At 73.4% G+C, this 114,405-nt stretch carries 101 protein-coding genes, 3 pseudogenes and 2 riboswitches (1 of these 106 cut by a window edge); of the genes and pseudogenes, 62 read left to right on the forward strand and 42 right to left on the reverse strand.

From position 1 onward, the window contains the following. From AY578_RS20140 to AY578_RS20150, 3 genes are all read left to right on the forward strand, one after another. Positions 1–1,541: serine/threonine-protein kinase (locus tag AY578_RS20140; protein WP_258903673.1), on the forward strand; the 1,541-nt coding region annotated here is incomplete at its 5' end. Between the two features lie 156 nt (positions 1,542–1,697). After that, positions 1,698–3,311: a succinic semialdehyde dehydrogenase gene (locus tag AY578_RS20145; RefSeq protein ID WP_028960221.1), complete on the forward strand. Its 1,614-nt coding sequence runs from the start codon at positions 1,698–1,700 to the stop codon at positions 3,309–3,311. 99 nt (positions 3,312–3,410) lie between these two features. Then, positions 3,411–5,225, forward strand: a complete 1,815-nt coding sequence (locus tag AY578_RS20150) for a GMC oxidoreductase (protein ID WP_136239814.1) — start codon at positions 3,411–3,413, stop codon at positions 5,223–5,225. 102 nt (positions 5,226–5,327) lie between these two features. Here the strand turns inward: AY578_RS20150 and AY578_RS20155 are convergent, their stop codons facing one another. Then, entirely contained in the window at positions 5,328–6,398 is a 1,071-nt protein-coding gene (locus tag AY578_RS20155; protein WP_258903675.1) for an LAETG motif-containing sortase-dependent surface protein, read from the reverse strand. A 684-nt stretch (positions 6,399–7,082) separates the two neighbouring features. Next, positions 7,083–7,382 carry a chorismate mutase gene (locus tag AY578_RS20160; protein ID WP_258903677.1) on the reverse strand — a complete coding sequence of 100 codons (300 nt, stop codon included), beginning with the start codon at positions 7,380–7,382 and terminating at the stop codon, positions 7,083–7,085. Positions 7,383–7,722: 340 nt separating this feature from the next. On the opposite strand from AY578_RS20160, the gene guaA reads away from it, so the two are divergent. Next, positions 7,723–9,303 carry a glutamine-hydrolyzing GMP synthase gene (gene guaA, locus AY578_RS20165; RefSeq protein WP_019527908.1) on the forward strand — a complete coding sequence of 527 codons (1,581 nt, stop codon included), beginning with the start codon at positions 7,723–7,725 and terminating at the stop codon, positions 9,301–9,303. A gap of 18 nt (positions 9,304–9,321) precedes the next feature. Here the strand turns inward: guaA and AY578_RS20170 are convergent, their stop codons facing one another. Further along, the gene (locus AY578_RS20170; protein ID WP_370879063.1) at positions 9,322–9,837 is read right to left on the reverse strand and encodes a pyridoxamine 5'-phosphate oxidase family protein; all 516 of its coding nucleotides are present in this window, start codon (positions 9,835–9,837) and stop codon (positions 9,322–9,324) included. 157 nt (positions 9,838–9,994) lie between these two features. On the opposite strand from AY578_RS20170, the gene AY578_RS20175 reads away from it, so the two are divergent. The 3 genes from AY578_RS20175 to AY578_RS20185 all read left to right on the forward strand — a co-directional run bounded on the left by AY578_RS20175 (position 9,995) and on the right by AY578_RS20185 (position 12,921). Continuing rightward, positions 9,995–10,789 carry a class II aldolase/adducin family protein gene (locus AY578_RS20175; protein WP_019527906.1) on the forward strand — a complete coding sequence of 265 codons (795 nt, stop codon included), beginning with the start codon at positions 9,995–9,997 and terminating at the stop codon, positions 10,787–10,789. A 198-nt stretch (positions 10,790–10,987) separates the two neighbouring features. After that, positions 10,988–12,268, forward strand: coding sequence for a hypothetical protein (locus tag AY578_RS20180; RefSeq protein ID WP_136239816.1), 1,281 nt, complete (start codon positions 10,988–10,990; stop codon positions 12,266–12,268). 131 nt (positions 12,269–12,399) lie between these two features. Continuing rightward, positions 12,400–12,921, forward strand: a complete 522-nt coding sequence (locus AY578_RS20185; protein WP_019527904.1) for a DoxX family protein — start codon at positions 12,400–12,402, stop codon at positions 12,919–12,921. Positions 12,922–12,975: 54 nt separating this feature from the next. On the opposite strand, the gene AY578_RS20190 is transcribed toward AY578_RS20185, so the two are convergent. Both AY578_RS20190 and AY578_RS20195 read right to left on the reverse strand, forming a co-directional pair. Further along, on the reverse strand, positions 12,976–13,227 hold the full coding sequence (locus tag AY578_RS20190) for a hypothetical protein (RefSeq protein ID WP_136239817.1): 252 nt from the start codon (positions 13,225–13,227) through the stop codon (positions 12,976–12,978). Next, positions 13,214–14,626 carry a PspC domain-containing protein gene (locus tag AY578_RS20195; RefSeq protein ID WP_136239818.1) on the reverse strand — a complete coding sequence of 471 codons (1,413 nt, stop codon included), beginning with the start codon at positions 14,624–14,626 and terminating at the stop codon, positions 13,214–13,216. Before AY578_RS20195 ends, AY578_RS20190 begins: the two co-directional genes overlap by 14 nt. A 172-nt stretch (positions 14,627–14,798) precedes the next feature. Between AY578_RS20195 and AY578_RS20200 the strand changes: the two genes are divergently transcribed. Beyond that, the gene (locus AY578_RS20200; protein WP_136239819.1) at positions 14,799–16,091 is read left to right on the forward strand and encodes an ATP-binding protein; all 1,293 of its coding nucleotides are present in this window, start codon (positions 14,799–14,801) and stop codon (positions 16,089–16,091) included. Further along, positions 16,088–16,831: a LuxR C-terminal-related transcriptional regulator gene (locus AY578_RS20205; protein WP_019527900.1), complete on the forward strand. Its 744-nt coding sequence runs from the start codon at positions 16,088–16,090 to the stop codon at positions 16,829–16,831. Before AY578_RS20200 ends, AY578_RS20205 begins: the two co-directional genes overlap by 4 nt. Positions 16,832–16,850: 19 nt before the next feature. On the opposite strand, the gene AY578_RS20210 is transcribed toward AY578_RS20205, so the two are convergent. Next, positions 16,851–17,891, reverse strand: a complete 1,041-nt coding sequence (locus tag AY578_RS20210) for a C40 family peptidase (protein WP_215048303.1) — start codon at positions 17,889–17,891, stop codon at positions 16,851–16,853. Between the two features lie 364 nt (positions 17,892–18,255). On the opposite strand from AY578_RS20210, the gene AY578_RS20215 reads away from it, so the two are divergent. Then, positions 18,256–18,609 carry a hypothetical protein gene (locus AY578_RS20215; RefSeq protein ID WP_019527898.1) on the forward strand — a complete coding sequence of 118 codons (354 nt, stop codon included), beginning with the start codon at positions 18,256–18,258 and terminating at the stop codon, positions 18,607–18,609. Between the two features lie 124 nt (positions 18,610–18,733). Here the strand turns inward: AY578_RS20215 and AY578_RS20220 are convergent, their stop codons facing one another. Beyond that, positions 18,734–19,906 (reverse strand): C40 family peptidase, encoded by a 1,173-nt coding sequence (locus AY578_RS20220; protein ID WP_136239821.1) that lies wholly within the window; start codon positions 19,904–19,906, stop codon positions 18,734–18,736. Positions 19,907–19,930: 24 nt separating this feature from the next. Continuing rightward, positions 19,931–20,067, reverse strand: a riboswitch (cyclic di-AMP (ydaO/yuaA leader). A gap of 251 nt (positions 20,068–20,318) precedes the next feature. On the opposite strand from AY578_RS20220, the gene pcrA reads away from it, so the two are divergent. Beyond that, on the forward strand, positions 20,319–22,799 hold the full coding sequence (gene pcrA, locus AY578_RS20225) for a DNA helicase PcrA (RefSeq protein ID WP_136239822.1): 2,481 nt from the start codon (positions 20,319–20,321) through the stop codon (positions 22,797–22,799). 92 nt (positions 22,800–22,891) lie between these two features. Here pcrA and AY578_RS20230 read toward each other — a convergent pair whose 3' ends face one another. Beyond that, entirely contained in the window at positions 22,892–24,472 is a 1,581-nt protein-coding gene (locus AY578_RS20230; RefSeq protein WP_136239823.1) for a M23 family metallopeptidase, read from the reverse strand. A 293-nt stretch (positions 24,473–24,765) separates the two neighbouring features. Next, positions 24,766–25,635 carry an esterase/lipase family protein gene (locus tag AY578_RS20235; RefSeq protein WP_136239824.1) on the reverse strand — a complete coding sequence of 290 codons (870 nt, stop codon included), beginning with the start codon at positions 25,633–25,635 and terminating at the stop codon, positions 24,766–24,768. Between the two features lie 392 nt (positions 25,636–26,027). Here AY578_RS20235 and AY578_RS20240 point away from each other — a divergent pair, with 392 nt between their 5' ends. Beyond that, positions 26,028–26,444, forward strand: coding sequence for a coenzyme B12-dependent isobutyryl CoA mutase small subunit (locus AY578_RS20240; RefSeq protein ID WP_019527893.1), 417 nt, complete (start codon positions 26,028–26,030; stop codon positions 26,442–26,444). Positions 26,445–26,761: 317 nt separating this feature from the next. Here AY578_RS20240 and AY578_RS20245 read toward each other — a convergent pair whose 3' ends face one another. The 3 genes from AY578_RS20245 to AY578_RS20250 all read right to left on the reverse strand — a co-directional run bounded on the left by AY578_RS20245 (position 26,762) and on the right by AY578_RS20250 (position 29,511). Continuing rightward, on the reverse strand, positions 26,762–28,117 hold the full coding sequence (locus AY578_RS20245) for a DUF5691 domain-containing protein (protein ID WP_475360442.1): 1,356 nt from the start codon (positions 28,115–28,117) through the stop codon (positions 26,762–26,764). After that, positions 28,032–28,346 carry a hypothetical protein gene (locus AY578_RS34275; RefSeq protein WP_475360438.1) on the reverse strand — a complete coding sequence of 105 codons (315 nt, stop codon included), beginning with the start codon at positions 28,344–28,346 and terminating at the stop codon, positions 28,032–28,034. The genes AY578_RS20245 and AY578_RS34275 overlap by 86 nt, the downstream gene beginning before the upstream one ends. A gap of 124 nt (positions 28,347–28,470) precedes the next feature. After that, the gene (locus AY578_RS20250) at positions 28,471–29,511 is read right to left on the reverse strand and encodes an SWIM zinc finger family protein (RefSeq protein ID WP_258903685.1); all 1,041 of its coding nucleotides are present in this window, start codon (positions 29,509–29,511) and stop codon (positions 28,471–28,473) included. A gap of 170 nt (positions 29,512–29,681) precedes the next feature. On the opposite strand from AY578_RS20250, the gene AY578_RS20255 reads away from it, so the two are divergent. The 6 genes from AY578_RS20255 to sucD all read left to right on the forward strand — a co-directional run bounded on the left by AY578_RS20255 (position 29,682) and on the right by sucD (position 38,372). Next, positions 29,682–30,839, forward strand: a complete 1,158-nt coding sequence (locus tag AY578_RS20255) for an ATP-binding protein (protein ID WP_026244285.1) — start codon at positions 29,682–29,684, stop codon at positions 30,837–30,839. After that, entirely contained in the window at positions 30,836–33,181 is a 2,346-nt protein-coding gene (locus AY578_RS20260; protein WP_258903688.1) for a DUF5682 family protein, read from the forward strand. Before AY578_RS20255 ends, AY578_RS20260 begins: the two co-directional genes overlap by 4 nt. Further along, positions 33,178–34,356, forward strand: coding sequence for a VWA domain-containing protein (locus AY578_RS20265; RefSeq protein ID WP_258903689.1), 1,179 nt, complete (start codon positions 33,178–33,180; stop codon positions 34,354–34,356). Before AY578_RS20260 ends, AY578_RS20265 begins: the two co-directional genes overlap by 4 nt. Before the next feature lie 101 nt (positions 34,357–34,457). Next, positions 34,458–35,705, forward strand: coding sequence for a hypothetical protein (locus AY578_RS20270; protein WP_258903691.1), 1,248 nt, complete (start codon positions 34,458–34,460; stop codon positions 35,703–35,705). A gap of 573 nt (positions 35,706–36,278) precedes the next feature. Further along, positions 36,279–37,460 (forward strand): ADP-forming succinate--CoA ligase subunit beta, encoded by a 1,182-nt coding sequence (sucC, locus tag AY578_RS20275; RefSeq protein ID WP_028960203.1) that lies wholly within the window; start codon positions 36,279–36,281, stop codon positions 37,458–37,460. A gap of 27 nt (positions 37,461–37,487) precedes the next feature. Next, entirely contained in the window at positions 37,488–38,372 is an 885-nt protein-coding gene (sucD, locus tag AY578_RS20280; RefSeq protein ID WP_028960202.1) for a succinate--CoA ligase subunit alpha, read from the forward strand. A 91-nt stretch (positions 38,373–38,463) separates the two neighbouring features. Here sucD and AY578_RS20285 read toward each other — a convergent pair whose 3' ends face one another. Next, positions 38,464–39,732, reverse strand: a complete 1,269-nt coding sequence (locus tag AY578_RS20285; protein ID WP_019527885.1) for a helix-turn-helix domain-containing protein — start codon at positions 39,730–39,732, stop codon at positions 38,464–38,466. Positions 39,733–39,828: 96 nt separating this feature from the next. Between AY578_RS20285 and AY578_RS20290 the strand changes: the two are divergent. Beyond that, positions 39,829–41,431 (forward strand): annotated as a pseudogene (locus tag AY578_RS20290) (cell division protein PerM). Positions 41,432–41,558: 127 nt separating this feature from the next. On the opposite strand, the gene AY578_RS20300 reads toward AY578_RS20290, so the two are convergent. Continuing rightward, complete coding sequence (locus AY578_RS20300; protein WP_028960201.1) at positions 41,559–42,326, reverse strand: hypothetical protein; 768 nt, start codon at positions 42,324–42,326, stop codon at positions 41,559–41,561. 389 nt (positions 42,327–42,715) lie between these two features. On the opposite strand from AY578_RS20300, the gene purN reads away from it, so the two are divergent. After that, positions 42,716–43,357: a phosphoribosylglycinamide formyltransferase gene (gene purN / locus AY578_RS20305; protein WP_028960200.1), complete on the forward strand. Its 642-nt coding sequence runs from the start codon at positions 42,716–42,718 to the stop codon at positions 43,355–43,357. Next, positions 43,354–44,916 carry a bifunctional phosphoribosylaminoimidazolecarboxamide formyltransferase/IMP cyclohydrolase gene (purH, locus tag AY578_RS20310; protein WP_019527882.1) on the forward strand — a complete coding sequence of 521 codons (1,563 nt, stop codon included), beginning with the start codon at positions 43,354–43,356 and terminating at the stop codon, positions 44,914–44,916. Before purN ends, purH begins: the two co-directional genes overlap by 4 nt. Before the next feature lie 261 nt (positions 44,917–45,177). On the opposite strand, the gene AY578_RS20315 is transcribed toward purH, so the two are convergent. After that, entirely contained in the window at positions 45,178–45,465 is a 288-nt protein-coding gene (locus tag AY578_RS20315) for a hypothetical protein (protein ID WP_258903695.1), read from the reverse strand. 69 nt (positions 45,466–45,534) lie between these two features. Then, positions 45,535–46,128 (reverse strand): hypothetical protein, encoded by a 594-nt coding sequence (locus tag AY578_RS20320; protein ID WP_019527881.1) that lies wholly within the window; start codon positions 46,126–46,128, stop codon positions 45,535–45,537. Positions 46,129–46,421: 293 nt separating this feature from the next. Between AY578_RS20320 and AY578_RS20325 the strand changes: the two genes are divergently transcribed. The 12 genes from AY578_RS20325 (at position 46,422) to AY578_RS20380 (ending at position 63,082) form a co-directional block, all read left to right on the forward strand. Further along, positions 46,422–47,276 carry a bifunctional methylenetetrahydrofolate dehydrogenase/methenyltetrahydrofolate cyclohydrolase gene (locus tag AY578_RS20325; RefSeq protein WP_019527880.1) on the forward strand — a complete coding sequence of 285 codons (855 nt, stop codon included), beginning with the start codon at positions 46,422–46,424 and terminating at the stop codon, positions 47,274–47,276. After that, a complete protein-coding gene (locus tag AY578_RS20330) occupies positions 47,266–47,775 on the forward strand; it encodes a DUF3017 domain-containing protein (protein WP_019527879.1) in 510 nt (169 codons plus the stop codon). The genes AY578_RS20325 and AY578_RS20330 overlap by 11 nt, the downstream gene beginning before the upstream one ends. A gap of 607 nt (positions 47,776–48,382) precedes the next feature. Beyond that, complete coding sequence (locus AY578_RS20335; RefSeq protein WP_258903698.1) at positions 48,383–49,480, forward strand: helix-turn-helix domain-containing protein; 1,098 nt, start codon at positions 48,383–48,385, stop codon at positions 49,478–49,480. A gap of 851 nt (positions 49,481–50,331) precedes the next feature. Next, positions 50,332–51,321: a malate dehydrogenase gene (locus tag AY578_RS20340; protein ID WP_028960198.1), complete on the forward strand. Its 990-nt coding sequence runs from the start codon at positions 50,332–50,334 to the stop codon at positions 51,319–51,321. Between the two features lie 180 nt (positions 51,322–51,501). Next, positions 51,502–53,232 carry an AbeC-like domain-containing protein gene (locus AY578_RS20345; protein WP_136239139.1) on the forward strand — a complete coding sequence of 577 codons (1,731 nt, stop codon included), beginning with the start codon at positions 51,502–51,504 and terminating at the stop codon, positions 53,230–53,232. A gap of 2 nt (positions 53,233–53,234) precedes the next feature. After that, positions 53,235–53,588 carry a hypothetical protein gene (locus AY578_RS20350; protein ID WP_019527875.1) on the forward strand — a complete coding sequence of 118 codons (354 nt, stop codon included), beginning with the start codon at positions 53,235–53,237 and terminating at the stop codon, positions 53,586–53,588. 124 nt (positions 53,589–53,712) lie between these two features. Beyond that, entirely contained in the window at positions 53,713–54,567 is an 855-nt protein-coding gene (locus AY578_RS20355; protein WP_240801090.1) for a hypothetical protein, read from the forward strand. A gap of 1,192 nt (positions 54,568–55,759) precedes the next feature. Then, complete coding sequence (locus AY578_RS20360) at positions 55,760–57,280, forward strand: aldehyde dehydrogenase family protein (protein ID WP_258903700.1); 1,521 nt, start codon at positions 55,760–55,762, stop codon at positions 57,278–57,280. Positions 57,281–57,416: 136 nt separating this feature from the next. Further along, a complete protein-coding gene (locus AY578_RS20365) occupies positions 57,417–58,949 on the forward strand; it encodes a GMC family oxidoreductase (protein WP_137209982.1) in 1,533 nt (510 codons plus the stop codon). Continuing rightward, complete coding sequence (locus AY578_RS20370; protein ID WP_258903702.1) at positions 58,946–60,175, forward strand: quaternary amine ABC transporter ATP-binding protein; 1,230 nt, start codon at positions 58,946–58,948, stop codon at positions 60,173–60,175. Before AY578_RS20365 ends, AY578_RS20370 begins: the two co-directional genes overlap by 4 nt. After that, positions 60,175–62,124: an ABC transporter permease gene (locus AY578_RS20375; protein WP_136239142.1), complete on the forward strand. Its 1,950-nt coding sequence runs from the start codon at positions 60,175–60,177 to the stop codon at positions 62,122–62,124. The genes AY578_RS20370 and AY578_RS20375 overlap by 1 nt, the downstream gene beginning before the upstream one ends. A gap of 1 nt (position 62,125) precedes the next feature. Next, positions 62,126–63,082, forward strand: a complete 957-nt coding sequence (locus tag AY578_RS20380) for an ABC transporter substrate-binding protein (protein ID WP_136239143.1) — start codon at positions 62,126–62,128, stop codon at positions 63,080–63,082. Positions 63,083–63,089: 7 nt separating this feature from the next. Here the strand turns inward: AY578_RS20380 and AY578_RS20385 are convergent, their stop codons facing one another. Then, on the reverse strand, positions 63,090–63,596 hold the full coding sequence (locus AY578_RS20385; protein ID WP_019527868.1) for a carboxymuconolactone decarboxylase family protein: 507 nt from the start codon (positions 63,594–63,596) through the stop codon (positions 63,090–63,092). 47 nt (positions 63,597–63,643) lie between these two features. Here AY578_RS20385 and pdxR point away from each other — a divergent pair, with 47 nt between their 5' ends. The 4 genes from pdxR (at position 63,644) to AY578_RS20405 (ending at position 68,483) form a co-directional block, all read left to right on the forward strand. Further along, entirely contained in the window at positions 63,644–65,026 is a 1,383-nt protein-coding gene (pdxR, locus tag AY578_RS20390; RefSeq protein WP_136239144.1) for a MocR-like pyridoxine biosynthesis transcription factor PdxR, read from the forward strand. A gap of 270 nt (positions 65,027–65,296) precedes the next feature. Beyond that, on the forward strand, positions 65,297–65,632 hold the full coding sequence (locus AY578_RS20395; protein ID WP_019527866.1) for a hypothetical protein: 336 nt from the start codon (positions 65,297–65,299) through the stop codon (positions 65,630–65,632). A gap of 6 nt (positions 65,633–65,638) precedes the next feature. Next, on the forward strand, positions 65,639–66,823 hold the full coding sequence (locus AY578_RS20400; RefSeq protein WP_019527865.1) for a glutathionylspermidine synthase family protein: 1,185 nt from the start codon (positions 65,639–65,641) through the stop codon (positions 66,821–66,823). A gap of 86 nt (positions 66,824–66,909) precedes the next feature. After that, a riboswitch (ZMP/ZTP riboswitch) is annotated at positions 66,910–66,996 on the forward strand. Positions 66,997–67,031: 35 nt separating this feature from the next. Then, positions 67,032–68,483 (forward strand): glycine hydroxymethyltransferase, encoded by a 1,452-nt coding sequence (locus tag AY578_RS20405; protein WP_258903708.1) that lies wholly within the window; start codon positions 67,032–67,034, stop codon positions 68,481–68,483. 18 nt (positions 68,484–68,501) lie between these two features. Here AY578_RS20405 and AY578_RS20410 read toward each other — a convergent pair whose 3' ends face one another. The 3 genes from AY578_RS20410 to AY578_RS20420 form a co-directional block, all read right to left on the reverse strand. Beyond that, positions 68,502–69,200, reverse strand: a complete 699-nt coding sequence (locus AY578_RS20410) for a hypothetical protein (RefSeq protein ID WP_019527863.1) — start codon at positions 69,198–69,200, stop codon at positions 68,502–68,504. Between the two features lie 214 nt (positions 69,201–69,414). Further along, positions 69,415–70,218, reverse strand: coding sequence for a hypothetical protein (locus AY578_RS20415; protein WP_019527862.1), 804 nt, complete (start codon positions 70,216–70,218; stop codon positions 69,415–69,417). Then, positions 70,215–70,757 carry an RNA polymerase sigma factor gene (locus tag AY578_RS20420; protein WP_019527861.1) on the reverse strand — a complete coding sequence of 181 codons (543 nt, stop codon included), beginning with the start codon at positions 70,755–70,757 and terminating at the stop codon, positions 70,215–70,217. Before AY578_RS20420 ends, AY578_RS20415 begins: the two co-directional genes overlap by 4 nt. A 131-nt stretch (positions 70,758–70,888) precedes the next feature. Here AY578_RS20420 and trpS point away from each other — a divergent pair, with 131 nt between their 5' ends. Both trpS and AY578_RS20430 read left to right on the forward strand, forming a co-directional pair. Further along, positions 70,889–71,902, forward strand: a complete 1,014-nt coding sequence (gene trpS, locus AY578_RS20425; RefSeq protein WP_037779619.1) for a tryptophan--tRNA ligase — start codon at positions 70,889–70,891, stop codon at positions 71,900–71,902. A 209-nt stretch (positions 71,903–72,111) separates the two neighbouring features. Continuing rightward, entirely contained in the window at positions 72,112–72,690 is a 579-nt protein-coding gene (locus AY578_RS20430) for a 2'-5' RNA ligase family protein (protein WP_019527859.1), read from the forward strand. 16 nt (positions 72,691–72,706) lie between these two features. Here the strand turns inward: AY578_RS20430 and AY578_RS20435 are convergent, their stop codons facing one another. Then, on the reverse strand, positions 72,707–73,462 hold the full coding sequence (locus tag AY578_RS20435; RefSeq protein WP_136239145.1) for a decaprenylphospho-beta-D-erythro-pentofuranosid-2-ulose 2-reductase: 756 nt from the start codon (positions 73,460–73,462) through the stop codon (positions 72,707–72,709). A 35-nt stretch (positions 73,463–73,497) separates the two neighbouring features. After that, complete coding sequence (locus tag AY578_RS20440) at positions 73,498–74,847, reverse strand: decaprenylphosphoryl-beta-D-ribose oxidase (protein ID WP_019527857.1); 1,350 nt, start codon at positions 74,845–74,847, stop codon at positions 73,498–73,500. 132 nt (positions 74,848–74,979) lie between these two features. On the opposite strand from AY578_RS20440, the gene AY578_RS20445 reads away from it, so the two are divergent. Genes AY578_RS20445 through AY578_RS20460 form a run of 4 tightly spaced genes read left to right on the forward strand, consistent with a single transcriptional unit; the run spans position 74,980 to position 77,793 of the window. Further along, on the forward strand, positions 74,980–75,513 hold the full coding sequence (locus AY578_RS20445) for a phosphatase PAP2 family protein (protein WP_028960189.1): 534 nt from the start codon (positions 74,980–74,982) through the stop codon (positions 75,511–75,513). After that, complete coding sequence (locus tag AY578_RS20450; protein WP_136239146.1) at positions 75,510–76,445, forward strand: decaprenyl-phosphate phosphoribosyltransferase; 936 nt, start codon at positions 75,510–75,512, stop codon at positions 76,443–76,445. Before AY578_RS20445 ends, AY578_RS20450 begins: the two co-directional genes overlap by 4 nt. After that, positions 76,442–76,879, forward strand: coding sequence for a GtrA family protein (locus AY578_RS20455; RefSeq protein ID WP_019527854.1), 438 nt, complete (start codon positions 76,442–76,444; stop codon positions 76,877–76,879). The genes AY578_RS20450 and AY578_RS20455 overlap by 4 nt, the downstream gene beginning before the upstream one ends. Then, the gene (locus AY578_RS20460; RefSeq protein ID WP_019527853.1) at positions 76,867–77,793 is read left to right on the forward strand and encodes a YihY/virulence factor BrkB family protein; all 927 of its coding nucleotides are present in this window, start codon (positions 76,867–76,869) and stop codon (positions 77,791–77,793) included. Before AY578_RS20455 ends, AY578_RS20460 begins: the two co-directional genes overlap by 13 nt. Here AY578_RS20460 and AY578_RS20465 read toward each other — a convergent pair. Then, complete coding sequence (locus tag AY578_RS20465; protein WP_019527852.1) at positions 77,741–79,012, reverse strand: D-alanyl-D-alanine carboxypeptidase family protein; 1,272 nt, start codon at positions 79,010–79,012, stop codon at positions 77,741–77,743. The genes AY578_RS20460 and AY578_RS20465 overlap by 53 nt on opposite strands. Positions 79,013–79,103: 91 nt before the next feature. Here AY578_RS20465 and AY578_RS20470 point away from each other — a divergent pair, with 91 nt between their 5' ends. Both AY578_RS20470 and AY578_RS20475 read left to right on the forward strand, forming a co-directional pair. Then, complete coding sequence (locus AY578_RS20470; protein ID WP_019527851.1) at positions 79,104–79,352, forward strand: SCO4848 family membrane protein; 249 nt, start codon at positions 79,104–79,106, stop codon at positions 79,350–79,352. 32 nt (positions 79,353–79,384) lie between these two features. Next, positions 79,385–80,665, forward strand: coding sequence for a metallophosphoesterase (locus tag AY578_RS20475; protein ID WP_136239147.1), 1,281 nt, complete (start codon positions 79,385–79,387; stop codon positions 80,663–80,665). 17 nt (positions 80,666–80,682) lie between these two features. Here the strand turns inward: AY578_RS20475 and AY578_RS20480 are convergent. Next, a pseudogene (locus AY578_RS20480) lies at positions 80,683–80,928 on the reverse strand (sensor histidine kinase); the annotation flags it as partial. 21 nt (positions 80,929–80,949) lie between these two features. On the opposite strand from AY578_RS20480, the gene AY578_RS20485 reads away from it, so the two are divergent. Next, entirely contained in the window at positions 80,950–81,282 is a 333-nt protein-coding gene (locus AY578_RS20485) for a carboxypeptidase-like regulatory domain-containing protein (protein ID WP_370879066.1), read from the forward strand. Positions 81,283–81,290: 8 nt separating this feature from the next. Here AY578_RS20485 and AY578_RS20490 read toward each other — a convergent pair whose 3' ends face one another. The 3 genes from AY578_RS20490 to AY578_RS20500 all read right to left on the reverse strand — a co-directional run bounded on the left by AY578_RS20490 (position 81,291) and on the right by AY578_RS20500 (position 83,148). Next, entirely contained in the window at positions 81,291–82,085 is a 795-nt protein-coding gene (locus tag AY578_RS20490; protein ID WP_258903713.1) for a TetR/AcrR family transcriptional regulator, read from the reverse strand. Positions 82,086–82,117: 32 nt separating this feature from the next. Continuing rightward, positions 82,118–82,555 carry a DCC1-like thiol-disulfide oxidoreductase family protein gene (locus AY578_RS20495; protein WP_019527846.1) on the reverse strand — a complete coding sequence of 146 codons (438 nt, stop codon included), beginning with the start codon at positions 82,553–82,555 and terminating at the stop codon, positions 82,118–82,120. 185 nt (positions 82,556–82,740) lie between these two features. Beyond that, a complete protein-coding gene (locus tag AY578_RS20500) occupies positions 82,741–83,148 on the reverse strand; it encodes a membrane protein (protein ID WP_026244280.1) in 408 nt (135 codons plus the stop codon). Between the two features lie 235 nt (positions 83,149–83,383). On the opposite strand from AY578_RS20500, the gene AY578_RS20505 reads away from it, so the two are divergent. Next, the gene (locus AY578_RS20505) at positions 83,384–84,826 is read left to right on the forward strand and encodes an MFS transporter (protein ID WP_240801091.1); all 1,443 of its coding nucleotides are present in this window, start codon (positions 83,384–83,386) and stop codon (positions 84,824–84,826) included. Next, positions 84,823–86,046: an FAD-dependent monooxygenase gene (locus tag AY578_RS20510; RefSeq protein ID WP_019527843.1), complete on the forward strand. Its 1,224-nt coding sequence runs from the start codon at positions 84,823–84,825 to the stop codon at positions 86,044–86,046. The genes AY578_RS20505 and AY578_RS20510 overlap by 4 nt, the downstream gene beginning before the upstream one ends. Here the strand turns inward: AY578_RS20510 and AY578_RS20515 are convergent. The 9 genes from AY578_RS20515 to AY578_RS20555 all read right to left on the reverse strand — a co-directional run bounded on the left by AY578_RS20515 (position 85,989) and on the right by AY578_RS20555 (position 92,780). Continuing rightward, on the reverse strand, positions 85,989–86,681 hold the full coding sequence (locus AY578_RS20515; protein WP_258903714.1) for a response regulator transcription factor: 693 nt from the start codon (positions 86,679–86,681) through the stop codon (positions 85,989–85,991). The two genes, AY578_RS20510 and AY578_RS20515, sit on opposite strands and share 58 nt — an antisense overlap. Beyond that, the gene (locus AY578_RS20520) at positions 86,678–86,815 is read right to left on the reverse strand and encodes a hypothetical protein (RefSeq protein WP_258903716.1); all 138 of its coding nucleotides are present in this window, start codon (positions 86,813–86,815) and stop codon (positions 86,678–86,680) included. Before AY578_RS20520 ends, AY578_RS20515 begins: the two co-directional genes overlap by 4 nt. Further along, positions 86,812–87,105, reverse strand: a complete 294-nt coding sequence (locus AY578_RS20525) for a hypothetical protein (protein WP_136239149.1) — start codon at positions 87,103–87,105, stop codon at positions 86,812–86,814. The genes AY578_RS20520 and AY578_RS20525 overlap by 4 nt, the downstream gene beginning before the upstream one ends. Beyond that, positions 87,102–88,379 (reverse strand): sensor histidine kinase, encoded by a 1,278-nt coding sequence (locus AY578_RS20530; RefSeq protein WP_237556787.1) that lies wholly within the window; start codon positions 88,377–88,379, stop codon positions 87,102–87,104. Before AY578_RS20530 ends, AY578_RS20525 begins: the two co-directional genes overlap by 4 nt. A gap of 174 nt (positions 88,380–88,553) precedes the next feature. After that, a complete protein-coding gene (locus AY578_RS20535) occupies positions 88,554–89,333 on the reverse strand; it encodes a succinate dehydrogenase iron-sulfur subunit (protein WP_019527838.1) in 780 nt (259 codons plus the stop codon). Further along, the gene (sdhA, locus tag AY578_RS20540) at positions 89,333–91,087 is read right to left on the reverse strand and encodes a succinate dehydrogenase flavoprotein subunit (protein ID WP_019527837.1); all 1,755 of its coding nucleotides are present in this window, start codon (positions 91,085–91,087) and stop codon (positions 89,333–89,335) included. Before sdhA ends, AY578_RS20535 begins: the two co-directional genes overlap by 1 nt. A 19-nt stretch (positions 91,088–91,106) precedes the next feature. Beyond that, complete coding sequence (locus tag AY578_RS20545) at positions 91,107–91,589, reverse strand: succinate dehydrogenase hydrophobic membrane anchor subunit (RefSeq protein ID WP_019527836.1); 483 nt, start codon at positions 91,587–91,589, stop codon at positions 91,107–91,109. Positions 91,590–91,594: 5 nt separating this feature from the next. Beyond that, positions 91,595–91,975 carry a succinate dehydrogenase, cytochrome b556 subunit gene (sdhC, locus tag AY578_RS20550; RefSeq protein WP_026244279.1) on the reverse strand — a complete coding sequence of 127 codons (381 nt, stop codon included), beginning with the start codon at positions 91,973–91,975 and terminating at the stop codon, positions 91,595–91,597. A gap of 262 nt (positions 91,976–92,237) precedes the next feature. After that, positions 92,238–92,780: a 2-oxo-4-hydroxy-4-carboxy-5-ureidoimidazoline decarboxylase gene (locus AY578_RS20555; RefSeq protein ID WP_202414523.1), complete on the reverse strand. Its 543-nt coding sequence runs from the start codon at positions 92,778–92,780 to the stop codon at positions 92,238–92,240. A 262-nt stretch (positions 92,781–93,042) separates the two neighbouring features. On the opposite strand from AY578_RS20555, the gene AY578_RS20560 reads away from it, so the two are divergent. The 8 genes from AY578_RS20560 to AY578_RS20595 all read left to right on the forward strand — a co-directional run bounded on the left by AY578_RS20560 (position 93,043) and on the right by AY578_RS20595 (position 100,805). Further along, positions 93,043–94,593 (forward strand): beta-N-acetylhexosaminidase, encoded by a 1,551-nt coding sequence (locus AY578_RS20560; protein ID WP_136239174.1) that lies wholly within the window; start codon positions 93,043–93,045, stop codon positions 94,591–94,593. A gap of 111 nt (positions 94,594–94,704) precedes the next feature. Then, complete coding sequence (locus AY578_RS20565; RefSeq protein ID WP_019527832.1) at positions 94,705–95,211, forward strand: hypothetical protein; 507 nt, start codon at positions 94,705–94,707, stop codon at positions 95,209–95,211. Between the two features lie 107 nt (positions 95,212–95,318). Beyond that, complete coding sequence (locus tag AY578_RS20570) at positions 95,319–95,888, forward strand: hypothetical protein (RefSeq protein ID WP_136239151.1); 570 nt, start codon at positions 95,319–95,321, stop codon at positions 95,886–95,888. Between the two features lie 149 nt (positions 95,889–96,037). After that, entirely contained in the window at positions 96,038–96,433 is a 396-nt protein-coding gene (locus AY578_RS20575; protein ID WP_019527830.1) for a hypothetical protein, read from the forward strand. A gap of 199 nt (positions 96,434–96,632) precedes the next feature. Beyond that, a complete protein-coding gene (locus tag AY578_RS20580) occupies positions 96,633–97,250 on the forward strand; it encodes an RNA polymerase sigma factor (RefSeq protein WP_028960178.1) in 618 nt (205 codons plus the stop codon). Between the two features lie 227 nt (positions 97,251–97,477). Continuing rightward, positions 97,478–98,332, forward strand: a complete 855-nt coding sequence (locus tag AY578_RS20585) for a hypothetical protein (RefSeq protein ID WP_019527828.1) — start codon at positions 97,478–97,480, stop codon at positions 98,330–98,332. A 659-nt stretch (positions 98,333–98,991) separates the two neighbouring features. Continuing rightward, entirely contained in the window at positions 98,992–99,666 is a 675-nt protein-coding gene (locus AY578_RS20590) for an RNA polymerase sigma factor (RefSeq protein ID WP_019527827.1), read from the forward strand. After that, the gene (locus AY578_RS20595; protein ID WP_028960177.1) at positions 99,666–100,805 is read left to right on the forward strand and encodes a hypothetical protein; all 1,140 of its coding nucleotides are present in this window, start codon (positions 99,666–99,668) and stop codon (positions 100,803–100,805) included. Before AY578_RS20590 ends, AY578_RS20595 begins: the two co-directional genes overlap by 1 nt. A gap of 250 nt (positions 100,806–101,055) precedes the next feature. Here AY578_RS20595 and AY578_RS20600 read toward each other — a convergent pair whose 3' ends face one another. Further along, positions 101,056–101,913 carry a L,D-transpeptidase family protein gene (locus AY578_RS20600; RefSeq protein ID WP_051101742.1) on the reverse strand — a complete coding sequence of 286 codons (858 nt, stop codon included), beginning with the start codon at positions 101,911–101,913 and terminating at the stop codon, positions 101,056–101,058. Between the two features lie 318 nt (positions 101,914–102,231). Between AY578_RS20600 and AY578_RS20605 the strand changes: the two genes are divergently transcribed. Together AY578_RS20605 and leuE are read left to right on the forward strand one after the other, a co-directional pair. After that, a complete protein-coding gene (locus AY578_RS20605) occupies positions 102,232–103,812 on the forward strand; it encodes an acyl-CoA mutase large subunit family protein (protein ID WP_026244275.1) in 1,581 nt (526 codons plus the stop codon). Between the two features lie 73 nt (positions 103,813–103,885). Next, positions 103,886–104,536, forward strand: a complete 651-nt coding sequence (gene leuE, locus AY578_RS20610) for a leucine efflux protein LeuE (protein ID WP_028960175.1) — start codon at positions 103,886–103,888, stop codon at positions 104,534–104,536. A 140-nt stretch (positions 104,537–104,676) separates the two neighbouring features. On the opposite strand, the gene AY578_RS20615 is transcribed toward leuE, so the two are convergent. Beyond that, positions 104,677–106,077: an FAD-dependent oxidoreductase gene (locus AY578_RS20615; protein ID WP_161231175.1), complete on the reverse strand. Its 1,401-nt coding sequence runs from the start codon at positions 106,075–106,077 to the stop codon at positions 104,677–104,679. 71 nt (positions 106,078–106,148) lie between these two features. Here AY578_RS20615 and AY578_RS20620 point away from each other — a divergent pair, with 71 nt between their 5' ends. Beyond that, entirely contained in the window at positions 106,149–106,799 is a 651-nt protein-coding gene (locus AY578_RS20620; RefSeq protein ID WP_019527821.1) for a TetR/AcrR family transcriptional regulator C-terminal domain-containing protein, read from the forward strand. 242 nt (positions 106,800–107,041) lie between these two features. Here AY578_RS20620 and AY578_RS20625 read toward each other — a convergent pair whose 3' ends face one another. From AY578_RS20625 to AY578_RS20640, 4 genes are all read right to left on the reverse strand, one after another. Further along, complete coding sequence (locus tag AY578_RS20625) at positions 107,042–108,394, reverse strand: polysialyltransferase family glycosyltransferase (RefSeq protein WP_258903725.1); 1,353 nt, start codon at positions 108,392–108,394, stop codon at positions 107,042–107,044. A gap of 3 nt (positions 108,395–108,397) precedes the next feature. Next, positions 108,398–109,363, reverse strand: a complete 966-nt coding sequence (locus AY578_RS20630) for a glycosyltransferase family 2 protein (RefSeq protein WP_019527819.1) — start codon at positions 109,361–109,363, stop codon at positions 108,398–108,400. A 280-nt stretch (positions 109,364–109,643) separates the two neighbouring features. Then, a complete protein-coding gene (locus tag AY578_RS20635) occupies positions 109,644–110,900 on the reverse strand; it encodes a polysialyltransferase family glycosyltransferase (RefSeq protein WP_019527818.1) in 1,257 nt (418 codons plus the stop codon). Next, positions 110,897–111,886 (reverse strand): glycosyltransferase family 2 protein, encoded by a 990-nt coding sequence (locus tag AY578_RS20640; RefSeq protein ID WP_258903728.1) that lies wholly within the window; start codon positions 111,884–111,886, stop codon positions 110,897–110,899. The genes AY578_RS20635 and AY578_RS20640 overlap by 4 nt, the downstream gene beginning before the upstream one ends. Before the next feature lie 198 nt (positions 111,887–112,084). On the opposite strand from AY578_RS20640, the gene AY578_RS20645 reads away from it, so the two are divergent. The 3 genes and pseudogenes from AY578_RS20645 to AY578_RS20650 all read left to right on the forward strand — a co-directional run. Then, positions 112,085–113,392, forward strand: a complete 1,308-nt coding sequence (locus tag AY578_RS20645) for a DUF6716 putative glycosyltransferase (RefSeq protein ID WP_136239158.1) — start codon at positions 112,085–112,087, stop codon at positions 113,390–113,392. Between the two features lie 32 nt (positions 113,393–113,424). Beyond that, a pseudogene (locus AY578_RS34115) lies at positions 113,425–113,895 on the forward strand (acylneuraminate cytidylyltransferase family protein); the annotation flags it as partial. Between the two features lie 84 nt (positions 113,896–113,979). Beyond that, positions 113,980–114,405, forward strand: the start of a protein-coding gene (locus AY578_RS20650; RefSeq protein WP_420341331.1) for an HAD hydrolase family protein. Its footprint extends 789 nt past the window's final position; 426 of the gene's 1,215 nt are visible here — the first part of the coding sequence; it begins with the start codon at positions 113,980–113,982; the stop codon falls past the right edge of the window.

Genomic DNA, 114,405 nt, shown 5'->3' on the forward strand with positions numbered 1-114,405 from the left:
AGGCCGCGCCGGCGGGCCACCCGGGGCAGGCCGGCGTGTCCGCGCCCGACCCCGGCGCGGGACGGGTGATCGCGGGCCGCTACCGGCTGCTCGCCAAGCTCGGCCACGGCGGCATGGGCACCGTGTGGCGGGCCAAGGACGAGACGGTGGACCGTGAGGTCGCCGTCAAGGAGCCCCGGGTCCCCGACCACCTTCCCGAACGTGAACAGGCCAATGTCTTCGAGCGGATGCGCCGTGAGGCCCGCGCCGCCGCCCGGCTCGACCACCCCGCCGTGGTCAGCGTCCACGACGTCGCCGTGGTCGACGGCCGGCCGTGGATCGTGATGGAGCTCGTCCAGGGCCGTTCGCTAGGCGCGGTGCTCCAGGAGGAGGGCACGCTCTCCGCGCGCGAGGCCGCCCGCGTCGGCCTGGAGGTGCTCGGCGCGCTGGAGGCCGCGCACGCGGCGGGCGTCCTGCACCGCGACGTCAAGCCGGACAACGTGCTGCTGGGCCGTCACGACCGGGTCGTGCTCACCGACTTCGGCATCGCCCAGATCGAGGGCGAGACCAACCTGACCGACACCGGCGGCTTCGTCGGCTCGCCCGAGTACATCGCCCCCGAGCGGGTGCTGGGCCAGCGCCCCGGCCCCGCCTCCGACCTGTGGTCGCTCGGCGTGGTGCTGTACGCGGCGACGGAGGGCGTGTCGCCGTTCCGCCGCAGCAACACGCCCGCCACCCTCCAGTCCGTCCTCAACGCCACGCCGGCGCCGCCCGCCTCCGCGCAGGGCCCGCTGGCCGAGATCATCACCGCGCTGCTCCAGAAGGACCCGGCGCGCCGCCCGAACGCCGCCCAGGTCCGCGCCGCCCTGGAGACCGTCGCGAACCCGCCCGTGCCGCAGCCCACCCAGATGGCCATGCTGCCCGTGCCGGGCCGTGCGGGCGGCATCCGTGTCGGCCGCACGGCACTGCTGGGACTCGGCGCCGCGGTGGTCGCGGCGGCCGTCGTGGTGGGCCTGGTGATCGCGGACCCGTTCGCGGGACCGCTGCCCGACGGCTGGAAGACGCACGACCTCGGCGACCGGGTGGGCGTGTCCCTCGCGGTGCCGGAGGGCTTCGTGAAGGACAAGCCGGCTGAGGACTCCGACGGCACCGTCGCCTCCTTCACCGACCCGAGCGGCATGGTGCGGATCGAGACCGACCGCGACCTGAAGGCCGAGGACAAGGGCAACGCGATCCCGGCGTCCGCGTCCGAGCAGGCGTTCGCCCACTGGAACGAACTGAAGGACGGCGAGTTCTCCTGGGGGATCGCCGACACCCCGGCGCCGAAGGGGCGGCCCAGGGAGACGACGTACAAGGAGCAGGACGCGGCGACGAACACGATCGTCTTCACGACGACCACCACACCGCCGCTGGAGCGCGAGGCGCAGGTCCTGTACTACCGCAACAAGGACGGCGACATGTACCGGCTGTGGGTCGTCTACCCGGCGAAGGGCTACTTCGCGGAGGACGGCCGCGAGATCGCCCGCACGGTCTTCGACGCCTACGACGTCCACAAGCGCTGACGCATGCCCGCACGGTCACCGGTGCGTGAAACGCCGGTGACCGCAACGCGCTGATCAGCGGCTTCGTTGCCAGCGTTCACTGGCAATGTGTGAGCCCTGGGTGAATCTGTTACCGACGGGTACACAAAGCGTGCGCCCCGGCATACTCTGCGCCTCATGACGGACGCGCAGACCCGGGAAACGACCGGCACCAACCCCTTGGCCCCCGCACCCCAGGGCGTACGCACCGCCGCCGACGTGGTGACGCCGGAACTGGTCGCCCAGCTCACCAAGGGCGTGGCGGGTTCCGGCCGTACCGCCAACCACACGCCGTTCACCGGCGAGAAGCTGGCCGACCTGCCCGAGTCGACGCCCGAGGACGTGGCGAAGGCGTTCGAGGCGGCCCGCGCCGCCCAGGCCGTGTGGGCGCGGGTGCCGGTCCGGGAGCGCGCCGCCGTGCTGCTGCGCTTCCACGACCTGGTGCTGAGCCGACAGGCCGAGGTGCTGGACCTGGTCCAGCTGGAGACCGGCAAGGCCCGGCTGCACGCCCACGAGGAGGTCCAGGCGGTCGCCGTAGCCGCCCGCCACTACGGCCGCCGCGCCGCCGCCTACCTGCGGCCCAAGCGGCACACGGGCGCCGTGCCGGTGCTGACGAAGGTCACCGAACTCCGCCACCCGCGCGGCGTCATCGGCCAGATCGCGCCCTGGAACTACCCGCTCGAACTGTCCGTCGGCGACGCGCTCCCGGCGTTCGTCGCGGGCAACGCGGTCGTCATGAAGCCCGACACGGAGACCTGCCTGACCGCGCTGTGGGCCCGCGACCTGCTGATCGAGGCCGGGCTGCCCGCCGACGTGTTCCAGGTCGTCCTCGGCGAGGGCCCGGTCGTCGGCCCCGAGGTCGTCCGGCACGCCGACTACGTCTCGTTCACCGGCTCCACCCGCACCGGCCGCGAGGTCGCCCAGGGAGCCGCCGCCCGCCTGGTCGGGGTCTCCCTCGAACTCGGCGGCAAGAACGCCATGCTGGTGCTGGGGGACGCCGACCTGGACAAGGCCGCCGCCGGCGCCGTCCGCGCCTGCTTCTCCTCCGCCGGCCAGCTCTGCATCTCCATCGAGCGGCTCTACGTCCACGAGTCGGTCGCCGACGCCTTCCTGGAGCGCTTCGCCGCCCGCACCAAGGCGCTGCGTCTGGGCACCGCCCTCGCCTACGGCGCCGACATGGGCTCCCTGGTCGGGCAGCGCCAGCTGGACGCGGTGACCCGGCACGTCGAGGACGCCGTCGCCAAGGGCGCCAAGGTCCTCGCCGGCGGCACCGCCCGCCCGGACATCGGCCCCTACTTCTACGAGCCGACCATCCTCGACGGGGTCGAGGCCCCGATGAGCGTGTGCACGGAGGAGACCTTCGGCCCGGTCGTCTCCGTATACCGCTTCTCCTCCGAGGACGAGGCGGTCGAGCGCGCCAACGGGACGCCGTACGGGCTCAACTCGTCGGTGTGGACGAAGAACGCCCGCCGCGGCCGGGAGATCGCCGCCCGCCTGCGCACCGGCACGGTCAACGTCAACGAGGGCTACGCGCCCGCGTACGGCAGCGTGCAGTCCCCGATGGGCGGCATGAAGGACTCCGGTCTCGGTCGCCGGCACGGCTCGGAGGGCATCCTCAAGTACACCGAGGCCCAGACCGTCGCCCAGCAGCGGCTGCTGCCGATGGCGCCGTCGCTCGGCATGGACGACGAGAAGTACGCGGCCTTCATGAGCCGCAGCCTGCGCCTGATGAAGGCGTTCCGTTTCCGCTAGGCCCCCCGCCGGGTCCGTCCCCTTCCGCCAGGTCCCTCCGCCGGGTCCCCGTCCCGGCGGAGCGCGGCAATGAACGAGAGCTTTCGACGAGGAGAGCACGTGTCACAGGAGAACTCCGCCCCCGCCCCGGACGACGACGGCTACGACTACGACGTCCTCGTCGTCGGCTCCGGCTTCGGCGGTTCCGTCTCGGCGCTCCGGCTGACCGAGAAGGGCTACCGCGTCGGCGTGCTGGAGGCCGGCCGCCGCTGGACCCGCGAGTCGCTGCCGAAGAACTCCTGGGACCTGAAGAACTACCTCTGGGCGCCCAAGCTCGGCATGTACGGCATCCAGCGCATCCATCTGCTCGGCAACGTGATGGTGCTGGCCGGCGCGGGGGTAGGCGGCGGCTCGCTGAACTACGCCAACACCCTCTACGTGCCGCCGAAGCCGTTCTTCGAGGACCCCCAGTGGGGGAACATCACGAACTGGCAGGAGGAGCTGGCGCCGTACTACGACCAGGCGCGGCGCATGCTCGGCGTGCGGCTCAACCCGACGATGACCCCCTCGGACGTCCATCTCAAGGCGGCGGCCGAGAAGATGGGCTGCGGCGACACCTTCCACATGGCGCCCGTCGGGGTCTTCTTCGGCGACGGCGAGGACGCCGACGGCAAGGTCAAGGCCACGCCGGGGCAGGAGGTGCCCGACCCGTACTTCGGCGGGGTGGGGCCCTCGCGGCGGGCCTGCTCCGAGTGCGGCGAGTGCATGACGGGCTGCCGGCACGGCGCGAAGAACACCCTCAACGAGAACTACCTGTACCTCGCCGAGAAGGCGGGCGCGGTCGTCCACCCGATGACCACGGCCGTGTCGGTCACGGAGGACTCGCGCGGCGGGTTCGCCGTCGCCACCCTGCCCACGAACGACCGGCGCAAGGGCCAGGGCCGTATGTTCACCGCCCGCCGGGTGGTGCTGGCCGCCGGCACCTACGGCACGCAGACGCTGCTGCACCGGATGCGCACGGGCGGGCAGCTCCCCCACCTCTCGGACCGGCTGGGCGAGATGACCCGTACCAACTCCGAGGCGCTGGTGGGCGCGCAGACCGACGACCGGCGCTACCGCAAGGCGACCGGCGAGGCGAAGGCCGACTTCACCCGCGGTGTGGCCATCACGTCCTCCATCCACCCGGACGAGAACACCCACATCGAGCCGGTCCGCTACGGCAAGGGCTCCAACTCGATGGGCTCCCTGTCGATCCTCCAGGTGCCGTACGCCGACAACGCCTCCGGCGCCGTCCGGGTGCTCGGCTGGCTCGGCAACGCGGCGCGCCACCCCTTGCTGATGCTGCGCTCGCTGTCCAACCGGCGCTGGTCGGAGCGGACCATCATCGGCCTGGTGATGCAGTCGCTGGACAACTCCCTGACGACGTACCTCAAGCCGTCCGGGCCGGGCCGCGGGCTGCTCACCGCGCGCCAGGGGCACGGCGCCCCCAACCCCAAGCAGATCAAGGCGGCGACCGACGGCGCGTCCGCGCTGGCCGAGGAGATCAACGGCTTCCCCGGCTCCAACGTCGGCGAGCTGACGGGCATGCCGCTCACCGCCCACTTCCTCGGCGGCTGTGCGATCGGCGACTCCCCGGAGACCGGCGTGATCGACCCGTACCACCGGCTGTACGGGCACCCCGGGATCACGGTCGTCGACGGTTCGGCGGTCTCCGCGAACCTCGGGGTGAACCCGTCGCTGACCATCACCGCGCAGGCGGAGCGGGCGATGTCGTTCTGGCCCAACAAGGGCGAGGAGGACCCGCGTCCCGCGCAGGGCGAGGAGTACCGGCGGCTGAAGCCGGTGGAGCCGAAGGCCCCGGCCGTCCCGGCGGACGCGTTCGGCGCGCTGAAGCTGCCGTTCCTGGGGATGCCGGCGGTGCCGCCGAAGAAGTAGCGCCCACGCGGCGCACGACTCAAGGGGAAAGGACCTGTGCCCCCCTCCGAGCTCAGGTCCTTTCCCCTTGTCACGGGGGCCGCCGCGAACGGGCGGCCCAGGTCACGCCTGCGCGCCGGCCTTGCGGCGGCGTACGACGAACAGCGCACCCGCGCCGGCCACGACGGCGGCGCCGCCGACCAGGCCGATCACCGGCAGGGCGGAGTTCGAGCCGGTCTCGGCGAGGCTGCCGGTGACCTTCACCTCGCTGACCTTGTCGAGCTCCTTGACGCCGCCGGTCTGCGGCTTGGCGTCGTCGGGGTCACCGGCGTCGGAGCCGGCGGCGAGGATGTCGAAGAAGTAGATCCAGCCGTTCGGGTCGTCGGCGATCCAGCAGCCCTCGGTGTCCGAGTACTCGGCGAAACCGCCGGTGAGGCCCAGCGCGTCCGGCACCTTGCCGCTGACGGAGAGCCGCAGCTGGTAGGAGACGGACTGGCCGGCACCGAGCGAGAACGCGGCGAACGTGGCGCCCTCGCCCGCGGCGTCCGCGAGCGTGTTCCACCTGCCGGTCGCCTTGTCGTACGCCTGGACCGTGATCTGGCCGGAGTAGTCGCGGACGTCCGCCCAGCCGATCGCGGCGACGCCGATCAGCGGCTTGATGTTCTTGATCTCCTCGTCGCCGCGGTTGCTGACGTCGAAGGAGAACGTGGTCCAGCCGCTGCCCGCGACGATCGTCTCGGGCAGGCCCGACAGACCGCTGCGCAGGTCGTCGCTGAGCTCGGCGGTGCTCTCGCCGTCCTCGTCCAGGCAGAGCTCCGGGTCCTCCTCGGCCGGGGTGCTCTCGCCGGCGCTCGGCGAGGGGGAGGCGGTCGCCGAGGGCGACGAGGTGGAGGAGGGGGAGGCGGAGTCGTCGGCGCCGTCCTCGGCGCCGTTCCCCTCCTCGCCGGTCCCGTCGCCGTTCTCGGTCCCGTCGGTGTTCTGCCCCGGCTGTCCGTCCTGCCGGCCGGCGCCGGACTCCGTGGAGTCCGTCTCGGCGGGGTCGGTCGTCGGGGTGGTCGTTGCCGTCTCCGTCGACTGGGACGCGGAGGCGGCGGACGCGGGGTCGGTCGCGTGGGCGGCCGGGGCCGCGAGGAGGGCGGCCGGGACTATCGCTGCCGTCGCGGCCGCTGCGGCCAGGGCGCGGCGAAGCTTCATGAAGACCTCGGTGAGTCCGGCGTGCCGCACGCTCGCGGCACGAGTCGAAGGGCGCCTCCGTGTGGGGCGCACGGGTCTGGTCCCTGTTGTCGGTGAGTTCGATCACCGAGGCCCCCGGATGGTTGTCCCGCAACTCACAGAATCTTTACGTGACGTGGATCACGTGCCCGCGGAGGTCTGTGGATCCGGGACCACGCGAGTGAGATCGGCAACGACGACTGCCGGTGGGGCGACGGGCTGATCAACCCCTCCTTCTCCGGCGACCTGCGGACCGAGCCCCCGCGGCACGGCGAGACCCGCGACCCGTACGACCGCAGCACGGGCGTGTCCCGCGACGGCGACCCGGACGAGTGCGGGGTCCTCACCCGTACCTGAGCGCTGCGGGTCCCGGACGCGCGTCGGCCGGCCCCGGGCGTCCCCGGGGCCGGCCGATCTCTCGCGTGACCGGGGCGGCTGTCCCCTGCCTCCCGGTCACCGGTACCGGAACGAGGTCCCACGACGCACGGCACGAGCCGTACGTCTCATCGCTCCGGCGAGCCACGCGTGTGCTGCTCCGGTCCGCCCCTGGCTGGCGCGGACACCGGGACCAACGACCGGCCCGGCCCGCCGGTCACGCACCGGACGGGTGAGAGGCGATCCGTACCTGGGTGACGCCGTCCGTACGCCCGTGCCCGGGACGCGGACTCAGATCTTGCCCCGGCACAGCTCCAGCAGGGTCATGGCGAGCGCGGTGCCCGGCTTGCCCAGGGCGTTCCGGTACGTGGCGAGGATCTCCATCTCGCGGGAGAGATTCACACGGCGGCCGCCGGAGGCGATCCGTTCCTTCTGGATCACGGCGGACACCGCCATCCGTTCCTGCACCAGACCGATGATCCGGTCGTCCAGCGCGTCGATCCGCTCACGGGCGTCGCTGATCAGCTCGGCGGCCTCAGGGGTGCGGGCGCCGGTCTTCTCGGTGGGCTCGGTGGTGGTGGCGGCGGTCATGTCGGGGCTCCTCGGTGGACGGGGCCCCGGAGCGACACGGTCCGGTGAAACGCCAGGCGCCCCGGACCTGTCGGCCCGGGGCGCCTGGGAAGTCGCTTGTCAGTTGCTCAAGCAGCACGACCATGGCAGCCGGCGGGCCGGGTGCCATAGGTAAAGAGGAAGGTCGGGTGCGTGAGCATGGGGCCAGTATGCCCGGTCGGCCCGGTCCGTCCAACGCCCGGCCCGCATGGTGAGACGTGGCGTGGGACGCCGGCCGGCTGCCGGGCCGGGACGGACCTTCTCGTCGTCTCGGTAGAATCGGGAGGCACAAGACCCCCTCCCCACCGCCGGAAGGCACCTCGTGTCATCAGCGACTCCCGCTGCCAACGCGCCCGACACCGTCCTGGTCGTCGACTTCGGCGCGCAGTACGCCCAGCTCATCGCCCGTCGCGTCCGCGAGGCGCGGGTCTACAGCGAGATCGTGCCGAGCACCATGCCGGTCGCGGACATCCTCGCCAAGAACCCCGCGGCGATCATCCTCTCCGGCGGCCCCTCGTCCGTGTACGAGGAGGGCGCCCCCCGCCTCGACCGCGCGCTGTTCGAGGCCGGCGTCCCCGTCTTCGGCATGTGCTACGGCTTCCAGCTCATGGCCCAGACGCTGGGCGGCCAGGTGGACAACACCGGCGCCCGTGAGTACGGCCGCACCGACCTGCACGTCTCCAAGAACTCCTCCACCCTCTTCGAGGGCACCCCCGAGGAGCAGGCGGTCTGGATGTCGCACGGCGACGCCTGCTCCGCCGCCCCCGAGGGCTTCACCGTCACCGCGTCCACGGACGTCGTGCCGGTCGCCGCCTTCGAGAACGACGAGAAGAAGCTCTACGGCGTCCAGTACCACCCCGAGGTGATGCACTCCACGCACGGGCAGCAGGTGCTGGAGCACTTCCTGTACCGCGGTGCGGGCCTCACGCCGAACTGGACCACCGGCAACGTCATCGACGAGCAGGTGGCCGCCATCCGCGAGATGGTCGGCGACAAGCGCGCCATCTGCGGCCTCTCCGGCGGCGTCGACTCCGCCGTGGCCGCCGCCCTCGTCCAGAAGGCCATCGGCTCCCAGCTGACCTGCGTCTACGTCGACCACGGTCTGATGCGCAAGGGCGAGACCGAGCAGGTCGAGAAGGACTTCGTCGCCGCGACCGGCGTCCAGCTCAAGGTCGTCGACGCCGAGGAGCGGTTCCTCAAGGCGCTGGCCGGGGTCTCCGACCCCGAGCAGAAGCGCAAGATCATCGGCCGTGAGTTCATCCGGGTCTTCGAGCAGGCCCAGGCCGAGATCATCGCCGACGAGGGCCCCGCGGTGGAGTTCCTGGTGCAGGGCACCCTCTACCCGGACGTCGTCGAGTCCGGCGGGGGCACCGGCACCGCCAACATCAAGTCCCACCACAACGTGGGCGGCCTCCCCGAGGACCTTGAGTTCAAGCTGATCGAGCCGCTGCGCAAGCTGTTCAAGGACGAGGTCCGGATGGTCGGCCAGGAGCTCGGCCTGCCCGAGGAGATCGTCCACCGGCAGCCCTTCCCCGGCCCCGGCCTGGGCATCCGCATCGTCGGCGAGGTCACCAAGGAGCGGCTCGACCTGCTCCGCGAGGCCGACGCGATCGCCCGCGAGGAGCTGACCGCGGCCGGCCTCGACCGCGACATCTGGCAGTGCCCCGTGGTGCTGCTCGCCGACGTCCGCTCGGTCGGCGTCCAGGGCGACGGCCGCACCTACGGTCACCCGATCGTGCTGCGCCCGGTGTCCTCCGAGGACGCCATGACCGCCGACTGGTCGCGGCTGCCGTACGACGTCCTCGCGAAGATCTCCACGCGGATCACCAACGAGGTCCGGGACGTCAACCGGGTCGTGCTGGACGTCACGTCCAAGCCGCCGGGCACCATCGAGTGGGAGTGATCTCCCAGTAGTCGCAGGTCATGTCCGTTTGAGCGTGCGCACCGGCGCTCCGGGCCTCCAGACCTGCACGACGAGATACTTCTCGTCCTCCACGGAGGTCCGCACGACCTCCGTGACCTCGGTGCGGAAGAGGTGGAACGGCTCCGGCGGTTCCACCTCTTCGGCGTACCGGGCGCGGGTCTCCGTGTCGTCCTCCGGCACCTCGACCGCCCGGCCGGCGATCCGCACGTCGCCGCCGCCCATGGTCGTGCCCTCGCCCGGGTTGGCCTGGAGCGAGAAACGGGGGTCGCGGCGCAGGTCCAGCGCCTTCATCGACCCCGGCATCATCCCGAACCACAGCTCGCCGTCCAGGAAGCGCACCTCCAGCCCCGAGGTACGCGGGGAGCCGTCCTTGCGGAGGGTCGCGAGGACGTGGTGCGTGTGGGCGGCGAAGCGGTCCTCGACCGTCCGCGCCAGGTCGGGCTCGGCAGCGGTGAACGCTCCCCAGGTGACGCCGGCGTCCTTCCGGCCGTCCATGTCCGTGTGCGTGCTCATGGAGCGAGTGTGACCCCGAAAACCGACACCCTCTGTCGGGTATCCGGGTGGTCCGCCGGGTATCCGGCGGATGTCCGGTGTTACGGAACAGAGCTGTCGTACGGCGCGCCCCACGGGTAACTTCCGCCCCGTACGCGAACCCCCCGCGGGAGGACTCATGCACGGGCCCACTCCGCCCCTGCCGGTGCCCACCGACAAACTGCAGTTCGCCATGCCGCCCATGCACGAGTCCCTCGAGGACGAGCGCAAACACCGCAAGGAGCGGCTGGCGGGCGCGCTGCGGCTGTTCGGGCGGCTCGGCTACGAGGACGGCGTCTCCGGGCACATCACCGCACGCGACCCCGAGTTCAGCGACTGCTTCTGGGTCAACCCGTTCGGCATACCGTTCCGCCACGTCACCGTGAGCGACCTGGTGCTCGCCAACCAGGACGGCCAGGTCGTCGAGGGCGGACACCACGTCAACCAGGCCGCCTTCGCCGTCCATGCCCAGGTGCACGCGGCCCGGCCCGACGTCGTCGCCGTCGCCCACTGCCACTCCGTGCACGGACGCACCCTCGCCGCCCTCGGTGAGCTGCTCGACCCGATCACCCAGGAGAGCTGCGCCTTCTACGAGGACCACGCCCTCTACGACGCCTACACCTCCGTCACCGTCGACCCCGAGGAGGGCCGTCGCATCGCCGCCGCCCTCGGCACCCGCAAGGCGCTGGTGCTGCGCAACCACGGGCTGCTGACCGTGGGCGACTCGGTGGACGCGGCGGCCTGGTGGTTCATGACCATGGAACGCTCCTGCCAGGTGCAGCTCACCGCGCGGGCAGCCGGCCGCCCCGTGCTGATCGAACACCGCCAGGCGGTGGCCACGCGGGAGCAGCTGGGCGGGGACCTGGTGGCGTGGATCAACTACCAGCCGATGTGGCGGGAGATCACGCGGAGCGAGCCGGATCTGCTGGACTGAGCGCCTGTCTTCCGGTTGAGGAGAGTGCGCGTCAACCTGACGCCTCGAGATTCACCCGCGGCGGCCGGGCCCGGCGGACGGGACGGGCTTGGTGTAGGGCACAATTCGCTTCCGGTGCGGGGGAGTTGTCCGGTGGCCGCCGAGGGCGGTCGCGGTATGTCGAGTGGTGTCGGGTAGTGCGGGAAGGCGGCTTCGGGCGTGGCGGTGCAGGAGGCTAGGCAGGGCGGAGCGGACCCGGCTGCCCACGAGGGCGGCTGCACCTGCGGGGACTGTCCGCACGGGGCGCGTGAGGGACATCGGCGCGCGGTCGCCGCGTTCCTGGTGAAGCGGGACGAGTACGCCACCGGCCAGGGTCTCCCGGCCGCCGTGGCCCACTCCGCCTCCGCTTCCCGGCAGTGGGTCTCCGAGGAACTCGCCCAGGCCGCCGAGGCGGTGGCCGAACGCGGCCGGGCCGAGGGCGCCGCCTGGCTGGCCCGCCTGTGGCAGCGGACGGCGGTCGTCGTCTGGGCCGGGGTCCTCGCGCTGCTGCTCGTGCAGGCGCTCACCGCGATCGGCGCGGGCTGGACCTCCGCGCGCACCGCCGGGCTGCTGGCCGCGGTCCTGGTGGCGGGTGCGCTCAGCGGGGCGTCCTGGTTCCACCGGGCGCGGGGCGGCGCGCTCGCCCCGGTCATCGGCGAGGACAACCGGCTCTCCACGTCCCGCGCCGTGGCCGGCTCCTGGGTGCTGCTCGTCGCGTTCGCCGTGCTCGTGCTGGTGGGGCGGCTCGCGGCCGCCTCCGACCCCCGGGAGCGGGACGCGCTGATCGAGGGCCTGGAACTCGCCCGCGGCGCCGGTGTGGTGACCGTCCTCGCCGTCGTCTGCGGGATCGCCGTGCTGGTGCGCCGGGTGGTCGGGCTGCGGGTGCAGGGGCAGCGGCTGCAGAAGGTGCGCGCCCACCGGCCCAGGGCGGCCGACCTGCTCACCGACGACTCCGGACGCGGCAGCTTCGCCGACATCCAGTACGTCGTCATCAACGCCGTCGCCCTCGCCTTCGCCGCCGTACGGCTGGCCCGCCGCCCGGACCAGCTGCCCGACCTGCCCTGGGGCCTCGCCGTGGTGGTGCTGGTGTCGGCGGGCACCTACCTCGCGGGCAAGTACGCCGAGGGCGGGCGCCCGGTGATCCTCTCCGTGGTGCGGGCCCGGGAGGCCGGCGACCTGGACGCGCCCATCCGCACCGGCGACGACATCGAGATCCGCGGCACCGGGTTCGTCCCGGCCGGGGCGCAGGGCGCGGACCGGCTGGCGCGCATGGTGGTGCGGGTCGGCCCGGTGAACGTCCATGTGCCGCTGGTGCCGGTGGTGGGCGGCTTCGACAACCCGACCGACGACCTGCTGACCGTGCCGGTCCCCGCGGACGTGGAGCCCGGCCGGGTCGACGTGCAGGTCGTCACCGCGGCCGGGGTGGAGACCAACCGGTACACCATCGACGTCACGGAGTGACCTCACGAGCGGACGTACTGGCGGGTCGCTGTCGCTTCCCTGAGAAAACGCTGTCGTCGGGGTGCATCCGGCGCCGATTGCCGTACGTTCGGTCTGTCCAGGTGGGCCCGGAGTCGAGAGGCGGCGGCGACATGACGCACGGCATGCGCGCAGACAGTTACACCCCACGTCCCGACGGCGACGGCGGGCTGCGGGACAGGGCCGCCCGCTACGCCCTGCTGCCGCTGCGGATCTTCCTCGGCGTCACCTTCGTCTACGCCGGCCTGGACAAGCTCACCGACAGCGCCTTCCTCAAGGACTCCGGGGCCGGGTCGATCGGCGACATGATGCGTGCCGTGCGTGACTCCTCCGCCATCCCCGCGCTGGTCGACATGGCGCTGAAGAGCCCCGTCGGCTTCGGCTACGCCATCGCCTTCGGCGAGCTGGCCGTCGGCATCGGCACCCTGCTCGGGCTGCTCACCCGGATCGCCGCCCTCGGCGGGGCGCTGATCTCGCTCAGCCTGTGGCTGACCGTGAGCTGGGCGGCCGATCCGTACTACTACGGCAACGACCTTCCGTACCTCATGGCCTGGACCCCGCTGATCCTCGCCGGGGCCCCGCTGCTGTCCGTCGACGCCGCCCTCCGCGCACGGCGCCGACGCGGAACCTTCTAGTGACCTGAGTCAGAGATTCGTCGGCAGTAGGCGGCGAATCTCTGACTCAGGTCACTAACCCCCCGGATTCCGCGCATGGCCGGCGGCGTCCGCCCCTTCCGGGGCCGGGCGGACCCGGCGGCGGCGCACCTGGCCGGTCACGACGCCCACCGCGCCGGCCAGGCAGAGGCCGCCCACGACGAGCGGGATCACCACGAACCACGGGGTCTCCCAGGCCCCTCCCGCGTCTCCCCCGTAGATCACCGCGGCCGCGAGCAGGGCGGTGCCGGCGACCAGCCGGCCGGGCTGGAACTCATGACGCAGCACGGCTCACCTCCGCCTGGCCCGCGCCGACCCTGAGGTCGAGCCGCAGCGTGCCCGCCTTCTCCGCCCCCGGGGGCGGCTGCAGGGTCATCTCCTTGTACTTGCCCGGTGCCACGTCCACGTCCTTCCGTCCGTCGCCCGGCACCTGGATGTCACCCAGCCCCACCTCGACACGCAGCCGCACGGTCGCGTCCCGGGGGACGATCACATGGATGCGGCCCAGCCCCACCTCGACCTCGGTGGAGACCGTGTCCCCCGCGGGGACCCGGACCGCCGACAGGTCCAGCTCGCCCTCGCCCGCGCCCAGGTCGTACATCGGGCGTATCTGCGCGACCGAGGCCGGCCGCCAGCCCGTGCGGGTCCAGTCCGTGCCGATGTCGTGGGGCACGGCGGTCGACCCGGCGAGCAGGCCCGCCGTGAGGATCGCGAGGACGATCGACCCGGCGCCCGTGCGGCCCAGGAAGGCACTGACGGCGATCCCCAGACCGATCACGCCGAGCGCGCACGCCAGGCCCGTCTGCAGGCTGATGCCGAGAGGGTGCGTCTCCCACGTGAGCCCCGTGCCCAGACCGGCCGCGGCAAGCGCGAACAGGAAGACCCAGCCGCCGATCCCGCGGGGTCCTCTCGGCCGGGGCGGGCGCGCCTGCTGCGGGCGCCACACGTCCTTCGCCCCGCCGCCGCTCCCGGGGCGGACGGCGACGCCGGCCGCGGTGGCGATGTCCAGGTCCCGCGCGTCCTCGGGGCCCCACAGATACCCCGTGCCCCCGACATACGTGCCGTCCTTGACGATGGGCTCGCGCCACCACGACGGGTACGCGGCCGGAACCGGCGGTGCCTGTGGCTCCGGCGGGGCGTCGGCGGCGGCCTGCGCGGCGATCGGGTCCGGGCTCGGCGTGCCGCGCCGCCGCGACCAGTAGGCGGCGCCCGCGAGCAGCAGGGACAGTATGACGGCGAAGCTCAGCACCCCGTCGTTGCTCAGCATCGACAGAAAGACACCGCAGCCGACCAGGGCGAACAGCACCGCCGCGAGCGTGTGGCCGTCGACCCGGCCGGTGAGCAGCCGGCGGACCTGGTTCTCGTCCTCGTCGTCGTACGGGACGAACAGCCAGGCGAAGCCGTAGAAGATGAGGCCGATGCCGCCGGTCGCGGACAGCACGGCGAGCGTGATCCGGAAGATCACCGGGTCCATGTCGTACTGCCGGCCGAGACCGGCGCAGACCCCGCCGAACATCTGGTGCCGCCGGTCCCGCCGGAAGTGCCGGCCGGGGTCGACGAGCCCCGCCGGAGCGCCGGCCGTCCCCTCCTTCCCCGCGCTCGCACGGGAGGGGCCCGCGGCGGGCGCGCCCGGTCCGGGTCCGGGACGCGGTCCCGGACCCGACGCGGCGTGCTGCTGATCCGTCATGGGTCCATGGTGACGGCCGAGCCGCGCCGACGGCAGTCGGGACGACCCTGGCCGGACCCTGATATCCGCCCCTGATCCCGATGTCGGGGGGCCGACCCCGAGACCGGGATCAGGGGAGTCTCCGGGGCGGACCCTGATGCCCCGGACTGCTCGGCGTGTGACCATCGTTGGCATGTCGGAAGCCGCAGCAGCGCCCCTCGCCGAGCCGCGGCCGCCGCGCAAGCTCTACCGCAGCAGTGACGGACGCTGGCTCGGGGGAGTGGCACGGGGGCTCGCCGGACATCTCGGCCTGCCCGTGATCTGGGTGCGCCTCGCGTTCGTCGCCCTGTTCATGGCCGACGGTCTCGGGGCCCTGCTGTACGCCGCGTTCTGGTTCTTCGTGCCGCTCGGGGTGGGCGGCGTCGACGCGCAGAAACCGCCCTCGCCGGTCACCGCCGAGACCACCCCGGACGGCCGCCGCAGACTCGTCACGCGGAAACCGGACAAGGGACAGATCGTCGCCCTGCTCCTCATGGTCGTGGTGGCCATGATCTTCGTGGGCAGCGTGGACCTCACCAACGGCGCCCGGGCGTACCTCTGGCCGACCGTCCTGGTCGGCGCGGGCGTGGCCCTGGTGTGGCGGCAGGCGGACAACGCACGCCGGGCCCGCTGGATGGAGGTCGGCCGCCGCAGGCGGACGGTCACGCTGCTGCGGGCGGTGGCGGGTGTGCTGCTGGTGACGGCGGGCGCCTCCGGCATCTTCGTCCTGCGCGGCTCCGGCAGTCACCTGGGCGCGGTGCTGCAGGCCGCCCTGGCGGTCCTCGTCGGCGTCGCCCTGCTCGCGGGTCCATACCTCGTTCGTATGACGCAGGACCTCTCCGAGGAGCGCCTGATGCGCATCCGCGCCCAGGAGCGCGCCGAGGTCGCCGCCCATGTCCACGACTCCGTGCTGCACACGCTCACGCTGATCCAGCGCAACGCGGACAACCCCGGCGAGGTGCGCCGCCTGGCCCGCGCCCAGGAGCGCGACCTGCGCGCCTGGCTCCACAAGCCGGAGGGGAACGGCAAGGACGAGGACGAGGAGCCCGCCACCCTCGCGGAGGCGGTCAAGCGCAACGCCGCCGAGGTCGAGGACAAGCACGGCGTCCCCCTGGAGGTCGTCGTCGTGGGCGACTGCCCCCTCGACGAGAGGATCGCCGCGCAGATGCAGGCCGCGAGGGAAGCGATGGTCAACGCCGCCAAGTACGGTGGCGAGGGAGGCGCGGTCCAGGTCTACGCGGAGGTCGAGGGGAGGACGGTGTTCGTGTCCGTCCGGGACCGCGGTCCCGGGTTCGACCTCGACTCGATACCCGCCGACCGTATGGGCGTCAGAGAATCGATCATCGGCCGTATGGAACGCAACGGCGGCACGGCGCGGCTGCGCGCGGTGCCGGACGGGGGAACCGAGGTCGAGCTGGAGATGGAGAGGGCGGAGAAGACGTCATGAGCGAGCCGACCGAGGCGAACGCAGCGGCGGAGGCGGCGCCGGCGGACGGGACCGCGGAGCCGGCCGGCGGGGCCGGGCGGCGCCATGTGCGCGTGGTCCTCGTCGACGACCACCGGATGTTCCGTACGGGGGTCCAGGCGGAGATCGGACAGACCGAGCAGACCGGTGTCGAGGTGGTCGGCGAGGCCGCCGACGTCGACCAGGCGGTCACGGTCATCACGGCGACGCGGCCCGAGGTGGTCCTGCTCGACGTGCACCTGCCCGGGGGCGGCGGCATCGAAGTGCTGCGGCGCTGCACGTCGTTGATGGGGGATCCGGAGCGGCCGGTGCGTTTTCTCGCGCTGTCCGTGTCGGACGCGGCGGAGGACGTCATCGGCGTCATCCGGGCCGGTGCGCGCGGCTACGTCACCAAGACGATCACGGGCGCCGACCTGGTCGACTCGATCTTCCGGGTGCAGGAGAACGACGCGGTGTTCTCGCCGCGGCTGGCCGGGTTCGTGCTGGACGCCTTCGCGTCGACGGACGCCCCGCCGGTGGACGAGGACCTCGACCGTCTCACCCAGCGCGAGCGGGAGGTGCTGCGGCTGATCGCCCGGGGCTATGCCTACAAGGAGATCGCCAAGCTGCTGTTCATCTCGGTGAAGACGGTGGAGTCGCACGTCTCCGCGGTGCTGCGCAAGCTGCAGCTGTCCAACCGGCACGAGCTGACCCGCTGGGCGACGGCCCGCCGCTTGGTCTGAGCCGCCCGGCCGAGCTCGGTCACACGACGCGTGTCGCCCCCGCGAACGGCATCTGGTCGACGGGGGCCACGCGGACCGGGGCCGAGGGGTTCGGGGCGTGGATCATCTGCCCGTTGCCGATGTACAGGCCGACGTGGCTGATGCCGGAGTAGAAGAACACCAGGTCCCCGGGGAGGAGTTCGGAGGGGGAGACGCGACGGCCGGCGTCGATCTGCGCGTACGTGGTGCGCGGCAGGGAGACGCCCGCGGAGCGGTACGCGGCCAGCACGAGGCCCGAGCAGTCGAAGGCGTCCGGGCCGGTCGCGCCCCACACATAAGGGCTGCCGAGCTTCTGGCGGGCGTAGGCGACGGCCTGCGCGGCGCGCGCGTTCGGCGCCTGCGCCAGGGCGGCGTCCCGGGCCGTACCGCCGGCCGAGCGGGCGGCGCGGAGGGAGTCGCCGGTGATCCGGGCGCGCTCCTCCGGTGACATCCGGGACAGCGCCTCGCGGGCGGCGGACAGCTTCTCGGTGATCGTCCGCCGGTGGCGCCCGAGTTCGTCCCGGCGGGCGGTGAGCGTCCTCACCTCGACGCGGGCCGCGCCGCGCAGCTTCTCGATCTCGCGGAGCTGGGCGCGGACCCGGCCCAGCTCGGCGTGGTGGCGGCTGCCCGCGCGTTCGGCGAGGGCCGCGCCGTCGAGGTAGGCGTCGGGGTCGTCGGACAGCATCAGCCGCAGGGCGGGGTCGAGGCCGCCGGAGCGGTACTGCGCCGCCGCTACGGTCCCCAGGGCCTCCCGGGCCTTGTTGAGCCGTGCCTGGGCGCGGGCCGTCTCGTCCTGGAGGTCGCGCAGCCGCCGCCGTGCCGAATCCGCCTTCTCCTTGACGCCGTTGTACTTCTCGGTGGCGACCTCGGCCTCGCGGTACAGACGGTCCACGTCGGCGCCGGAGGGCGTCGGCCGGGGCGCCGCGTGCCCCGCTCCGTCGAAGCCGGCCGCGGTGGCCGCTCCCGCGAGGACGACGGTGACGGCCGCACGGGCCGTGGTGCCGCCCACCGGACGCTGCCGTGACCTGCGGTGCGCTGCCACCCTCGGTGCCGTCCTTCCCACTGGCGTCCGTCGGGGCCGGACGTCCGTCCGGTGGTCCGGCGGCGGGGTGACAGGGGAGCCGTCCGCCGCCGGACCCTTTCCTCGGCGGTGGTGTCCGGCCGCCGCTCCTGGCCCGAGCGGCGATGCGGAGCCGGTCACCTGGGGCAGGACGCTAGGCCGGGCCGCGCGGCGCGGGATGCGGGTTGTGCGGAAGTGTTGCCCACGGACCGCCGGGTGACCGTAAGTGACCGTTGGGTCGTGCATGGCGCTTCGTTCTCACTCAGAGTGATGACCGATGTGGTGAAGGCGGGAAGGCCGAGGGCGGCGGAATGCTATGGGACGCCCCTGGTTAGGCTCCGGCCTCATGGACGTACTCATCCACCTCTTCGTCGGTCTGCACATCATCGGCATCGCGTCGCTGCTCGGCGGCTTCCTCACCCAGATGAAGGCGATGGGCGCGGGCACCGCCCGCTTCGTCCCGGCGATGCTGCACGGCGCGCTGACGATGCTGGTCACGGGCGTGATCCTCGTGGGCCTCAACCAGGCGCAGGACTACTCCGTGGACAACATCAAGATCGGCGTGAAGCTGGCGCTGCTGGTCGTGATCCTCGGCCTGGTCTACGTGAAGCGGGACGAGGAGAAGGTGGACAAGGGCGTCTTCGGCCTGGTCGGCCTGCTGACCGTGGCGAACATCTTCATCGCGGTGCTCTGGACCTGAGCCGCGACCCCGGAACGCCGGGGCCTGCCCTCGACACGGAACCGCCGACCGAGCCTCTCCGGCCCGGTCGGCGGTTTTCGTATGTGCGCCCTCTGCGTCCTCTGCGCCCTCTGCGCCCGTGCCGTCAGGCCGGCCGGACGACGCTGTGGATCGCGGAGTCGCCGTCGTAGTAGATCGACTCCTCGCGGACGTACGCGCCCGGCTTCGGGGCGTGGATCATCATGCCGTTGCCGATGTAGATGCCCACGTGGGTGACGTCGTCGTAGAAGAAGACCAGGTCGCCGGGCTGCGCCTGGGACACCGGGACGGTGGTGCCGGCGTTCACCTGGTCATAGGTGGTGCGCGGCAGGGAGACGCCGGCGGCCTTCCAGGCGGCCTGGGTCAGCCCAGAGCAGTCGTAGGAGCCGGGGCCGGTCGCGCCCCAGACGTACGGCTTGCCGATCTGCGCGCGGGCGAAGGCGAGGGCCTTCTCGGCCTTGATGCCGTACGACGAGTCGGCGGGCGGGGTCTCGGTCGAGCCGGTGGAGCCGGACCCGGAGCCCTCCGAGGCGCCACCGTCCTGCTGCGCGGCCTCCTCGCGGGCCTGCTCCTGCTCCGCCTGCTGCCGGGCCAGCTCCGCGGCCTTGCGGGCGGCCTCCTCCTGCTTGCGCTTCTCGATCGCGGCGAGCCGCGCCTTCTCCTCGGCGGTCAGCTTCGACAGCAGTTCACGCGCGTCGGCGAGCTTCTTCTGGACGGTGGCCTTGGCCGTCTTCAGGTCGCCCTGCGTCTCGGTGAGCGTTCGGAGGCTCTCGGTGGCCTCCTGCCGCTTCTTCATCGTCTCGGTCTGCTGGGTGACGTAGTCGTCGACCGCCGCCTTCTGGCGGCCGGTCATCCGGTCCAGCACCTGACGCTGGTCGAAGATGTCCTGCGGGGTCTCCGCGAGCAGGAACGTCGCGGTGTCGGGCAGGCCGGCGCCGGTGCGGTACTGGGCGGCCGCGTAGGAGCCCAGCTCGGCGCGCGCCTCGTTCAGCTTCTGCGTGCGCTGCGCCACGTCGTCGAGGAGGGTGTCGACGCGCTTGCGCTGCTTGGTGGTCTTCTCCTTGGCCGCGTTGTACTTCTCGGTCGCCGACTCGGCCTGGCGGTAGAGGTCGCCGACCTTCTTCTCCACCTCCTCCAGGCTCGGCCGGTCCTCGCCGGGAGAGGCGTTGGCCGTCTGGGAGAGCAAGGCCACAGAGGTGAGCGCGGCCGTGGCGAGGGCCGGGGTGCGTATGCCTGCCACGCGCGTGCCGGGGGTGCGCGACTTGCGGTGCGACGCCAAGGGAGGCGACTCCTTCCGGTGCTCCGCCTACCGGGTTAGCTGTCGGGTTCGGGCGGGTGGAAGGGTTGCCCTACGGCCTCTCCGAAGAGTGGGCCGATTCACCCCAAGTCTCGGTGGGTCCCCGGCTCCGGCTGCCCTGGCGGACAGTGACGGACTCGGCGGGGGCCGCGCGGCCCGGCGAGGTTCGCCGGCGGGGGACGAGCGGCCCGGACGGCACGGTAGCCAACTGGTGTGGCCCTTGTGAAGGTTGATGGGTGATATGCCCGATACATTTTCGTGACCTTCTTGTGGATGTCACGCACGGTGAGGCGCTGACCGTGGAGGGTGCCCGCCGCGGCGCCCCGGGGAGGGGCCGGGGATGTTTCCGGGGCGGGCCCGGGTTGTCGGTGGAGCGCCCTAGACTCGGAGAGCGATGAGCAGCCTCTTTGACGACAGCTTCCTGGCGGACCTCCAGGCCCAGCGCGGCCCGGCGGACGACCCCCCGCCGCCGCCCGAGGACGAGCACGCCCCGGAGCCCCTGCCGGACGACCTGTTCGGCGGGAAGTTCGACGTGCCCCCGGAGCGGGACTCCTACTACCGGGACGGCGCCCCGCGCCCGGTGATCGACTCCGCCGCGCTGCTCGAGGGGCTGAACGACAACCAGCGCGCCGCGGTCGTGCACTCCGGCTCCCCGCTGCTCATCGTCGCCGGAGCCGGGTCCGGCAAGACCCGTGTGCTCACCCACCGCATCGCCTACCTGCTCGCCGAGCGGGGCGTCCACCCGGGCCAGATCCTCGCGATCACCTTCACCAACAAGGCCGCGGGCGAGATGAAGGAGCGCGTCGAGCAGCTCGTCGGCCCCCGGGCGAACGCGATGTGGGTGATGACGTTCCACAGCGCGTGCGTCCGCATCCTGCGCCGCGAGTCCAAGAGGCTCGGCTTCACGTCGTCCTTCTCGATCTACGACGCCGCCGACTCCAAGCGTCTGATGGCCCTGGTCTGCCGCGACCTGGACCTCGACCCGAAGCGCTTCCCGCCGAAGTCCTTCAGCGCCAAGATCAGCAACCTGAAGAACGAGCTGATCGACGAGGAGGACTTCGCCGCCCAGGCGACCGACGGCTTCGAGAAGACCCTCGCCCAGGCCTACGCGCTCTACCAGTCCCGCCTGCGCGAGGCTAACGCGCTGGACTTCGACGACCTGATCATGACGACGGTCAACCTGCTCCGCGCCTTCCCCGACGTCGCCGAGCACTACCGCCGCCGCTTCCGGCACGTCCTGGTCGACGAGTACCAGGACACCAACCACGCCCAGTACGCCCTGGTGCGCGAGCTGGTCGGGGGCGCCTCCGAGCCCCACGTCGACGTCCCGCCGGAGGCCGAGGTGCCGCCCGCCGAGCTGTGCGTGGTGGGCGACGCCGACCAGTCCATCTACGCGTTCCGCGGCGCGACCATCCGCAACATCCTCCAGTTCGAGGAGGACTACCCGGACGCGACGACGATCCTGCTGGAGCAGAACTACCGCTCCACGCAGACGATCCTGTCCGCCGCCAACGCCGTGATCGAGCGCAACGAGTCGCGCCGCCCGAAGAACCTGTGGACCAACGCGGGCGAGGGCGCGCGCATCACGGGGTACGTCGCGGACACCGAGCACGACGAGGCGCAGTTCGTCGCCGACGAGATAGACCGCCTCACGGACGCGGGCGAGGCCAAGGCCGGCGACGTCGCCGTCTTCTACCGGACCAACGCCCAGTCCCGTGTGTTCGAGGAGATCTTCATCCGCGTCGGCCTGCCCTACAAGGTCGTCGGCGGCGTGCGCTTCTACGAGCGCAAGGAGGTCCGGGACGTCCTGGCCTACCTGCGGGTGCTGGCCAACCCCGAGGACTCGGTCCCGCTGCGCCGCATCCTCAACGTCCCCAAGCGCGGCATCGGCGACCGCGCCGAGGCCATGATCGACGCGCTCGCCCAGCGGGAGAAGATCAGCTTCCCGCAGGCGCTGCGCCGCGTCGACGAGGCGTACGGCATGGCCGCCCGGTCGGTGAACGCGGTCAAGCGGTTCAATACGCTGATGGAGGACCTGCGTACGGTCGTCGAGTCGGGGGCGGGACCGGCGACGGTCCTCGAGGCCATCCTGGAACGCACCGGCTACCTCGCCGAGCTGCAGGCCTCCACCGACCCGCAGGACGAGACCCGCATCGAGAACCTCCAGGAACTCGCGGCTGTCGCCCTGGAGTTCGAGCAGGAGCGCGGCGAGGGCGAGACCGGCACGCTGGCCGACTTCCTCGAGCAGGTCGCCCTGGTCGCCGACTCCGACCAGATCCCCGACGAGGAGGACGGCGACGGCGTCATCACGCTGATGACCCTGCACACCGCCAAGGGCCTGGAGTTCCCGGTCGTCTTCCTGACCGGTATGGAGGACGGCGTCTTCCCGCACATGCGCGCCCTCGGCCAGACCAAGGAGCTGGAGGAGGAGCGCCGCCTGGCCTACGTCGGCATCACGCGCGCCCGGGAGCGGCTCTACCTCACCCGGTCGGTGATGCGCAGCGCCTGGGGCCAGCCGTCGTACAACCCGCCGTCGCGGTTCCTGGAGGAGATCCCGGCCACGCACGTGGAGTGGAAGCGGACCGGGGCGAGCGGTCCGGTGGCCTCCGGTGCGGTGTCCGGGGTGGCGGCGTCGCTGTCGTCGTCCCGTTCCCGCTCGTCCGCGTCGGGCGCCTCCGGCTTCGCGACCCGGCGCACCTCGGAGAAGCCCGTGGTGTCGCTGGCGGTCGGGGACCGGGTCACCCACGACCAGTTCGGCCTGGGCACGGTCGTCGCGGTGAAGGGCACGGGGGCGAACGCGGAGGCGACGATCGACTTCGGCGACGAGAAGCCCAAGCGGCTGCTGCTGCGGTACGCGCCGGTGGAGAAGCTCTAGCAGTCGGTGGACCGGCGTGGCCTGTCGTGGCCCGGGGTTCGCCCCGGCGCCGCGGCGGGCGCCGGATCACGGGCCGGCCTGCGTGGGTTCGTTTACGTCGGTTCCAGGCCGTGGCTGCGGAACCAGGGCAGGGGGTCGATCGACGAGCCGCCGCCGGGACGGACCTCGAAATGCAGGTGCGGGCCGGTCGAGTTGCCGGAGTTGCCGGAGAACGCGATCTGGTCGCCCGCCTTGACGGTCGCGCCGGAGGGCACCTGGTAACTGGAGAGGTGGCAGTACCACGTCTCCGTGCCGTCCATGGCCGTCACGATCAGCATGTTGCCGTAGGCGGAGTTGTACTGCGTGCGTACCGTGCCGTCGGTCGCCGCCAGCACGGGCGTGCCGTACGAGACGGGGAAGTCGATGCCGGTGTGGAGGGACATCCAGTTGATGCCGGACTGGCCGTAGAAGGCGCTGAGTCCGTGCTGCGCCACCGGGAGCGCGAACTTCGGGCGGAGCCGCTCCTTGCGGGCCGCCTCCTCGGCCGCCCGCTTGCGCTCGAGCTCCTGCTGGGCCTTGAGGTCGATGCGGCCCTGGGCGCGGCTGGCCCGGTCCGCGAAGTCGTCGGCGCCGGCCGCGAGGCTCTCGAGCTGGGTGTCCAGCTTGACGTTGGCGGCGGACGGCTGGACCGGCTGGGCGTCCGCGGCGGTCGTCCGGGCGTCCTGGCCGCCCTCGTCGGAGAGGTCCCCCACCGAGGCGGCGGCGATGCCGGCGACGCCCATCACGCAGGCCGAGGGCACGGCCACGGTCAGCAGCGCGGAGCGCTTGGGCGGGGTGCGGCGGCGGGAGCGGGACCCGGAACGGGAGGCGGCGCGCGGTGCGGGGGTGACCTCCTCCTGCTCGTCGAGGAGGGAGACGGCGGGCAGTTCGCCGGTGTCGGCCGGTTCACCGGCCCCGGGTTCGTCCGGACCGGGCTCCCCGCGGTAGGCGTCCTCCGCGTAGGGCTGGTCGGGCGCGTCCTGCTCGTAGGGCTCCCGGGAGAAGCTCTCCCGGGTGAAGTCCTCCTGCGCCGCGAAGTTCTCGTGCGCCGCGAAGTCCTCCTGGGTCCCGAACTGCTCTTGCCCGTACGGCTCTCCGCCGTACTGCGCGTCCGGTGCGGGTGTCTCGCCGCCGTCGGAGTTCCACTGGGTGGCGTCGTAGACGCCGCTGTCGAAGGTCTGCGTGCCCCAGTTCCACTGCTGCGTCGGGTCCGCGGGCTGCTCGGCATGGTCGGGCTGGAGCCACGCGCTCGCGTCCCACTGGCCGGTCTCGGGGGACCCGCCCTGCTGGGGGGTCCCCGCCATCGGCTGCTCGCCCGTGGTCCAGGCGGTCGCGTCCTGGCCGCCGGTCCCGTACGCGGCCTGCTGGAAGGCGTAGGCGTCGTAGTGCCCGGTGTCCTGCGCGCCGGCCGTCCACTGGCCGGTGGTCCAGGCGGCCTGCGCGGGGTCCTCGCCCGGCATGCTCCCGAAGAGGGGGTCGGCGGCGAAGGTGCCGGCGGCGTGCTCGCCGGTGCCGTAGTAGGTGGCGTCGTAGCCGCCGTAAGAGGTGACGTCCCCGTACGGGACCTCCTGGCTGCCGTACGACGCGTAGGGCGCCGAGGCGGCATCGGAGGCCGGAGCCGGGGTCATGGTCCCCGACGGGTGACGGTCGTTCACCAACTTCTCTTTCGCCTCGACAACAGGGGCTGCCAGAGCAGTGCGGCGACTGTACCCGGCGGTATGCGGGCGCGACAATCTTCCCCAGGTTTCGCGGCCGCAGGAAACGGGCATTCGGTCGGGTTTTGGCGGTCGGCGGGCGCCGTCTTGGCTCTTTGTTCGACGGGTGTTCGAAGTTGTGGCGCACGGGCGTCGGCAAGTGGGCCGTACCTGACCGATGTTGTTCGCTTGTGGACGGGAAAGATCGTGCCGTCCGTGAGGGGAGGCGCGGGCGTGTCGTGCGCCTCCGCGTCTCAGGCGACCGTGAGGCCGTTCGCCCGACCGCCGGACGGTTCACCCGGATGCGCCGTGTCCAGCGCCTCCCGGATGCCCGTCGCCACCGCCGGGTGCACCGGCAGCGCCAGGTGCCCCACACCGCTCACCCGCACGTTGACCGCCTTGAGGTCCGGGTGCTCGATGCACGCGTTCTCCAGCGGATCCATGATGTGGTCGAGGTCGCTCCAGAACGCCACGAAATGCGTACGGCACCCGGGCGCGGGCCGGGCGAGCTCCTCCAGCACCGGGGAGCCCGGACGCATCTGCCGCACGATCGGATGGGCGTTGGCCAGCGGCGCCACCCGCGTGCCGGAGTGCGGGGTGCCGAGCGTGACCAGCGTCCGCACCCTCCGGTCGCCGCCCAGCCGCTGCACGTAGTACCGCGCGATCAGCCCGCCGAGGCTGTGTCCCACCACGTCCACCCGCTCGCTCCCCGTGCGCTCGCACACCTGCTCGACATGGCGTCCGAGCAACTCGGCCGCCGTGCGGATGTCGCAGGTCAGCGGGGAGTAGTTCAGCGACTCGATCTGCTGCCGGCCGTGCTGGGCCAGGCTGCGGCGCAGCAGGACGAAGACCGAGCGGTTGTCGATGAAGCCGTGCAGCAGCACGACCGGCGGCTTGGCCTCCGTCGGCAGCTGCGCCGTCCCCTCCGGGGCGGTCAGTGCGGAACGGTCGGGGCCGCGCCGCTCCTGGATGATGCCGGCGGGATAGAGGAGGACATGGCCCGCCAGGATCGCCAGCTCCAGTGCGGTCGCCTTCAGCAGGCTCACGGAGAGATCCGCCAGCCGGGCCGGCAGGAGGCGCCGGCAGAGGGGCAGGAACGGAAGAGCTGCCTGGGTGACCTTCATGGCCGACCTCCTGTCGGCACGCGAAGGGACAGCCTCGTCCCCCGTGTGCCCTCGTGGAATGGCGCTCCGAGTGCGGTCGACGGTGCGCGCCGGTGAAGCGCGGACGGTGCGCGGTGGTGGGTCGACCTCGAGGCGCATCCCTTATGCGCATGTTCCCACTGTTGTCCGTGTGTCGCACGAGCACTCGGCTGCGGGGCCGGGCCCGGGAACGCTGCGCGACGGACGTGTCCCACCGTGTGATTTCCCCCTCCCTGTGCACCGTGAAACTGCCGGTTGCGGGATGCTGGAGATAACGTTCGTTCACTTCTACGGCCGGTTCGGGCCGGGGAATCCGTGCGATGTGTGCGGTACTGGTCGATACGGATGGATGTAGTCGCTTCATGGAGGCAGTGATGGGTGTGGCAGCCGGTCCGATCCGCGTGGTGGTGGCCAAGCCGGGGCTCGACGGCCACGATCGCGGGGCCAAGGTCATCGCGCGGGCCCTGCGCGACGCCGGTATGGAGGTGATCTACACCGGGCTCCACCAGACCCCCGAGCAGATCGTCGACACCGCGATCCAGGAGGACGCCGACGCGATCGGCCTGTCCATCCTCTCGGGCGCGCACAACACGCTCTTCGCGAAGGTCATCGACCTGCTGAAGGAGCGGGACGCGGAGGACATCCTCGTCTTCGGCGGCGGCATCATCCCCGAGGCGGACATCCCGCCGCTGAAGGAGAAGGGCGTCGCGGAGATCTTCACGCCGGGCGCGACCACGGCGTCCATCGTGGACTGGGTACGGGCGAACGTCCGGCAGCCCGCGGAGGCATAGACGCGGGGGCGCTGCGGCGGGCGGGCGGTGTTGCTCCGCCGGGGCGCCCGAGGCGGGCGGGACGGGGGCGTCCGGTGCCGATGGAGCGAGGGCGTCGGGTGTCGGGGCGGCCGGGGCGGCGCGTGTCTGCGCGGCGAGGGCCGCGGGCGCCGGTGCCGCCGGTGTCCGCCGTGCGGGAGTTGCTGCCCGCGTGACGGCGGGCGGCGGGATGCCGGTCTCCGGGCGTCGGCGCTGAGGGCGCCGTCCGCCGGCGTGTGGGCCGCCGCCCCGTCCGGCTCCGGCGGTGGGCCGGGAGGTGGCCGGGTCGACCGGTCCGGTCAGGGAGCCGGCTCCTCCGGAGCCAGTTCCGCCAGCATCGCGCCGCGCAGCCGCAACGTGGTCACCAGGCGCTGGAACGCCTCCGACCAGTAGCTCGTGGCGCCGGGCGCCGCGTCCTCCGGCTCGTCCGGTATCGCCAGCAGCGCGTCCAGACGGCTCGCCTCGGACGGGTCGAGGCAGCGCTCGGCCAGGCCCATGACTCCGCTGAAACTCCATGGATAACTCCCTGCGTCCCGCGCGATGTTGAGCGCGTCGACCACGGCCCGCCCGAGCGGCGGGGCCCAGGGCACCGCACACACCCCGAGCAGCTGGAACGCCTCGGACAGGCCGTGCGTCTCGATGAACCCGGCCACCCACACCGCCCGTTCACCGGCGTCCAGGGTGGCCAGCAGCCGGGCGCGCTCGGCCAGGGACACCGCCCCGGGACCGCCCGCCTCCGGCGCGGACGGCTCCCCGAGCAGCGCGCGCGACCAGGCCGCGTCCCGCTGCCGCACCGCCGCCCGGCACCAGGCCGCGTGCAGCTCGCCCTGCCAGCCGTCGGCGACCGGCAGCGCCACGATCGCCTCCGGGGTACGCCCGCCGAGCCGCCCCGGCCAGGTGCCGAGCGGCGTCGCCTCCACCAACTGCCCCAGCCACCACGACCGTTCACCGCGGCCGGTCGGCGCCTTGGCCGCCACGCCGTCCCTCTCCATCGCCGCGTCGCACTCGTGCGGAGCCTCCACGACGATCGTCGGCACGTCCCGCGTACGGTCCACCGCCACGCACGCGGCCGCCCGCACCGCCATCCGCGCGGCCAGCGCCGACGCGGGCAGCGCCGACAGCAGCTCGGCCGCCGTCGCCCGTACGTTGCGGCTGCGGTCGGCCAGCGCCCGCTCCAGGAAGGGCTCGTCGTCCGGGCCGAGTCCGGCGCGCAGGGAGTCCAGGAACATCAGCCGGTCCTCGGCCCGCTCCGTCGCCCACGTCTCCTCCAGCAGGGCGCGCGCGGCGGCCGCGTCGCGGGAGCGCAGGGCGGTGAGCAGCGTGACCCGCTCGGCGAAGAGGCCCTCCTGCCAGAGCCGCCGTATGCCCTGAGGGTCGCGGAGGTCCGGCGCCGAGGGGCCGCCGCCGGGGGCCGCGCGCAGGGCGAACCGCCAGTCCGGGTTGAGCCGGGCCAGCCACAGCGCGCGCGGGCCCGCGAACCGCCCGCGCGGCGTCGAGCAGGCGGGGAGGTGGGCGGGGCGCCGCGTAGCCGTGGGCGTCGCCGCCTGGAGCCACTGCGCAGCAGCTCCATCAGGTCCGGGACGCCCCGCGCCGCCGCGGACGCGCCGGACGGTCGGCGAGCAGCACCGCGAGCCTGCGTGCGGCGGCGGCGGCAGCGGAGGCCGCGGGTCTCGGGGGCGGGCGCAGCCGCTCGCGGCCGCGCGGCGCAGCCCGCCCGCGCCGTACGGTCGCCGCGGCGACCGCGTCGAGCAGGGCCGACGGCGCCCGCGGTCCGGGCGCCGCGCCCGGCGGGGTGCGCCGGTCGGTGCCCAGCAGAGCCGTGGTCACCAGCTCCTCCCAGTGGTCCGGGAGGGACGCGGCCACGGTGGCGGTCGTCCTGCTCATGAGCTTCCTCTCCGACGGGGGTCCCGGTGCGGTCGAAGCCTCACGCGCACCGAGTGTCCAGCGATGTCCGAAAGATGCACGGGGGTGGCGGGGCCGGTGTGGGGCGAGTGAGGAAAGTGGCTGGTCAGCACAGGATCACCGGCTCTCCCGGACCCTGCGGCCAGGCCGCCAGGGGAGTGAATCCCCGGGGGCCGCACTCGCCGAAGACACGGACCGGGGCGCCTCCGGACAGGGCGACCAGCCGCCACAGCCCCGGGCGGGACCGGGCCGCCGCACCGACCGGCAGGGCGTGGTCCTCGTCGGCGTCGGCCAGCTGCCAGCCGTCACCGTCCGGGACCGGCACCACCCGGTCCAGCGTCACCGGGACCGACTCCCGCCACGGGTCATCGCGCAGCGCGGCGCCGTAGCGGGCGAGCGCCCCGGACGTCGTCGTGCCCGGCGGGCGCACGGCCGTCGGCGCGGGCGCCCCGAACCGCCCGGTCAGCGCCATCCGCGGCTGCCCGGCGCCCGGATAAGGCGTCAGCTCGGCGTCGACGGCCAGCCCGGCCGGGAGCGTCAGGTCGGGGGAGCGGCCGGCGGCGCCATAAGAGAGGAGCAGTGCCGTACGGCCGGACGTCGTGCCGTGCAGCCATATGCGACGGGTGGTCAGGCGGCCGTCGGAGGTGTCGTACTGGGCGAGGACCAGCCAGTCGTCGCGGAGCGCGGGTCCGACCGGCGACGCGGTCAGGCCGACACGGGAACGCACCGTCGCGGCGAGCGGCTCGGGCAGCCGGTCGCGCCGCAGCCACGCCTGGGCCAGGAGATGGAGCAGGGCGCACTCCTCCAACAGGCGTACGGGAGCGTCGGCGCCGGTGCTCGCGAGCGAGCCCAACTCCCGCGCCTTGCCCGCCAGTCCCGGAGCCTGCGCGTCGACCATGCGGGCGGCGGTCTCCTCCCACAGGGCGGGACCGGACTGCCCGGCGGAGATCAGCCCGCCGCGCAGGAGGTCGGCCAGGCGCTGCTCCAGCTCGGTGGCCCCCGCCGTGATCCGCTCCGCCCGGCGTCCGGCCCGGCGCAGGGCGGCGGGGGACGCGGGCGGAGGGGGAGCGGACGCTTCACCCCCCGCTGTGCCGGACGCGGGCTCGCCCAGCCGCTCCGACGCTGCGTCAAGTGCCGCTGCCCGCATTTGCGTCACGGTCCGGCGTCCCCCCTGATCAGTCATGTCTTCGACGGTAGGTCCCGCCACTGACAGTCGGGGTCGTCAGGGCATTTGTGCAGGTCGGGGGCGATTGTCAGTGGGGTGGTGCACGGTGGGTGACAGATCCGAACCGGCCGAGCTGGAGGGGGGACCCAGCCATGTCTGTGTCCGCAGAACCGACGTCCGTCGACCCGCGGCGGAACGGCTCCGTGCCCGCGGACACCGGCGCCGCGAGGACGGACACCCTGCGTCCGCACGCCGAGCACGCCTTCGCGGACGAACTGACCGCGCTGGCCGCCCAGGACGACCGCCCGCGCCCGGCCCGCTGGCGTCTGTCGCCGTGGGCCGTCGCCACTTACCTTCTCGGCGGGACGCTGCCGGACGGCACGGTGATCACTCCCAAGTACGTGGGCCCGCGCCGGGTCGTGGAGGTCGCGGTGACCACCCTCGCCACCGACCGCGCCCTCCTGCTGCTCGGCGTGCCCGGCACGGCCAAGACCTGGGTCTCCGAGCATCTCGCCGCCGCCGTCAGCGGCGACTCGACGCTGCTCGTGCAGGGCACGGCCGGCACCCCGGAGGAGGCCATCCGCTACGGCTGGAACTACGCCCGGCTGCTCGCCCACGGCCCCAGCCGCGACGCCCTCGTCCCCAGCCCGGTGATGCGGGCGATGGCCGAGGGCAGGACGGCCCGTGTCGAGGAGCTGACCCGGATCCCGGCCGACGTCCAGGACTCCCTGATCACGATCCTGTCCGAGAAGACGCTGCCGATACCTGAGCTCGGGCAGGAGGTGCAGGCCGTCCGCGGCTTCAACCTGATCGCCACGGCCAACGACCGCGACCGCGGCGTCAACGAACTGTCCAGCGCCCTGCGCAGGCGGTTCAACACGGTGGTGCTGCCGCTGCCCGAGACACCGGAGGCGGAGGTCGACATCGTCACGCGCCGCGTGGAGCAGATCGGGCGGTCGCTCGACCTGCCGGCCGTGCCCGACGGCGTCGACGAGATCCGCCGGGTCGTCACCGTCTTCCGTGAGCTGCGCGACGGCGTGACCGCCGACGGGCGGACGAAGCTCAAGTCCCCCAGCGGCACGCTGTCGACGGCCGAGGCGATCTCGGTCGTCACGGGCGGGCTGGCCCTCGCCGCCCACTTCGGCGACGGCGTGCTGCGGGCCGGCGACGTCGCCGCGGGCGTGCTCGGGGCGGTCGTCCGCGACCCGGCGGCGGACCGGGTCGTCTGGCAGGAGTACCTGGAGACCGTCGTCCGCGAGCGCGACGGCTGGTCGGACTTCTACCGGGCCTGCCGCGAGGCCGGCGTATGAACGGAGGTCAGGCACAGGACACCGGCCGGCCGCTGCTGCTCGGCGTGCGGCATCACGGGCCCGGGTCGGCGCGGGCCGTGCGCGCCGCGCTGGAGGCGTCCCGGCCGCGCGTCGTGCTCATCGAGGGCCCGCCCGAGGCCGATCCGCTGATCCCGCTGGCCGCGGCGGAGGACATGCGCCCGCCGGTCGCCCTGCTCGCCCATGCCGTGGACGAGCCCGGCCGCTCGGCGTTCTGGCCGCTCGCCGCGTTCTCCCCGGAGTGGGTCGCGCTCCGCTGGGCGCTGGAGCAAGGGGTGCCCGCCCGCTTCATCGACCTGCCGGCCACCCACACGCTCGCCGGGGAGCGGGACGAGGAGGACGAGAAGGAGGACACACGAGGGGAGGACGTCCCGGACGAGGACGTGCGGATCGATCCGCTGGGGGTGCTCGCCGACACCGCCGGGTACGACGACGCCGAGCGCTGGTGGGAGGACGTCGTCGAACACCGGGGCGCGGGAAAGGGGGACGCGCTCGCGCCGTTCACCGCCCTGGAGGAGGCCATGACGGCGCTACGGGAGACGTACGGCAGCGGCGGGCACGGGCGGGACGAGGTCCGTGAGGCCCATATGCGGCTGCGGATACGGGACGCGCAGCGGGAGTTCGGCGGCGGCGTGGCCGTGGTCTGCGGGGCGTGGCACGTGCCGGCGCTGCGGCGGCGTACGGGCGTGACGGCCGACCGGGCGCTGCTCAAGGGGCTGCCGAAGGTGAAGACGGACGTGACGTGGGTGCCGTGGACGCACCGCAGGCTGTCCCGGGCCGGCGGGTACGGGGCGGGCATCGCCTCGCCCGGGTGGTACGCGCACCTGTTCGCCGCCCCGGACCGGCCGGTCGAGCGGTGGCTGACCAAGGTCGCAGGGCTGCTGCGGGCCGAGGACCGGCCCGTGTCGCCCGGACATGTCATCGAGGCGGTGCGGCTCGCGGAGACCCTGGCCGCGCTGCGCGGACGGCCGCTGCCCGGCCTGGGCGAGGCCACCGACGCCGTACGGGCGGTGATGTGCGACGGCTCCGACGTGCCGCTGGCGCTGGTGCGCGACCGGCTGGTCGTCGGCGACGTGCTGGGGGAGGTGCCGGACACGGTGCCCGCGGTGCCGTTGCAGCGGGACCTGGAGCGGACGCGGCGCCGGCTGCGGCTCAGACCCGAGGCGGACGAGCGGGAGCTGGACCTCGACCTGCGCGAGGAGACCGGCGCGGAGCGCAGCCGGCTGCTGCACCGGCTGCGGCTGCTCGGCATCGACTGGGGACGCCCGGCCGTCCCGCGCTCCGGCACCGGCACCTTCCGCGAGACCTGGCGGCTGCGCTGGGAGCCCGAACTGGCCGTGCGCACCGCCGAGGCGGGGGTGTGGGGGACGACCGTGCCGGCCGCCGCGACCGCCAAGGCGGAGGCGGACGCGATCGCCGCGCGCGGCCTCGCCGACGTCACCGCTCTCGCGGAGCACTGCCTGCTGGCCGCCCTGCCCGACGCCCTGCCGGTGGTGATGCGCGTCCTCGCCGACCGTGCCGCCCTCGACACCGACGTCGCCCACCTCGCGCAGGCGCTGCCCGCCCTGGTCCGCTCGCTGCGCTACGGCGACGTCCGTGGCACCGGCACGGCCGCCCTCGCCGAGGTCGCCGCGGGTCTCGCCGAGCGGGTCTTCGTCGGACTGCCCCCGGCCTGCGCCGGGCTGGACGCCGACGCGGCCGAGGAGATGCGGAGCCATGTCGACGCGGTGCACGGCGCGCTGGGCCTGCTCGGTGACATACCCGCAGCGCGCGGCGGGAGGCTGCGCGCCCGCTGGCGGGCCGTGCTGCGGACGCTGTCCGCACGGGACACCGTGCCGGGGGTGCTGCGCGGGCGGGCCGTGCGGCTCCTGCTCGACGAGGGCGAGCTGCCGCAGGACGAGGCGGCGCGGCTCATGGGCCTCGTGCTGTCACCGGGCACGCCCCCGGCGGACGCGGCCGCGTGGATCGAGGGGTTCGTCGGCGGCTCCGGCGGCGGGCTGCTGCTGGTGCACGACGAGCGGCTGTTCGGCCTGGTCGACCGGTGGCTGACGGCGGTCCCGGCGGAGGCGTTCACCGATGTGCTGCCGCTGCTGCGGCGGACGTTCTCCGCGTACGAACCCGGGGTGCGGCGCACGCTCGGTGAACTGGTCCGCCGTGGACCGGGACGGCACGACCGCACGGACAACGCGGCGGCCGGGGCGCCCGGCTTCGGACCGGGTGTGGACGAGTCGCGGGCGGACGCCGTCCTGCCGGTGCTGCGGCTGCTGCTGGGGCCTGACGGTGACGGGGAAACACACGGGGAGCGGACGGAGGTGCGGCGATGACGGAGGACGCGGCGGGGGAGCGGCTGCGCCGGTGGCGGCTCGTGCTCGGCGGCGACACGGCCGACGGCACCGGACACGCGTTGTCCGGGCAGGACGCCGCGATCGACGACGCCCTCACCGCCCTCTACGGCAAGGACGACACCCCCACGAGGGGGCGCGAACGGGCGGGCGGGCTCGGGGCGTCGGCGCCGTCGGTGGCGCGCTGGCTCGGCGACATCCGCACGTACTTCCCCACCTCCGTCGTCCAGGTCATGCAGCGCGACGCCATCGACCGGCTCGGCCTGGGCACGCTGCTGCTGGAGCCCGAGATGCTGGAGGCGGTCGAGGCGGACGTGCACCTCGTCGGCACGCTGCTCTCCCTCACCAAGGCGATGCCCGAGACGACGAGGGAGACGGCACGGCAGGTCGTGCGCAAGGTCGTCGAGGACCTGGAGCGGCGGCTCGCCACCCGCACCCGGGCCACCCTCACCGGCGCCGTCGACCGCAGCGCCCGCGTCCGCCGTCCCCGCCACCACGACATCGACTGGAACCGCACCGTCGCCGCCAACCTCCGGCACTACCTGCCCGAGCACGGCACGGTCGTGCCCGAGCGGCTCGTCGGCCACGGGCGCGCCTCGCGGTCGGTGAAGAAGGAGGTCGTGCTCTGCGTGGACCAGTCGGGGTCGATGGCGTCGTCGGTGGTGTACGCCTCGGTGTTCGGGGCGGTCCTCGCGTCGATGCGGGCGGTCGCCACGCGGCTCGTCGTGTTCGACACGGAGGTCGTCGACCTGACCGAGCGTCTGGACGACCCGGTCGACGTCCTCTTCGCCACCCGGCTCGGCGGCGGCACGGACATCAACCGGGCCCTCGCGTACTGCCAGTCGCGCATCACCCGGCCCGCCGACACGGTCGTCGTGCTGATCAGCGACCTCTACGAAGGGGGGATACGCGACGAGATGCTGAAGCGGGTGGCGGCGATCAAGGCGTCCGGCGCGCAGTTCGTGTCGCTGCTCGCCCTCTCCGACGAGGGCGCGCCCGCATACGACAGGGAGCACGCGGCGGCCCTCGCGGCGCTGGGCGCTCCGGCGTTCGCCTGCACCCCCGACCTGTTCCCGGAGGTGATGGCGGCGGCGATCGAGAAACGGCCGCTGCCGATACCCGACGCCGGGGCCGCCGGACCGGACTCCCCGCTTTGAAAACGGACATGAGTGCGCATCGGTGACACGGGGGTTGCGGAACTGAGGGCGTCGCGTGCAAGGATCGGGGGCGTTCGATCGAGGACCCGTGAAGGTGTCCGGTGGTCCCCGCAGTCCTGAGAGGGAACGCCCTGTCGACCTGGTCAGCAACAGCCGTGCCCGAGGCCGCCGCGTGCGTGGTGCGCGCCGCGGCCCGCAGGCGTGCGGTTCGGCTGGCTCTGGTGGTGGGGGCGGTGTTCGCCCTGGGGGTGCTGTTCGGGGAGCAGGCCGAGGCCGCGGACGGCCGGCCGGCCGTCGGAGGGGTTGTGCGGGTCGACGCCGGGGGCGTCCGGTCCGTGCTGGGCGGCCTCACGGCGGCGGGTGACGGGCCTGCGGCCCGGAAGACGGCCGGGAGCGAGGGGCGCCTCGCGAACGAGCGAGGGTCGCAGTCGGCCGCGCAGCCCCCGGCCGAGTCCGGAACGCGGCACGCAGAGACGCGGGTGACGCACGCGGACGGTGAGCTGGGCTCGCGGTCCGGTCGGCAGGCCGTGGCCGAGTCGGGCTCGCGGTCCGTGGGCGCGCTGGGCACGGTGTCCGGCGGCGAGCGAGCGGCGTCCGGCCAGGGCGCGCTCCCCCGGGCCGAGTCCGGTGCGCGGTCGGCGAAGCAGCCGGGCTTGCCGTCCCTCGGCGAGGCGGTGCGTGGCGCCGGCGAGCGCGTGGGACGGCCCGTCGTCGAGCGGGTTGTGCAATCCGTGGTGAGACCGTCGGCCCCCGTGGAGGCGCCTCTCGAGCGCGTCGTCCGGCCCGTCGGCCGGCTGGTCCATGACGTGACCCAGGAGCTGGGCACCATCGCCTCCACCCTGCCCGCCGTATCGCTCCCCGTGCTGGAGCAGCCCACCGCGCTGCCGCCTCAGGTGCTGCCGGGGCTTCCCACCCTGCCGACGACGCTCCCCGCGCCGGCGGGAGTCCCCGCACAGCTCCTGCCCGCTGCCGACGCCCCCGCCGCCCGCGCCGGTCAGGCGCCCGCGCCCCCGCCGGCCCCGGCAGACATCTCCGCCGTACCCGCACAGGCGGCCACGGCCCCGACCCTCCGTAGCCACCCGCAACCGCCCCCCGTCCCCCCGCCCCCGGGCGGTCACCGGCGACCCCCGCACGCCCCAGCGCCCCCCCCCACCCCCACGGCGGGGGAGAGCGACGGCCCCCTCGGCAGCCGGTCCTCCGCGGACCCGGGCACCGCCCGGCACGCCGACGCCGGTGCCGTGCCCGCCGCTCACCGGGCCCTGCCCCGGCTCCTGCCGGGCGCCGCCGCGCCCGCGGAGACGCCCCGCACGCGCGAGCACAGCCGGGACGTCCACGTCCCGCCCGCCTAGGCCGTACGGCGAGCCCTCCGCGCAGGCGCGCGCAGCCGTCCGTACGGACACAAGCCACCTCCCGGCCGATACCGCCGGGTTCCGGCCGTCCCGGTGTTCTCCGGCGCGCACCCGCCTGTCACCCGTTACTGACTCACGGGTAACAAAGGACTCCGCGGGGCATGGGACCCGGACAGCCGAAATCCGTCGGTTCGTCGGGCCGCGACCTCGCGGAGGGGAGGCCGGCCGCCATTGGGGAATGGAGGCCGGCCGCCCCGCAACCCCGGACCACGGGCGTCACCGTCCCGTCCGGGTTGTTCGGCAGGGCCTCACCGGGCCAGCCCCAGCCCGGTGAGGCCCCTCACGCGCGGCACGGGGTGCCGGAGAAGCCGACATCATGTGACAGGTATCACCGCTCACGTGTGACTCGCGATTTAGAGGCTCCCCCCATGCGGCGATAACCTGCGAGACGGACATGCCGCGCGCTCGGACACCGTGTGCGCCTCCCTTGTGACAGAGCGGACGTCACGTTGCCCTTCGCGGCACGCCCACGCATCCAACGAACCGCGAGATCACTGATAGGGACGGAAGCGCGTGGACCTGTTCGAGTACCAGGCGAGGGACCTCTTCGCCAAGCACGATGTACCGGTGCTGGCCGGTGAAGTCATCGACACGCCTGAGGCGGCCCGCGCAGCCACTGAGCGTCTCGGTGGCAAGTCCGTCGTCAAGGCCCAGGTGAAGGTCGGCGGCCGCGGCAAGGCCGGCGGCGTGAAGCTGGCCGCCACCCCCGACGAGGCCGTCGCCCGCGCGACGGACATCCTCGGCATGGACATCAAGGGCCACACGGTCCACAAGGTGATGATCGCCGAGACGGCCCCGGAGATCCTGGAGGAGTACTACGTCTCCTTCCTCCTCGACCGTGCCAACCGCACCTTCCTCTCCATCGCGTCCGTCGAGGGCGGCATGGAGATCGAGGAGGTGGCGGCCACCCGCCCGGAGGCCGTCGCCAAGATCGCGATCGACGCCATCGACGGCGTGGACGAGGCCAAGGCCCGCGAGATCGTCGAGGCCGCCAAGTTCCCGGCCGAGGTCGCGGACAAGGTCGCCAACGTCCTGATCAAGCTGTGGGACACCTTCATCAAGTCGGACGCCCTCCTCGTCGAGGTCAACCCGCTGGCGAAGGTCGCCTCCGGCGAGGTCATCGCCCTGGACGGCAAGGTGTCGCTCGACGACAACGCCGAGTTCCGTCACCCCGAGTACGAGGAGCTCCAGGACAAGGCCGCGGCGAACCCGCTCGAGGCCGCCGCCAAGGAGAAGAACCTCAACTACGTCAAGCTCGACGGCGAGGTCGGCATCATCGGCAACGGCGCGGGTCTCGTCATGAGCACCCTGGACGTCGTCGCGTACGCCGGTGAGAAGCACGGCAACGTCAAGCCGGCCAACTTCCTGGACATCGGCGGTGGCGCTTCCGCCCAGGTCATGGCCAACGGTCTTGAGATCATCCTCGGCGACCCGGACGTCAAGTCCGTCTTCGTCAACGTCTTCGGCGGCATCACCGCCTGCGACGAGGTCGCCAACGGCATCGTCCAGGCCCTGAAGCTGCTGGAGGACCGCGGCGAGAAGGTCGAGAAGCCGCTCGTCGTGCGCCTCGACGGCAACAACGCCGAGCTCGGCCGGCAGATCCTCACCGACGCCAACCACCCGCTGGTGCAGCGCGTCGACACCATGGACGGCGCGGCCGACAAGGCCGCCGAGCTGGCCAACGCCGCCAAGTAAGCACTCAGGACGAGGACACAACACACCATGGCTATCTGGCTCAACAAGGACAGCAAGGTCATCGTCCAGGGCATGACCGGCGCCACGGGCATGAAGCACACCAAGCTCATGCTCGGTGACGGCACCAATGTCGTGGGCGGCGTCAACCCGCGCAAGGCGGGTCAGACCGTGGACTTCGACGGCACCGAGGTACCCGTCTTCGGCACCGTCAAGGAGGCCGTCGAGAAGACCGGCGCCAACGTCTCCGTCATCTTCGTGCCGGAGAAGTTCACCAAGGACGCGGTCGTCGAGGCCATCGACGCCGAGATTCCGCTGGCCGTCGTGATCACCGAGGGCATCGCCGTGCACGACACGGCCGCCTTCTGGGCGTACGCCGGCAAGAAGGGCAACAAGACCCGGATCATCGGCCCGAACTGCCCCGGCATCATCACCCCGGGCGGCTCGAACGTCGGCATCATCCCGGGCGACATCACCAAGCCGGGCCGCATCGGCCTGGTCTCGAAGTCCGGCACGCTGACGTACCAGATGATGTACGAGCTGCGTGACATCGGCTTCTCGACCGCCGTCGGCATCGGTGGCGACCCGATCATCGGCACCACGCACATCGACGCGCTCGCCGCGTTCGAGGCCGACCCCGACACCGACCTCATCGTGATGATCGGTGAGATCGGCGGCGACGCCGAGGAGCGGGCTGCGGCCTTCATCAAGGAGAACGTGACCAAGCCGGTCGTCGGCTACGTCGCGGGCTTCACCGCGCCGGAGGGCAAGACCATGGGCCACGCCGGCGCCATCGTCTCCGGCTCCTCCGGCACCGCGCAGGCGAAGAAGGAGGCCCTCGAGGCCGCCGGCGTCAAGGTCGGCAAGACGCCGACCGAGACCGCCAAGCTGGCGCGCGCGATCCTCGCCGGCTGAACCGCCGGCGTGACAGCGCATCGTACGGGTGGGCCCGTTCCCCTGGTGGGGGACGGGCCCACCCGTCGTTTCCCTTACGCGGTGTGGCGGCTCAGCGGGCCTGAGGGGTGAGGCGTTCCGGGCCGTCGAGCAGGGACTTGCGCAACTGGTCGCGCAGCTCGCGCTGCTCGTCCGAGAGCGGGCCCGGCGCCACCCGGGGCGGTACGCCCCGCACCGTCTCGCCCGGCGGCACGGGCGGCTCGTAGTGCGTGGGCGCCGTGTGGAGGGTCATCGCCGTGCTGCCGATCAGGACGACGGTCATGGCCGCCGCCGTCCGCGTCCACAGACGCGCCCGGCGCTCGCTGCCGACGCGTACGGCCGCCGGTTCGGCGGCCCGTGTCCGCCCGGTGGTCGCCAGTTCCGCCAGCCGGTCGTGCAGCTCCTCCGGATCGGCCAGCTCCGGCAGCCGCTCCGTGAGGACCTCGCGCGCGTACATCAGCCGCCCGGCCGTGGCCCGCGTGCTGGCCTCCGTCTCGGCCGCCGTCTCGGGCAGGTCCAGGCCGACACCGTCGTACAGCACGAGCGTGCGGCGGTACGGCGGCGGCAGGCTCAGCAGCGCGTCCAGCAGCGCGCGGTCGTCCTCGACGGGCGGCGGGGGCTCGGGCTGCCGGTAGCGGCGGCGGAAGCGGTGCCAGGGGGAGAGCGCCCAGTCGTGCGTGGCCGCCCGCACCCACCCGGCCGGGTCCGGGTCGCGCGCCACCTCCGGCCAGTGGTCCCACGCCCGCTGGAAGGCCCGCTCCACGGACTCGTGCGCGAGGTCGCGGCGCCCGGTGAGCAGGTACGCCTGTCGTGCGAGGGCGGGGGCGCAGTACGCGTACAGCGCGTCGAAGGCCTGGGCGGGCGTCAGATACGGGCCCGCGTCCCGCGCGACGGGGACGGGCCCCGATCCGCGCTCCCGTCCCGACGGGCGCAGGCGCCGCGCCCACGACGGTCGTGGCCGCCCGCGCCGCGGCGAGGAACGCCGCTCAGACGCGGGGCCGCTCTCGTCTTCCGGCGTTGGGTCACCTTCTGACGGTGTGTCCGCCCTCGGTGGGGTCAGGATGAATTCCGTGGGGTCAGGGGCCGCCGTGTCCTGGGACGTCACCTCACCCGCCTCGTCCGGCGTCTGACGGGCCGTCTCCGCCGCCGGCGTGGACAGCAGCTCCGCGTAGGCGTCCCTGGTGCGCCCCCGGGGTGTACCGCGCCCCGACTCCCAGGCGCGCACCGTGCCGGGGCGCACCCCGAGGCGCTTCGCGAGCTGAGCGCGTGTCAGTGCGCGGGCCTCCCGCAGGCGTCGGCGTTCGTCCGGCGGGGGGAGCGGAAGGGCCGGGCTCCGCGTCACTGGGCGTCCCTCAGTACAGAAAAGTACATAAACGTATATTGAGCGACACAGCCGAGCTTCGCCCGTTACGCCCGTGAAGCGCGTGTCGTTGGGAGCATGGCGGGCGTGATCCAGACGACCGTACGCCGATCGATGCCGGCTTCCCTTCTCGTCCGCGTGCGTCACCGTTCGCCCGGGCTGGCCTCCGGTCTTGTCGGTGGCGCCCTCGCGGCCGGGCTGGGCCTCGCGGCGTTCACCGTGCTCGTGATGCTGCTGTGGGTCAGCTCGCCCTACCCGGACAGCGGACCCGGCGGCGCCCTGCACGTCGCGGCGGCCCTGTGGCTGCTGGCGCACGGCGCCGAACTGGTCCGCGTCGACACCCTCTCCGGCGTCCCCGCCCCGATGGGCGTGCTCCCGCTGCTGCTCGCCGTGGTGCCGGTGTGGCTGCTGCACCGGGCCGCGCGGGACACCGCCGAGGGAGGCGCCCGCGACAACGCCCCGCTGATGCCGGGCCGTATCGCCTGGGCGGGCGTCGTCCTCGGCTACCTCGCCGTCGCCGCCCCCGCCGCCCTGTACGCCGCGGGCGGCGCCCTGCGTCCCTCGTGGACGTCGGCGGTGGTGCACGTGCCGCTGGTCGCGGTGGCGGCCGCCGGGGCGGGGGTGTGGACCGCGTACGGGCGGCCCAGCGGACCGCTGGAGCAGGTGCTCGGCGCGGTGCTGCCCCGGGGTGTGCGGCACCTGGTGCTGGGCCCGGACGGCCGCCCCGGTGTCGCGGCGCGCGCGGCGGCGGCCGGGGCGACGGTGCTGGTCGCGGGCGGTGCGGTGCTGCTGACGGTGTCGCTGGGGCGGCACCTCGGCGAGACCCACAGGGCGTTCGGGCGGCTGACCGAGGGCTGGTCGGGGTGGCTGGCGGTGCTGCTGCTCTGCGTCACGCTGCTGCCGAACGCGGCCGTTGTGGGCGGCGGCCTACGCCCTCGGCCCCGGTTTCCTGCTCGGCGCCGGGACGCCGGTGACGCCGCTCGGCGCGCGGGCCGCGCCGCTGCTGCCGCCGTTCCCGCTGCTGGCGGCGGTGCCGGACCCGGGCGCGGGCACGGCGCTGCACGGGACGGTCGCCGCGCTGCCGCTGACGGCGGGGGCCGTGGTGGGGTGGTTCGTCGGGCGGGGGTCCGTGACGGGCGGGGGCCGCTTCGGCATCTGGACGATCGGCCGGACCGCCGGTGCGGCGGCGTTCGCGGCGGGGCTGTGCGGGGTGCTGCTGGCGGTGCTCGCCGGGCTGGCAGGCGGCCCGCTGGGCACGGCCACGCTGGCCCGGTTCGGCCCGGTGTGGTGGCAGGTGGGACTGGCGACGGCGGTGTGGCTCGGCGTGACGGCCGCGGTGACGGCCCTGACCGTACGGGCGTGGCGCCTTAGGCGGTCGTACGGGCGGGGTGGGCGCGAGCGCCGTCCGGACCGTGTGATGCCGCCCCGGCGCCGTCCGGTCGTCCCCCGCCCGTCCCTGCGGACGCGGCTGCCTCGCCCCGCCTGGTTCAAGCGGAAGCCGGAGCGGAACGCCCCCGCCGCGGCTTCCGGCGCCGACGACGAGCCCTACCTGCTCCTCGACGCGGACGCCGACGACGGTCCTTTCGGCAACGGCCCGGACCCCCTCGGCCTCCCTCCGCACCCCGACCTCTTGACCGGCCTCCCGTCCCCCGGAACCACCGAACCCCGTCCGCCCGGGTGAGCGCGCCAAGCACGGCTGCCGCCCGCCCGGTCGGCAAGGACGACGCGTCCCGAGGCACCGTGAAAAGCACCGACCCCCGCCCACCCGCGCAAGCGGGCGGACGGGGGTCGGCGGGGAGCCGAAGGCGTCAGCCGTCCTCGTCCAGCAGGCCCCGCAGCTGTTCCGGCAGATGGTCGCCGCAGGACTGGCGTGCCTCCTGCGTGAGGGCGTCGCTCGTGCACTCGTAGTAGTCGCTGTAGACCAGGCGGGCGCCGAAGACGCCGGCGACCAGGAGCAGCGCCAGGCCCGCCGTGACCAGGCCGCTCACCGCCGCCGTGGTCTGCGGTCGGCCCTTCTGCTCGGACGCGGGGACGTCCGGGTCCTGCCCGCGCGGCTTGGCGCGCAGGGCGCTGATGCCCCAGTACAGGGCGAGCGCGCCGAGCAGCAGCGCCAGGTACGGCCAGTTGAAGAGGGCGAAGAAGAACGCCCACATGCCGCCCAGCAGGGCGTACCGCGCGCGGCGCTGGGCCGGGTCCGTGGGGTCCCAGCGCATGCCCGGGCCCTGCGGGCCGCCGCCCTGGCCCTCCGGCCCGCGCGGACGCTCGCCGAAGCCGCCGGGGGAGCGGCCGGGCTGCCGGTCGCTCCAGTTGCGGCCCCACGGGGAGCGGCCGCCGCCCTCGCCCTCGCCGCCCGAGGGGTGGCGGGGCTGCCAGGGGCGGTCGGGCGTGCCCTCCGGCGGGGGCGCGAACGGGTTGTCGTCCTGGCCGTCACGGCGGTCGTCGCCGCCCTCGCCGCCCTCGCCGCGGGAGGGGTCGGTGGACGAGGAGGGGCGCTCCCGCAGCAGCACGCCGGCACGCTCCCCTCCCTGGGCCGACTGCTGGGGGAACGTGAGGAGTCGCAGGCTGCGGTCCGGCATCAAGTGAGCGTCTTCCCCTTTTGTGAAGCACGGCGTGAGTGCGGTGTGACCGCCTTGCACGACGTATCGACTACGAGTGAGCGGTGAGCTGGTGCGTTCCCGTCAGCTCCGCGCGGCCCGGGTCCGTCGCCCTGTGAACGAACGGTGCGCGGTCGGCGTTCCCGTGCGCCCCGGCGTCCAGGACCCTGCGTACCCCGGCCGGCTCACACCAGACGCTACCTTCCGGCCAGGCCCCCGTCCCGTGGGGGCCCGTCGGCAGTGCCGGTATCGTTGCTGCCGGTCGGCCGCTTCGTAGGCTTCCCCGTATCTGGGGGCGCGAAGCATTCGTAGGAATGTACAAAGCGCTGTGCCGCCGGCCGTACAGACGCTCCCCGAGAAAGGGCCCCACCGTGGCCGCCAAGCCCGTGGCCGAGCGCGCCAGGCGTCGTCTCGTCGTGCTGGTCTCCGGATCCGGCACCAATCTGCAGGCGCTCCTCGACGAGATCGCCGCCGCCGGACCCGACGCCTACGGGGCCGAGGTCGTCGCCGTCGGCGCGGACCGCGAGGGCATCGAGGGGCTGGCCCGCGCCGAGCGCGCCGGGCTGCCGACCTTCGTGTGCAAGGTCAAGGACCATCCGACCCGTGAGGAATGGGACGCGGCGCTCGCCGAGGCCGTCGCCGCGTACGAGCCCGACTTCGTGGTGTCCGCCGGGTTCATGAAGATCGTGGGCAAGGAGTTCCTCGCGCGCTTCGGCGGGCGGTTCGTGAACACCCACCCCGCCCTGCTGCCCAGTTTCCCGGGAGCCCACGGCGTGCGGGACGCGCTCGCGTACGGCGCCAAGGTCACCGGCTGCACCGTCCACTTCGTCGACGACGGCGTCGACACCGGGCCGATCATCGCGCAGGGCGTGGTGGAGGTCCGGGACGAGGACGACGAGAGCGCTCTGCACGAGCGCATCAAGGAAGTCGAGCGAAAGCTGCTCGTCGAGGTCGTGGGGCGCCTCGCCCGCAACGGCTATCGCATCGAGGGACGAAAGGTAGTTATCCAGTGACCGCCGAGAGCAACAAGCGGGCCATCCGACGGGCGCTCGTCAGCGTCTACGACAAGACCGGCCTCGAGGATCTCGCGCGCGGCCTGCACGAGGCCGGGGTGGAGCTGGTCTCCACCGGGTCCACCGCCGCGAAGATCGCCGCCGCGGGCGTCCCCGTGACCAAGGTCGAGGAGCTCACCGGCTTCCCCGAGTGCCTGGACGGCCGGGTCAAGACGCTGCACCCGAAGGTGCACGCCGGCATCCTCGCCGACCTGCGTCTCGCCGACCACGAGCAGCAGCTCAAGGACCTCGGCGTGGAGCCGTTCGACCTGGTCGTCGTGAACCTCTACCCGTTCCGTGAGACCGTCGCCTCCGGGGCCACGCCCGACGAGTGCGTGGAGCAGATCGACATCGGCGGCCCCTCGATGGTCCGCGCCGCCGCCAAGAACCACCCGTCGGTCGCCGTCGTCACCAGCCCCGCCCGCTACGGCGACGTCCTCGCCGCGGTCCAGGGCGGCGGCTTCGACCTCGCCACCCGCAAGCGGCTCGCCGCGGAGGCCTTCCAGCACACGGCCGCGTACGACGTGGCCGTGGCGAGCTGGTTCGCGTCCGAGTACGCGCCCGTCGACGACTCCCAGTTCCCCGACTTCCTCGGCGCCACCTGGGAGCGCAAGAACACCCTCCGCTACGGCGAGAACCCGCACCAGCCGGCCGCGCTGTACGTCTCCGGCACCGGCGGTCTCGCCGAGGCCGAGCAGCTGCACGGCAAGGAGATGTCGTACAACAACTACACGGACACGGACGCCGCGCTCCGTGCCGCGTACGACCACGACGCCCCGGCCGTCGCGATCATCAAGCACGCCAACCCGTGCGGCATCGCGGTCGGCGCGGACGTCGCCGAGGCGCACCGCAAGGCGCACGCCTGCGACCCGCTGTCCGCGTTCGGCGGCGTGATCGCCGTCAACCGTCCGGTGTCCAAGGAGATGGCGGAGCAGGTCGCGGAGATCTTCACCGAGGTCGTCGTCGCTCCGGACTACGAGGACGGCGCGCTCGAGGCGCTGACCAAGAAGAAGAACATCCGCGTGCTGCGCGCCCCGCAGGCGCCGTCCGCCCCGGTCGAGGTCAAGCCGATCGACGGCGGTGCGCTGCTCCAGGTCACCGACCGGCTCCAGGCCGAGGGCGACGACCCGGCCACCTGGACGCTGGCCACCGGCGAGGCCCTGTCCGAGGCCGAGCTGGCCGACCTGGCCTTCGCCTGGAGGGCCTGCCGTGCGGTGAAGTCCAACGCGATCCTGCTCGCCAAGGACGGCGCCTCGGTCGGCGTCGGCATGGGCCAGGTGAACCGCGTGGACTCCGCGAAGCTGGCGGTCGAGCGGGCCGGCGCCGAGCGCGCCCGCGGCTCCTTCGCCGCGTCCGACGCGTTCTTCCCCTTCCCCGACGGCCTGGAGATCCTCACCGAGGCCGGTGTGAAGGCCGTGGTCCAGCCGGGCGGTTCGGTCCGTGACGAGCTGGTCGTGGAGGCCGCGAAGAAGGCCGGCGTGACGATGTACTTCACCGGGACGCGGCACTTCTTCCACTGATCCCCGGAGCTGAACGGCGGTGGCCCCGGTCCCTTCCCGGACCGGGGCCACCGCCGTCCTGTCCCGCGCCCGCGAGGGTCACCTCCGGCCGGGCGGGGTGTACTCCTTCAGGTCGTGGGCGACACGGTCGGCGTAGGAGCGGTACGTGGCCGGAGCGCCCCCCCGCCTGGCTCACCCGGCGCCACGACGTGCGGTAGGCGGCGGCGATCAGCACCCGCCGGTCCTCCCGCCAGCCCGTCGTCGGGGAGGGGCGTCATCCAGTCACAGGTAGCGGCCCATCGCGGGCACCGACTCGGCGGGCGAGAACGGCGGTTCGGGGACGGTCTCGCCGGGTGTGCCGGTCGCCCGGTCGACGCCGTAGCCGAGGACGGGCACCGCGCCGGTCGCGAGGGCCGCCGAGACGGCGACCGCCCGCCGGGAGCGGCGCCGTGCGGGCAGCAGCCGGAACGGGCGTCCCGGGCCGGCCGCGTCCCGCACCCGACGCAGCAGCTCCTCGACACCGATCCGCTCCGTGTGCGGACGAAAGGCGCGGTTCGCCCCGAGACGCACCGAGGCCGTGTCCCCCTCACGGGGCGGACACGGCCTTGAGGTGGTACGTCGGCGGGACGGCTGCCGGGGTCAGTACTTCGGGCGCCGGAACCACTCGGCGCTCGCGCGCTTCGCGCAGAACACGATCACCAGGATCGACACGACCCAGAGGACCAGGCCGAGCAGGTAGATGGCCAGCGCGAACAGGCCGCTGACGATCGCGAAGGAGGCGTACACGATCGAGCAGACGCGGACCGAGGGGCCGCCCTTGGCGTACTGCAGCAGGAGGACCAGGCCGAGGATGGCGAAGACGGCGGCCAGACCGGCGAAGAAGACGATGACGCCCTTGCCCAGGTCGGCGTACCGCTCGACCTCGGCGTCGCCCGTGATGCCGGCCTCGCGCATCGACTCGTCCCACTTCGCCAGCGCCACGCCGTACACGGCCGCGATGATCACGTGTGCGAGCGCGATCACGCCGACCAGGATCTGCGCGGCGCGCGTGATGCCGGGCATCTGGGTGGGGACGTAACCGCCGCCGTAGGGCTGGCCCACCGGGGGCGCCGACGGGTAGCCGTAACCGGGCTGCGCGGGCTGGCCGGGCTGCTGGGGGTAGCCGTAGCCGGGACCGGCCGGGGGCTGCTGGGGCGGCTGCCCGTAGGGGTTGTTCGGGTCGCCGAAACTCATGGCGGTTCTTCCTCCGTTGCGCTTCTGGTGCGGGGACGACGCGAGGCACGGCGCGGAGGAAGTACTACAGATGCGGTCCGTCCCCCCGGTTCTGCCCGCGGCACTGTGCGTTCATCGTTCTTGACCGTTCCTTTCCTTGTCCAGCCGTACGACATATGTGTTGTGCAAGTGCAACATCGCGATCTTGCTCGTATTGCGGCCGATGGTGGGTGAATGCCCGGTACGGGCGCCGCGGCCGACCGGAATGCGGGCTGATTGGAACAGGGGCCCGGTCATCCGCGAGGATGGGGGTCATGACCGCCCAGATTCTCGATGGCAAGGCCACCGCAGCCGAGATCAAGTCCGATCTGACCGCCCGCGTGGCGGCGCTGAAGGAGAAGGGCGTCACGCCCGGCCTCGGCACGATCCTCGTGGGGGACGACCCCGGCAGCCAGAAGTACGTCGCCGGCAAGCACCGCGACTGCGCCCAGGTGGGCATCGCCTCCATCCAGCGGGAGCTGCCCGCCACCGCCACGCAGGAGGAGATCGAGGCGGTCGTCCGCGAGCTGAACGAGGACCCGGCCTGCACCGGCTACATCGTGCAGCTGCCGCTCCCCAAGGGCATCGACGAGAACCGCATCCTCGAGCTGATGGACCCGGAGAAGGACGCCGACGGCCTCCACCCGATGAACCTCGGCCGCCTCGTCCTCAACGAGCCCGCCCCGCTGCCCTGCACGCCGAACGGCATCATCACCCTGCTGCGCCGCCACGGCGTGGAGATCAAGGGCGCCGAGGTCGTGGTCGTCGGGCGCGGCGTCACCATCGGCCGTCCCATGCCGCTGCTGCTGACCCGGCGCAGCGAGAACGCCACCGTGACCCAGTGCCACACCGGCACCCGCGACCTGTCCTCCCACCTGAGGCGCGCGGACATCATCATCGCCGCGGCCGGCAGCGCCCATCTGATCCGCCCCGAGGACGTCAAGCCGGGCGCGGCCGTCCTGGACGTCGGCGTCTCCCGCAGCGCCGAGGGCAAGATCGTCGGCGACGTCCACCCGGGCGTGGCCGAGGTGGCCGGCTGGGTCGCGCCCAACCCCGGCGGCGTCGGCCCGATGACCCGGGCGCAGCTGCTCGTCAACGTGGTCGAGGCGGCGGAGCGCAGTGTCGGCTGAGCGGAAGGCACCGGACGCCCCCGAGGCCCCCGCGGCGGCGGAGCAGTCCCCCGAGGACGTCACCGTCCGCGACGCGGTCAGCGCGCCTGACGCCGAGGGCGCCCCGCGCCGCGCCACCCGCAGGTTCCCGCTGTTCACCCGGGACACCGCGCGCCCCGAGGGCGGCGGACGCGCGGCCCCCGGCGACGCCCCCGCGCCCGCCCGGCAGTGGCCGATCCTGGCCGTGCTGCTCACCGTGGGCCTGGGGCTGCTGCTGACCGCGCTGGACGTGTTCCGGGTGGGGCTGCTGATCATCGGCGCGGCGCTGATGGCCGGGGCGGTGCTGCGCTGGGTGGTGCCGGACGTCGGCATGCTCGCCGTGCGCTCCCGCTTCACCGACATCGTCACCTACGGCGGGCTGGGCCTGGTGATCGTGCTGCTGGCGCTGATGATGCAGCCGGACCCGCTGCTGCGGTTCCCGTGGCTGCAGGACATGCTGCACTTCACGGTCGACAGCTAGGGCCTGCGGATCACCCCGGCGTCGGGCGAGAACGCACCGCGCCTCACAGCCGACCTGATCCGAACGAAAGGCCCCAGCCGCCCGAGCGGCAGACGGAACGGCGGCCCGTCCACACCCCCGTGAGAGGACGGGCCGCCGCCGCGCACCACGTTCCTGCACGGCGGACGGCCCGATCAACGGCGGCCCGGCCGCTGTGGCACGGAGGTGACCGTTCCGGTACGCGCCCCGGAATCCCCGTACACCCTTGCGATGACTCCGGCACCTGCTCGCGACACGGGTGTCCGCGCAGGGTGATGTGGCCATGGCCGACTCCGAGTTGGGCAGCCGGGGTGCCAGGGCAGGAAGACGGTGGGACGGTCATGGCGGTCTGGTGCACCGGTCCGCTGAATCCGGGGTTCCGTGCGGCCGGGCGGCCGACCGGTGGGACACTGGAGCGCAAGCGACTGGGCGTGCAATGCCGCACGCGCCCTGTTGCTCCCGTGCGCCCCCACCCCGGGAACTGAGACCCGTCCCGGTGGCATCCCTGTGGGTAGCCAGACGGGACGTGGCAATGGGCACCATGCGCGAGGGAAACACGAGCACGAACCGGGGGAAGAGGGGGAGAGCAATGCCTCGTTGGAAGGCCTTGCCTGATGAACTCGATCCGCAGATCAGGGAGTTCACCAGTCAGCTCAGGCGGCTGGTGGACCGCAGCGGTCTGAGCGTCGCGTCGGTCGCCGACCGCACGGGCTACAGCAAGACGTCCTGGGAGCGCTATCTGAACGGCCGGCTGCTCGCGCCGAAGGGCGCGATCGTGGCGCTGGCCGAGGTCACCGGGACCAACCCGGTGCACCTGACCACCATGTGGGAGCTCGCCGAGCGCGCCTGGAGCCGCTCGGAGATGCGGCACGACATGACCATGGAGGCGATCCGCATCTCGCAGGCGCGCGCCGCGCTGAGCGAGCTGGCCGGGCCGCCGTCGGGCGGAGGCGGACGCTCCCGCGGCGGCGGCACCCGTACGGGGGTCGCAGGGCCTGCCGGGGTGTCGCCGAGCGTGCCGCCCCAGCCGACCGCCACCGACGTGCGTGACGCGTCGGGCAGCGGCAACTCCTGGGGGGTCGCGAATCCGGAGGCGGGTCACGCGGGGGCGTACGGTCCCGGGGCGCCCGCGGCCGGCGGGTACGGCCCGCCGCCCGCGGAGCCGTCGGGTCCGGGCGGCGGTTCCGGCCGTCCCGCGGGCAGGCGGCGCACGGCGACGTTCCTCGTCGGCGCGCTCGGCGCGCTGGTGGTGGTCGCCGCCGGGCTGTACGTCACCCAGACCCAGGGCGACACGAAGGGGGCCACGCCCTCCCCGTCACCCACCGTCACCAAGGAGGCGCCGCTGCCTCCCGGCGTGAAGTGCAGCGGGAAGAGCTGCGCGGGCAAGGACGCCGAGGTCATGGGGTGCAGCGGCGACCTGGTCACCACGGCCGGCTCCGCGGTCGTCGGCGCCACCAACGTCGAGGTGCGCTACAGCAAGGTCTGCGCCTCCGCGTGGGGGCGCATCACCCAGGCCGCGCAGGGGGACACCGTCGAGATCACCTCGGGTACGTCCCAGCAGACCGACTCCGTCGACGCGCCGGGCGACACGGTCGCCTACACGATGATGGTTCCGGTCGCCTCCGCGACGGATGCGAAGGCCTGCGTGGTGCTGGCCGCGACGGGCGAGAAGGGCTGCACGGACTGACGGCCCCGCCGCCCTTCGGCCCGTGCGCCCTTCGGCCCGTGCGCCCTTCGGCCCGTCCGCCCTTCGGCCCGTCCGCCCTTCGGGGCGGCGGGCTGCCGGGCAGCGGGCCGTGACGGGCCGACGGGGCGGTGGGCTGTGAAGGGCCGTGGCCGGGGTGGCGGGCTGTGACGGGGCGTCGGGGCACCGGGCTGTGACGCGCCGTCAGGGCGGCTGTGACAGGGCGGTCGGGTACCCCGGCCGAGGTCGTCAGGCTGTGGCGGTTCGGAGCACCGGGCCGTCGGCCTGGCTGTGGCGCAGTGGCGCAGTGGCGCAGTGGCCGGTTGCCGGGTCGCCGGGCCGGGCTGCCGGGGTGCGGGCGGCTGCCAGGGCTCACCGCCGGGCGGGCACCAGGTCGCCGGGCGGTGCGTGGCCGATGATCCCCGCATGCCCTCGTCCGCGTAGGCCGTACGGGTCGTGACATGTGAGGGAACCGTGGGGACATGAATGCGGCCGTCAGGGGCGGGCAGGCGAGAAGTACCCCCACGGGATACCGGCATGGTCGGTCCCGGACGGCGGCCGCTCCGTCCCCACCTCTCCCGGACGGAGCGGCCGCCCCCTCTCCTCGCCCTTCCGCCGTGCGCGGCTGCCCGCGTGCGCGCGGGGTCACTCTGTGGGGCGGGCCACAGGGAGCCCGGCCGTGCGCGCCGCCGGATGCGCGATAGCCTGACCGCTGGATCTCTCTTGACGCCAAGAGATCGATCATCCGAACCGGTGATCGATCATCGTGGCGGGCACCGGTCACGAGCCGGAGCGGGGATCCCGCACCAGGGGGCAGGGACCGCCCCACCGCCAGCTGTCATACGGAGAACGCCATGACCCGCACTCCCGTGAACGTCACCGTCACCGGCGCGGCCGGCCAGATCGGTTACGCCCTGCTCTTCCGCATCGCCTCCGGCCAGCTGCTCGGCGCGGACGTGCCGGTCAAGCTGCGCCTGCTGGAGATCACCCCGGCGCTCAAGGCCGCCGAGGGCACCGCCATGGAGCTGGACGACTGCGCGTTCCCGCTGCTGCAGGGCATCGAGATCACGGACGACCCGAACGTGGCCTTCGACGGCGCCAACGTCGCCCTCCTCGTCGGCGCCCGCCCGCGGACCAAGGGCATGGAGCGCGGTGACCTCCTCGAGGCCAACGGCGGCATCTTCAAGCCGCAGGGCCAGGCCATCAACGCCCACGCCGCGGACGACATCCGCGTCCTGGTCGTCGGCAACCCGGCCAACACCAACGCCCTGATCGCCCAGGCCGCCGCTCCGGACGTCCCGGCCGAGCGCTTCACCGCCATGACCCGCCTGGACCACAACCGCGCGCTGACCCAGCTCGCGAAGAAGACGGGCTCGACGGTCTCCGACATCAAGCGTCTGACCATCTGGGGCAACCACTCCGCCACCCAGTACCCGGACATCTTCCACGCCACCGTCGCCGGCAAGAACGCCGCCGAGGTCGTCAACGACGAGAAGTGGCTGGCCGAGGAGTTCATCCCGACCGTAGCCAAGCGCGGCGCCGCCATCATCGAGGCCCGCGGCGCCTCGTCGGCCGCCTCCGCCGCCAACGCCGCCATCGACCACGTCTATTCCTGGGTCAACGGCACCCCGGAGGGCGACTGGGTCTCCATGGGCATCCCGTCCGACGGCTCCTACGGCGTCCCCGAGGGCCTCATCTCCTCCTTCCCGGTCACCGTGAAGGACGGCCAGTACGAGATCGTCCAGGGCCTGGAGATCAACGAGTTCTCCCGCACCCGCATCGACGCCTCCGTCAAGGAGCTCGAGGAGGAGCGCGAGGCGGTCCGCTCCCTCGGCCTCATCTGAGCCCGGCCCCCACGGCCTTCGCGGGGCCCCGTACCGGTTCGTCCGGTGCGGGGCCCCGCGCGCGTCGTGGCCCCACCGGCCCCGGTCGTCAATTCGGTTCGCACCAGACCGCCCTTGCCCTATTCTGATGCCCCGTCACTCCGCGTGGTCGTGACGTCGATTGCGTATCGGGGGATCCGCGTGAGCACTGCCTTCGTACCCCAGCAGCCACAGCACCCGGGAGGGACGCAGGACGGCCCGCCGCCCGTACCCCCGTACGCCAGTGAGGCGTCGCGGCTGCTGTGCGCGGGGACCTATCTGGACCCCGGCTACCGCGACCGGGTCATCGAGCAGCTCTACCTCCACGAACAGCGGTTCGTCGCGCCCTCGCTCGGCTTCGACGCCGCCCGCGTCCTCGCCCACGCGCTCCGGGCCAGGCGGCTGGAGATGCTGTGGTCGGCCGCCGTCGTCGGCCTGTGGATCGTCGGCACCCTGATCAGCGGCAACCTGCTCCTGTACTTCGTGTGGCCCAGCGTGATGCTCGCCGTCGCGCCCCTGCTGCGCGGCCGTGACGCCCGGCCGCCGTGGTACCGCTCGCTCATCGCGTTCCTGGCCCGCTGGGGCGGACGCGTCCTGACCGTGTTCGCGTTCTCCACCCTGTTCTCCGTGGCGCTGGGCGAGGGCGGCGAGGGGTCCTCGTACTCCTCGTACTCCTCCTCCTCGTCGTACGGCTACTCCGGCGACGACGACGTGCTGGGGGCGCTCACCGGTGACCTCTCGGGGAACGCCGAGCCCTGGCAGGCGTGGTTCGGGATCGGCGTGCTCGTCGTGATCGGCCTGTGCGTCGCGGGGCGCCGTACCCAGTTCGCGCGGGTCCTGTCCGCCGAACTGTCCCCGGCCCGCTTCCCGGACGCGGCCGGCGACCCCGCCGAGCGGCACGACGGAACGCGGCTGCGGCGGCTGTCGCAGCGGATCCGGCTGGAGCAGCACACGCCGCTCGTCATGTACCACGAGGCGCGCCCGTTCTGCGGGGCCGGCTCGGCGCACGACACCTGGGTGCTCGCCGTCGAACTGCGTCCCGACGAGGACGCGGACCAGCAGCCGCTGAGCAACCGGGCCATCCTCGACCGGGTCCGGCCCCTCATCGAGCAGCTGCGGGTGCCGGCCGAGCACGCGGGCCCCGGCGTACGGGACCGGCTACGGCGGCTGGAGGTCGACGAGTGCGTGTTCCTGCCCGTCGAGGGGCTGCTGCGCCGCGACCAGGCGCCGTACGGGCCTGCCGACTTCGACCAGCACCGGGCGAGGGCCGTCGAGGAGGGCGGCGAGAAGCGCCGGCACTTCCTGCGCGTCCGCGTCGCCGGCTGGGAGGAGGAGCTGGTCGTCACCGTCTTCGTCCGCGTCCACACCCAGGGCCGGATGCTGATGCTGGAGATCGCGCCGCACGTGCTGCTGCCGGTGCGCGCGGACTTCAAGGACGCCGACCGGACCGCGCACCAGTTCCTGCACGACCTGAAGGGCCGCATCGCCGGCTCCGCCGTCCTGGTGCCCCGTTCCGCCGGCGACTCGCTCATCACCCTCGGCCGGGGCGCGGCCTACCTGTGGCGGCTGCTGACCGGCGGCCACGCGCACGCGCTGCCCGACGGGCCCGCCCTGTCCGTGCGGGAGCTGGCGGCGGCGCCCGCCGGGTCCACGTTCCAGGACATGGACGTCGCCCGCTACCTGCGCAGCGTGCAGGACCGCATCAGCCGCGGGGTGCGGCTGGCGCTGGGCGAAGCGGGCTACGAGACCGGCGAGTTCGTGCAGAAGATCGTCAACATCAGCAGCGGCGCGGTGCACATCGGGCGTGCCGACAACTCGTCGTTCGCCTTCGGTGAGCACGCGCGCGCCGAGACCACGACCGGCGGCCCCGGGCTGCGGAAGGGATCCGACTGACCATGGCATCCGACGAACCGAACGTCAGCATCGGCCGCGCCGACAACTCCTCCTTCGCCTTCGGCGCCCACGCCCGCGCCGAGACGCACAACACCGCGGCCCAGGCGCGCGACGAGACGGCGGAGCAGCTGCTGGCCGCCGTTCAGGAACTGCGCGCGGACCTCGCCCGGCTGCGGGAGAACGAGCAGGTAGCGAGGCTGGACTCCACCCTCGCCGACACCGAGGAGGAGATCACGCGGACCGGGACGGCCGGTGAGGGGCGGATGCAGCGGCTGCGGGAGGCGCTGACCGACGCGCAGAGCATCCTGACGCTGTTCTCGTCGGCGGGGGCCGTGGCCGGGCTGCTGGGGATGTGAGGGCGTCGTGACCGGGGGAGAGCGGTACTGGAACGAGGACGCGCAACGGTGGGAGGACGGTGCGGGCGGGGGTACCCCCTCGGTGACTCCGCCGCCGCCTCCTCCGCCGTCCTTCCAGCCGACGGTGCCCGAGGCCGGCCCGGGCGGGGTGACCGATCCCGACGCCCCTGCGGGCGTGGCGCACGCGGCACCCGGCGGGGGCTGGTCCGTCCTGGAACCACCGGGCCCCGGAGCCGGACCGCAGGGCGGCCGGCGGCGGCTGGTGTGGGGCGTGCTCGGCGGGGCCGCGGCGGCGGGGGTCGCGGTGGCGCTGGTCCTGACGACCGTGCTCGACGGGGGCGCCGGCGCGAACGGCGGGGACGACCGGCCGAGCGGGACGACGTCGGCCGGTGAGTCGCCGACGGGTGGGACGGAGCCCGGACCCGCGAGCGGGGAGCCCACCGGGCCGGGACCGTCGTCGTCCGGGACGGCCTCGCCGTCCGCCGGTCCGTCGGAGCTGCCCGAGGGGTACGAGCTGTACCGCGATCCCGAGGGGTTCACCGTCGTGCTGCCCATGGGGTGGGAGCGGGACACGGTGCCGTCGCAGCACGGGTTCGACGTGGTGAACTACCGGAGTCCGGACGGGTTCCGGCGGCTTCAGGTGTACGAGGTCGCGGAGGCCTCGCCGGAGGAGTCCTTCGAGCTGTACCTGTCGGACGAGACGCCGAAGCCGGACGGGTTTCAGCGGGTCGAGCTGGTGAGGCTGGACGGGGACGTCGACGGGTTGCGTCTCGAGTACCTCGCCGATTCGCTGCGGGGCGAGCCGGAGGTCGGCAGCTGGCACGTCCAGGACGTTCGCTTCCGGTCTCCGGAGGACGGGAAGGTGTACGCGGTCGCGGCGTACGGGGCGCCGACGGATGGGGCGGACCCCGAGCTGGAACTGGCGCTGGCGGCGCTGACTTACTTCTGCCCTCCGTCTGCGACGTGTGCGACACCGTGATCCGACGTTCCGTCGGTTGGAACGGGCCGGGGGCATCTGCGCACCTCGGTGCCGACGAGATGCCGCCTGCGCCCACCTCCCAGGCCCTTGAGGCACTGGGGGAGGCACGACTGCCCGCAGTTGCGGAGGCGCCCCGAAGGGGCGCGGGGAACTGCGCGACCAGCCACGGACGACCCGCACCAGGCGTTGAAGGGGTGCCGCTGCGCCAGCGTGGGGCGGCGTGCCGACGGCGGAGGCGCCCCGAAGGGGCGCGGGGAACTGCGCGACCAGCCACGGACGACCCGCACCAGGCGTTGAAGGGGTGCCGCTGCCCCAGCGTGGGGCGGCGTGCCGACGGCGGAGGCGCCCTGAAGGGGCGCGGGGAACTGCGCGACCAGCCAGGGACTGCCCGCACCCGGCGTTGCAGGGGTGCCGCTGCCCCAGCGTGGGGCGGTGTGCCGACTGCGGAGGCGCCCGAAGGGGCGCGGGGAACTGCGCGACCAGCCAGGGACTGCCCGCACCCGGCGTTGAAGGGGTGCCGCTGCGCCAGCGTGGGGCGGTGTGCCGACGGCGGAGGCGCCCTGAAGGGGCGCGGGGAACTGCGCGATCAGGCACGGACGACCCGCACCCGGCGTTGAAGGGGTGCCGCTGCCCCAGCGTGGGGCGGCGTGCCGACGGCGGAGGCACCCCGAAGGGGCGCGGGGAACTGCGCGATCAGCCAGGGATTGCCCGCACCCGGCGTTGAAGGGGTGTCGCTGCGCCAGCGTGGGGCGGCGTGCCGACGGCGGAGGCGCCCCGAAGGGGCGCGGGGAACTGCGCGATCAGCCAGGGATTGCCCGCACCCGGCGTTGAAGGGGTGCCGCTGCGCCAGCGTGGGGCGGCGTGCCGACGGCGGAGGCGCCCCGAAGGGGCGCGGGGAACTGCGCGATCAGCCAGGGACTGCCCGCACCCGGCGTTGAAGGGGTGTCGCTGCGCCAGCGTGGGGCGGCGTGCCGACGGCGGAGGCGCCCCGAAGGGGCGCGGGGAACTGCGCGACCAGCCACCCACGCCCCGTACCCGGCGTTGAAAGGCCCCGCAGGCCACTGCGTGACGAAGCGCACTCCGTGCAGAGATTCCGCATGACTTCCGCCCGGCAGGGCAGGCGCACCCGGTCTCGGGGGTAACAGGCATGTGACCCACGGGCGCGGAAGAGAACGGAAGGCAGTAACCGATCATGGCGGACAGCACAGATTTGCGGGCGCGCGACACCATTTACGCGGGAGGCGAGTGGCGGGCCGCCGTCTCCGGGGCCACCCGGGAGATCCTCGACCCGGCGGACGCCCGGCCGTTCGCCGTGGTCGCGGAGGGCGACGAGAAGGACACCGACCTCGCGGTGGCGGCGGCGCGCCAGGCTTTCGACGAGGGGCCCTGGCCGCACACCCCCGTCGCCGAGCGGGCCGCGCTGCTGCGCCGCGTCGCCGACCTCCTGGTCCGGGACCGCGAGGAACTGGGCCTGCTGGAGGCCCGGGACGCGGGCAAGACCGTCGAGGAGGGCCGCGTCGACATCGACTGCGTGGCCGACGCCTTCCGTTACTTCGCCGATCTGGTCGCCGCCGAGGCGCCCGGCCGGGTCGTGGACGCGGGCTCGCCCGACATCCACAGCGTGGTCGTGCACGAGCCGGTCGGCGTCTGCGCCCTGATCACCCCCTGGAACTACCCACTTCTGCAGGCCAGTTGGAAGATCGCCCCGGCGCTCGCCGCGGGCAACACCTTCGTGGTCAAGCCCAGTGAGATCACCCCGCTGACCACCGTCGCCCTGATCGGCCTCCTCGTCGAGGCAGGGCTGCCCGCCGGAGTCGCCAACATCGTCACCGGCCCCGGTCACACCGTCGGCGCTCGGATGGCCGAGCACCCCGACGTCGACCTGGTCTCCTTCACCGGCGGCCTGGTCAGCGGCACCAAGGTCGCCCAGGCGGCCGCGCCGACCGTGAAGAAGGTCGCCCTCGAACTCGGCGGCAAGAACCCCAACGTGGTGTTCGCCGACGCCTGCGCCACCGAGGAGGGTTTCGACACCGCCGTCGACCAGGCCCTCAACGCGGCCTTCATCCTCAGCGGACAGGTCTGCTCGGCCGGCGCGCGCCTCATCGTCGAGGAGTCCGTGCGGGATCGTTTCGTCGCCGAACTCGCCCGCCGCGCCGAGAAGATCAGGCTCGGCCGGGGCACTGAGGACGGCGTCGAGTGCGGTCCGCTCGTCTCCGCGCAGCAGCGCGAGAAGGTCGAGGCGTACGTCGAGTCCGCGCTCAAGGAGGGCGCGGTGCTGCGCTGCGGCGGCAAGCGGCCCGAGGCGGCGCCCGAACGCCCCGCGTCCGGCTACTTCTACGAGCCGACCGTCCTCGACCGCTGCCACCGCGAGATGCGCGTCGTACGCGAGGAGGTCTTCGGGCCCGTCCTCACCGTCGAGACGTTCCGCACCGAGGACGAGGCCGTCGCCCTCGCCAACGACACCGAGTACGGCCTGGCCGGCGGTGTGTGGACGGCCGACCCGGGCCGCGCCCGCCGGGTGGCCGGACGGCTCCGCCACGGCACCGTGTGGATCAACGACTTCCACCCCTACCTCCCGCAGGCCGAGTGGGGCGGCTTCGGCAAGAGCGGCACGGGGCGCGAACTGGGCCCGGCCGGGCTCGCGGAGTACCGGGAGACCAAGCACGTGTATCAGAACCTGGCGCCGGCGCCGGTTCGGTGGTTCCGCGGCTGAGGCCGCCGCCTCCCGGCGGCGCCGCGTTGCCCCGTGGGCGGGTGCGGCGCCGTGGGGGCCGATCGCGCAGTTCCCCGCGCCCCTTCCGGGGCGCCCTTCCCCGGGCGCCTGTCATCTGAGCCTTTGGAGTATCTCCATGACCCAGGACACACCTGTCTACGACTACGTCGTCATAGGCGGCGGGACCGCAGGTTCCGTCATCGCCTCCCGACTCACCGAGAACCCGGACGTCACCGTCGCCGTCATCGAGGGCGGTCCCAGCGACGTCGGCCGGGACGACGTGCTGACGCTGCGCCGCTGGATGGGCCTGCTCGGCGGTGAGCTCGACTACGACTACCCCACCACCGAGCAGCCACGCGGCAACTCGCACATCCGGCACAGCCGCGCCCGTGTCCTCGGCGGCTGCTCCTCGCACAACACACTCATCGCGTTCAAGCCGCTGCCGTCCGACTGGGACGAGTGGGAGCAGGCGGGCGCCAAGGGCTGGGGCGCCGTGCAGATGGAGGCGTACTACGCCCGGCTGAAGAACAACATCGTCCCGGTCGACGAGAAGGACCGGAACGCCATCGCCCGGGACTTCGTCGACGCCGCGCAGAACGCGCTCGAGGTGCCCCGCATCGAGGGCTTCAACAAGAAGCCGTTCAACGACGGCGTCGGCTTCTTCGACCTGGCGTACCACCCGGAGGACAACAAGCGGTCGTCCGCCTCGGTGGCGTATCTGCACCCGGTGATGGACGAGCGGTCCAACCTGACGCTCTGGCTGGAGACCTGGGCGTACAAGCTCGAGCTGAACGGCACCCGCGCCGAGGGCGTCCATGTGCGCACCAAGGACGGCGAGGAGGTGCTGATCCGCGCCCGCAACGAGGTGGTGCTGTGCGCCGGCGCCGTCGACTCGCCGCGGCTGCTGCTGCACTCCGGCGTCGGGCCCCGTGAGGACCTGGAGGCGCTCGGCATCCCCGTGGTCCACCATCTGCCGGGTGTCGGCGAGAACCTGCTCGACCACCCGGAGTCGGTGATCGTGTGGGAGACGAACGGACCCATCCCGGAGAACTCGGCGATGGACTCCGACGCCGGTCTGTTCGTGCGCCGCGACCCCCAACACGCGGGCCCGGACCTGATGTTCCACTTCTACCAGATCCCGTTCACGGACAATCCGGAGCGACTGGGCTACCAGCGGCCGGAGTTCGGGGTCTCCATGACGCCGAACATCCCCAAGCCGAAGAGCCGCGGCCGGCTGTACCTGACGAGCGCCGACCCCGAGGTCAAGCCGGCACTGGACTTCCGGTACTTCACCGACGAGGACGACTACGACGGCCGCACGCTCGTCGACGGCATCCGCATCGCCCGCGAGATCGCCAGGACCGAGCCGCTCGCGCACTGGCTCAAGCGTGAGGTGGCGCCCGGTCCGCACGTCACCGGCGACGAGGAGCTGAGCGAGTACGCCCGCAAGGTCGCGCACACCGTCTACCACCCGGCCGGCACCTGCAAGATGGGCGCCGCCGACGACGAGACCGCGGTCGTCGACCCCGAGCTGCGCATCCGGGGCCTCCAGGGCATCCGCATCGCCGACGCCTCCGTCTTCCCGACCATGACCGCCGTGAACCCGATGATCGGCGTGCTCATGGTCGGCGAACGTGCCGTCGATCTGCTCGGCGGTGATGCCCGATGAGCGCCTCGACCGCGGCCGTTCCCGCCGCCGAATCCGCCCCCGCGTCCGACGTGGGGGCCCCGCCCGTCTTCTCCGTCGAGGGACTGTGGAAGGTCTTCGGGCCCCGCGCCGACAGGGTGCCCGCCGACCCCGAACTCGCCTCCCTCGACGCGGCCGAGCTGCGCGCCCGCACCGGCTGCACGGCCGCCGTGCGGGACGTCTCCTTCGACGTCCGCAAGGGCGAGGTCTTCGTCGTCATGGGCCTGTCCGGCTCCGGCAAGTCCACGCTGGTGCGCTGTCTGACCCGGCTGATCGAGCCGACCGCGGGCCGTATCGCCATCGACGGCGAGGACGTCCGCGCGATGGACAGGACGCGGCTGCGGGAACTACGGCGCCATCGCGCCGCCATGGTCTTCCAGCACTTCGGCCTGCTGCCGCACCGCACCGTCCTCGACAATGTCGCCTACGGCCTGGAGATCCAGGGCATGGGCCGCGCCGCGCGGCGCGAGAAGGCCGCCGAGGTCGTCGAAAAGGTCGGCCTCGCCGGCATGGAGCAGCGTCGGCCGGCCCAGCTCTCGGGCGGTCAGCGGCAGCGGGTCGGGCTGGCCCGCGCGCTCGCCGTCGACCCCGAAGTGCTGCTGTTCGACGAGCCGTTCAGCGCGCTCGACCCGCTGATCCGGCGGGACATGCAGGACGAGGTGGTGCGGCTGCACCGTGAGGAGGGCCGCACGATGGTCTTCATCACGCACGACCTCCAGGAGGCGCTGAAGCTGGGCGACCGCATCGCGCTGATGCGGGACGGCCGTGTGGTGCAGCTCGGCACGCCCGAGGAGATCGTGGGCGCGCCGGCCGACGACTACGTGCGCGCGTTCGTCCAGGACGTGCCGCGCGAGCAGGTCCTGACCGTCCGTACGGCCATGCGCCCCGCCTCGCCGGCGGAGCAGGACGCCGCCGGCCCGACGGTCGCCCCCGACACCACGGTCTCGGAGGCCATAGAGACGGTCGCCACGGCCGGCTCCCCCGCCCGCGTGGTGGACGAGGGCGCGTGCGTGGGCGTCGTGGACGCGGAGTCCCTCCTCAACGTGGTGGCGGGCCACCCGGCCCCTGAGACGCCCGGCGCGTCCGCGGGCCAGAGCGCGGGCACGCGTGCGGGCACACCCGCCGCCGCGCTCTCGCCGGAGGCGGACGCCCCCGGCGCCGACAAGACACCGGCCGCCGCCGCCGGTGCCGGTGAGGAGCCCGTCTGATGGCGGCTCTCACCGCTTCCGCGACCGAGGCCCCGGCGCCCGGCGTCCTCCGTAAGCCCGCCGTGCGGAAGCTCGGCGTGCTCCTGCTGCTCGCCGCCGTCCTCGTGCCGTTCGCCGTGAGCCGCTGGGGGAGCGGGGCGTGGCCCGGGGCGTTGACCGTCGACCTGTCCGGGCCGCTCGGCACCGCCAGTGACTGGATCGTCGACAACCGCGACTCCCACCCCCTGTTCCTCTACTTCCTCGGCCACGTCAGCAACGTCGTCGTCATCGCCGTACGCGCCGTCTATCTCGCCCTCCTCGCCGTCGGCTGGGCGGGAGTGACGGCCGTGGCCGCGCTGACCGCCTGGCGTGTCGCGGGTATCCGGGTGGCGCTCGGGACCGCCGCCGCGTTCCTCGCCTGCGGGCTGCTGGGCATGTGGGTTCCCACCATGCAGACGCTCGCGCTCATGGTGGTCGCGGTCGCCGCGTCCGTCGTGGTCGGCGCGCTGCTCGGGCTCGGGGCCGGACTGTCCGACCGTGTGCACCGAGGGCTGCGTCCGGTGCTCGACACCATGCAGGTCCTGCCGGCCTTCGCGTACCTGCTGCCGGTGGTGCTGGTCTTCGGCATCGGCGTCCCCGCGGCCGTGCTCGCCACGGTCGTCTACGCCGCCCCGCCGATGGCCCGGCTCACCGCGCTGGGGCTGCGCGGCGCGGACAAGGAGGTGCTGGAGGCCGTCGAGTCGCTCGGGACGACCGCGCGCCAGCGCCTGCTGACCGCCCGTATCCCGCTGGCCCGCAAGGAACTGCTGCTCGGCCTCAACCAGACGATCATGATGGCGCTGTCCATGGCCGTCATCGCTTCGGTGATCGGCGCGGGCGGCCTCGGCGACCGCGTCTACCAGGCGCTCGCCTCGGTCGACGTGGGCGCCGCGCTCGCCGCCGGCATCCCCATCGTGCTGCTGGCGGTCGTCCTCGACCGCGTGACCGGCGCGGCCGGCGCCCGCCTCGGGGACGCGCCCGCCCCGCACGCCCGCCTGCTCGGCGTGTGCGCGTTGGCCGCCGCGGTCGTCGTCGCGGCCGCCGGACGGACCGCGGGCCGGCTGGAGTGGCCGGAGAGCTGGGTCGTCGGCATCGCCGAGCCCGTCAACCGGGCCGTCGACTGGATGACCGCGCACCTGTACTCGGGCGTGCCCGTGGTCGGCGGCACCGCCGACTGGGCGGGCCGCTTCACCACCTGGGTGCTCGACCCGCTCCGCGACGGACTGCAGTGGCTGCCCTGGTGGAGCGTGCTGCTGATCGTCGCCGCGCTGGCGTGGCTGATCGGCACCTGGCGCACCGCGCTCACCGCCGTGCTCGCGATGGCCGCCATCGGCGTGCTGGGCGTGTGGGGGCCGTCGCTGGACACGCTGTCGCAGGTCCTCGCCGCCGTCTCCGTGACCCTCGTCATCGGCTTCGCCCTGGGTATCGCCGCCGCGCGCAGCGACCGCGTCGAGCGGCTGCTGCGCCCGGTGCTGGACGTGTTCCAGACGATGCCGCAGTTCGTCTACCTGATCCCGGTGGTCGCCCTGTTCGGCGTGGGCCGCGCCCCTGCGGTCGCCGCCGCGGTCGTCTACGCGCTGCCCGCCGTCGTCCGCATCACCGCGCAGGGTCTGCGCCAGGTCGACCCGGCCGCACTGGAGTCGGCGCGCTCGCTCGGCGCGACCGGCGCCCAGCAGCTGCGGCAGGTGCAGCTCCCGCTGGCCCGCCCGGCGCTGCTGCTCGCCGTCAACCAGGGCGTCGTCCTGGTCCTGGCCGTGGTCATCATCGGCGGCCTCGTCGGCGGCGGCGCCCTCGGCTACGACGTCGTCTTCGGTCTCGCGCAGGGCGACCTGGCGACCGGTCTGGTGGCCGGCGCCGCGATCGTCTGCCTGGGCCTGATGCTCGACCGGGTCACCCAGCCCACCGGACGCCGTGCGACGAAGGGAGCGTGACATGAGGATCCGTACGATGCCCGCCGTGGCGGCGGGCTGTGCGCTCCTGTTGCTGACCGGCTGCGGGGCCGCCGACATGACCAAGCAGTCCTCGCCGTTCGCCAACGCGCACGGGGCGAGGACGGTCACCCTGTCGGTGCAGTCCTGGGTCGGCGCCCAGGCCAACGTGGCCGTCGCCCAGTACCTGCTGGAGCACGAACTCGGCTACCGCGTCGACACCGTGCAGGTCGACGAGGTGCCCGCCTGGGACGCCCTCAGCCAGGGCCGCGTGGACGCGATCCTGGAGGACTGGGGCCACCCCGAGCAGGAACAGCGGTACGTCGAGGACAAGAAGACCATCGTGGGCGGCGGCGACCTGGGCGTCACCGGGCACATCGGCTGGTTCGTCCCGACGTACTTCGCGAAGCAGCACCCGGACGTCACCGACTGGAAGAACCTCGACAAGTACGCGGATCAGTTCCGCACCCCGGAGAGCGGCGGCAAGGGCCAGCTCCTCGACGGCTCCCCCTCCTACGTCACCAACGACAAGGCGCTGGTGAAGAACCTGAAGCTGGACTACTCGGTGGTGTTCGCCGGCTCCGAGGCCGCGCAGATCACCCAGATCCAGCAGTTCGCCAAGGAGAAGAAGCCGTTCCTCACCTACTGGTACACGCCCCAGTGGCTGTCCGAGCAGGTGCCGATGACGGAGGTCAAGCTGCCCCCGTACAAGGAGGGCTGTGACGCGGACCCGGACAAGGTCGCCTGCGCCTATCCGCACACCCCGCTGCAGAAGTACCTCAACGCGGACTTCGCGCGCGGCGGCGGCAAGGCGGCGGAGCTGCTGCGCAACTTCGAGTGGACGACCGAGGACCAGAACGAGGTCTCCCTGATGATCGCCGAGCAGAAGCTGTCGCCGGACGAGGCGGCGAAGAAGTGGGTGGACAGCCACCGCTCCGTCTGGGAGAAGTGGCTGCCCTGAGACACGGCTAGTGGTGCTGTCCCGGCTGGTAGTGGCCGGGAGTCATCCGGCAGGTCACGCCGAACCGGTTCCAGGCGTTGATCACCGCGATGGCGGCGATCAGCTGGGACAGCTCCGCCTCGTCGAAGTGCTTCGCGGCCCGCTCGTACACCTCGTCCGGCACGAAGCCGTCGGTCAGCACGGTGACCGCCTCGGTCAGCTCGATCGCGGCGATCTCCTTCTCCGTGTAGAAGTGCCGCGACTCCTGCCACGCGGAGAGCTGGATGATCCGCTCGACGCTCTCGCCGGCCGCGAGGGCGTCCTTGGAGTGCATGTCCAGGCAGAACGCGCAGTGGTTGAGCTGTGAGGCGCGGATCTTGACCAGCTCGGCCAGTTTCGGGTCAAGACCCTTCCGGGCCGCGACGTCCAGCCGGACCATCGCCTTGTAGACCTCGGGGGCGTGCTTCGCCCACTCCATGCGGGCGGGCTCCTCCGCCGCGTAGGGGACCGTCCCGGTCGTGTCGGTGTTCGTCATGCCGTCGACCCTAGGAGCCGGGCAGCCCAGGAGTATGGTCCAGTTCCATGGCGGAACGCTGGGCCACTTTCGGCATCGACCTCCATCTGGACCCGAGCGGGCCCGGGCTGCGGCGCGGGCTCACCGACGCCCTGCGGGAGGCCGTCCGCGGCGGCCGGCTCGCCCCCGGCACCCGGCTGCCCTCCTCCCGCGCCCTCGCCGCCGACCTGGGCATCGCCCGCAACACCGTCGCCGACGCCTACGCCGACCTGATCGCCGAGGGCTGGCTCACCGCCCGCCAGGGCTCCGGCACCCGCGTCGCCCCGCGCGCGGTCCCCGAACGCCCGGCCGCCCCCACCCCGAGCCGCGTCCCCGGCCGGCTCCCGTACAGCCTGATGCCCGGCACCCCCGACCTCGCCTCCTTCCCGCGCGCCGAGTGGCTCAAGGCGACCCGCCGCGCCCTCGCCGCCGCACCCCACGACGCCTTCGGCTACGGCGATCCGCGCGGCCGCCCGGAACTTCGCGAGGCCCTCGCCGGCTACCTCTCCCGGGTGCGGGGCGTGCGCGCCGACCCCGGGCATGTCGTCGTCTGCTCCGGCTTCGCCCACGGCCTCCAGCTGCTGGCCCAGGTGCTGCGCGCCCGCGGCGCCCGCACCCTCGCCGTCGAGCCGTACGGCCTCGACGCCCACTGGGACATCGTCCACCGCGCCGGCCTGAAGACCGCGCCGCTCGGCCGGGACGCCCTCGGCACCCGCGCCCAGGACCCGGGGGACGCCGACGCGGTGCTGCTCAACCCGGCCCACCAGTTCCCGCTCGGCGGGGCGCTCCTCCCGGAGCGCCGGGCCGCCGTGGTCGAGTGGGCGCGCCGCACCGGCGGCCTGATCCTGGAGGACGACTACGACGGCGAGTTCCGCTACGACCGCCAGCCCGTCGGCGCCCTCCAGGACCTCGACCCCGGCCGGGTGGTCCACCTCGGCACCGCCAGCAAGTCCCTCGCCCCCGGGCTGCGGCTGGGCTGGATGGTGGTGCCGCCGTGGCTGCTGCCGGACGTCGTCGACCACCGGGGCGGCATGACGGTCAGCGTGGTCGAACAGCTCACCCTCGCCGAGTTCCTGACCTCCGGCGCCTACGACCGCCAGGTCCGCGCCGCGCGCCTGCGCTACCGGCGCCGCCGCGACGCCCTCGTACAGGCCCTCGCCGCCGGGGCGCCTCACGTCCGCGTCACCGGCATCGCGGCCGGACTGCACGCCGTGCTCGAACTGCCGCCCGGCACCGAGCAGTCGGTCCAGCGGTCGGCCACCTGGCAGGGCCTCGCCGTGAAGGGCCTGGACTCCTTCCGCCACCCCGGCGTCGCCGACCCCGTCGGTGACGCCCTCGTCGTCGGCTACGCCACCCCACCCGACCACGCCTGGACCGGCACGCTGGACGCCCTGCTGCGTTCCTTGCCGTGACGCCGGCCCCGGTGCCCTCACGCGACCGGGATCCGCCGGCCTCCGCGCCGGGAGTCCATGGAACCCGCCGCTTCCCGAGGCGACCCGTCGCCTGTGGATCTTCCGTAAGCCCCGACCGGGCATACACCACCGCACGGTGACAAACCGTCAGCGGTGTCACGGGCCGGGCCGGGGCCTCCCGTGCGGTCCGGTCCGGCGGTCTCTAGGCTGTCCGCCGCGAGCCGGGGCGACACGGGACCGTCCGGCGCGACACAAGGGGGAGCGAACGGCATGGCGCAGACACGGCGACGGCTGCGGTCCAGCACGGTGGTGCTGGGCGGCATGGGCGTGCTCGCGGCGGCACTGTCGGCCTGCGGGTCCGACCCGGACCGGCGGTGCGTGGACCGCAACAGCTACACCATCGACGACGGGTACAAGATCGTCTCCGACAAGAACTGCTCCGGCGGCTCCTCCGGCTCCCTCGGCAAGAGCAGGTCCCGCACCACCGACGCCGACTGGTACTACGACGCCGACGTCAGCAACGGCTATGCCGACTACGGCACCTTCAGCCGCAGCGAGGCCGTCGACCGGGGCGGCTTCGGCTGCTCCGGCACCGGCGGAGGCTGAGCCGCCGTGGAACGGCGCACCGTCGAGCCCCGCCCCGGCTGGCAGCGGACCGTCGAGGAGCAGGGGCTCATCTACCCGCTGACCCGCTACCCCGACGACTCCCTGCGCCCCTACTGGGACGAGAGCGCCTACTACGTCTTCGATCTGGACGAGGTCGAGACGCTCGAGGAGACCGTCGAGGAACTGCACGCGATGAGCCTGGCCGCGGCCGAGTTCATCGTCACCGAGGACCGCTTCGCCGACCTAGGCATCACCGACCCCCGGGTCGTGGACGCCGTCACCGAGTCCTGGCGCCGCAGGGACGAACTGCCGTCCCTGTACGGCCGCTTCGACCTCCGTCACGACGGCGACGGCCCGGCGAAGCTCCTCGAGTACAACGCGGACACCCCCACCTCCCTGGTGGAGGCGGCCTCCCCGCAGTGGTTCTGGATGGAGGAGCGCTTCCCCGGCGCCGACCAGTGGAACTCCCTGCACGAACGGCTCGTCGACGCCTGGAAGAAGCAGTCCGCGCTGCTCCCGCCGGGCAGCCCGCTGTACTTCGCCCACACCGCGGGCGACGAGTGCGGCGAGGACCTGATGACCGTCGCCTACCTCAAGGAGACCGCCGAACAGGCGGGCCTGGAGACCGACTGGCTGTCCATGGAGGAGATCGGCTGGGACCGTCTCTCCGGCCGCTTCGTCGACAACCGTCTGCGGTTCATCCGCAGCATCTTCAAGCTGTACCCGTGGGAGTGGCTCACCACCGACCGCTTCGCCGGCCACGTCCTCGACACCCTCGACAACGGCGGCGGCACCGGCTCCACCCTGTGGATCGAACCCGCCTGGAAGATGCTCCTCAGCAACAAGGCGCTGCTGGCGATCCTCTGGGAGCTCCATCCCGGCCACCCCAACCTCCTCCCCGCCTACCTCGACGGCCCCCGAGACCTCGCCGACACCACCGGCTGGGTCTCCAAGCCGCTGCTGGGCCGCGAGGGCGCCGGCGTCACCGTGCACGAGCCCGGCAGCGCGCCGGAGCTCCGCGACGAACCCTGCTGCTACCAGCAGCTCGCCCCGCTGCCCGACTTCGACGGCAACCGCGTCGTCCTCGGCACCTGGGTGGTGGAGGGCGAGGCCGCCGGCCTCGGCATCCGCGAGTCGTCCGGCCTGGTCACCGACGGGTACGCCCGCTTCCTGCCGCACGTCATCCTCTGACCGGCGGCCCCGCCGCCGGTCAGGGCGCCGGGCACTCCCGCATCGCGGACACCCGCCGCGCCGGTCCGGCCCACCCGGTAACCTGGCCCGCGGGCCGTGACTGGCGCGCTGGGATGGGACCAACCATCGGGGAGCGGCCCGCGAGAAACGTGCCGTGCGCCTGGGCCATCCGTACCGTGAACGCTGAACGCTACGTCCGGAGGTCCCCATGTCTGCCGAGCACTCGCTCACCCCCGAGTCCACCGCCTTCCGCTCCGCCCTCGACGTGATCCGCGCCGTCGAGCCGCGCGTCGCCGACGCGATCGGGCAGGAGGTCGCCGACCAGCGCGAGATGCTCAAGCTGATCGCCTCCGAGAACTACGCCTCCCCGGCCACCCTGCTGGCGATGGGCAACTGGTTCAGCGACAAGTACGCCGAGGGCACCGTCGGCCGCCGCTTCTACGCCGGCTGCCGCAACGTCGACACCGTGGAGTCGCTCGCCGCCGAGCACGCCAAGGAGCTCTTCGGCGCCCGCCACGCCTACGTCCAGCCGCACTCCGGCATCGACGCCAACCTGGTCGCCTTCTGGGCCGTCCTCGCCGACCGCGTCGAGGCGCCCTTCCTGGAGAAGATCGGCGTCCGCCAGATCAACGACCTCTCCGACGCCGACTGGGCCGAGCTGCGCCAGGCCTTCGGAAACCAGCGCATGCTCGGCATGTCCCTGGACGCCGGCGGCCACCTCACCCACGGCTTCCGGCCCAACATCTCCGGCAAGATGTTCGACCAGCGCTCCTACGGCACCGACCCGGCCACCGGCCTGATCGACTACGAGGCCCTGCGCGCCACCGCGCGCGAGTTCAAGCCGCTGATCATCGTCGCCGGCTACTCCGCCTACCCCCGTCTCGTGAACTTCCGGATCATGCGCGAGATCGCCGACGAGGTCGGCGCCACGCTCATGGTCGACATGGCGCACTTCGCGGGTCTCGTCGCCGGCAAGGTCCTCACCGGCGACTTCGACCCCGTGCCGCACGCCCAGATCGTCACCACCACCACCCACAAGTCGCTGCGCGGCCCGCGCGGCGGCATGGTGCTGTGCGACGACTCCCTCAAGGACCAGGTCGACCGCGGCTGCCCGATGGTCCTCGGCGGGCCGCTGCCGCACGTCATGGCCGCGAAGGCCGTCGCCCTCGCCGAGGCGCGGCAGCCCTCCTTCCAGGACTACGCCCAGCGGATCGTGGACAACTCCCGTGCCCTCGCCGAGGGCCTGATGCGCCGCGGCGCCACCCTGGTCACCGGCGGCACCGACAACCACCTCAACCTGATCGACGTCGCCACCTCCTACGGCCTCACCGGCCGGCAGGCCGAGGCGGCGCTGCTCGACTCCGGCATCGTCACCAACCGCAACGCCATCCCGGCCGACCCCAACGGCGCCTGGTACACCTCCGGCATCCGCATCGGCACCCCCGCCCTGACCACGCGCGGGCTCGGCACGGCGGAGATGGACGAGGTCGCCGGTCTCATCGACCGCGTCCTCACCGCCGCCGAGCCCGGCACCACCAAGTCCGGTGCGCCGTCGAAGGCGTCCCACGTGCTCGACGAGAAGGTCGCCGACGAGATCTCGCGCCGGGCCACCGATCTCGTCGCGGGCTTCCCGCTGTACCCGGGGGTCGACCTCGGCTGAGGTGGCCTGCCGGCTCCGTCACACGTCCAGGAGCTGCCGGCGGGGGCCGTCGTCCCCCCGGTTCCTGCGGTCGCGTACGGCGGCCGCGCCCCGGAGCGCGTACGGGCGCAGTACCAGGGCCAGGACGGCTCCCGCCGCCAGGCCCGGTACCGCCCACCACCAGAGCGCTCCGTCGCTGCCGTCGTCCGTGGTGGGGGCGGCCGCCGGCGCGGGGGCCATGTGCAGGTCCTCACGCGGGGCCGGCTGCGCCGCGGGCGCGGAGGCGCCGGTGGCTGTCACGCCCAGCTGCGCGAGCAGCGCGCGGAGCCTCGCCGGCTGCTTCGCGGGGTGCCAGGCGCCGTCGCCGCCGTCGGTGATGCGGGTGGAGGTGTGTATCCAGGCGTCCTGACTGCCGTCGGGGAGGGCTATCTGGTCCACCCGCCACGGGGTCACGTCGTGGATCATCCACGTCACGTTGATCTGCTGTCCGGAGGCGGTGGCGAGGCGGGGCGGCTCGGTGCGGGTGCCCTGGTGCATGGGGCCGAGCAGGCGCTCGAGTTCTGTGTAGCGCTTGTCGGCGTAGTACAGGCTGGCGGTTTTGCCGGTCGTTGCCGAGACGATGAGGACGCTGGTGGGGCCTCCGGCGGTGGCGGGTGGGGTGGCCCAGGTGAGCAGGGCCAGGGTGGCGATCAGGATCGCCGTCAGGTGGTGTCTGGTGCCGTCCTTCCAGGTGTGCATGGTGGTCCCCCCACAGGGATGGTCGAACCTCGTGCGGCTCTTCCCGCGAGCCGCCTGTCACTTTTGATACACCGGTCGGCGCGGTGGGGTTCCCATGAGGTTTTCGCCCCCGCCGCCCCTTCCCTTCCCGTCCCGTCCCGTCCCCGGGGGCTGCGCCCCAGACCCCCTCATCGGCCCTGGCGGGCCTCGTCCTCAAACGCCGGACGGGCTGAGATCAGCCCCCGCCGTTGGTGACCGACATCGCGATCTCCCTCGCCCGCACGCGCGACTGCACCCCCTCCAAACGGAGAGTGACCCGGCCCGCCGGGCTCCACAGCAGTGTCGGTCCCGCCGTTCGTTCCTCCCGTGTGAAGCGGCGTCCCTCCGCGTCGAGCATCCAGAAGGTCAGGACGTGTGGCCGGGGGAACCACAGCCCTTGGCCCCCCACGTCCAGCCACTCGGGCTGTTCCCGCACCGTCTTCGTGAACGTGAAGTCCAGGCGGCCCGGGAACTGGTCCAGGCGGATCGTCCGGCCGGCGGTGTCCCTCCAGCACAGGCTGATCAGCGTGCGCCCGTGCGGCAGCGCGGTCACCGACACCGTGTCCGGCGGGCCCAGCGCCTCCGGGACCACGGGCGTGAAGCCCGCCCGCCGGGCCGCCTCCTCCAGCCGTACCGGAGCGGCGCAGCCCGGTACCCGGGCGTCCGGGGACGGGGCCGCCGACGGGTCGTGCCGGACCTGGACGCCGTGGAAGCCGAACCAGTCGCTCACGGTCGCCCGCACCGGGGGCGTCAGCACCAGCACCGTCAGCAGACCGCACAGGGCGGCCAGCAGGGAGCGCCGACGGGTGCGCGTCCAGTGCCGGATCGCCCGCACGCGGGGCCGAGGGGCCGGCTCCGGGGCGGGCAGCTCTTCGGCGAGTATCCGGGCGAGCACCCGCTCGGCCATCGTCTCCCCGCCCGGCGACCCGTCCAGCGAGCGGCCGTAGGCGCGCAGCTCCTCGCGCAGGCGCCGCAGCTCCTCCTCCTGCCGTCCGCTCACGCCGGCGCACCCCCTTCCGGGAGCAGCCGCCGGAGCCGGCGCAGGGCGCGGTTCAGACGGGACTTCACCGTGCCGCGGGGCCAGCCCAGGGCCTCGGCGGTCTCCCGCTCGTCCATCTCCAGCAGATAGCGGTAGGTGACGACCAGCCGGTGCTCCTCGGTCAGCTTCTCCAGGGCGGCCAGCAGGGCCGCGCGGCGCTCGGTCTCCAGCGTGGCGACGGCGGGGTCGGCCGACTCCGGTATCACCGGCTCCGCCCCGACGAGGGCCGCCTCCCGGCCGGCCAGGGTCGTCCTGCGTGCCGCCGCGCGCACTGTGTTCCTCGTCTCGTTGGCCACGATCGACAGCAGCCACGGCCGGAAGGCCGCGCCGTCCCGGAACCGGCCCAGCGCGCAGTACGCCTTCACGAAGGCCTGCTGCACCACGTCCTCCGCGTCCGGTCCCGCCCCCAGCGCGGCGGCCGCCCTCAGCGCGATGCCCGTATGGGCGCGCACCAGCTCCGCGTACGCCTCCGGCTGCCCGGCGCGCACGCGAGCGATCACCGCGGCCTCATCGACGATGCGGCCCCCCTCCCGCGTCCTCACACTCTTGTTACACCCCGCGGAACGGATCGGTTCCCATCTGTTCCGGACTCGTTCCGGACCGCCCCGGGGAACCTGAGAGAATGGGGGACATGGCGACTGACCGACCCCGCGTGCTCTCCGGAATCCAGCCCACCGCAGGCTCCTTCCACCTCGGCAACTACCTCGGTGCCGTCCGCCAGTGGGTGGCGCTCCAGGAGACCCACGACGCCTTCTACATGGTCGTCGACCTGCACGCGATCACGGTCCCGCAGGACCCCGAGGAGCTGCGGGCCAACACCCGGCTCGCCACGGCCCAGCTGCTGGCCGCCGGCCTCGACCCGGACCGCTGCACCCTCTTCGTGCAGAGCCATGTGCCGGAGCACGCCCAGCTCGCGTGGGTGATGAACTGCCTCACCGGCTTCGGCGAGGCCTCCCGCATGACCCAGTTCAAGGACAAGTCCGCCAAGCAGGGCGCCGACCGCGCCTCCGTCGGCCTGTTCACGTACCCGATCCTGCAGGTCGCGGACATCCTGCTCTACCAGGCGAACGAGGTGCCGGTGGGTGAGGACCAGCGCCAGCACATCGAGCTGACCCGCGACCTCGCCACGCGCTTCAACGGCCGGTTCGGCGACACGTTCACGCTCCCGAAGCCGTACATCCTCAAGGAGACGGCGAAGATCTACGACCTCCAGGACCCGGCGGTCAAGATGAGCAAGTCGGCGTCCACGCCCAAGGGCCTGATCAACCTGCTCGACGAGCCGAAGACCACCGCGAAGAAGGTCAAGAGCGCCGTCACCGACACCGACACGGTGATCCGCTACGACGTGGCGGAAAAGCCCGGCGTCAGCAACCTGCTCACGATCTACTCGACCCTCACCGGCACCGGCATCCCGGAGCTGGAGGCGAAGTACGAGGGCAAGGGCTACGGCGCGCTCAAGACTGACCTGGCCGAGGTCATGGTCGAGTTCGTGACCCCGTTCCGGGAGCGCACGCAGCAGTACCTGGACGACCCCGAGACGCTCGACTCGATCCTCGCCAAGGGGGCCGAGAAGGCGCGCGCCGTCGCCGCCGAGACCCTCGCGCAGGCGTACGAGCGGGTCGGCTTCCTGCCCGCCAAGCACTGAGAGCGCCGCGCCGGGCACCACACCGGCGCGGTGAACGGGCCCACGTGCCCCGTCCGTACCACCGCACAGCGCTGTACATCACTCCGTCTGCGCCTGCCCGCATCCGGGTCGTGGTCGTACAGTCGAGAGACGGGTGACCGCTCCGGCGGTCACCCTGATGCGCAGCCGTTCCACCACCGCGCTTCACCACCACAACGACAGGAGACGACGTGGGGACCGTAACGATCGGCGTGTCGATCGCGGTCCCGGAGCCTCACGGCAGCCGGCTTCAGCAGCTGCGCGCGGGCTTCGGCGACGCCGCCGCCTACGGCATCCCCACGCACGTCACCCTCCTGCCGCCGACGGAGATCGCCGACACGGCCGTCCCGGCCGTCGAGGCGCACCTCGCGGAGGTCGCCGCGGCGGGCAGGCCGTTCCCGATGAGGCTGTCGGGCACGGGCACCTTCCGGCCTCTGTCGCCGGTGGTGTACGTCCGGGTCGTCGAGGGCGCCGAGGCCTGCACGCGACTGCAGCAGCAGGTCCGCGACCCCTCCGGGCCGGTCGCCCGCGAGCTGCAGTTCCCGTACCACCCGCACGTCACCGTGGCGCACGGCATCGACGAGGCCGCCATGGACCGCGCCTACGAGGACCTCGCCGGGTACGAGGCCAAGTGGCCCTGCACCGGCTTCGCGCTCTACGAGCAGGGCGCCGACGCGGTGTGGCGCAAGCTGCGCGACTTCCCCTTCGGGACCGTCGTGGTGCCCCCGCAGGCCGGACACGTCGACCGGGGCTCGGTCTCCGCGCGGTGACCCGGGCCGCCGGGCCTCACACCGGCAGCCGGCGGAACACGCCGCGCGGCAGATGCCGCAGCGCCGACATCACCACACGCAGCGCGCCCGGCACCCACACCGTCTCCGAGCGGCGCCGCAGCCCCAGCTCCACGGCCGTCGCCACCGCCTCCGGGGTGGTCGCCAGCGGCGCCTTTGGCAGCCCCGCCGTCATCCGTGTGCGCACGAACCCGGGGCGCACCACCATCACGTGCACGCCCGTGCCGTACAGCGCGTCGCCCAGGCCCTGCGCGAACGCGTCCAGGCCGGCCTTGCTGGAGCCGTAGATGAAGTTCGCGCGGCGGGCCCGCTCGCCCGCCACGGACGACAGCACCACCAGCGAGCCGTGTCCCTGCGCCTGGAGCGCGCCCGCGCAGACCAGGCCCGCGGAGACCGAGCCGGTGTAGTTGGTCTGCGCGACCCGCACCGCGGCCTGCGGGTCCCGCTCGTCGCGCGCCTGGTCGCCGAGCGTGCCGAAGGCGAGCAGCACCATGTCGACGTCGCCCTCGGCGAACACCTTGCCGAGCGCGTCCTCGTGGCCGGCCGGGTCGAGCGCGTCGAAGTCGACGGTGTGCACCTCGGCGCCCAGCGCGCGCAGTTCCCCGGCCGCCTCGTCGAGGCCGGGGGAGGGGCGGCCGGCCAGCCACACCGTGCGGGTGCGGCGGGCGATCAGCCGCCGCGTGACCGCCAGCGCGATCTCGGACGTACCGCCGAGCACGAGCAGGGACTGGGGGAGGCCGAAGGCGTCCTTCACGACAGCTCCTCAGGGGGCCGGGAGAGGGGAGGGGGTCACAGGCACAGGCGGCGGGACAGGTCGGAGGTGAACACCCCGCGCGGGTCCAGCTCGGCGCGCAGGGCGCGGAAGTCGTCCAGCCGGGGGTACATGGCCGCGAGCAGGTCGGGGCGCAGCCGGGAGTCCTTGGCGAGGTAGACACGGCCGCCGGCGGCGGCGACCTCCTCGTCCAGCTCGTCGAGGAAGGCGCCGAGGCCGGGCAGCGACGCGGGGATGTCCAGCGCCAGGGTCCAGCCGGGCACCGGGAACGACAGCCAGCCCGGGTCGGCGTCCCCGAACCGCTTGAGGACGGCGAGGAACGACGGGCAGCGGCGCTGCGAGATCCGGCGCACGATCCGGCGCAGGGTGTCCTCCCGGCCGTGCCCGACGACGAACTGGTACTGCACGAAACCGCCCCGCCCGTAGATCCGGTTCCAGTGCGGCACCCCGTCCAGCGGGTGGAAGAACGCGGGGATCCGCTGGAGCTCCCCGGTCCGCGCGCGGGGCGCCTTGCGGAACCAGAGTTCGTTGAACAGCCCCACCGTGGTCCGGCTGAGCAGCCCCTCCGGCACGAAGGAGGGCGCGGCGGGCAGCCGGGAGGTGCGGAACGACAGCGGCTCACGGCGGGCGGCGTGCGGCAGGGCCTCGAGCGGGGCGTGGTCGCCGCGGGTGAGGACCGCGCGCCCGGTGGCCCTGCCGCGCGCCAGCAGGTCGATCCAGGCGACCGAGTAGCGGTAGCGGTGGTCGGTGTCGGCGAGACGGGCCATCAGATCGTCGAGGTCGGAGGCGCGTTCGGTGTCGACGGACATCCAGGTGGTGCGCACGGGCTGGAGGCGGACCGTCGCGGTGAGGATCACCCCGGTCAGCCCCATGCCGCCCGCGGTCGCCTCGAACAGCGGAGTGCCCGGCACCACCGTACGCACCTGACCGTCGGCGGTGAGCAGCTCGAACGACAGCACGTGGCGCGAGAAGGACCCGCTGACGTGGTGGTTCTTGCCGTGGATGTCGGCGCCGATCGCCCCGCCGACCGTCACGTACCGGGTGCCGGGCGTCACCGGCACGAACCAGCCGAGCGGCAGCAGCACCTCCATCAGCCGGTGGAGGGACACGCCCGCGTCGCACAGGACGGTGCCGCCGTCGGCGTCGATCGTGTGGATCCGGTCCAGGCCGGTCATGTCGAAGACCTCGCCGCCCGCGTTCTGCGCGGCGTCCCCGTACGCCCGGCCGAGGCCGCGAGCGATGCCGCCGCGCGCCCCGCACCCCCGGACGGCGAGGGCGGCCTCCTCGAACGTCCGCGGACGGACCAGCCGGGCGGAGGACGGAGCGGTGCGGCCCCACCCCGTGACGGAAACGGTGTCGGCAGGCATGACGGCGACCGTATCGCCCCTCTGTGAGCCGTTGGTTTTGAAACGTCAATCCCGTCCCCGAAACGGGTGATTAATGGGATGTCGCCCCGAAGCGATGGAATTCCGGTGCGCCGGGGGTGAACAGTGAGCCACATGGACGACCAGCCAGACCTCTTCCGGCCCCGCGGTCTCCACGGGGTGGACCACCGGATCGTCTCCGCGCTCAGGGCGTGCGGCTCCGACCCGCGGGTGGCAGGCGCGGCACGCGCCCTGTCCTGGGCGGGGGAACACGGCGCCGTGTGGGTCGCAGCGGGCCTCGCGGGCGCCGTCGTGGACCGCCCCCGGCGCGGCGCCTGGCTGCGCGGCACCGCGCTCACCGCGGGCGCGCACGCGGCGAGTTCGGTGGTGAAACGGGTCGTGCGCCGCCCCCGCCCCGCGCACGTCGAACCGCTGGTCGGCACCGTCGGGCGGCACTCCTTCCCCAGCTCCCACGCCACCTCCGCCGCGGCCGCCGCCGTCGCCTTCGGCGCGCTCGGCTCCCGCGCCGTGCCGCCGCTGGCCGCAGCCGTGTGCGTGTCCCGGCTGGTGGCCGGCGTCCACTACCCGTCGGACGTGGCCGCCGGAGCCGCCCTCGGCGCGCTCACCGCGCGGCTCGGCGCCCGCTGGATGACGGGAGACACGGCGTGACGCTGCTGCGCGAGCGCTCCGACCGCGGGCAGGCCCAGCCGTCCGCCCGGGGCGGACTCCTCACCGGTCTGCTGCGCACCGCGCGCCCCAAGCAGTGGGTCAAGAACGTCCTGGTGGCCGCCGCCCCGGCCGCCGCCGGCGACCTCTTCACCGCGCACGCCCTCGCCCAACTCACGCTGGTGTTCGTGCTGTTCACCGCCTGCGCCGCCGCCGTCTACCTCGTCAACGACGCGCGCGACGCCGAGGCCGACCGCGCCCACCCCGTCAAATGCCGCCGCCCGGTCGCCGCCGGACAGGTCCCCGTGCCCGTCGCCTACGCCGCCGGCATCACCCTCGGCGTGCTCGCCCCGGCCGCCGCCGCGCTGCTGTGCCCGCCCGAACTGGCCGCGCTGCTCGCCGGCTACCTCGTGATGCAACTCGCCTACTGCGTCAGCCTCAAGCACGTCCTCGTCGTCGATCTCGCGGTCGTCACCGCCGGGTTCGTGATGCGCGCGACGGCCGGCGGGCTCGCCCTCGGCATCCCGCTGTCCCGCTGGTTCCTCATCACCACCGGCTTCGGCGCCCTGTTCATGGTCGCCGCCAAGCGCTACTCCGAGGCCGTGCAGCTCGCCGGGAACGGCGGCGCCACGCGCGCGCTGCTCACCGAGTACACCACCGGCTACCTGCGGTTCGTATGGCAGCTCGCGGCCGGGGTCGCCGTCCTCGGCTACTGTCTGTGGGCCCTGGAGGAGGGCGGCGTGCCGCACACCAGCGTGCTGCCCTGGCGTCAGCTGTCCGTCGTCGCCTTCGTCCTCGCCGTGCTGCGCTACGCCGTCTTCGCCGACCGGGGCACCGCGGGCGAGCCGGAGGACGTGGTGCTCGGCGACCGCGCCCTCGCCCTCATCGGCCTGGTGTGGGCGGCGATGTACGCCGCGGCGGTGGCCGACTGGTGAGGGACCGTCTGCGCCGGCACCGGCGGGAGCTCCTCGGCTTCGCGACCGCCGGACTCCTCGCCTACGCCGTCGACCTCGCCCTCTTCACCTGTCTGCGCGGCCCCGGCGGACTCGGGCCGCTCACCGCGAAGGCGCTGTCCTTCGTCGCCGGCTGCACCGTCGCCTACACGGCCAACGCCCACGGCACCTACCGAGACCGCCGCGTGCGCGGCGCCCGCCCGTACGCCCTGTTCTTCGCCGTCAACCTCGCCGGCGCCGCCGTACAGCTCCTCTGCCTCGCCGTCAGCCACTACGGGCTCGGCTACACCTCGCAGCGCGCGGACACCGTGTCCGGGGCGGTCGTGGGCATGGCGCTCGCCACAGTCGTCCGTTTCTGGGGCACCAGGACATGGGTCTTCCGGGACGCGGGCAGAGTCGGTTCGTGGACTGGCTGAAAAAGCTCCCGATGGTGGGGCCGTGGGTGACCCGGCTGTCGCTCACGCACGCGTGGCGGTCGTTCGAACGGCTGGTCCGGGTGCACTGGACGCGGCTCGCCGCCGCGATGACGTTCCGCAGCTTCGTCGCGCTGTTCCCGCTGCTCACCGTGGCCGCCGCGATCGGCGCGGCGACCCTCGGCAAGGAGCGTCAGGACGCCCTCCAGGACACCATCACCGACCAGGTGCCCGGCATCTCCGACCAGCTAGACGTCGGGGAGCTGGCGGAGAACGCGGGCACGATCGGCCTGATCGCCGGAGCCGCCCTGGTGTTCACCGGGATCAGCTGGGCCGGCTCCATGCGGGAGTGCCTGCGCGCGGTGTGGGAGCTGCCCGACGAGGACGAGAACCCCCTGCTGCGCAAGGGCAAGGACGCGGGCATCCTCGTCGGCCTCGGCGGGGCGGTCCTCGTCACGCTGGCCGCCTCCGCCGTCGCCACCGCCCTGGTCGGCCGGATCAGCGACGCCGCCGGCCTCGAGAAGGGCGGCTGGGGCGGGGTGGTCCTGCAGACCGCCGCGTTCGCCGTCGCCGCGGGCACCGACTTCCTGCTCCTGCTCTACGTCCTCACCCTGCTGCCCGGAGTCCAGCCGTCCCGGCGCCGGGTGACCGTCGCCGCGCTCACCGGCGCCGTCGGCTTCGAACTGCTGAAGCTGCTGCTCAGCGGCTACATCCAGGGCGTCGCCGCGAAGAGCATGTACGGCGCGTTCGGCGTCCCCGTGGCGCTGCTGCTGTGGATCAACCTCACCACGAAACTCGTCCTGTTCTGCGCGGCCTGGACGGCCACGCCCAGCAAGGAGGACGAGGAAGACGAGGCGGACGGAGTCAGGGGCGAGGACGGCGGCGCACCAGGTCCGGCAGCGGCCAGCGCCGGTTGACCAGGAACGCGCCGCCCGCGAGGAGCACCAGCACCCCGCCGGCGATGCCGAGCGCCACGCCCATGCCGTCGGCGCCGCCGCCCGTGTGCGCGCTCGCCACCGGCTTCGACCCGGCGCCGGTGCCGCCGCCCGCCTGACCGGGGGACGCGGACGGACCGGCCGCCGCGTTGGCCTCCTCGACGCTCTTCGGCGGCACCAGCTCGCCCACCGGCTCGACCTTGCCGGCCGCGGCGAAGCCCCAGTCGAAGAGGCGCGCGGTCTCCTTGTAGACCTCGTTCGACTCCTTCTTCTGCGGGTTCATCACCGTCACCAGCAGCACCTTGCCGTCGCGCTCGGCGACGCCGGTGAAGGTCGCGCCGGCGTTGGTGGTGTTGCCGTTCTTCACCCCGGCTATGCCCTGGTAGACGGGCACGTCGTAGTCGCCGCTGAGCAGCCGGTTGGTGTTCTGGATCTCGAAGGAGCCGCGGACCCGCTTGCCCTTCTTGTTCTTCTTCGTCTCACCGGGGAACTGCGCCCGCACGGTCGAGCAGTACTCCCGGAAGTCCTTCTTCTGCAGCCCGGAGCGGGCGATCAGGGTCAGGTCGTACGCGGAGGACACCTGGCCCGGGGCGTCGTAGCCGTCGGGGCTGACGGCGTGCGTGTCGAGGGCCTGGAGTTCAGCGGCGTGCTCGTTCATCTCCTCGACGGTCTTGTCCACGCCGCCGTTCATCGCGGACAGCACGTGCACCGCGTCGTTGCCGGAGCGCAGGAAGACACCCAGCCACAGGTCGTGGACGGTGTACGTCTCGTTCTCCTTGACGCCCACCATGCTGGACCCGGCGCCGACACCGGCCAGGTCCGACACCTCCACCCGGTGCGTGGTGGTCTGCGGCCACTTCGGCAGCAGCGTGTCGGCGAACAGCATCTTCAGGGTGCTCGCGGGGGCCAGCCGCCAGTGCGCGTTGTGCGCGGCGAGCACGTCGCCGCTCTCGGCGTCCGCGACGATCCACGACCGGGCGGACAGCTCCTTCGGCAGCACCGGCACCCCGGCGGCCAGATTCACCTGGGTCCCGGGCTTCGCCAGCCGCTCGCCGCCCACGACCGACGTGTGCGCCGGGGGCGTGGCGGACGGCGCCGGCCTGGGTGCCGCGAGGGCGGCCGGCGCGGTCAGCGCGGTGGACAGCAGGACGGCGGAGGCGACCAGCGCGGAGCGCCGGACGGTCTTCTCGGTAGCGGGCACGGTCCGCAAGGTACATGCCATCTCTGTGGACGTCCCGGCCCGGTCCCCACCCCGTGAGGGGAACCGGACACCGCGCGGCGATACTGGACGTATGAAGCTCAGCCGCCCCGTCTCCTGGTTCCTGCTCGCCTTCGGGGTGTGGAGCTGGGTCATCTGGATCACTTTCGTCAAGAACCTGGTCAAGGACAGCAGTGGACTCGCCTTCGACGACGGGCACCCCACGGCGTACTTCTTCGTTCACCTGACGCTCGCCGTCGTCTCCTTCGTACTGGGGACGGTCGTCGGGGGCATCGGGTTGCGCGGCCTGCGCGCATTGAGCCGGACGTCACGCGCGTCGTGACGCCGTAACGGGAAACAGGGGAAGTCCGCCTCGTGGCCATCGTCTTCGTACTCGTCGCACTGCTGGTCCTCGCCGTCCTGGTGACGGGCAACTGGTACGTGTGGCGCCGGCTGTTCCGGGACACCACGGCGGGGCCCGGCCCCGTGCGCCGTGTCGGCGCGGCGGTGATCGCCGGAGGGTGGCTGCTGTTCATCGGCGCGATGGTCACCTCGCGCACGGAGGCGCCGTTCACCCTCACGCGCGTCCTGGCCTGGCCGGGCTATCTGTGGCTGGCCCTCACCCTGTACCTGCTGCTGGCTTTGCTGGTCGGCGAGCTGGTCCGCCCCGTCCTGCGCAGGGTGCTGGAGCGGCGGGCGCGTGCGTCCTCGCCCGCGCCGGCGCCGGCGCCGGCGCGCGAGCCGATACCGGCGGGCCGGGCGGAGAGCGAGTCCCCGGAGCCCGCGGAGGAGCCGGAGACCACGGACACCACCGCCGGCGCCGGTGACGGCCCCTCCCGGCGGCTGTTCGTCTCCCGGGTCGTCGCCGGAACGGCCGCCGCGGCCGCGGTCGGGACCGTCGGGTACGGGACGTACGGCGTCCTGCGCGGGCCGAAGGTCAAGCGGGTCACCGTGCCGCTGGCCAAGCTGCCGCGCGCCGCGCACGGTTACCGGATCGCCGTGGTCAGCGACATCCACCTGGGCCCGGTGCTGGGTCGCGGCTTCGCGCAGAAGGTCGTCGACACGATCAACTCGACGCAGCCCGACCTGATCGCGGTCGTCGGCGACCTGGTGGACGGCAGCGTGAAGGACCTCGGCCCGGCGGCCGCCCCGCTGGCCCAGCTGAGGGCGCGTCACGGGTCGTTCTTCGTCACCGGCAACCACGAGTACTTCTCCGGCGCCGAGCAGTGGGTCGAGGAGGTCCGCCGGCTCGGCCTGAACCCGCTGGAGAACGCCCGCACGGAGCTGCCCCACTTCGACCTCGCGGGCGTGAACGATGTCGCGGGCGAGGACGAGGGCCAGGGCCCCGACTTCGCCCGTGCCCTCGGCGACCGGGACCGCGCGAGGGCCTGCGTGCTGCTCGCGCACCAGCCGGTGCAGATCCACGACGCCGTGGACCACGGCGTGGACCTCCAGCTCTCCGGCCACACCCACGGCGGACAGCTCTGGCCGGGCAACCTGATCGCCCGCGGCGCCAACCCGACCGTGGCGGGCCTCGACCGCTACGGCGACACCCAGCTCTACGTCAGCCGGGGCGCCGGAGCCTGGGGCCCGCCCACCCGGGTGGGCGCCCCCTCGGACATCACGGTGATCGAACTGGCCTCCCGCCAGGCGTAGAAGCGGGCCGGAGGCGGTCACCCCGCGTCGGTCGCCGCCTCCCCGCACGCCGGCAGCGTCACCGTGATGCTCAGCCCCTCACCGGGCGCCGTGTCCACGGTGACCTGGCCGCCGTGCGCCCGCACCACACCCTGCACGATCGCCATGCCCAGCCCGCTGCCCGCGCCGCCGCCCGCGCGGAAGAAGCGGTCGAAGACCCGGGACGCGTCCTCCGGGGCGAGGCCCGGGCCCTCGTCCGTGACCCACAGCCGCACCTCGCCGCGCAGTCGGGCCGGGTGTGCTCGGTGAGGGCGAGCGCCTCGCGGACCGTGCCCGCGCCGGAGGAGAAGGCGGGGGACGGAGCCGCCTCGGTGGTGCACGGCTTCGTCCGCACTCCGGAGGGCGAGCCGGTGCGGGGAGCGGCCGTCACCCTGCTCACCCCCGGCGGACGTCAGCTGGACCGGGTGGTGTCCCTCGCCGACGGGGCGTACGTCGTGGCGGTCCCGTCGCCGGGCACCTGTCTGCCGGCGGTGTCGGCCTCGTCGCACGGGGCGCGGGCGGCGCACGTGACCGTGGGGGAGGGGCCGCACGTCCACGACGTGGAGCTGACGCCCGGCGGGGTGGACGTCGTCAACTGACCGCCGCGTCAGCTGGTGGCGGCGGGGCGCTCCCCGCCGTCGTCCTCCGCTTCCTTGCCCCGCCGGCCGGAGCTCTTCCGGCCGGCGGGGTCGGGCAGCGCCCGGGTCATCCCGGGCAGGAACTCCGTGAACAGCTCGTGCACGTCCCGCACCAGCGGCCGCAGCACCCGGAACCGGGCCAGGGTGACACCGCGCGCGGTGAGCCGGGCGCCCCGCTCGGCGAGCCGGTAGCTGCGCTCACGGCCCTCGGTGCGGTCGAAGATCCAGTACAGGCACAGCCCCATCTGGGACAGCCACATCAACTCGGGCAGGATGTCCCGCAGTTCCTCGGGCACCTTGGTCTTCGTCCCGGCCAGCACGGCCCGGTGCACGCTGATCGCCTCCTCGCGCGCGTGCTCCGACTCCGGCGAGAACGGGCTGAGCGGGCTGTCCGGGTCGGCGGCGTTCTTGAAGAACTGCACCGCGAACTCGTGGTAGGGCGTGGCGATGTCCAGCCACGCCTTCAGCACGCCGGCGAGGCGCGCCTCCAGGTCGGTCTCCCGGGCCAGCACCTCCCGGACCGCCGCCTGGTGCTCGGCGGCGATCCGGTCGTAGAACCCCTGGATCAGGTGTTCCTTGCCCTCGAAGTAGTAGTACGCGTTGCCGACGGAGACCCCGGCCTCCTTGGCGATCGCCCGCATGGTGGTCCGGTCGTAGCCGCGCTCCTGGAACAGCCGCATGGCCGTCTCCAGGATCAGGGCGCGGGTCTGCTCGGACTTGCTGAGGTGGGCGCCGGGGTCGGGGCCGTCGTTCTTCTCGGGCACGGGAACAGAGCCTAACGTCCGCCGCGTGCGGGCTACGGGGCGGCGCAGGCGTCGGAGCCGCAGCCCGGCGGGGTGTAGTGCCAGCCGTCGCGCGGGTCGTACGCCCACCCCTCGCCGGACCGGTGGACGCGGCCGCCCCTCGCGGTCGTCGCACCACGCCACTTGGCGGCGGCCAGCACCGCGCCCTTGGCGAACCGCATCCCGGACGGGGTGCTCAGCCGGTGCGCGAGCCGCCGGTGGTCGCGCAGCGCCCACAGGGTGACGATCCAGGCGGCGGCGCCCCGGTACACCTGGCCGCCGTCCCCGACCACGGTGATCTCGTCGAGGGTGGTCCCGTGGTCGAGTCCGGGGAAGCGGGTCCGGGCGGCGGGCGACCCCGCGGGGACGAAGTCCAGGGGGACGAGCTGGGGACGCTGCGCGAGCCACTCGCGGACGTACGTGCACAGGGGGCAGTCCGCGTCGTACAGCACGGTCAGCTTGCGGACCGGGACGCCGTACCTGCGGCCGACGGGGTGCCTCGCGTTGTCGTACGCCGGGTGCGGGCCGTCGGGGGCCGGTCGCGCAGTTCCCCGCGTCCCTGAGGGGGGCGACTCGCCGGGGGCCGGTCGCGCAGTTCCCCGTGCCCCTGGGGGTGTCGGCCCGTCGGTGACCGCGTTCATGCCTGGGCCGCCGGGGTGGTCCAGGCCTGCGGGGGGACCGGCGGGTTCTGCTCGCGCTCCATCACCCCGCGCCGCCGGATCCTGTTCAGCACGTACACGTTGGCCAGGTGCATCACGCCCAGGACCAGCAGCACCACGCCCAGCTTGGCGGAGAGCGCCTCGAAGATCCCGCGGGTGTCGGTGACGGTGTCGTCGTCGCTCAGGTAGAGGGCGACGAAGCCGAGGTTCACCAGGTAGAAGCCGACCACCAGGAGGTGGTTGACGGCGTCCGCGAGCTTCTCGTTGCCGTGCAGCACGTCGGCGAGGAAGACCCGCCCGTTGCGGCTGAGCGTGCGGGCCACCCAGACGGTCAGTCCGATGCTGACGACCAGGTAGATGACGTAGGCGATGACGGTGCGGTCCATGCCCCACCCCTTCTTGAACGCGTTCAAAACGCTGACGGGGATGACTGTAGCGCCTTCTTTTGAACATGTTCAACTCGCCTGCCGGGGGCGGTACGTGTCGTGTACCGGCACCAGGGCCGCGCCTCAACTGGTGCGTACGCACCAGGCGAAGACGGTGACGGGCGACGATGCCCGCGAGGGGTGCCGGGCGGAACCGTGGGACGTGCTCACCGATCCCTACGAGAACGGGACGTCCATGTCCGACACCCTGCTCCCGCCGCCGCGTCTGCGGCGGCCCGCGATCGCCGCCCTCGGGGTGCTGGCGCTCGCCCTGGGCGCGCTCCAGTCCGTGGTGGAACCCGCCCTCCCGCTGCTCCAGCGCGAGCTGGGGCTCGGCCCCTCCGAGGGCGCGCTGGTCGGCAACACCCTGCTCGTCACCGGCGCGGTCCTCACCCCCGTCGCCGGAAAGCTCGGCGACCGCTACGGCGGCAAACGCATCCTGCTCCGGCTGACGGCCGTGGTCGCCGCCGGCGGACTGCTGGCCGGGGTGGCGCCCGGACTGCCGCTGCTGCTGCTCGGCCAGGTCCTCCAGGGCGCCATGGTCGGCGTGCTGCCGCTGTCCTTCATCCTGGTCCGCGCGCATCTGCCGGCCGGGCGGACCCAGGCGGCGGTCGGCGTGGTCGTCGCCCTGTTCACCGGCGGGGGCATGGCCGGCATGCTCGGCGCCGGACTGATCGCCGAGCATCTGTCCTGGCACTGGATGTTCGTGCTGCCCACGCTCGTGGTCGTCGCGGCGGCCTTCTTCGTGGCGCGGCTGATGCCGTCCGACGCACCGGTCCGGCAGGGCGAGCGGATCGACTGGCCCGGCGTGGTCCTGCTGAGCGCCACCCTGCTCGCCTTCATGCTCGGCCTGGTCCTGCTGACCGGCGGCGGTCTTCCGCCGCTCGCCGCGGGCGCGCTGCTGGTGCTCGTGGCCGTGCTCGCCACCGTCTGGGTGCGCGTCGAGCGCCGTGCCGTCTCCCCGATGGTCGACCTGCGGATGCTCGCCCGGCCCGCGATGTGGCAGGCGTGCCTGCTCACCCTGCTCGTCACCGTCACCCTCGGCATGGTCACCCTGCTGCTGCCGCAGCTCCTCGCCGTCCCGGGCGACGGCTACGGCTTCGGTGCCGACACCACGGAGATCGGGCTGTACCTGCTGCCCGGCGCGGTCGTCGGGGCCATGAGCGACGCGGTCGGCGGGGTCGCCTCCCGCCGGTTCGGCGCCCGCGCCGTGGTCGCCGTGGCCGCCCTGGCCACCGCCGTCACCATGTTCGCGCTGGCCGCGCAGCACGGCTCCGCCTGGCAGCTCGCCCTCGCCAAGACGCTCACCGCGTTCGCCGCGGGCATCGCCACCACCGCACTGCTGGCCGGCACCGCCACCGCCGTCGACCAGGGCGACACCGGTATCGCTACCAGCCTGCTCGTGGTCACCCGGGTGATCGGAGTGGTCGTGGGCGCCCAGATCGCGGGCGCGCTGCTCGCCGCCGGGACCGCGGCCGGTACGGACGTGCCCGCCGAGGCGGCCTTCACCACCGGCTTCGCCGTCACCGGCGTCACCGCCGCGCTCGGCCTGCTCCTCGTCCGCGCCACACGCGCCTCGCGTTCCCCGCACCCCGTCGAGCCCGTGCCCGCCCCCGTGAAGGAAGGAACCCGTTCATGACCGCCCCGCGCACCGTCCTGATCTCCGGAGCCAGCGTCTCCGGACCCGCCCTCGCGTACTGGCTCCGCCGGGCAGGGTTCGCGGTCACCGTGGTGGAGAAGGCCGGCGCCCTGCGCGGCGGCGGCTACCCCGTCGACATCCGCGGCACCGCGACCGAGGTGGTCCGCCGGATGGGCCTGTGGCCGCGGCTGCGCGAGGCGCACGTCGGCCCGCGCCGCGCCACCTTCCTCGACGCCGCCGGCCGCACCGTCGCCTCCCTCCGGGCCCCCGCCGACGAGGGCGAGCCCCGCGACCTGGAGATACGGCGGGGCGACCTCGCCGACGCCCTGTACGGGCTGGTCCGCGACGACGTGGAGTTCCGCTTCGGCGACTCCGTCGCCCGCTTCGACCCGGCCGCGCACGGCGTCGACGTCACCTTCCGCAGCGGGCGGCAGGGCACGTACGACCTGGTGATCGGCGCGGACGGCATGCACTCGGCCACCCGGGCCGCCCTCTTCGGGCCCGAGGACCGCCACCACCGCTATCTCGGCTACTGCTTCGCCCTCTTCACCCTGCCGAACCCGGCGCGCCTCGACCGGGAACTGGTCCTCTGGAACGCCCCGGGGAAGGCCGCCGCCCTCTACGCCACCGGCGCCGGACCCGAGGTGCACGGCTTCCTCACCTTCCACCGCCCGGAACCCCCGCGCGACGCCCTCCGCGACACGGACGCCCAACGCGCGCTGGTGGCCGAGGTGTTCGCGGGGGAGGGCTGGGAGATCCCCCGCATGGTGGCGGCCGCGCGCGGCACCGGCGACCTGTTCTTCGACACGGCCGGACAGATCCGCATGCCCCGCTGGACGCACGGCCGCGCCGCCCTCGTCGGCGACGCCGCGTACGCCCCGTCCTTCCTCACCGGGCAGGGCACCAGCCTCGCGCTGTCCGGCGCCTACGTCCTCGCCCACGCCCTGGCCGCCCACCGGGACCACACGGCGGCCTTCGCCGCGTACGAGGACCGTATGCGCCCGTACGTGACGGCCAACCAGGCGCTCGTCGACGAGGGCGGCGCCACGCTGTTCCCCGTCACGGCCGCCGCCCTGGCCCAGCGCGACGCCCGGCTGCGCACCCTGGACGCGCTGCCCTCGGCGCGGCCCCGCCCGGCCCACACCGCGCTGACCCTGCCGGACTACGAGGAGCGTCCGGCCCCGTCCTCCGGGGTGACCCGCGCCAGGCCGGTCCGATAGGCGATGACGACGAGCTGCGCGCGGTCGCGGGCCTCCAGCTTCGTCATCGCGCGCTGCACGTGGGCGCGCACGGTGAACGGGCTGAGGACCGTCCGCTCGGCGATCTCCTGGTTGGACAGGCCGGTCGCCACCAGCGCCACCATCTCGCGTTCGCGCGGGGTGAGCACGTCCAGCCGGCCGGCGTCCTGCGCAGGGGCGCCGGCCGGCGCGGCGAGGAACCGGGCGACCAGGGAACGGGTCGCGGCCGGCGACAGCAGCGTCTCGCCCTCGGCGACCGTCCGCACGGCGTCCGCCAGGTCCTCGGCGCCGATGCCCTTCCCCACGAACCCGGCGGCCCCCGCGCGCAGCGCCCGCGCCACGTTCTCGTCGGTCTCGTACGTGGTGAGGATCAGCACGCGGGTGTCCCGCAGGTCCGGGTCCGCGCAGATCTCCGTGGTGGCGGCGAGACCGTCCGCCTCCGGCATCCGGATGTCCATCACCACGACGTCCGGCCGCAGTTCACGGGCCAGCCGCACGGCCTCCCGCCCGTCCCCGGCCTCGCCCACGACGCGGATGTCGTCGGTGCTCTCCAACAGCAGCCGGAAGGCGCCCCGCAACAGCGCCTGGTCATCGGCGAGCAGCACCTTCAGCGTCATGGGGTCCGCCTTCCGTCCGTGACCGTCTCCTCGGCGTCAGTGTTCGGCACGGGCAGGGGGTGTCCGTGCGGGCGCAGTTCGCGGGTCAGCCGTGCAGCCGCCCGGTGGTCGGGGAGCAGCACCTTCAGCGTCATGGGGTCCGCCCTCCGTCCGTGACCGTCTCCCCGGCGTCAGTGTTCGGCACAAGCAGGGGGCGTCCGTGCGGGCGCAGTTCGCGAGTCAGCCGCGCAGCCGCCCGGTGGTCGGGGAGCAGCACCTTCAGCGTCATTCCGTCCGCCCCTCGTCCGTCGGCTCCGGACGTCCGCCCCGCCTCCTCGGCGTCCGCCGCGTCCCACGGGAGCGGCAGGAGGCGTCCGTCCGGCCGCAGGTCGCGGGGCAGGCGCGCCGCCTCCTGGTCACCGGCGAGCAGCATCCGCAGTGTCATGCAGGCCGCCCCTCGTCCGTCGCTTCCGGCATGTCGCCGTCCCGTACGGGCGGCAACGGCAGCCGGGCGGTCACCAGGAAGCCGCCCTCCGGGCGGGGGCCTGCCGTCAGCTCTCCGCCCACGGCCGCGGCGCGCTCCCGCATGCCGATCAGTCCGTACCCGGGCGGCCGGTCCGACAGGGCGGGCGGCCCGGCCGGGGCGCCCCCGTCGTCGGACACGGTGACGGTCAGCCGCCCGCCGCCCCAGTCGAGCCCCACCCGGACGCCACGGCCCGCCGCGTGCTTGGTCACGTTGGTCAAAGCCTCCTGCACGATCCGGTACGCGGTGAGGTCCACGCCCGGCGGCAGCGCCCGCGCCCGGCCCTCCTCCCGCACGGCCACCTCCAGCCCCGCCCGCCGGAACGACTCCAGGAGGTCCGCCAGCCGCGCGAGACCGGGCGCCGGGCCCTCGGAGGCCATCGCGTCCCCGGCATCCCCGGTCTGCCGCAACAGCCCTACCGTGGCCCGGAGTTCGTCCAGGGCGTGCCCGGTGGTCGCGACGAGTTCGCGCAGACTGACGCGGGTCTGCTCCGGGCGGCTGTCGAAGAAGTGGGCGGCGACCGTGGCCTGCGCGTTGGCCAAGGTGATCTGATGCGCCACCAGGTCGTGCAGCTCCCGCGCGATCCGCACCCGCTCCTCCGCGACCCGCCGCCGCGCCTCCTGTTCCCTGCTCTCCTCGGCCCGCCGCGCCCGCTCCTCCACGGCCGCCAGATACGCCCGCCGGGTCCGCACCGCGTGCCCGATCAGCCCCGCCACGAGCGGCGCCGCCACCACCGTCCCCATCCGGCTCGCGTCCCGCCAGGAGAGGTCCCCGGACAGCGGCACGGACCCGGCCAGCAGCACCAGGGCGGCCAGCGTCACCGCGCCCGCCGCCCGCCGTTCGCCGGGCACGTGCAGCGTGCAGGCGTAGGCGGCGACGAGGGCGGGTGCGATCACGGGCGGGCTCAGCACCAGACCGAGCGGCTGGGCGGCGACACCGGCCACGGTGGTGGCGGCCAGCACGGCCAGGGGACGCCGGTGCCGCGCGGGCAGCACGGCGCAGGACACCAGGGCGAGGAGCCAGGCGGCGGGCGGCGGCGCGGTGAGCGTGTCCTCGACCCGCACGGTCCCGCCGAGCAGACAGACCACGAACGCCGCCGCCACGACCACGCCCTCCCGCCCGGGACGCGGCACGGCGGTGTCCGATGCCGGCAGCACGCGGCCCAGCTCAGGGTCCCCGTTCACAGGAGTACGCATGCTCCCACCTTCGGCCCCCGTCCCCGCCCCGGCATCGTCCTCCGGTACCGGCCCCCTCTGGTGCGCACGCACCAGCCGGACACCCCGCCCTGGTGCACACGCAGTACCCACACGCCCGAGGGCCCCGTCTCCGGGGGCGGGAGACGGGGCCCTCAGGACCTTGCGCGGGGTGCCTCAGTAGCGGCGCGTGATGAGCGCGCGCTTCACCTCGGCGATCGCCTTCGTGACCTCGATACCGCGCGGGCAGGCGTCCGTGCAGTTGAACGTGGTGCGGCAACGCCACACGCCGTCCTTGTCGTTGAGGATCTCCAGGCGCTGCTCGCCGGCCTCGTCACGCGAGTCGAAGATGAAGCGGTGCGCGTTGACGATCGCGGCCGGGCCGAAGTACTGGCCGTCGTTCCAGAACACCGGGCACGACGAGGTGCACGCGGCGCACAGGATGCACTTGGTCGTGTCGTCGAAGCGCTCGCGGTCCTCGGCGGACTGCAGCCGCTCACGCGTCGGCTCGTTGGTGTCCTTCGTGATCAGGAAGGGCATCACGTCCCGGTACGCCTGGAAGAACGGCTCCATGTCCACGACCAGGTCCTTCAGGACCGTCAGGCCCTTGATGGCCTCGACCGTGATCGGCTTCTCGGGGTTGATGTCCTTGATCAGCGTCTTGCACGCCAGGCGGTTCTTGCCGTTGATCCGCATGGCGTCGGAGCCGCAGATGCCGTGGGCGCAGGAACGGCGGAAGGTCAGGGTGCCGTCCAGGTCCCACTTGATCTTGTGCAGCGCGTCGAGGACGCGCTCCTTGGGGTCGATCTCCAGCTGGAAGTCTTCCCAGGTCGCGTCCGCGGAGACCTCCGGGTTGAACCGGCGGATCCGCAGGGTGACGGTGATGTAGGGGGAGTCGGCGAAGCCGGGCTCGGGGGAGCCGGCCGCGTCCGCCTTGTCCAGAACAGGGGTAGCCATCAGTACTTACGCTCCATCGGCTGGTAGCGGGTCTGGACGACCGGCTTGTAGTCCAGACGGACGGTCTCGGTGCCGTCGGCGCCGACCTCGCGGTACGCCATCGTGTGGCGCATGAAGTTGACGTCGTCGCGGTTCGGGTAGTCCTCGCGGTAGTGACCGCCGCGGGACTCCTTGCGGGCCAGCGCGGACACGGCCATGACCTCGGCCAGGTCCAGCAGGTTGCCCAGCTCGACGGCCTCCAGCAGGTCGGTGTTGAACCGCTTGCCCTTGTCCTGGATGGCGACGTTCTTGTAGCGCTCGCGCAGCTCGGCGATCTTCTCGACCGCCGTCTTGATCGTCTGCTCGGTGCGGAACACCATGACGTTGGCGTCCATGGTCTCCTGCAGCTCGCGGCGCAGCTCGGCCACCCGCTCGTTGCCGGTGGAGGACCGCAGCCGCTCGATCTGCCCGACGACGAAGGACTCCGGGTCCTCCGGCAGCTCGACGAAGTCCGCGCTCTGCGCGTACTCCGCGGCCGCGATGCCGGCCCGCTTGCCGAACACGTTGATGTCCAGCAGCGAGTTGGTGCCCAGCCGGTTGGCGCCGTGCACGGACACGCAGGCCACCTCGCCGGCCGCGTACAGGCCGGGGACGACCGTGGTGTTGTCCGCCAGCACCTCGCCCTGGACGTTGGTCGGGATGCCGCCCATCGCGTAGTGCGCGGTGGGCTGGATCGGGATCGGGTCCGTGTAGGGCTCGATGCCGAGGTAGGTCCGCGCGAACTCCGTGATGTCGGGCAGCTTGGCGTCCAGCTGCTCCGGCGGGAGGTGCGTGAGGTCCAGGTAGACGTGGTCGCCCTCGGGACCGCAGCCGCGGCCCTCGCGGATCTCCGTGTAGATGGAGCGGGAGACGACGTCGCGGGAGGCGAGGTCCTTCATGACGGGCGCGTACTTCTCCATGAAGCGCTCGCCGTCCTTGTTGCGCAGGATGCCGCCCTCACCGCGGGCGCCCTCTGTGAGCAGGATGCCCATGCGCCAGATGCCGGTCGGGTGGAACTGGAAGAACTCCATGTCCTCCAGCGGCAGCCCGCGCCGGTACACGGCGGCCTGGCCGTCACCGGTCAGGGTGTGCGCGTTGGACGTCACCTTGAAGAACTTGCCGGTGCCGCCGGACGCGTAGATCACGGACTTCGCCTGGAAGATGTGGATCTCGCCGGTGGCCAGCTCGTACGCCACGACGCCGGCCGACTTCCGGACGCCGTCGACCTCGGTGATCAGCTGGTCCAGGACGTAGAACTCGTTGAAGAACTCCACGCCCTCCTTGACGCAGTTCTGGTACAGCGTCTGGAGGATCATGTGGCCGGTGCGGTCCGCGGCGTAGCAGGACCGGCGGACCGGGGCCTCGCCGTGGTTGCGGGAGTGGCCGCCGAAGCGGCGCTGGTCGATGGTGCCGTTCGGCGTGCGGTTGAACGGCAGGCCCATCTTCTCCAGGTCGAGGACGGAGTCGATGGCCTCCTTCGCCAGGATCTCGGCGGCGTCCTGGTCGACCAGGTAGTCACCGCCCTTGACCGTGTCGAAGGTGTGCCACTCCCAGTTGTCCTCCTCCACGTTGGCGAGCGCGGCGGCCATGCCGCCCTGCGCGGCGCCCGTGTGGGAGCGGGTGGGGTAGAGCTTGGTCAGCACGGCGGTGCGGCTGCGCTTGGTCGCCTCGATGGCGGCCCGCATACCGGCGCCACCGGCGCCGACGATGACGGTGTCGTACTTGTGGATCTTCATGATTCTCGCAGCCCCGTGCCTAGCGGATGTTCGGGTCGAAGGTGAAGATCACCAGCGTGCCCAGCAGGATGGTGAACACCGTGGCCGTGTAGAGCAGGCCCTTGAGCCACAGGCGGGTGTTCGGCCGCTCGGCGTAGTCGTTGATGACCGTGCGCAGGCCGTTGGCGCCGTGCAGCATCGCCAGCCACAGCATCGCCAGGTCCCAGACCTGCCAGAAGGGGCTCGCCCAGCGGCCCGCCACGAAGGCGAAGCCGATCTTGGAGACGCCGCCGTCCAGCACCAGCTGGATCAGCAGGTGGCCGATGACCAGCACCACCAGGACGACACCGGACAGGCGCATGAACAGCCACGCGGCCATCTCGAAGTTGCCGCGGGTGCTCTTCGGGGTCTTCTTGGTCCGCTTGCGCGGCGGTTCGATGACCGGCGCCGGGTTGTCGACGGAGTACGGCGAGGCGCCTTCGACGGGGCCGACGCCCGAGGCGGAGGTTTCAGTCGTGGACATCTGCGTCAGCTCCCGAACAGTTCACGAGCGGCGTGGCCGAGGACGGGGTAGATCGCCCCGAGCATCAGCACGATCCACACGGCGACGACGGTCCAGAGCATCTGCTTCTGGTACCGGGCGCCCTTGATCCAGAAGTCGACGGCGATGACACGCAGGCCGTTGAGCGCGTGGAAGAGGATGGCGGCGACGAGGCCGTACTCCAGCAGCGCGACGATCGGCGTCTTGTACGTGGCCACGACGTCGTCGTAGGCCTCCGGGGACACCCGCACGAGAGCGGTGTCCAGCACGTGAACGAACAGGAAGAAGAAGATGAGGACGCCGGTGACTCGGTGAGCCACCCAGGACCACATTCCTTCCCGGCCGCGGTACAGCGTTCCAGCCGGCACGGAAATTTCCTCCGGGAGCGGGGATTGGGGCCGCGCCGGCTTTCCTTGTCGGTCGGGCCCGGCCGGGTACGGTCCACCGGCCCCCAGCATGGTAGCGACGGTTGCCTGCGGCGCTTACGGGGGGCCTGCCGGTGTGATCAAACTTGCACCCGAAAAGGGGGGGCCGGGTTGGGACGCGGCTACCGGAATGGGTGGTTTGCGGTCATTTGCCGGGTGCGGCGAGGTGGGGTCGACCGCGCCCACGCGGCGGAGCCGCACTTCGTCACAGTCCCCCGTCCCTGAGGGCGTTGTTCAGGCGTTCCCTGGCCAGGAGGCGGAGTTGGTCTCTCGTGACCGTGTGCTCTTCCTCCGGATCGTTCGCCAATCGTGACCGGATGTTCTCCAGGACGCGGTCGAGGATCTCGTCCTCGGGGACGCCGTCGAGGCAGAGGACGAAGACGTGGCCGAACTTGGCCTCGTAGGCCGCGTGCGCGGCGTTCAGGGCGGTGTGGGCGGCCGAGTAGGTGTCCTCGGGGAGCGCGGGGAGGGGCTCGGAGGCCAGGGCCTCGGCGATCTCCTCCGGGGGCAGGTCGTACACCGCCTCGTCCGCCGCGGCCAGCAGGGACGCCGGGTCGGGGTAGGGGCGGTGGCCGGCCAGCAGGCGGGCCCAGCGGGGGCTGTGCAGGCAGGACAGCAGGGCGCGCTCGGCGTCGGGCCCGGGAGCGGCGTTGAACCACTCCAGCGGGGGCGGGGTTCCGGGCGCGCCGCGGGACTGTTCGGGTATGGCGACTCGGCCGGGGAGGTCTGGGAGTCGGTGCGCAGACAGCGTGGGTCCTCGTGGGCGTCGCGTGAGTGGTGTGGCAGATGCTGTGAGAGTTGTGACGTCACGTTATCGAGTGAGTCCGAGACGTGTCCGATCGGTACCCCCATTTCACCCGGACGGCAGAGTTTGGGAACGCCTTGTGGACGCCTCTCACCCGAACGGGTCGTACGTTGGCAGGGTGAGTCGGCACAGGCAGCACGGTCAGCGCAGGCGCGGTCCCGGCGCGGAGGCGACGGCGAGGCGGCGGAGGGTCACCGCCGTCGCCGTGGCCGTGGGGGCGGTGGTGGTGGGGTCCGGGGTGGGCCTCGGCCTGTGGGCCTCGGGGGACGACGGCGGCCCGGCGGCCGCCCCCTCCTCGCCGTCGCCGACGCCGAGCCCCACCCGCAGCTACCCGCTGTCCGAGGCGCCGCGGACCATACCCGCCGTGCGCGAGCACACCGCCGAGCGCGGCCCCGGCTGGCGGCCCGCCTCCGACCACCGGGTGGTCGTGTCCGACCCGGCGCTCGAGGACGAGGGCAAGCTCACCGCCCAGGAGCTGGGTCTGAGGTACGCGGGGGAGAAGGACGACGAGCGGCCCGGTGACGTACGGCTGGAGCTGAACCGGGACGGGGGCGCGAACCCGGAGTCGTACACCCTGACCGTGCGCGGCGGGCGGGTCACCGTCAGCGGGCCCGGGGAGGCGGGCGTCTTCTACGGCACCCGCACCCTCAAGCAGGAGATGTCCGGCACCGGCGCCGCCCCCGAGGGCGTGGTGCGCGACGAGCCCGCCAAGCCGCGGCGCGGCATGATGCTGGACATCGCGCGCAAGCACTACGGCGCCGGCTGGATAGAGGACCGCATACGCGAGCTGGGCGACCTGAAGTACAACGAGATCGGTCTGCACTTCTCGGACGACCAGGGCTTCCGCATCGAGTCCGACTCGCACCCGGAGATCGTGTCGAAGGACCATCTGACCAAGGCGCAGGTCCAGAAGATCGTCGACCTCGCGGAGAGCCGGCACATCACCGTCGTCCCCGAGATCGACTCGCCCGGACACCTCGGCGCCGTCATCGACGCCCACCCCGACCTCCAGCTGCGGAAGACCAACGGCGAGGCGGTGCGCGGCGCCGTCGACATCGCGAACCCGAAGTCCGCCCAGATCGTCGACGACCTGCTCGACGAGTACGCCGGGCTCTTCCCCGGCGACCAGTGGCACCTCGGCGGCGACGAGTACCAGGCCCTCGTCGTCTCCGACCCCGAGGCGACCTTCCCCGGCCTCGCCTCCGCGGCCCGCGACAAGTACGGCCCCGGCGCCACCGTCGAGGACCTCACCACCGGCTGGCTCAACGACCGCGCCGCCACCGTCCGCGCCCACGACCGCGTCCCCCGCGCCTGGAACGACGGCTTCTTCCCCGGCGGATCCGTCCAGGCCGACGAGGACATCCGGGTCGCCTACTGGACCGGCAAGGAGATCGGCGCCCGCAAGCCCGCCGAGTACCTGGCCGAGGGCCGCGAGGTCATCAACTACAACGACGAGTTCCTCTACTACGTCCTCGGCGAGCCGCTGACCTTCGTCTATCCGACCGGCGAGCGCATCTACGAGCAGTGGACCCCGCGGGTGCTGCGCGGCACCACCCCCGTCCCCGCGAAGTACGACCGGCAGATCCTCGGCGGCTCCTTCGCCATCTGGGGCGACCTGCCCCGCTCCCAGACGCAGGAGCAGGTCGCGGCGGGTATCCGGATGCCGCTGCGGGCCCTCGCCCAGAAGCTGTGGGACGCGCGCGAACCAGCGCTGTCCTGGGCAGAGTTCCGCGCCCTGGCGGACCGGCTCGGCTGACGGATTGCCGCGAACGCCTGCGAACCCCCGTACGGCTGTGGTGATGTTCTGGGCGAGCCGACGGCTCGGCGCGCCGGGCCGGGAACCGACATGCGGGGGGAACACCGGCACATGGGCTACTGGGGTTATGTCGTCGTGGGCCGCGCCGGGCGGCCGCTGGCCGGACTGGACGCGCTGGCCGGCGCGGGCGGGGAGCTGACCCTGCGCACCGAGGCCCCGGACGGCTGGCAGGTGTGGGAGCTGCCGGGCCGTGAGGGCGAGCTGGGCAGCATGAACGCCCTGGCGGAGGAGACGGGCGCGCCCGCGCTGTTCGGGTACGTGATGAACGGCGAGTGCGTGGCCGTGGAGGCCGCGTCCCCCGAGAGCGGGGTGTGGACCGCCTGCCTCGGCCGGGACGCGATGGCCGGGTACCTCGACGGCCGCCAGGAGGGACTCACCGTCGACGACTACTTCCTGGAGCCCGCCGACGCCGCCGAGCGGGCCGTCTTCTGGGCCGAGGAGGCCGGGCGCGAGGTCGCCGTCGAGGACGTGCTGGAGGTGCTGACCGCCGACCCCGGGCCGTTGGCCGAAAACGGCTTCTTCCGGCTGCTCGACGTGTTGCGCGTGGTGCCCGAGTGACACTCCCGGCTTGTCGCACGCAGTAAGGGGAAATGCGGGCTCCGTGAGCGACGAGGCCCGTCACGGCCTCATCAGGGGGCCTGCGGACCCGCGGGAGGGAGGCGTGGATGAGCCTGGAGGAACTGATCGCACAGGCCGACGAGCGCGGACTGGCCGCCAGCGGGGTGGCTTGTTTGGATCGGTGCGTGCCGCTGCTGGGCGGTGACGACGAGGCGCTGCGGCCGCTGTGGGGCACCCTCGCCGAGGGACCCGACGACGGCGACTGGGGCGAGGTGCTCCGGCAGACGCGCGAGAAGCTGGACGCGGCGGCGGGCGAGGCGGCCGGCGGCTGCGCCGGCGAGGCGGCGGAGCTGGCACGGGGCATGCTCGCGACCGCGCCCCTGGACCGGTCCGGGTCGGCGCTGCGGCAGTGGGCCGACGGCTGCTCGGACGGCGCGCTGCGGATCCATCTGCTGCTGGACGGCGCGGGCGACGTGGATCTGGACGCCGCCCGCCGGGAGGGATGCGCCGACGGGCTGTCGCCGCTGCTCGCCGCGGAACTGCGGCGGCAGACGGCCGTCCTCGAACTCGTCGCCGCCCACGGGGCGGCCGGGCTGCGCAGCGCGCTGGAGGTGTCCACGGAGGGACGCCGGGTGCTGCGCGCGGCGGTCTCGCGCCGCAGCCGCCGGGATGCCTGACACCCTGTCGGAGGTCCGGGTCGAGGACATGCGGCGACGGCCCTGTGAGCATCCTGGGGCGGTCGTGCACCCGTTGTGGAAAGCCGCCGGATCGGGGTGACGAAACGCTTCGCCGCAGCGCTCTCCAGAGTGTGACGACTGCGACGACTGTGACGACACAGCAGGAGACCAGGCCCTCGGCGGCGACGAAGCCGGTCCGCTGGGCGGCGGACGCGGTGGCGGCGATGCGTGAGGGCGCACGGATGCGCCTCGACTACTCGGCGCGCAGTCTGTGGAGCGTCGACCGGATGATCGAGGACATCCGCCGCGAGTCGGCCCCGTACGCCGCCGTGGAGCTGGTGCTGCGCGGCTTCGGGGCCTACGCGGGCGAGGTGATCGTGCGTCAGGCGGGCGGCGAGTGGTGGGCCTCCGGCGGCGACCACTGGGTCCGCACCCCCGACGGCCGTCTCTGGGACCCCATCGAGGAGGCCCGCCGCTGCTACACCGCCGACGGCTCGCTCCGCCTCATGTGCCGGGACGCGACGGCGGGGGCGCGGCGGGACTGAGTGCCGCCCGGGGCGGGCCGCCGGTGCGTCCGGGGGAGGTGTGCCGCCGGGGTGCTCGGGAGGCATGGGGCGACTGGGACCCGCGTTGACCTGTGACACTTTGGGCGCCGCGCACGCTGAGGTCGCTGGGGGTGTGGCACGGAAAGACGTGCACACGTCATGCGAGGCGCATCGCGCTCGGTACGGACGAGGACGGTTCTTGGGTCACGGAGGGGAATCCCGTCGCACGCAGGCGTCCGACGGGGAGCTGGGTGACGCCGTCGCGCGTGCCCAGCAGGGCGACGAGGCCGCGTTCGCCGTGGCCTACCGGCTGGTGCAGCCCGGACTCCTCGCGTACGTCCGGGGACTGGTCGGCGCCGACGCCGAGGACGTGACGTCGGACGCCTGGCTGGAGATCGCCCGTGACCTCGGACGGTTCAAGGGCGACGGCGCCGGGTTCCGCGGCTGGACGGCCACCATCGCCCGGCACCGCGCCCTGGACCACCTGCGCCGCCGGCGCGTACGCCCCCGCGTGTCCGCGCTGGAGCAGGACGTGCTGGAGCTGCCCGCCCCGCACAGCACGCACGACCAGGCGATGGAGGCCCTGTCCACCGAGCAGGCCCTCGCCCTGCTGGGCGGGCTGCCCCGGGACCAGGCGGAGGCGGTGCTGCTGCGGGTCGTCGTGGGCCTCGACGGGCCCGCCGCGGCCCGTGTGCTCGGCAAGCGGCCGGGCGCCGTACGGACGGCCGCGCACCGGGGTCTGCGGCGTCTGGCGAAGCAGCTCGCGGCCGACGGTGTGACGGAAGAGGCGCCCAGGACGCTGGGTGAGTCGACGTGACCGTGGGCCGGGACGGCGGTCACGCCGGACGGCACGGCCTCCGCGGCCGCCCCGGCGGCTGAACGGGCCGGGCGGAATGAACGTATCCGTTTGTCGGGGCCGGACCGGGCTCCCTCCTGGTGGGAGGGGCTGCGGCGGTCACCGGGCCCCGGATGCGGGGCCGTAGGGCCACGGGCGGAACCGGACAGGCCGGACAGGCCGACACGAGTGCAGGGACGGAATCGGACATGGGTGAACGGCAGAGCGACGGCGGGCGGGCCGGCCGCCGGCGTGTGCACCCGGGGCGTTCCGGCCGTCCTGTGGGCGTGGCGGCCGGCGCCGGCCGTGCCGCGCCCGTCCCCGTCGAGGGGCCGGCCGGTGACACGGCCCGGCTGGAGGCGCTGCTCGTCCACGCCCTGGTGTCCGACGCCGTGGACACCGGGGCCGAGCAGCGGGCCGTCGCCGCGTTCGTGGCCGCCCGGGAGTCGGGGGCGCATGGCGCGCGCACCCGCCGCCAGGACGACTGGCGGGTCTCTCGACGGCGGTTCGGCGGGCGGTCCCTGCGGGTGACGCTGGGGGCGCTGGTGGCGGGCTGTGCGCTGAGCGGGGTGGCCTGGGCCGGGATCCAGGTGGCGGGGGCGGGGGTGCCGGGCGGGGAGCGGTCCGAGGAACCGCGGCCGAGCCGGACGCCGTCCGCCGGTTCGGCCCCTGCTGCTCCGGTCGTTCCGGACGTGTCCGGTGACACCGGTGCGGCTGAGACTCCGGAGGCGTCGCCTTCGGCGTCCGTCACGGCGGAGAAGGACGGGGAGCGGCGCGGCTCGGGGCGGGCGGAGCCCGGTAAGTCCGTCGAGGCGCATTGCCGGGCGTACGAACGGGTCGCCGGGCGGGGTCGGGTCCTGGAGGCGCCGGTCTGGGAGCGGCTCGTCGCGGCGGCGGGGGGTGCGGGGCGGGTCGAGGCGTACTGCGACGGGCTCGGCGGGGGTGTGGCGCCCTCGGCTTCCGCGTCGGCGCCGGTGAGCGTGCCTCCGGTGGAGGGTGAATCGGTCGGCACCGGTGCTTCTGACGTGGTCAGGGAGGGTGTGGGGGTTGGGCGGAAGCCCTGAGGGGTGACGTGGGTCACCTGGACGGGGGGTGTTCCGGAGCCCGGCGTCTGCGGGTTGCCGCTGCGCCCACCCTCCCCCACTCTCGGCTTCGCTCGATCGGGAGGTACCCCCATCGCCCTGGGGGTGTCTCCCAGGCCCTTGAGGCACTGGGGGAGGCACGACTGCCCGCAGTGGCGGATGAGCCCCTTAAAGGGGTGCGGGGAACTGCGCGATCAGTCACGGACTGCCGGCACCCGGCGTCGGCGGGGTGCCGCGGCGGCGGGTGCTTCAGGGGCGCGGGGAACTGCGCGATCAGCCACGGATCACCCGCACCCGGGCTCGCGGGCTGCCGCCTTCGCGGAGACGGCCGGGGCCGCCACCCCCCACAGGAGAGGCCCCGGCCGTCGCGCGGTACGGGCCGCGCGCGACCCGTATCTTCTACAGCGCCGTGCATGCGTTTTCTGTCACACGTCCCGTGTCACGGGTTAGTTGCGTCTTGTACGGTCATGGACGGCGAACGGTTTCAGGTCGTAACGTGCCTTTCGCGCCAGGCCGCGGGAGACAAACGACCTCAACCTCCAAGTGCGGCCTAGAGTCCGCAACGACCGATTGAGCAATGACGACGGCGAGCAACCCGGTCCGCGAGAGCGGCGCCGGCTTAGGCGCAGAAGGGCGCACGCGTGCTGGGGGACGACGCGGAGCTGACCGCCGCGGTGCGCGCGGCACAGGACGGGGACGAGACCGCGTTCCGGACCGTGTACCGCGCCGTGCACCCGCGGCTGCTCGGGTACGTCCGGACGCTGGTCGGCGAGCCCGACGCCGAGGACGTCACGTCCGAGGCCTGGCTCCAGATAGCCCGTGACCTGGAGCGGTTCTCCGGCGACGCGGACCGCTTCCGCGGCTGGGCCGCCCGTATCGCCCGCAACCGCGCGCTCGACCACATCCGCATGCGCGGCCGCCGCCCGGCGATAGGCGGCGACGAGACCGAGCTGACCGGGCGGCCCGCCGAGTCGGACACCGCGGGCGAGGCGATCGAGGCGCTCGCCACCGACGGCGCCTTCAGCCTGATCTCCCGGCTCCCGCAGGACCAGGCCGAGGCCGTCGTCCTGCGCGTGGTCGTCGGCCTCGACGCCAAGACGGCCGCACAGACCCTGGGCAAGCGCCCCGGCGCCGTACGGACGGCCGCCCACCGCGGCCTGCGCCGGCTCGCCGAACTCCTCGGCGACGATCCGGACGGACATCCGGAATCCGCAGGAGTGCTCGACGCCCTTCCGCCCCAAAGAGAACCACGCCGTCGTACGGTGACGTCCGCGAGTGTGACGCAGTTGCGAGCGCGGACGCAGAAGGATTTGTGATGGCCGATGAGCGGTACAGGTGGCTGGACGCGGAGGCGGCGGAGCGCCTGCTGAACGGTGAGCCGCTCCAGGCTGCCGGTCCACCCGCCGGTGACCAGGCCGAACAGCTCGCCGGAGTGCTCCGCGCGCTCTCCGCGCCCCCGCCCACGGCCGAGGACGAACTTCCCGGGGAGGCGGCCGCGCTGGCCGCCTTCCGCAAGTCCAGGGACGCACGGACAGGGCAGGCCGACTCGGCCCCGCACACCGGTCACGGCACCGGCCCCGGGGACCCCGACGTCGGCCTGATCCGTCTCGCCGCTCCGCGCACCGGCCGTACCGGAACGCCCGGCGGAGCCCGAGGACCGCGTCCCGCCCGGCTCGTGCTGGCGGCCGCGCTGGTCGTCGGCATGGTCGGCGGCACCGCCGTGCTCGCCGGCACCGGGCTGCTGCGCACGCCGTTCGACGACTCCCGCTCCGGTCCCGCGGGCGCCACCACGGCCACGCAGCCCCAGCGCCCGCTGATCTCCCCGCCCGCGCAGGGCGCCACCCCGGGCGACGGACGCCAGGGCGACTCCGTCGACGGAGGCCGCGACGGCGGCGAGGACCCCGACCGCACCCCCGAGGGCTCGGTGAACGGCGACGGCAAGACCGCCCACGGCGCACGCTGGAAGCTCGTCGTGTCCGCCTGCCGCTCCTGGCACCAGGGTCGTCCGGTGAACGGCGAACGCCGCCGCGCCCTGCACGAGGCGGCCGGCGGCGCCTCCCGCGTCGCCGCCTACTGCCGTGGCGTCACCGCCGAGGAAGACTCCGGCGTCAAGGACGGCAAGACCGACAAGCGCGGCAAGAACGACAAGGGCGACAAGGGCGACAAGGGCGACGGAAGTGGCGTGCCGGACGCCGAGACGCGCCTCGACGGCGACGAGGGCGAGCAGCAGAACACCCTCCCCGACCAGGGCACCGGCGCCCCCGACACCGACGACAGCGGTGAGGACAAGGGGAACAACGGCAACGGCAAGGGCAACGGAAAAGGCTCCGGCCGCGGCCACAGCGGCTCCGACGCCGACGACAGCCCGTCCAAGGGCAACGGCAAGGGCAAGGACAAGACCAAGGACGACGGGAACGGAAGCGGCAAGGGCAACGGGAACGGCAAGCAGGACTAGGCGGACGGGCCCGGACACCCCCAGGCGCCCGGACACCCGCTGACCTGCGAAAACTCACCGCTTCCACATTCACGTACCGACCGGTGTGACACTTCCGGCCCTTGTGACGCAGTACTGAGTGAGCCGACTGGTCATCGGCCGTAGCACTGAGCCGGGGTTCCCCCCGTACCCGTGGCTCGTGCACATGGCGCGGGCGGGACACGTTCCCCCGGTCCCGCCCGCGCCCCTTCTCCTCGGGTCTCTCCCGGTCTCACCAGTGCACGACGACCTTGTCGCCGTTCTCCACCTGCTCGTACAGCCGCGCGATCGCGTCCTCGTCGCGTACGTTCACGCAGCCGTGCGAGGCGCCCGCGTAGCCCCGGGCGGCGAAGTCGGCCGAGTAGTGCACCGCCTGGCCGCCGCTGAAGAACATCGCGTACGGCATCGGCGAGTCGTACAGCGTGGAGACGTGGTGCCGGGACTTCCAGTAGACGCGGAAGACGCCCTCGCGGGTCGGCGTGTACTCGGAGCCGAAGCGGACCGGCATCGTCGACACCGTCCGGCCGTCGATCATCCAGCGCAGGGTGCGGCTGGACTTGCTGATGCACATCACCCGGCCGGTCATGCAGCGCGGGTCGGGCGCGTCGGCCTCCTGGCCGCCCATCAGATACAGCTCCCAGCGGCCCGGCTCCCGCGTCATCGCGAGCAGCCGCTGCCAGGTCACCGTGTCCGTCACGCCCGTCTTCGGCAGACCGCGCTTGCCCTGGAAGCCGCGGACCGCCTCCGTGGTCAGGTCGTCGTAGGTGCCGGTGGGGCCGTGGAAGATCCAGGCGATCTGCCGCAGCCGCGCCTGGAGTTCACGGACGTCCCGCCCCTTGTCGCCCGGCGACCACAGCACACGCGCGGGCGTCGGACGACTCGAAGGGGTGACCGACGGCTTCGCGGGCGCCTCCGGTGTCCGGCTCGGCGACGCCGGCTCCCGTGACGCGTCCGGCGTCCCCGACGGCACGTCGATCCGTACCGGCGGCGCGCCCTTGCCGTCCGTCCCGGCCGGCTGCACCGTGCACCCCGCCGCACCCACGGCCATCGCGCCCAGCACCGCCAGGACGCCTATGCCCTTCCTCCCCATGCCGCTCCCGCGCACCGCAGCCCCCCGTCGTCCCGCCGCACCGGACCTGCCCGGCCGTCACCCCAGGTTCTACCCCGGACGTGACCGGAGCGGAACAAGGAGGCATGGTGGGGAGTGACCGGACGCGACGGCCGCCGGGGAAAGGCCTTGTGAGCGGGGTCCCACGGAGGCTGTGAGGAAGGTCCCAGCGTGTGCCCCTCCACCGGGCCGCACGCGCACCGCTACAGTCCGTCGAAGGGTCGGCCTGTACTGGTGAGTAACTGACGGGTGACCGGCGATCGGATCGAGCAACGCTGCTCAGCGGGAGGCATGCACATCATGGCGCGCGAGTCGGAGTCCGGACTGCCCATCGAACCGGTCTACGGGCCGGAGGCTCTCGAGGGCTGGGACCCGGCCGAGAAGCTGGGTGAGCCCGGTTCGTACCCCTTCACGCGGGGCGTGTACCCGACGATGTACACGGGCCGCCCCTGGACGATGCGCCAGTACGCCGGTTTCGGCACGGCGACGGAGTCCAACGCCCGCTACAAGCAACTGATCGCCAACGGCACGATGGGTCTGTCGGTCGCGTTCGACCTGCCGACGCAGATGGGCCACGACTCCGACGCGCCGATCGCGCACGGCGAGGTCGGCAAGGTGGGCGTGGCGATCGACTCGATCGACGACATGCGGGTGCTGTTCGGCGGGATCCCGCTGGACAAGGTGTCCACGTCGATGACGATCAACGCCCCGGCCGCGCTGCTGCTGCTCCTGTACCAACTCGTCGCGGAGGAGCAGGGCGTCAGCGCGGACAAGCTGACGGGCACGATCCAGAACGACGTGCTGAAGGAGTACATCGCCCGCGGCACGTACATCTTCCCGCCGAAGCCGTCGCTGCGGCTGATCGCCGACATCTTCAAGTACTGCAAGGCCGAGATCCCGAAGTGGAACACGATCTCGATCTCCGGCTACCACATGGCCGAGGCGGGCGCCTCCCCGGCGCAGGAGATCGCGTTCACCCTCGCCGACGGCATCGAGTACGTCCGCACGGCCGTCGCGGCCGGCATGGACGTCGACGACTTCGCCCCGCGCCTGTCGTTCTTCTTCGTGGCCCGTACGACGATCCTGGAGGAGGTCGCCAAGTTCCGTGCGGCCCGCAGGATCTGGGCGCGGGTGATGAAGGAGGAGTTCGGCGCGAAGAACCCCAAGTCGCTCATGCTGCGCTTCCACACGCAGACGGCCGGGGTGCAGCTGACGGCCCAGCAGCCCGAGGTGAACCTGGTCCGCGTCGCCGTGCAGGGCCTCGCGGCGGTGCTGGGCGGCACGCAGTCGCTGCACACCAACTCCTTCGACGAGGCGATCGCCCTGCCGACGGACAAGTCCGCCCGCCTCGCCCTCCGTACCCAGCAGGTCCTCGCCTACGAGACCGATGTGACCGCCACGGTCGACCCGTTCGCCGGCTCCTACGTCATCGAGAAGATGACCGACGACGTGGAGGCCGCCGCGCTGGAGCTGATGGAGAAGGTCGAGGACCTCGGCGGCGCGGTCAACGCCATCGAGCGCGGCTTCCAGAAGAACGAGATCGAGCGCTCCGCCTACCGCATCGCCCAGGAGACCGACTCCGGCGAGCGGGTCGTGGTCGGCGTCAACCGCTTCCAGCTCGACGAGGAGGAGCCCTACGAGCCGCTCCGCGTCGACCCGGCCATCGAGGCCCAGCAGGCCGAACGCCTCGCCAAGCTGCGCGCCGAGCGTGACCAGCAGGCGGTCGACACCGCGCTGGCCGCGCTGAAGAAGGCCGCCGAGGGCGAGGACAACGTCCTCTACCCGATGAAGGACGCCCTCAAGGCCCGCGCCACGGTCGGCGAGGTCTGCAACGCCCTGCGCGAGGTGTGGGGCACGTACGTCCCGAGCGACGCCTTCTAGGCTTCGCCTGCGGTCGTTCTCGCAGGTCGAGACGGGTACAAGGAGTGTCGCACGGCGTGCGACACTCCTTGCCATGTTCGGTGTCGTCGACCTTCCCACCTACCTCGCGGGCCTGGTGCTGATCATCCTGCTGCCCGGCCCCAACTCGCTGTACGTCCTCTCCGTCGCCGCCCGTCGCGGGGTGCGCTCCGGCTACACGGCCGCCGCCGGCGTCTGGTGCGGGGACGCCGTCCTGATGACGCTGTCGGCCGCCGGGGTCGCCTCCCTGCTCCAGGCGAACGCCGTGTTGTTCGGCATCGTGAAGTACGCCGGCGCCGGCTATCTGGCCTGGCTGGCCGTCGGGATGCTGCGCGCCGCGTGGGGCATGTGGCGCGGGCGCGGGGAGGAGAGCGCGGAGGAGACCGCCCCGGCCGCCGCGCCCGGTGAGCGTCCGTTCCGCCGGGCGCTGGTGGTCAGCCTGCTGAACCCGAAGGCGATCCTGTTCTTCATCGCCTTCTTCGTGCAGTTCGTCGACCCCGCCTACGCCTATCCGGCGCTGTCCTTCGTGGTGCTGGGCGCGCTGGCCCAGATCGCCAGCGTGCTCTACCTCAGCGCGCTGATCTTCGGCGGCACCCGGCTCGCCGCCGCGTTCCGCCGTCGTCGCCGGCTGTCGGCGGGCGCCACCTCGGCGGCGGGCGCCCTGTTCCTGGGCTTCGCGGCGAAGCTGTCGACGGCGAGCGCGTAGGGCCTGTCCGGCGGTTCATTCCGGGGGTGCGCCCTCCCCACGCCAGTGCTCCCGGCCGCGTGCGAACCGAGTCCCGAGGGCGTCGGCCCGCTCCTCCGCCCCACGGCCGGACCCCGGACGCGGTGCACCCGGACGCGCCGTCAGCGCGTCCCGAAGCGGGCCAGGTAGGCGCCGAGCCCGTCCGGGGTGTCCCCGGTCCAGCCCACGTAGCCGTCCGGGCGGACCAGGAACAGGCCCGTGCCGTACGTCCGGTGGGACGGGCCGGTCACCAGCCGCACGCCCGTGGGCGGTTCGGGGGCGTCCGTGCCCAGCGCCAGCAGGGTCCAGTGCGGCCCGCGGAAGGCGTCGAAGAGGCGGGTGCCGTCCACGCGGCCGTCCGGGGCGCGGTCGCCCGCCCGCACCCCTCCCGGCTCGGCACGGGTCTCCGCGCTGAGCGTGGAGTCCCGGTAGCCGAGGTCCAGTTGCAGGGTGGCCCCGCCGCGCTTCGCCTCACCGCGGTGGATGCGGGTGGACAGGCCGAGCATGTCCGCGGCGACCGCCCGCCGCTCCTCCTCGTAGCTGTCGAGGAGGGACGCGTCCGCGCCGTCGGACAGCACCGCGGCCAGCTTCCAGCCCAGGTTGTAGGCGTCCTGCACGGAGGTGTTGAGGCCCTGGCCGCCGGCCGGGGAGTGCACGTGCGCGGCGTCGCCCGCGAGGAACACCCGGCCGGCCCGGAAGCGGTCGGCGAGCGCGGCGCGCGGCCGGAAGTCGGAGGCCCACAGGACCTCGGTGACGTCCTCGGCGGCGAGGTGCGTACGCGCGGCCACGACCTGGCGTACGGCGTCGGGGGAGAGGTCCACCCGGGTGCCCTCGGTGAACCGGGCGACCAGCTGGAAGTCGTCCGTGCCGGCGAGCGGGCAGAGGGTGACGAACTCGTCCCGGCCCTCGCTGGGCGGGAACATGTGCCACCAGTCCCGGTCCAGACCCTCGATCCGTACGTCCGCCACCAGCATCGGCAGCGGATCGACCGCCTCGCCGGTCATGCCGGTGCCGACCGCCCGGCGCACCGCCGACCGCCCGCCGTCGGCGGCGACGAGGTACCGGGCGCGCAGCGGCGGCCCGGCGGCGAAGTGGGCGGTCACGCCGTCCTCGTCCTGCGTGACGTCCGCGAGCTCGCGGCCGTAGGCGATCTTGCCGCCCAGCTCCTCCAGCCGGTCCCGCAGGATCCGCTGGGTGCGCCACTGCGGGATCATCAGGCCCTCGTACGGCGCCTCCTCGGTGGGCTCCACCGGGTCCATCAGATGGTGCTCGCCCAGCTGCCTGCCGTTCCGCCAGAGCATGCCGACCGGGTAGCGGCCGCCGCCCGCGCGGACGGCGTCCAGCACGCCGAGGTCGTCGAAGACCTCCATGGTGCGCGGCTGGAGGCCCTTGCCGCGTGATCCGGGGAACAGTCCCTCCTCCCGCTCCACGACCAGCGCCGGGACCCCGCGCCGGGCGAGTTCGATGCCGAGGGTGAGGCCGGTCGGCCCCGCGCCCACGATCAGGACATGGGTGTCGCTCATGATCCGTCTCCTTAACAGCGTTAAGTGGCCCGTGGTCCGAGCGTCCCCCTAACGGTGTTAAGTTGTCAAGCGTGAGCACGGAACGACGCACGCCGCTGGATCGCCGACGGGTCGCCGACACGGCGCTGAAGCTGCTGAACGAGGTCGGCCTCGACGGGCTGACCCTGCGCGCCATCGCCAGGGAACTCGACGTCAAGGCGCCCGCCCTGTACTGGCACTTCAAGGACAAGCAGGCGCTGCTGGACGAGATGGCGACGGAGATGTTCCGCCGGATGACCGACGGGGTCGAACTCGACCCCGAGGACACCTGGCAGGAGCGGCTGCTCAGGAGCAACCGGGTGCTGCGGCGGACGCTGCTCGCCTACCGTGACGGCGCGAAGGTCTTCAGCGGCACGCGCTTCACCGGCCTGGAGCACGCCGAGCAGCAGGAGGACAACCTGCGGCTGCTCACGTCCGCCGGCCTCACGCTCCTCCAGGCGGCCCGTGCGCTCCAGACGACGTTCCTCTACACGCTCGGCTTCGTCGCCGAGGAGCAGGGCGTCGAGCCGATGCCGGGCGAGCGGCGGGAGGGCTTCGACGTCGAGGCCCGCGCCCGCCTGATGGCCGACCACCCGCTGGCCGCGGAGGCGGGACGCGCCTTCTTCGGCGACTACGACGCCCACTTCGAGGAGGGCCTCGCCCTGATCATCACGGGGATCGAGACGCGGTACGGGGTGAGGTGAGCGGGGCCCGGGCCCGCTGAGGGGGCGACGCGTCGGGCCCGGCCGTTCGCGCAGTTCCCCGCGCCCCTGAGGGGGTCGGTCCACTGCCCGCCCAGGGGCTGCGGGCCGGCTGAGAGGGATACGCGTCTGACCTCTCCGTTCGCGCAGTTCCCCGCGCCCCTGGGTGGGCTGCCGGCCGACCCCTTGCAGGGGCGCGGGGAACCGCGCGAGAAGCCCCCACCGGCCCGCGGCCGACGTCGTGCCTACCGCCCCCCGCCCCGCCGCACCACCCTTCCCACCTTCCGCCTGGCCCGCGCAGCCCGCACCCGCGCCCGGGTCGCCGCGCTGCTGCCCGGCAACCCCAACTCGGCCAGCCGCAAGGCCGGAAAGTACCCGGCGGGGCTGCCCGCGAGATGCCCCCGCAGCCACTCCTCCGCCTCCCCCCGCAGCGCGGGATACGTCCGCGGCTGCATGCAGAACCCCATCGCCCGCACCAACGCCCCCAGCGACGCCGGCGCAGCCCCCAGCACCGCCGGTGTCTCGTCCCGTTCCAGGTCCGGCACCAGATGGTCGACCAGCGCCAGCGGGATGCGGTTGCTGTTCTGGTAGGGCCGCAGCCGGTCCAGCACCAGCGCCGTCCCCACCCGCGCCACGGGCACGCCGTAGTACGCGGACGCGGTCACCATGGCCGTGGAGAAGCAGCCGACGACCAGCTCCGGGCGGGCGTGCTCGTACAGCGTCTCCGCGAGCAGCGGCGCGTCCTGCACGGTGAGCCGTACGCCCGCGTCGGCCGCCGCCTTGTGCAGGGCCGCCGCATAGCCGGCGGGGGCGGTCGGATGGGGCTTGAAGACGAGCGAGCGGTGCCCGGCGCGCACCGCCCCGGCGAGCATGCGGACGTGCAGGTCCTCCTCCTCGTCCGCGCTCAGGATGTTGATCGCCGCCAGGTACTGCCCGAGCAGCACGGCCGTCGGCCGCTCCTCCCGCACCGGCGCCAGGAGCGGATCGTCCGCCGCGTCCCGGGCGACCTCGTCCAGCACCGCGCGGAACGCCCTGTCCGGCACGACCACCGGCTCCACGCCGTACTCGGACAGCAGCAAGGGCCGTAGACCGGGAAGGAGATCAAGGTGCAGCAGCCGCCGGACGCGCCGGCCGAGGGTCAGGGGCAGCTTCTCCCTGGTCGGGCCGTAACTCATCAGCCCGTCCGCGTACACGTCGACGGACGCCTCGGAGAAGATCGCGACCAGCGCGCGGGCCGGGTTCGCCTGGATGGACTCGACCGCCAGGTCGACCCGTTCGTCCTCGCCGATGTCCCACAGCAGCCGCAGCGCCCGCTGCCACAGCACCGTGTCGGAGCCGCGCGGTCCCCAGGCGCTCGGGTGGTACGGGCTGATCGCCTCGTTCCAGCTGACCACCTCGTCGAAGCGGGCGGCGAGCGGCCCGTAACCGTGCATCTCGTCCAGCCGCAGCGCGGTCTCCGGCACGGCCGCGTTGTGCGAGACGAGCAGGATCCGGCGGGCCGCCCCGCCCGGTCCGAACAGGCCCGCGTCCAGCGCCGCGGCCAGGGTGGCGGCGCCGTAGAGGGTCGAGACCTGGAAGATCTGGGTCGTGCGGTGCATGGGTCAGGCAGCCTTCCGCCCGTCGCGCAGGCGGCCGAGCAGCCTGCTCCGGGTGCTGTCGAGGGTGGCCAGGGTCTCCTCCAGCGCGTCCTGCGGCATCCGCAGCAGCGCCGCGCGCGCCTCCTGCCGCAGCCGCCGGGCCGCCGACGGCTCGTACGCGTCCGCCTTGCCGAGATGGAAGGCGATCATGGCGCAGTAGGTGCGGACCGCCTTCGGCAGGAAGCGGTCGCACTCCGGGTCGTCCTGGACGTCCCGCAGCAGCAGGTCGTACGCCGGGATGAAGTCGAGCTGGCGGGAGTCCTTGATCTGGGTGAGGGACGTGGCGACGCCCCGCCGGTAGAACACCCCGTGCAGGCCGAGTGAGGCGTAGCTGCGCGCCGTGAGGTGCAGCCGCCAGACCCACAACCGGTCCTCGGCCGTGCGCAGTTCGGTGACGAAGCGCATCCCGCCGTCGGCGAAGAGATGCCGGCGGTAGACGCCCGCCCAGACGAACGGGTAGTCGACCATGGTCTCCGTGTCGGCGGGCGTGATCCCGTCGCGCGGGTCCATCACCGCGTTCCGCACGGGTGCCGGGGGCCGTTTGATCACCCGCTCCGTCCCGGTGACCTGGACGTGGTCGGTGCGGGCGAAGTCGCAGCCCAGCTCGTCCATCGCCCGGACCAGCGCGGCGAGATGACCGGGCCCGTACCAGTCGTCGCCGTCGAGGAACGCCACATACTCGCCGTCCGCCGCGTCGATGCCGGAGTTCCGCGCCTGGGCGATCCCCTGGTTGGCGTCGTGCCGGATCACCCGCGCGCCCGGCAGTTTCTCCGCCCACCGGTCGATCACCCAGGGCGTGGCGTCCGTGGAGCAGTCGTCGACGATCAGGAACTCGACGTCCGGGTGCGTGTTGGCGGCGAGACTGCGCAGGGTGCTCTCCGCGAACGCCTCCACGTTGTGCATCGGGACGACGACGGACAGCTTGGGCACCTGGACCTCTTTCTCTGGTGACGGGCAACGGGCAACGGGCGACGGGGACCGGGGGACGGGCGACGGGCGACGGCGACGGGGACCGGGGGACGGACGACGGGGGACGGGGGACGGGGGACGGGGCCTGGCGCGGCCGGGCGTACACGGCCCCGGACAGCGAATGTGCCCCGGCAGGGCGGTGGACCGGTGGCGCCCGGATGGACATGAGGTGAACAGCCCTCGGCCAACGGCCGACCGGTGGCCGGAGCGTCCGTCGCACCCGGCTGCCCGCCAGGCGTCATCAGCCCCTCACGGCCCGCCGCACCAACCGTGCCGCCCGCCGGGCGACCCGGCTCCGCGGCAGGGACGCGAGCTGCCGCGGCACACCCCCGGGCAGCCCCAGCGCGGTGAGCCGCCCGCGCGGGAACCACCGCCGGTCCCACGCCCCCGCCATGAGATACCGCTGGGCGTCGGCGCGCAGCGAGGGGTGCACTTGCGGCCGCATGGTGAACGCGAGGGCGCTCAGCAGACCGGGCAAGTCATCAGCCGCGGCCGCGTCTCGCACCGCCTCCGCCAGCACCAGGGCGACGCGCTGCGGATGGTGATACGGCGTCAGCCCGTTCAGCAGCCGCTCCGCGCCGACCCGGGCGACCGGGAGGCCGTACAGGGCGGACGCCGTGAACAGGGCGGCCGACGAGCGGCCCACGACCAGCGCCGGGCGGGACGCCTCGTACAGCGCCTCCACCGGGACGGGCGTGTCCAGGACCGTGAGGTCCACGCCCAGGCGCTCCGCCTCCGCCCGCAGCTCGGCGGCGTGCCGAGACGGGGAGGCGGGGTGGGGCGCGAACACCACGCGGTGGTGGCCGCGTCCGGCCGCCGTCCGCACCATCTCCGCGTGCGGCGCCTCCGTCGAACAGCGCTCCCCGACGACCAGCGCCGCCCCCTCCAAAATCCCCGTCACAGCCGAGGCGATCTCACCCGTCACCGCACGGAAGGCGCCCACCGGGATCACCCGCGCCGGCGCCCCGAACTCACGCAGCAGCAACGGCGACAGACCTGGTATCAGGTCGAGGTGCATCACCTGCCGTACGCGCGTGCCGATCAGCGGGTCCAGCTTCCCCCGCGTGGGTCCGTAGTCCGCCGGCCCGCCCGCGCACACATGCAGGGGCGCGCCCGTGAACACGCGGGCCAGAGCCTGCGCGGGCGGGGTGTCGGGTGCGCCGAGGACCAGCTCCACCCGGTCGTCCCCGAGCCGCCACAGCCGCCGGAGGTGCCGTTCGAGGAGCGGTACGTCCTCCGCGCGGGGTGTCCAGGCCGCCGGGTGGAAGGGCCGTATCGCCTCGTTCCAGGAGAGCACCGCGTCGAAGCGGGCCCGCAGCCGCGCGAACCCCGGCACCTCGTCCCACGGCGGGGCGGCCTCCGGGACCGGTGCGTCGTCGCACACCAACAGCATCCGCCGCCCCGTACCGGGCACCAGCCCCGCCTCGACCGCGGCGGCCATCAGCACGACCGCCGAGGGACTCGTCGCGCAGTAGATCCGCGTGCGCGCGGAGTTCACGCCGCCCCCTTCCCCGCACGCAGCGGCGCTCTCCGCAGCCGGCGCAGCCGCGCCGCCCGCGCCGCGTCCATCGAGTCCAGCACCTCGTCCAGCACGTCCCGGGGCAGCCTTCGCAGCGCGTCCCCGCACACCGCCCGCAGCCGTGCGGCCACCGCCGGCGCGAACTTGTCCCGCTCGGCCAGATGACGGTCGATCACCGCGCAGTACGTCCGCACCGCCTTGGGCAGCAGCCGGTCCGCGTCCCGGTCCGCCGCCGTCTCCGCCACCACCCGGTCGAAGGCCGGAACGAAGTCCAGCTGCCGTTCGTCCCCGACGCGGGTGAGGGAGGAGGCGACACCCTTCCGGTAGAACACGCCCAGCAGGCCCACCACGGCGAACGACCCCGCCTGCCGGTGCAGCCGCCAGATCCACGGCCGGTCCTCCGCCGTGCGCAGCCCGTCCGGGAAGTGCAGCAGCCCCCGCTCCAGCAGCCGCCGGTGGTAGACACCCGCCCACGCCTGCGGATAGTCCACGGCGGTCGTCCGGTCGGCGGGCAGGATCACCTCGCGCGGGTCCAGTACTTCGTCCCGCAGGCCCACCGGCACACGGCGCACGGTCCGGGCGCGTCCGGTCACCCGGACGTGGTCCGTGCGCAGGAAGTCGCAGCTCAGCCCCTCCGCCGCCGCCACCAGCTGGGGCAGATACCCGGGCGCGTACCAGTCGTCGCCGTCCAGGAAGGTCAGGTACTCGCCCTCCGCCGCGTCCAGCCCGGCGTTGCGCGCGGCAGCGATCCCGCCGGGGCGCTCCCGGCGGAGGAACCGCACCCGCGCGACGCGGGACAACTTCTCGGCGGTCCGCTCCACGAGATCCGGGGTGTCGTCCCGCGAACCGTCGTCGACCAACACGAACTCGAAATCCGGGCGGGCATTCGCGCGCAGACTTCTCAGCGCGTCCGGGGCGTATCGCCGGACGTCTCGGAAGGGCACGATCACGGAAAGCTTCGGCACCCGGAAAACATTAGAGAAGCGTCCGTCGTGCTCTCTTTCCGTCGGCCGTACGGACGGTGAACTCGATGTGTCGGTCCGGTGGACCGCTTCTACCTCGGGTCTTTTCCCAGGCCGGTTCGGGTCTCGGTGGGGTGTTGTTAACTTTTCGTTGAGGCGCGGTTGGGCCGTTCGCGGAATTCGCTTTCTAGCGTCCACGACGTGCCAGCAAGTGCAACGAAGCCCCTCAGGGTGGCGGTCCTCGCGGATTCCGACACCCGCTGGAAATGGGGCACGCTCACCGCGAAACGCGTCGCGCCGCGCGACATCCGCCTCGACGGATATCTGCTGCGGGGCCGCGCCACGCCCACCGCCCGTCAGCTCGGCGAGGTCGGGGTCCGCGCGGACTCCCTGCGGGAGGTCACCGCGGCCGAGTTCCTGCGCGCCATGGACGAGGAGGCCTGCGACGTCCTCGTGCTCGCACTGGTCGGCGGCGGGGTGCAGGCGATGCTGCACGGGCTGCGGCGCGTCTGGGAGGACCGGCCCCGCCGGCCCGTCGTCGTCACCGGCTACGTCGGCGTCGTCTACGAGAAGCTCACCGACGGCCTGCTGCTGCGCCACGGAGCCGACCTGGTGCTGGCCAATTCCCGCCAGGACGCGGAGCGTTTCCGCGCCGTGTACGAGGGTGTCGGAGCCGACGCGGGCGCGGTCACCGAGGTCGCGCTGCCGTTCCTCGGGGGAGCGCCCCACACCGGCGGCCACACGCCGTACACGGTGGTGTTCGCCGCGCAGCCGTCCGTGCCGGACACCCGCGCCGACCGCACGTACCTGCTGAACCGGCTGGTGGAGCACGCCCGCCGCCACCCGGAGCGCGAGGTGCTGCTGAAGCTGCGCTCCCGGCCCGGCGAACACACCACGCACATCGAGGAGTTGCCCTACCAGAGGCTGGCCCGCGGCCTCGGCCTTCCCGCCAACCTGCGCCTGGTCCACGGGCACATGGGCGAGGTCCTGGACCGCACCGACCTCCTCGTGACCGTCAGCTCGACGGCCGCCCTGGAGGCCCTGCACCGGGGCGTCCCCACCGCGGTCCTCACCGACCTCGGCATCCGTGAGGCGCTCGGCAACCACCACTTCGTGGGCTCCGGCTGCCTCGCCTCCTGGGACCAGCTCGACGCCGGACACCGCCCGGAGCCCGACGAGACGTGGCTGGCCCGGCAGGGCGTCGCCGCGGACGGCACGTTCGCGACGGCCTTCGACACGGCCCGCGCCCGCATCGCCGAACTGCTCGACGAGCCCGGCGGACTCCCGCCGCTCACTCCGTACTACACGCCCGTCACCGCGCCCGGCTATCTGCCCGGCGTCCTCGCCCGCCACCACCTCGCCCCCGACGGGAGGCCGCTGCCCGGCGCGCCCGCCGCGGACCGGGAGCCCGGCCCGGTCCGGCGGATCGTGCGCCGCACCGCGCGCGGCGCCTACCGCCACGGCGTGCAGCGCGTGGCCCCCGTGATCCGCCGCATGGGCGAGCTGTGACCGCCCCCATCCCCTTCCGAGGAGCTGACCCCATGTCCCACTCTCCGGCCGAGCGCCGGGTGCTCGCCGTGATCCCCGCGCGCGGCGGCTCCAAGGGCGTCCCCGCGAAGAACCTCGCCCCCGTCGGCGGCGTGCCTCTGGTGGCCCGCGCCGTCCGGGAGTGCCGCGCCGCCCGGCACGTCACGGACGTGGTCGTCTCCACCGACGACGCGGCCATCGCCGAGACCGCGCGGCAGGCGGGCGCCGAGGTCGTCCTGCGGCCCGCCGACCTCGCCGGGGACACCGCCACCTCCGAGGCGGCCGTGCTGCACGCCCTGGACGCCCACGAGGCGCTGCACGGCGCACGCGTGGACGTCGTCCTGCTCGTGCAGTGCACCAGCCCCTTCCTCACCCGCGAGGACGTCGACGGGGTGGCCGCCGCGGTCGCCCACGGCGACGCCGACACGGCGGTGACGGTCGCCCCGTTCCACGGCTTCGTCTGGCGGGAGACGACCGCCACGACGGCCGCCGTGTCGGCCACCGAACTGGCCGAGACAGCCGCCGAACTGGCCGAGACGGCCGCCGGGTTGGCCGGGACCGCCACCGGGTTGGCCGGGACCGGCGTCGGAGCGGCCGGGACCGCCGCAGGGACGGCCGGGACCGCCGTCGGAATAGCCGGGCAGGCGGCCCGGACTGCTGGGGCAGGAGCCGGGACCGGCACCCGGACGGCCGGGGGAGGAGCCGAGACCGCCGGGACCGCCGCCCGGACCGCCGAGCGAGCCGCAGGGACGGCCGGGACCGCCGTCGGAATAGCCGGGCAGGCGGCCCGGACGGCCGGGGCGGGTGCCGGGACCGGCACCGGGACGGCCGGGGGAGGAGCTGAGACCGCGGGGACAGCCGCCTGGACCGCCGAGCGAGCCGCCGGGGCGGGTGCCGGGACCGGCACCGGGACGGCTGGGGGAGGAGCCGGGACCGCCGGGACCGCCGCCCGGACCGCCGAGCGAGCCGCCGGGACGGCTGAGACCGGCGCCCGG

Source organism: Streptomyces thermocarboxydus, from assembly GCF_024760485.1.
Classification (GTDB): Bacteria; Actinomycetota; Actinomycetes; order Streptomycetales; family Streptomycetaceae; genus Streptomyces; species Streptomyces cellulosae.

Coding starts and splice junctions, on each gene's coding strand:
- AY578_RS20175 (WP_019527906.1), top strand. CDS start 9,995: ATGCACGGGCCCACTCCGCCCCTGCCGGTGCCCACCGACAAACTGCAG.
- pdxR (WP_136239144.1), top strand. CDS start 63,644: ATGGCGGAACGCTGGGCCACTTTCGGCATCGACCTCCATCTGGACCCG.
- trpS (WP_037779619.1), top strand. CDS start 70,889: ATGGCGACTGACCGACCCCGCGTGCTCTCCGGAATCCAGCCCACCGCA.
- AY578_RS20565 (WP_019527832.1), top strand. CDS start 94,705: ATGGGCTACTGGGGTTATGTCGTCGTGGGCCGCGCCGGGCGGCCGCTG.
- sucD (WP_028960202.1), top strand. CDS start 37,488: ATGGCTATCTGGCTCAACAAGGACAGCAAGGTCATCGTCCAGGGCATG.
- AY578_RS20500 (WP_026244280.1), bottom strand. CDS start 83,148: ATGGACCGCACCGTCATCGCCTACGTCATCTACCTGGTCGTCAGCATC.
- AY578_RS20570 (WP_136239151.1), top strand. CDS start 95,319: ATGAGCCTGGAGGAACTGATCGCACAGGCCGACGAGCGCGGACTGGCC.
- AY578_RS20300 (WP_028960201.1), bottom strand. CDS start 42,326: ATGCCGGACCGCAGCCTGCGACTCCTCACGTTCCCCCAGCAGTCGGCC.
- AY578_RS20615 (WP_161231175.1), bottom strand. CDS start 106,077: ATGAGCGACACCCATGTCCTGATCGTGGGCGCGGGGCCGACCGGCCTC.
- AY578_RS34275 (WP_475360438.1), bottom strand. CDS start 28,346: ATGAGCAGGACGACCGCCACCGTGGCCGCGTCCCTCCCGGACCACTGG.
- sdhA (WP_019527837.1), bottom strand. CDS start 91,087: ATGAAGATCCACAAGTACGACACCGTCATCGTCGGCGCCGGTGGCGCC.
- AY578_RS20395 (WP_019527866.1), top strand. CDS start 65,297: ATGGCGCAGACACGGCGACGGCTGCGGTCCAGCACGGTGGTGCTGGGC.
- AY578_RS20170 (WP_370879063.1), bottom strand. CDS start 9,837: ATGAGCACGCACACGGACATGGACGGCCGGAAGGACGCCGGCGTCACC.
- AY578_RS20205 (WP_019527900.1), top strand. CDS start 16,088: ATGAGCGAGCCGACCGAGGCGAACGCAGCGGCGGAGGCGGCGCCGGCG.
- AY578_RS20255 (WP_026244285.1), top strand. CDS start 29,682: ATGTCTGTGTCCGCAGAACCGACGTCCGTCGACCCGCGGCGGAACGGC.
- AY578_RS20350 (WP_019527875.1), top strand. CDS start 53,235: ATGGCATCCGACGAACCGAACGTCAGCATCGGCCGCGCCGACAACTCC.
- AY578_RS20510 (WP_019527843.1), top strand. CDS start 84,823: ATGACCGCCCCGCGCACCGTCCTGATCTCCGGAGCCAGCGTCTCCGGA.
- AY578_RS20530 (WP_237556787.1), bottom strand. CDS start 88,379: ATGCGTACTCCTGTGAACGGGGACCCTGAGCTGGGCCGCGTGCTGCCG.
- AY578_RS20605 (WP_026244275.1), top strand. CDS start 102,232: ATGGCGCGCGAGTCGGAGTCCGGACTGCCCATCGAACCGGTCTACGGG.
- AY578_RS20250 (WP_258903685.1), bottom strand. CDS start 29,511: ATGCGGGCAGCGGCACTTGACGCAGCGTCGGAGCGGCTGGGCGAGCCC.
- AY578_RS20195 (WP_136239818.1), bottom strand. CDS start 14,626: ATGACGGATCAGCAGCACGCCGCGTCGGGTCCGGGACCGCGTCCCGGA.
- AY578_RS20375 (WP_136239142.1), top strand. CDS start 60,175: ATGGCGGCTCTCACCGCTTCCGCGACCGAGGCCCCGGCGCCCGGCGTC.
- AY578_RS20535 (WP_019527838.1), bottom strand. CDS start 89,333: ATGGCTACCCCTGTTCTGGACAAGGCGGACGCGGCCGGCTCCCCCGAG.
- pcrA (WP_136239822.1), top strand. CDS start 20,319: ATGAGCAGCCTCTTTGACGACAGCTTCCTGGCGGACCTCCAGGCCCAG.
- AY578_RS20235 (WP_136239824.1), bottom strand. CDS start 25,635: ATGAAGGTCACCCAGGCAGCTCTTCCGTTCCTGCCCCTCTGCCGGCGC.
- AY578_RS20260 (WP_258903688.1), top strand. CDS start 30,836: ATGAACGGAGGTCAGGCACAGGACACCGGCCGGCCGCTGCTGCTCGGC.
- AY578_RS20200 (WP_136239819.1), top strand. CDS start 14,799: ATGTCGGAAGCCGCAGCAGCGCCCCTCGCCGAGCCGCGGCCGCCGCGC.
- AY578_RS20585 (WP_019527828.1), top strand. CDS start 97,478: ATGGGTGAACGGCAGAGCGACGGCGGGCGGGCCGGCCGCCGGCGTGTG.
- AY578_RS20365 (WP_137209982.1), top strand. CDS start 57,417: ATGACCCAGGACACACCTGTCTACGACTACGTCGTCATAGGCGGCGGG.
- AY578_RS20145 (WP_028960221.1), top strand. CDS start 1,698: ATGACGGACGCGCAGACCCGGGAAACGACCGGCACCAACCCCTTGGCC.
- AY578_RS20440 (WP_019527857.1), bottom strand. CDS start 74,847: ATGCCTGCCGACACCGTTTCCGTCACGGGGTGGGGCCGCACCGCTCCG.
- AY578_RS20160 (WP_258903677.1), bottom strand. CDS start 7,382: ATGACCGCCGCCACCACCACCGAGCCCACCGAGAAGACCGGCGCCCGC.
- AY578_RS20155 (WP_258903675.1), bottom strand. CDS start 6,398: ATGAAGCTTCGCCGCGCCCTGGCCGCAGCGGCCGCGACGGCAGCGATA.
- AY578_RS20340 (WP_028960198.1), top strand. CDS start 50,332: ATGACCCGCACTCCCGTGAACGTCACCGTCACCGGCGCGGCCGGCCAG.
- AY578_RS20335 (WP_258903698.1), top strand. CDS start 48,383: ATGCCTCGTTGGAAGGCCTTGCCTGATGAACTCGATCCGCAGATCAGG.
- AY578_RS20320 (WP_019527881.1), bottom strand. CDS start 46,128: ATGAGTTTCGGCGACCCGAACAACCCCTACGGGCAGCCGCCCCAGCAG.
- AY578_RS20185 (WP_019527904.1), top strand. CDS start 12,400: ATGACGCACGGCATGCGCGCAGACAGTTACACCCCACGTCCCGACGGC.
- AY578_RS20385 (WP_019527868.1), bottom strand. CDS start 63,596: ATGACGAACACCGACACGACCGGGACGGTCCCCTACGCGGCGGAGGAG.
- AY578_RS20215 (WP_019527898.1), top strand. CDS start 18,256: ATGGACGTACTCATCCACCTCTTCGTCGGTCTGCACATCATCGGCATC.
- AY578_RS20370 (WP_258903702.1), top strand. CDS start 58,946: ATGAGCGCCTCGACCGCGGCCGTTCCCGCCGCCGAATCCGCCCCCGCG.
- AY578_RS20265 (WP_258903689.1), top strand. CDS start 33,178: ATGACGGAGGACGCGGCGGGGGAGCGGCTGCGCCGGTGGCGGCTCGTG.
- AY578_RS20505 (WP_240801091.1), top strand. CDS start 83,384: ATGTCCGACACCCTGCTCCCGCCGCCGCGTCTGCGGCGGCCCGCGATC.
- AY578_RS20470 (WP_019527851.1), top strand. CDS start 79,104: ATGAAGCTCAGCCGCCCCGTCTCCTGGTTCCTGCTCGCCTTCGGGGTG.
- AY578_RS20325 (WP_019527880.1), top strand. CDS start 46,422: ATGACCGCCCAGATTCTCGATGGCAAGGCCACCGCAGCCGAGATCAAG.
- AY578_RS20625 (WP_258903725.1), bottom strand. CDS start 108,394: ATGCACCGCACGACCCAGATCTTCCAGGTCTCGACCCTCTACGGCGCC.
- AY578_RS20545 (WP_019527836.1), bottom strand. CDS start 91,589: ATGTCCACGACTGAAACCTCCGCCTCGGGCGTCGGCCCCGTCGAAGGC.
- leuE (WP_028960175.1), top strand. CDS start 103,886: ATGTTCGGTGTCGTCGACCTTCCCACCTACCTCGCGGGCCTGGTGCTG.
- AY578_RS20520 (WP_258903716.1), bottom strand. CDS start 86,815: ATGACGCTGAAGGTGCTGCTCCCCGACCACCGGGCGGCTGCACGGCTG.
- AY578_RS20600 (WP_051101742.1), bottom strand. CDS start 101,913: ATGGGGAGGAAGGGCATAGGCGTCCTGGCGGTGCTGGGCGCGATGGCC.
- AY578_RS20240 (WP_019527893.1), top strand. CDS start 26,028: ATGGGTGTGGCAGCCGGTCCGATCCGCGTGGTGGTGGCCAAGCCGGGG.
- AY578_RS20595 (WP_028960177.1), top strand. CDS start 99,666: ATGGCCGATGAGCGGTACAGGTGGCTGGACGCGGAGGCGGCGGAGCGC.
- AY578_RS20405 (WP_258903708.1), top strand. CDS start 67,032: ATGTCTGCCGAGCACTCGCTCACCCCCGAGTCCACCGCCTTCCGCTCC.
- AY578_RS20525 (WP_136239149.1), bottom strand. CDS start 87,105: ATGACACTGCGGATGCTGCTCGCCGGTGACCAGGAGGCGGCGCGCCTG.
- AY578_RS20410 (WP_019527863.1), bottom strand. CDS start 69,200: ATGCACACCTGGAAGGACGGCACCAGACACCACCTGACGGCGATCCTG.
- AY578_RS20360 (WP_258903700.1), top strand. CDS start 55,760: ATGGCGGACAGCACAGATTTGCGGGCGCGCGACACCATTTACGCGGGA.
- AY578_RS20380 (WP_136239143.1), top strand. CDS start 62,126: ATGAGGATCCGTACGATGCCCGCCGTGGCGGCGGGCTGTGCGCTCCTG.
- AY578_RS20515 (WP_258903714.1), bottom strand. CDS start 86,681: ATGACGCTGAAGGTGCTGCTCGCCGATGACCAGGCGCTGTTGCGGGGC.
- AY578_RS20445 (WP_028960189.1), top strand. CDS start 74,980: ATGGACGACCAGCCAGACCTCTTCCGGCCCCGCGGTCTCCACGGGGTG.